The sequence below is a fragment of the Micromonospora sp. NPDC049102 genome, from assembly GCF_043197485.1.
Taxonomy (GTDB): domain Bacteria; phylum Actinomycetota; class Actinomycetes; order Mycobacteriales; family Micromonosporaceae; genus Micromonospora.
This window is the reverse complement of the sequence record NZ_JBICTE010000035.1, coordinates 1-82,855: the sequence shown is the minus strand read 5'-3', so window position 1 is coordinate 82,855 and position 82,855 is coordinate 1. Positions and strand designations below refer to the sequence as shown.

The window sequence follows — 82,855 nt, the reverse complement described above, 5'->3', positions numbered from 1 at the left end:
GGAAAACACCACGACACAAAAATCCGGGGGACGTGCCGAAGCGAAAGCTCATCGGAGACGACCCGGCGACCCAGCAGGGCCTGCACGGGGGATGTAACGACGCCGACCCGGAGGGTGTTTCCGGGCGGGCCCTGCGCCGCCAACCCGGGGGCCGCGGCGGCATGCCAGGTATAACGACCCCGCCCGGCCCGCGATTCCGCCGCCAGGGTGCCACCGGTCACGGGATGAAACTCCCCAAACCACCCAAAACGCACCTGGCCGGCCCATGATCGCACTAGATCCAGGAAACAGGCCCCTCGGCGTGCGGGCGAGGCCACTACATCCCGGACCGAGCACGATCATGCCCGACGTCACCTTTCGCGCCGACGTCCCCGACGTGGCGGGTGCGTCGGCTGGGCTCACCCGTGGCCGCTGTCTGTTGACTGGCCACATGGGAGGTCGAGCCGCGGGTGGTCAGGCGGAGTCCGCTGCCTCACTGGCCTGGGCGTGACGCTCCAGCAGCCGCTGCCGGATCTCCTCCGGCGTGTACGCGCGCCGGCGTCGCTCGGCTCGGGCGATGACCACACCGGACGCTGCCACCCCGGCGAGGCCGGCGAGGCCGAGGATCTTCCACCACCGCATTGGTTGCCGCATCGGCCTAGGCTAGTCCCTCATGAGCATCAGCCTGGATGAGGCCGTCGAGTTGACCCGCACCGGCGACGTGTGGGTGTTCCGGGGTCGTAGCGCGCCGGACCGGGCGATCCAGTTCACCACGAACAGTCCGGTCAACCACGTCGGAATGGCGGTGGTGCTGGACGACATGCCGCCGTTGATGTGGCACGCCGAGCTGGGCAAGTCGCTGCCGGACCTGTGGTCGGGCACGCACCAGCGTGGTGTGCAGCTGCACGACCTGCGGGACGCGGTGTGCGTGTGGGCCAACCGGTACGGTCAGCGGGCCTGGCTGCGGCAGCTCGACCCGCCGGCCGAGGGCGAGATGGAGCGCGCGGTGCTGCGTACCGTGGCGCGGTTGGACGGTACGCCGTTTCCGTCGACCGCCCAGTTGGCGTGGCGGTGGGTGCGCGGTCGGGTGCCGTCGTTGCCGGGTCCTGGCCGGGCGGCACTCCGAGCCGTATCGCGGGCCGCCCAGGCAGCCTGGGTCGACCCCGCGTCTTCCGTCGTGTCGGGCACCCCCACCTCCGGGGTCGACCCGGCGGCTGCGGGCACCGGGGCCGAGCGGGGAACGAGTGCCGCTCCGACCAGCGCGGCCGCGCGGGACCGGGCGTTGGAGACGGCGTACTGCGCCGAGGTCGTGGCCGTGACGTACGAGGCGATGGGCCTGCTGCCCGCCGGTAAGCGTCCGAACTGGTACGACCCGGGGCGGTTCTGGAGTGGTGACGACCTGGGGTTGGCCGGTGGTGCCCGGTTGGGTACGGAGATCGAGGTGCGGGTTCCGCCCCGCTGAGGTTTGGCCCACCCGGTGAGCGGCAATTGCCGTCGCCGTGAACGTCTCCACGGATCTCGACACGCTGACCGGTTTCTTCGACCGGTACGGTGCCGCGTTGACCTCGGGCGACCTGCCGTCCCTCGGTGGTTGTTACGCCCTGCCCGGGCTGGTGGTGGCGGACGCGTACAGCTTCTCGTTCACCTCGCTGGCGGCGGTCGCGCTGTCCTTCGTGGGCGCCGCGCCCGACTACCAGGATCGGGAGTTGATCGCCGCGCACGCCCGGATCGAGGACGTGCAGCCGGTCTCCGCGCTGCTGACCCTGGTGTCGGTGGAGTGGGAGTTCCTGGACAGTCAGGGGCGTTCGGTGCCGGGGGAGCGGTACCGCTATCTGCTGCGTACGTCGGCTGAGGGTCCGCTCATCTGCACGGTCGTCCGGACGGCCTGACCGCCCGCGTACCGTCGAGGCGGCCGAGCCGTTTTCCGCGCCAGGGGGGCCGGTCGGTCCGATCCGTACCCGCCCGGTTCCCGGTCGGGCCGGCGCTGGCTACGCTGTCGCGTCGGTGGGACGAGGGGAGACCTGATGGCGGTGGGGCCGGACGGCGCGGGAGGTCCGCGGACGGCGCGGGTCGTGGTGTCGCTGCCGTGGATCGTGGTGCTGGTGGGCGTCTGCGCGCTGGCGGTGCTGTTGGTGGTCGCGCTGCTGTCGTTCCGTACCCGGGAGCGGGACAGCTCGCCGCAGGCGGCGCCGCCGGTGTTCCTGCCGACGACGCCGGCCGCGGCGTCGTCGGCGCCGACGACGGGTGGGTTGGAGCGGCGGACGGCCTCGCCGCGCGCGTCGCGCAGCAGCCGGACGCCGTCGCCGCGTGCCACGCCCCGGTCGCCGTCGCCGGCCAAGTCGAGTGCCGGGACGCTGGTGACGGCGGACGACGGTGCGGTGTCGGCTCGTTACCAGGTCGGTACGGACGGTTGGAACGCGACCGATGCCACCTTGGCGGTGACCAACGAGTCGCAGCGGTCGGCGGACTGGCGGGTGGAGTTGGCGTTCGAAGGCGACATGCGCGGCCTGCGGGTGAGTGGTGCGGCGGGTATCTCGGTGTCGGCCCAGGGTGACGGCGGTTTCGTGCTCAGCGGCGGGGCGTCGCTGGGTCCAGGTGACACGGCGACGGTGCGCCTGCGGCTGGGTTGGGACGGCTCCGCGGCGCGTCCGGTGCGGTGCACTGTCAACGGGGTCGACTGCCGGTTCGGCTGACCGGGCACCGGGTGTGCCGCGCGCGCTTTCAGCGCGAGCCGTCGATCGCTAGGCTGCCCGGACGGCCCGCTGAGGGAGGTACATGTCCGGCTTGCGTCGTGCCCCGCGACCGTCGCACGGTCCGGCGGCCATCGCCTCGTCGCCGTGGATCGTGGTGTTTGCCGGCGTTGTCGTGATGGTGGTCCTGCTCTTCGTGGCCCTGGGCGCGTACCGGGGGCGTAGCCCGGCGCCGGACGACGGGCCGCCACCTGCGGGCCTGCCGTTGCCGCCGGTGCCGGCGTCGCCGTACGAGCTGTCGCCGACGCCGCTGCCGGAGAACTCGGCGCTGCTGCCCGGATTGTCGCCACGGGCCAGCGGCTCGCCTCCGAGCACGCCGGTGATGTCGCGCCCGCCGGCGGTGAGCCCGACGGGGACGGCGTCGGCGCGGCCGTCGACCCGGGCGCCGCAGCGGCCCCCGGCGGTGAGTGGCCGCTACCGGGTGGTGCAGAGCTTCGACGGGGGTTTCATCGGTGAGGTGCTGATCGTCAACTCCTCGGATGTGGACCGTGGCTGGACGGTGCGGTTCGACTTCACCGGAGGTCGACTGGTGACGATCTGGGTGGAGGGGGTGCCACAGGGGACGGTGCGGCAGGTCGACGGCGGCTTCAGCTATGTCAGTGGGGTGGACGTGCCGGGCGGCGGGTCGGTGGCGTTGCGGTTCCACCTGGAGCGGGCGTCCACGACGCCGCGGGGGTGCACGGTCGACGGGGTGCGCTGTAGCGGGTTCTGAGCGGTGCTTCCGCAAGGATGCTGCTCTGTTTCGACTGTGTTTGCTTCGACTGTGTTTGCAAGGTATTGCAGATCGTTGCGGCAAGGATTGGCGTGCGGCCAGCACGACCAGAGGAAGGCCGTCGATGAGGCCCCCGTCGATCCCACGTATCGCCCTGCTCGCGCTCGCCTGCCTGCTCACGTCCACCCTCGTCGGTGCGCCGGTCTCCGCGCGTGCCCTCGACGCCGACCCCCGTCCGTCCAGCGCCGACAGCCTGGCCGAGGCCGGTGCCGTGCAGTGGCGCGACGAGCCCACCGCCGAGGCGCTGCTGGCCGCGGGCACCGACACCGCGCGTGCCGAGCAGTTCTACTTCGTCCTGCCGGACCGGTTCGCCAACGGCGACCGGCGCAACGACACCGGCGCGCTCACCGGTGACCGGCTGCGCACCGGGCTCGATCCGACCGACAAGGGCTTCTACCACGGTGGCGACCTCAAGGGCGTCATCGACAAGCTGTCCTACATCCAGGGTCTGGGTACCACCGCCATCTGGCTCGCCCCGATCTTCAAGAACCGTCCGGTGCACCACCGGGGCGACACCAAGGATCTCCCCGACGACCAGCGGCTCGACGTCGCCAGCGCCGGCCGGGAGGTGTGGCTGCTCGCCGCCACCCCGGGGCGGCTGCTCCCGTCGACCGCGACCAGCGCAGGCGGGGACCGGGGCACCTTCCTGGCGTTCACCGACCCGGGAACCGCCGGCATGACGCACCTGCGCGCGCTCGGCGACGCGGGGGTGACCCACCTGCACCTGCTGCCGGCGTTCGACTTCGCCACGATCCCCGAGAAGCGGACCGACCAGCGCGAGCCGGCCTGCGACCTGGCGGCGCTCCCGCCGTACTCCGAGGCGCAGCAGGCGTGCGTCGCGGCGGTCGCCGACACCGACGGTTACAACTGGGGGTACGACCCGCTGCACTGCGGGACTACCGGTTCACCGACACCTCGGGCCGCACGGTCACCGGGGCACGGGTGGACTACAACGGCTCCCCGGCCGGCTACACCGCCGCGCCGGGGGAGGCCGTCACCTACGTCGACGCGCACGACGACGAGATCCTGTACGACGCGCTGGCGTACAAGCTGCCGCAGGCCACCAGCGCGGCGGACCGTTCCCGGATGCAGGTGCTGGCGCTGAGCACGGTGGTGCTGGGGCAGGGCACCGGGTTCGTCACCGCCGGGCCGGAACGGCTGCGGTCGAAGTCGTTGGACCGCAACTCGTTCAACTCCGGTGACTGGTTCAACCAGATCCGCTGGGGCTGCGAGCGGGGCAACGGGTTCGGTGTCGGCCTGCCGCCGGCGCAGGACAATCAGGACAAGTGGCCGTACGCCAGGCCGTTGCTCGCGGACCCGGCCCTGGTGCCCGACTGCGCGGCGATCGACACCGCCGACGCCCGGTACGCCGAGTTGCTGCGCATCCGCGCGTCCTCGCCGGTGTTCGGCCTCGGCACCGCCGAGCAGGTGCAGCGGCGGGTGGCGTTCCCGCTCTCCGGCGAGTCGGAGACCCCCGGCGTGCTGACCATGACCCTGGATGCCCGCGGCCTGGGTGGGGCGTGGACGTCGCAGACCGTGGTCTTCAACGGCACCCCGGGAACGACGACGCAGACCGTGACCGGTCTGCGAGGTGCGGACGTGGCGCTGCATCCGGTCCTGGTGCACTCGGCCGACCCGGCGCTGCGGACGGCGTCGTTCGACCGGGCGACCGGTGCCTTCACGGTGCCGGCGCGCGGCGTGGGGGTGTTCGTCCAGAGGTGAACGGGGACCGGCCCCCTCCCGCGTCGCGCGGAAGGGGGCCGGTCCTTGTTGGTGCGTGGTGCGTGGTGCGTGGTGCGTGGTGCTGGTGCTCAGGCGAAGCAGTTCTCGATGGTGCCGCCCGGGATGGCCAGGCAGTTCGTCGGGCGGTTGGCGGTGATGGCGGACTTGTCGTCCACGTTCACCTGACCGAAGAAGGTGAACACGCCGCCCGGCGCGAAGGTCGAGAAGTTGTTGGAGACCTTCGTCTTCGACAGGTTGACCTCGCCGAAGATGTTGAAGATGCCGCCGCCGACCCCGATCGGGCCGATGGCCCGGTTACCGACGACCTCGGTGTCCCGCAGCGTGAGGACGCTGCCGGCGTTGAAGACCCCGCCGCCGAAGAAGCCGGCGGTGTTCTCCTTGATCCAGCTGTCCTCGACGGTCACCGCGCTGTCGAAGGCGATGGCGAGACCGCCACCGACCCCGGCGGTGCTGTTCTTCGCCACCGTCACCTTGTGCAGGTTCAGCTGGCTGTCCGCCGCCGCCAGACCACCACCGGCGAGGACCGCCGTGTTCGAGGTGATCTCGGTGTCGTACGCGGTGGTGTTGCCCTCGATGTCGAGGTAGCCGCCGCCGAAGCCCAGCGTCTCGTTGTCGCTGATCACGGTCTTCTTGAGCTCGACCGTGCCGCCGTCGACGTCCTCGGTGAAGATCTCCGCGGCGCCGTTGGAGATGCCGCCGCCACCGATGATGGCGGTGTTGTCCTTGATCTTCGACTCCTCGACCTTGAGCAGGCCGGCGTTGAACACACCGCCACCGAAGAAGAAGGCGGTGTTGCTCGCGACGGTGCTGTGCCAGATCTTCGCGGTGCCGAAGTTGGCCACACCGCCGCCGTTGCCGCCGGACTGGTTGAGGACGACCTCGGACTCGATGATCTCGGCGGTGCCGCCCGGCTGGACCAGGATGCCCGCGCCGTCGGTGTCACCCGGCTCCTCGACGAGCGGCGTGACGACGCCCGGCGCCGCCTTCGTGGTGGCCTTCGGCGTCACCTTGGGCGCGGCCTTCAGGCCGGCCTTCGGGTTCGCCTGGCGTGCGGTGAGGGCCTGGTCCAGCGGAACGCCGGCCTTCACCTGCGCCGCGATCGCCTCGGAGTCCGAGTAGGACGCCCAGACGGCCGCCGGCTCGACGGCGTTCAACGTTTCGAGGGTCTGACCGCCCTTGATGGTCAGGCCCTTGATGGTCAGGTGCCCACCGCTGCCGACGTTGAGGATGCGGAAGTAGTCGGCCGTGGCCTCCCGGGCGATCGTGGTGTGCTCGCCCTTCAGGGTGATGCGCTCGGTGATGACCGGCAGACCGTTGCCCTGGTAGTCGTTGCGGCTCAGGTTGTAGGTGCAGCCCTTGGCCAGCTCCAGCACACCGCCGTGCTTGTTGTTGGCGAACACGATCGCCTGGATCAGCTTGTCGGTGTCGCAGGGCACCTCCTTCCCACGCTCGTGGTCCTTGTCCCGGTCCTTGTCCTTGTCCCGGTCCTTGTCCCGGTCGCGTCCCTCGTCACCGTGCTGGTCGCCGTCCTTGCTGACCTGCGCGGTGTTCCAGTTCAGGCCGACCGCCCCGGCGCTGCCCGCGACGCCCACCGCCGCGATGCTGATCACGCCCGTCAGACCGGCCACGCCGCTGGCGAGCCAGAGCTTGCGGCGGCGCTTGGCCGTCGCCCGCCCGGAGGCTTCGTTGTTCGTTAGGTAGTTGGACATCGGAGCTCTCTGCCCTCTCCTCGTACCAGACAGGGTCGCCGCCCTCAGACGGTCGTCCCCTGCTACAAATCGGTTGTAGCTCCCAAAAACACCGTATGAGAATGTTCCTCGCCTGGCGGCAGTATCCGAAACAACCCCACATTCGGTTCATGTCGGGCTGCGGGTGGCCTTCAAGCCCCGGCCGGGCACGCGGCCCCCAGCCGGGTCGTCACGCCCCTGACCAGCCGAAATGGGTACGCCCCTCCGTGCCGTGACCGGCTCGGAGGGGCGCGCCCTCTATGTGGTTCAGCCCCACCCGATCAGGCGAAGCAGTCCCGAACGTTGAAACAGTTGGTCGGTCGGTTGGCAGTGACCGCGGACTCGTCGTCCAGCAGGACCGTGCCGCCGATGCTGTTGAAGATGCCCCCCGGCTCGAGGGTGGCGAAGTTGTGCGCCACCGTCGTCCGGTAGAGCCTGACCTCGCTCCCCTCGGCGTTGAGGATGCCGCCGCCGCGGGCGAACGGGCCGACGGCCCGGTTGCCGACGACCTCGCTGTCGCGCAGCGTCGTGCGGCTCTCGTCGTTGAAGAGGCCTGCGCCGGAGGACCCCGCCGTGTTGTCCGCGATGGCGGTGTCCTCGATCGTCGCGGTGCTGTCCGCGACGATCGCCACACCGCCACCCTCGCGGCCGGCGCTGTTCCTGGCCACCGTGGCGCGCTTGAGGGTGAGCTGACCGTCGGCCACGCCAACGCCGCCGCCGTCCAGGACCGCCGTGTTGTCGGTGACCTTCGTGTCGTGCAGGGTCGTGGTGCCCCCGACGTCCAGGACGCCGCCACCGACACCGAGCGTCTCATTATCGGTGATCTCGCTCTTGTAGACCCAGACCGCACCGCCGTCGATGCTCTCGGTGACGATCGAGGCCGCGCCGTTGGCGATGCCACCGCCACCGACGATCCCCGTGTTGTCCGTGACCTTCGACTCGTCGACCTGGAGCACACCGGTGTTGAAGATGCCGCCGCCGTAGAAGAAGGCGGTGTTGTGCGCCACGGTGCTCTTGCTGAGCCGCGCCGAACCGAAGTTCGCCAAGCCGCCACCGTTGCCGCCGGACTGGTTGTAGAGCAACTCGCTGTCCAGGATCTCGGCCCGGCCCCCGGGCTGTACGAGCACCCCGGCACCGTCGTTGAACCCGGGCTCCTCCACCAGTGGCACGACCGCCGCGCCCGCCGCCGTCGACGTACCGGCCGTCGGGGCCTTGGTGATCGCCGCCGTCGTGGCTGCCGCTGCCGGCTTGGCCGCCTTGCTTGCTCCTGGCTTGGCCGCTGCTGCCGTGGCCGTTACCGGCTTGGCCTTCGCTGCCTTGGCTGTCGCCGGCTTGGCGTTGGCTGCCGTCGTCGCCGGCTTCGCTGCCGTTGGGGTGGCCGCCTTGGCTGCCTTCGGTGGGGCCGCCTTGGTTGCTGCCGCAGGCTTCGCGGCTGGTGCCGCGGTCGGTGCGGCGGCACTAACCGGGGCGACGGCGTCTGTCGCCGTGGTGGTCCGGACCGAGGCCGAGTACGGCCCCCAGACCGTGGCCGGCTCCACCGTCACCGGCTGTTGGATGGTCTGCCCACCCCTGATGCTCAGGCCCTTGAGGGTGAGGTTCCCGCCCGGGCCGACGTTCAGGATGCGGAAGTAGTCGGCGGTGGCCGCACGGCCGATCACCGTGTGCTCGCCCTTGAGGGTGATCGGCTCGGTGATCACCGGTAGGCCGTTGCCGTCCTGGTTGCGGGTAAGGCTGTAGGTGCAGCCCTTCGCCAGCTCCAGAACGCCGCCGTCGCCGCTGTTGGCGAAGGTGATCGCCTGGATCAGCTTGTCCGAGTCGCAGGGCACCTGCCGGGTGCGGTCCTTCTCCTCGCGCTTGTCGTCCTTGCCGGCTCGGTCGTCGAAGCCACGCCAGTCGTCGCCGCTCCACTCGTCGTCGCCGTTCTCCTTGCCGCCGTTCTCCTTGCCGCCGTCGGCGTTCCCGCCGGCGTCGCTGACGTTCTGCCGGTTCGTCGACGGCTGCGTGTCGGACACCCGGTCGGAGGTGGGCTTGTCGTCCCGTGCGGCCACGCCACCGAGGGCGGCCAACCCCACCACTCCGGTCAGGCCGGCGACGCCGGCGACCCACAGGGCCCGTCGTCGTCGTGTCGGCGGAGCCGTCGAGGCCCCGCCGTCGGTACTCGTTACGTCGTTGGACATCAGAGCCTTCCGCCCTTCCTGCTACCAGACGGGGTCGCACCGCCCGCAGCGCCACGACCAGCTACAAATGGGTTGTAGCCTCTGATGCCCACCGTATGAGAACTATCTTCGCGAGGAAGACGTATCCGAAAAAACCCCGCATATGTCTCAGGTTAGGGCACGCGTCCGCTAACGGACCGGGCCGGCAGGAAGGGATGTACGCAGCCCAAACGGCCACCCCAGGGCGCGCCTGGGTGGCCGGGCGAGGGGCGCTCGTCGTCGCATGAACCACACCGCTGCGCCGATGTCGCTGCATCCGGGCGGCTGGATACCGCAAGGTCGGCGATCTGGCGGTGGACAGACGTGCCAAGGGCGGCCGGAAATGGGGCCGGGCCGGACGCCAGAGCGTCCGGCCCGAGCCAGGGTGTCGCGTACGGTCAGGCGGGCAGGCGGGGGCCGGCCTCGCGCTGCTCGGCCAGCCAGGTCTCCACGTCGTCGGAGGTGCGTGGCAGGCCCGCCGACAGGTTCATCGCGCCGGTCGCCGTGACCAGCACGTCGTCCTCGATCCGGATGCCGATGCCGCGCAGCTCCGCCGGGACCAGCTCGTCCTCCAGCTGGAAGTAGAGCCCCGGCTCGACGGTGAGCACGTAGCCCTCGCCCAGGGCGCCGTCACGGTACGTCTCCTTACGGGCGTTCGAGCAGTCGTGCACGTCGATGCCGAGCATGTGACCGAAGCCGTGCAGCGTCCAGCGCCGGTAGACCGAGGACTTCTCGTCCATGGCCTCTTCCACGCTCACCGGCAGCAGGCCCAGGTCGGCCAGGCCCTCGGCGAGCACCCGCATGCAGGTCAGGTGGACGTCCCTGAACTTCACGCCCGGGCGGATGGCGTCGATGCCGGCCTGCTGCGAGGCGTACACGATGTCGTAGACCTGGCGTTGCAGCGCGGTGAACCGGCCGTTCACCGGCAGCACCCGGGTCACGTCGGCGGTGTAGAGGTTGCGCCCCTCGACCCCCATGTCCATCAGCAGCAGGTCACCCGGACGGGTGGCGCCGTGGTTGTGCACCCAGTGCAGGATCGTGGCGTGCTCGCCGGCGCCGACGATCGAGCCGTACCCCACGTCGTTGCCGTCGTGGCGGGCGCGCAGGGCGAAGATGCCCTCCAGCAGCCGCTCGGAGACGGCCCGGTCGGCCGGCAGGACGCGGGCCACGTCCTCGAAGCCGCGCACGGTGGCGTCGATCGCGTCCTGGAGCTGGGCGATCTCCCACTCGTCCTTGACCAGCTTCAGCTCCGAGAGGGCAATGGCCAGCTCCCGGTCGCGGGCGGGCTGGCCCTCGTCGCGGGGTCCGTCGTAGGACCGCACGGCCGCGTCCACCTGGGCGTCGAAACCGCGCAACACCCGGGTACGCGCCGGCGCCAGGTCGGCCAGCGCCGCCTCCAGGCCGGTCAGGTCGGCGGTGGGCAGGTCCAGCTCGGTGGACTTCTCGCCGAGGGTGTGTCGCCGGCCCACCCACAGCTCACCGTGTCGGCTGCGGAAGAACTCGTCGGTCTCCCGCGACGAGCGGGGCCACATGTACAGCGTCGCGTCGTGCCCCGAGCCGTTCGGGCGCAGCACGAGCACGCTGTCCGGGTCGTGGTCACCGGTCAGGTAGGCGAAGTCGCTGCCCGGCCGGAACGGGTAGGTGGTGTCGTTGGCGCGGACCTTCTCACCACCGGTCGGGATGACAAGCGTCTCGCCCGGGAAGGCGGCGGAGAGCGCGGCGCGCCGCTTCGCGTAGTTGGGGACCTCGGGACGGGGCCCGACGGGAAGTTCGGTGTCGCGCCAGCCCTGCCGCATGAACGACAGGAACGCCTCCGGGAAGTCCGGATCGTGCGATTCCGTGCCGTCTGTCGGCGTACCGTCGGTGCGTTCCTCGGTCATGGGGCCGCTCCCTTCCGCTCGTGGCTGGTCCCGACGGTACCGCGCGCCCGGTTTGCGGTGGTGGCGGCCGGGAGCGGCCCGGAACGACGGACGGCTGCGACGGGCCGACAGACCGCGTGGAAAGATGACGACCATGTGCGGACTCCTGGCCTTCTTCAGCGCGAACGGCAATGCCGCCGCGCACCGCGACCACATCGCCGGAGCATTGGAATGCCTGCACCACCGCGGCCCCGACGAGACAGGGGTCGAGGTGGTCGGCGACGCGTCCGGCCGGTACGCGGACGGAGTGTTCGCCCACAAGCGGCTCGCCATCATCGACGTCGCGTCGAGCCACGAGCCGCTGCCCTACGCGAACGGCCGTTACCTGCTGACCTTCAATGGTGAGATCTACAACTACATCGAGCTGCGCGACGAGCTGATCCGGGACTTCGGGGCGCAGTTCGCGACCGCCGGTGACGGCGAGGTGATCGTCGCCGGTTACCACTACTGGGGCGAGCAGGTGCTCACCCGGCTGCGCGGCATGTTCGCCTTCGTCATCTGGGACCGGCAGGAACGGCGGGCGTTCGGCGGCCGCGACTACTTCGGCATCAAGCCGCTGCACTATCTGGAGACCGCCGACGGCCTCTACCTGGCGTCGGAAAAGAAGGCGCTGCTGCCGTTCGCGCACAGCAACTACCAGGGCGACGCGGGCGTCGACGCGGCCAACCTGAGCCACTACCTGACCCTGCAGTACGTGCCGGAGCCCGGCACGCTGCACAAGGGCATCAGCCGTATCGGCTCGGGGGAGTACCTGACCTGGACCCCGGGCGGGCGGATCGACGTGCGGCGGTGGTACCGGCCGGTGTTCCGGCCCGCGCCGGTCGACGACGAGCAGAAGCTCTACCACGAGATCCGGGAGACGCTGCGCGAGAGCGTGCGCATGCACATGCGCTCCGACGTGCCGGTCGGCTCGTTCCTGTCCAGCGGCATCGACTCGACAGCGGTGGTCGCGCTGGCCCGCGAGTTCAACCCGAACATCCTGACGTTCACCGTCGGCTACGACGTCCCGGGCTACTCCGAGATCGATGTCGCCCAGGACTCGGCGCGGCACCTGGACGTCACCACCATCCCCACCAAGATCGGTCCGCAGGACATGATCGACGCGCTGCCGAAGATCGTCTGGCATCTGGACGACCCGGTGGCGGACCCGGCGCTGGTGCCGCTGTACTTCGTGGCGAAGAAGGCCGCCGAGCACGTCACGGTGGTGCTCTCCGGCGAGGGCGCGGACGAGTTCTTCGGCGGTTACACGATCTACCGGGAGCCGCTGTCGCTGGGCAGCGTCAACGGTCTGCCCGGTGGTGTGCAGAAGGGGCTGCGCGCGGTCTCCAAGGCGATTCCGCAGGGCGTCAAGGGCAAGAGCTTCCTGGAGCGCGGCACCACCCCGATCGAGGAGCGGTACTACGGCAACGCCCGGATGTTCACCGAGGAGGAGAAGCAGCACCTGATGCGCCGCTACGACCCCTCGGTGCGCTACACGGACGTCACCGCCCCGATCTACGCCGAGTGCACCGAGCTGGACGACGTCACCAAGATGCAGTACGTCGACCTCTACACCTGGCTGCGCGGCGACATCCTGGTCAAGGCCGACCGGATCTCGATGTCGCACTCGCTGGAGGTGCGGGTGCCGTTCCTCGACCGCGAGGTGTTCGACGTCGCGGCGAAGATCCCGGTCGACCTGAAGCTGCCGCCGCGCTCCGACGCCACCAAGTACGCGATGCGCCAGGCGTTGCAGGGCGTCGTCCCGCCGGCGATCGTCAACCGTAAGAAGCTGGGCTTCCCGACCCCCACCCGGGTCTGGCTGCGCGGCGAGATGTACGAGTGGGCCCGGCACGTGCTGAGCACCTCCGGCGCGGGTGACCTGCTCGACCTGTCGTACGCGCTGCGGCTGCTCGACGAGCACAAGCGGGAGGAGGCCGACCACTCCCGCAAGGTGTGGACGGTGCTGATCTTCTGCATCTGGCACGCCATCTTCGTGGCCAAGACGCTCGACCCGGGCATCCAGCGCAACCAGTCGGCCCTGCTGACGAAGCCGGTGGTCGGCTCCATGGTCCGCTGACCCACGGACCCCACCCTGTCGATCAAGAGGTTTGCGTCACCGGAAGCGCTCCGGATGACGCAAACCTCTTGATCATTTCAGCGGGACCTCAGCGACGGGCGCAGGTGACCGTCGGGAGGCTGTTCGTTCCTGTGCTGCTGGCCAGGAAGCCGAACGACGTCGTGCCTTCCGGCGCGACCGTGCCGTTGTACTGGACGTTCGTGGCCGTCACCGAGGCGCCGGACGTCGTCTGTGTGGCGCTCCAGATCTGGTTGATCACTTGTCCGCTGGGCCAGGTCCAGCTCGCGGTCCAGCCGGAGAACGGCGTGCTGCCGTGGTTCATGATCGTGACTTCGCCCTGGAATCCGCCCTGCCAGGTGCTGGTCACCTTGTAGACGGCCATGCAGCCACCGCTGGACGGCGGAGGCGTGGTCGGCGGCGGGGTGGTCGGCGGAGGCGTGGTGGGCGGCGGCGTGGTGGGCGGAGGCGTGGTGGGCGGAGGCGTGGTGGGCGGCGGGGTGGTCGGGTTGTTGCCACCCGGACCCACACCGGTCACCTGGCCGCTGCCGCCGTCGAAGGTCACGTCCGAGCAGCCGAAGAAGTTCTCCTGCGAGTCCGAACGCACCCAGCGGGAGTAGATGATGTGCCGGCCGCTCTTGCCCGACGGCAGGTTGCCGCTGAAGTAGTAGTGACCGTCGTTGGTGCCGACCGCGCCGCGCTGCGGCGGGTTGGTCACCGTCAGGAACGGCTCCTCCAGGTCACTCCAGGCCAGCGCGCGGGTGGGGCTCCAGCTGTCCTTCGTCACGTAGAAGTAGAAGGTGCCCGGGTGGTGCGCCCAGTTGCTGTACTTGAAGTCCAGCCGCGCGCCGGAGGTCAGGTGGGTCAGCGGCCAGTCGGTGCGGGCCAGGTCGTAGCCCCGGTAGCCGGTGTTGCCACCGCTGCACAGCTGCCCGTCCGGAATGAAGCCGGTGGTACGGCCACCGGCGTCGGAGCGCAGCACGCTGAACCAGTTGTAGAGCGAGTTCGTGCCGCTCTGCGCCACGGCGGCGGCACACGCCGGGTTGTTCGGCCTGATCTCGCCGGTCTGGCTCATGCCGTCCTGCCAGCAGAGGTAGGTGCGGGCGCCGGGCGTCATCGCCGCGCCGTGCGCGGCCGCCGGTTGTGGACTGGACGCCAGGGCGACGGCGCCCAGCGCAAGGGTCAGGGCCGCGGTGAGCACTGCGGCCGTACGGAAACGGTTCACGGGTTCTCCTGACTCGGGAGGCGTGCCGCCTGGGCCGCCCCGCCGCAAGCGGATACGACGATCACCCTGGCGCGCCCCGGCAGAAGATCGGCCGGGGGACACGCGCCATCGACGGTCCTGTCCTGGACCGGTGCCCTCGCGTCTAACCAACCCGGCAACCGGTGGCGCGGCAGCCCTCGCACCGCCCGGTACGCGTCATCCCACCACGTCGCCCGTCGCCGGCGCAATAGTCGGTCCTCGATGCGTCAATCGCGGCGGGCGCCCGTGCCGGGCTTGTCCGTACTCCGATCGGCCCCGCCCGTTCTCTCCTATAGTGATGGTCTGCCTTCCTACGGCGACGACGGCCGTCCGAGCAGACGAAGGAGGCGGCAGCGCGTGCCCGACGTGTTCGACGAGCTGCACCGCCGCTGCCGGGCCGGCGAGTCGGTCGCCCTGGCCACCGTGGTCGCCACCTGGCGATCCGCGCCGCAGCCGCCCGGGGCCGCCATGCTCGTCGCTGCCGACGGGTCGGTCACCGGCAGCGTCTCCGGCGGCTGCGTCGAGGCGGACCTCTACGAGAGGGCCCGCCACGTGCTCGACACCGGCGTGCCGGAGTTGGTCCACTACGGCGTCAGCGACGACGAGGCGTACGCGGTGGGCCTGACCTGCGGCGGCATGCTGGACGTGTTCGTCCAACGGCTCGACGACGGCGCCCTGGCGCAGCTCGACGTGGTCGCCGCCGCGCGGCAGGCCGGCGAACCGGCCGCGGTCGTCACCTGCGTGGCCACCGACGCGGGCGACACCGCGGCGTCGACCGATCCGGCGGGGCGGCTGGGCCGTCGGCTGGTGTTGACCGGAGGGCAGGTGACGGGCTCGCTCGGCGACGACCGGCTGGACGACGCGGCGGTCGACGACGCGCGCGGGCTGCTCGCCGCCGGGCACAGCGGCGTCCTGCGGTACGGCTACCAGGGGCAGCGCCGGGGCAGCGGCCTGAGCCTGTTCGTGGCCGCGTACGCGACTCCGCCCCGGATGATCGTCTTCGGGGCGATCGACTTCGCGGCGGCGGTGGCCCGCATCGGCGCGTTCCTCGGTTACCGGGTGACCGTCTGCGACGCCCGGCCCGTCTTCGCCACCGGCCGGCGCTTCCCGGAGGCGCACGAGGTGGTGGTGCAGTGGCCGCACCGCTACCTGCGGGACGAGGTCGACGCCGGCCGGGTCGACCGGCGCACCGTCGTCTGCGTGCTCACCCACGATCCGAAGTTCGACGTGCCGCTGCTGGAGCTGGCCCTGCGCCAACCGCTGGCGTACGTCGGCGCGATGGGCTCGCGGCGTACCCACGACGAGCGGCACAAGCTGCTCCGCGAGGCGGGGCTCGCCCCCGAGCAACTCGACCGGCTCGCCTCGCCGATCGGGCTGGATCTCGGTGGTCGTACCCCCGAGGAGACCGCGGTCAGCGTGGCGGCGCAGATCGTCGCCGCCCGCTGGGGCGGCAGTGGACGTCCCCTGGCCGCGCTCGACGGACCGATCCACCACCCGGGCTGAGCGCGGCCCGGGCCTTCGCCGCTCGCCGGGCCGTGCGCTGTGCCAGCCTGGTCGCAGACGGCCGTCGCGGCCGCCGACGACGAGGGGAACTCCGATGGGGTACGCGCTTGTGCTCGGCGAGGCGCTGGTCGACCTGCTCGACGGCGAACTCGACGGGGAACGGGTCTACCGGCAGGCCATCGGTGGTGGCCCGCTCAACGTCGCCGTCGGGGTGACCCGCCTCGGCGGGGCGGCGCAGTTCGTCGGCTCGCTCGGCGACGACGCGCTGGGCGGGCGAATCCGCGGCTTCCTGACCGAGGTCGGGGTGGGCCTGGCCGGGGCGGTCGCGGTGCCCGCGCCGACCACGCTCGCGGTGGTGACGTACGCGGGCCCGGAACCGGACTTCCGCTTCTACGGCGAGCCACCCTCGTACGGGCTGCTCGGCCCGGACGACCTGGACCTGGCGCTGACCGAGGGCGCCGACGTGCTCTACTGCGGCTCGATCGTGCTGCTCGAGCCGGGCACGCTGGCCGCCGCCCGCAGGGCCTGGTCGCTCGCCACGGGTCTGCGGGTCCTCGACCCGAACGTCCGCCCGCGACTGCTCGACGGGCCGGCCGCGCTGGACGGGCTGCGACGGGTGGTGGCGGAGTTCGCCGCGGGAGCGCACCTGGTCAAGCTGAGCAGCGCCGACGCCGGGCTGCTGTATCCGGGTGAGCCGGTCGAGGGCGTCGCCGCGTACCTGCGGGAACTCGGGGCTTCCACCGTGGTGGTGACGCTCGGCGCGGCCGGCGCGGTGCTGGCCGCCGCCGAGGCCGACCCCGTGCGGGTGCCGGCCCCGAAGGTCGACGCCGTCGACGCCACCGGCGCCGGTGACTCGGTCATGGCCGCGTTGATCGCCGGCCTGCTGCGCGACGGCGAGCCGGCCGACCCGGCCGGCTGGGTGGATTCGGTGGCGTTCGCGCTGCGGGTCGCCGGCCTGGTCTGCGAGTCGCCGGGCGGGGCCACCGCCATGCCCACGCGCGCCGACGTCGAGCGCCGCTTCGGCGTCTGAGGAGTGGTGACGACTGGTTGACGGCCACGTTATGTGAACGTTAACATCGGCGTCTGCCTATTTCCAGCGTGTTATCCGGGAGGCTCCGATGAGACTCGTCCTGGTACCACCGACATTCCGCCGCCTCGCCGCCATCCTCGTCGTCGTCCTGGTGGCCGCAACCGGCGTGGCCGCCAGCCCGCCGGAGCGGGCGCTCGCCTGGGACAACGAAACAGCCAGCACCCCGCCGATGGGGTGGAACAGCTACGACTCGTTCAACTGGAGCGTCACCGAGGCCGACGTACGGGCCAACGCCGACTACATGGCCACCAACCTGCGCCAGGTCGGCTGGCAGTACGTGGTGATCGACTGGGCCTGGTACTACCCCGGGCGACACAACAACAGCCCCAACCAGGACTCGAACCTGCAACCCCGGCTCGGCATGGACGGCAACGGGCGGTTGCTGCCCGACACCACCCGGTTCCCCTCCGCGGCGGGCGGCAACGGGTTCAAGCCCCTGGCCGACTACATCCACGCGCAGGGACTGAAGGTCGGGGTCCACCTGATGCGGGGCATCCCCCGCCAGGCGGTCGCCGACAACGTCCCGATCCTCGGCACCACCTGCCGCGCCAACCAGATCAACAACAGCACCACGGCGGCCTGGCTCAACCTCATGTGGGGCCTCAACATGTCCAACCCCTGCGCGCAGAGCTACCTGGACTCGGTGTTCCAACTGCTGGCGTCCTGGGGGATCGACTTCGTCAAGGTGGACGACATCGCCGCCCCGACCTACCGCCAGGCGGAGGTCGAGGGCTACAAGCTGGCCATCCAGCACAGCGGCCGTCCCATGGTGCTGAGCCTGTCGCCGGGTGCGACCCCGCTGGCCAGCGGAGGCCACGTCCAGGCCAACGCGCACATGTGGCGGATCGTCAACGACCTGTGGGACAACTGGTCGTCCGTCGACGCCCTCTTCGACCAACTCCGCAACTGGACCCCGTACCGCGGCACCGGCGCGTGGCCCGACCCGGACATGATCCCCATCGGCCGTCTCTCCAAGTACGGGCCGGTCGGATCGCCGCGCTACTCCAACCTGAGCGCCGACGAGCAGCGCACCCTGATGACGCTCTGGGCGATCAACCGGGCGCCGCTGATGTGGGGCGGCAACCTGGTGGAGAACCGCGCCTCGGATCTGGCGTTGATGACGAACGCCGCAGTCCTGGCCGTCGACCAGAACAGCGCGAACAACCGTCAGCTCTCCGGCGGCACCCGGCAGGTGTGGACCGCCGACGTGCCGGGCAGCACCGACCGCTACGTCGCCCTGTTCAACCGCGAGAGCAGCGCGGCGAACGTCTCGGTCAACCTGGCCGACCTCGGAATCGGATCGGCCACCGTGACCGACCTGTGGTCCGGCGCATCCCTCGGCACGGTCAACGGCACGCTCACCCGCTCCCTGCCGGCCCACGGTGCCGGGCTGTACCGGCTGACCCCGGGCACCACGGTGCCGGTGCCGTCCGCGTACACCCTCACCGCCCAGCACAGCGGGAAGCTGCTGGACGTCTCCAACAACGCGACGAACGACGGCGCCGACATCGTGCAGTGGGCCGCGAACGGGCAGCCCAACCAGCGGTGGCGGTTCCAGGACGCCGGCGGCGGCTACCAGACGGTGATCAGCGCGCACAGCGGCAAGTGCCTGGACGTGTACGGCGGTGCGAGCGCCACCGGCGACGGCGTCCGAGTGACCCAGTGGACCTGCAACGGCGGCACCAACCAGCAGTGGCGCGTGCAGGACCCAGGCACGGGCGCGGTACAGCTCATCGCCAGGCACAGCAACAAGTGCCTGACCATCCTCAACGCCGCCACCACCGACGGCGCCCGCGCCGTCCAGTCCACCTGCACCACCAGCGCAAGCCAGCAGTGGCGCCGCACGGGGGTCTAGCTCCGCCCTCTCCTCCGCGCCGATCTTGCACTTCCTGTTGACGATATGTCCCTTATCCGGGGCTATGTCGCCGCAGGAAGTGCAAGATCGACGGGGGTCGGGCGCTCAGCTTTCGCCGTTGAGCTCCCGGTAGCCGCGGCGCGCGGCGATCAGGGCCGCTCGGGCACCGAAGGGCGCCTCGGCGGCCACCCGCTCCGGGTGCGCGTCGCCGGTGTGCGCGGCCCGGATCAGCCAGGCCAGCCGCACCAGCCCCGCGTGCTGGGCACGCACGAAATTGACGTCCACCGGATCGCCGTGACCCGGCACGACGACCGTGCGCGCGGTCGTCAGCCGCAGCAGGTCCGCGACCGCGTCCGGCCACTGCAGGGGGTACGAGTCCTCGAAGGCGGGCGGACCACTCTGCTCCACCAGGTCGCCGGCGACGAGCACATCGGCGTCGGGAACGTGCACCACCAGATCGGCGTCGGTGTGCCCACGCCCCGGGTGCCGCAGCACCACCCGTCGAGAACCCAGGTCGAGCGTCGTCTCGGTGTGCACCGTGTGCGTCGGGGCCAGCAGCGCAGTGTCGGCCAGGTCGGCGGCCAGCTCCGGGTGCTCCGCGCGCACCTCCTCGTACGCCTCCCGGCGCAGCCGCTCCGGCTCGTCGCGCAGCGCGGCGGCGGCCCGCTCGTGCGCGTACACCGGGCGGGCCGGGTCGCCGGCCAGGACGGCGTTGCCGAAGCAGTGGTCGTAGTGGTGGTGCGTGTTGACGAGGGTCAGCGGACGGTCGGTGACCGCTCGGACGGCCTCGGCCAGCTCGGCGGCCTGCCCGGCCGAGGAGAGCGTGTCCACCAGCAGCGCTCCGTCGTCGCCGACGACGAGCGTGACGTTGACCCGCAGCAGGGGCTCGCCCCGCACGTACACCCGGTCGGCGACCTCGACGAACCCGGCGCTCACGACGACCGCCCGGCCCGGTCGACGAAGCGTTGCCGGTCCACCAGGAGGCGGTCCACCCGGCCCCGCGCCACCGTCTGGTCGCCGTCGGCGACGGTCACCTCGAACGACAACCGGCGACCGTCGACCGTCGCCAGCAGCGCCTGCGCCCGCACCGTGCGGCCCACCACCGTCGGCGCGAGATGCTCCAGCTCGACCCGGATGCCCACAGTCGTCGACCCGGGTGGCATCGCGCTGGCCGTGGCCGCGACGGTGGCGGCCTCCGCGAGCGCGAGCGCCCGGGGTGTGCCCAGCACCGGTACGTCCCCCGAACCGACCGCCTGGGCGGTGTCCGCGTCGGTGACGGTCAGCTCGACCTGGGCGGTCAGACCCGGCGCGAAGGCCGGCTCGGGCTGCTCCTGCATGGTCGCCAGCCTAGGTGCTCCCCGAGCCTGCCGAGCACGCGCCCGGCGATCCCGGCGCCGCCCACCCTCCAACCGTGCGGCGCCCCGCCGGGTGGTACCCGTCGGTCGATGCCGTAGCCGTCGTTAACCTTGACCGCGATGGCCGTCGTGACTGACCCCCAGCCCCCCGCCCGGACCGACCCACCCGCGTCCCCGGAAGCGGGCCGCCGGCGCATCGTCGCCATGACGATCTGGGCGGTCGCCTTCGTCGCCGCGTGGCTCGGCGTCGGTCTCCCCACCGACCCGGCGTACGCCTTCGTCTGGATCTGGCTCGGGACCATCGCCTGGAACAGCGACCGCCCGTGGCGCAGCCACCTGCGCTTCGCCCGGGACTGGGTACCGGTGGTGCTGCTGCTTGCCGCGTACAACCTGTCGCGCGGGTTCGCCGACAACGGCGCCACCCCGCACGCCATGGAGTTGATCGTCGCCGACCGGTTCATGTTCGGCTGGGCCACCGGTGGGGAGGTGCCCACCGTCTGGCTGCAGGAGCACCTGTACCGCCCGCAGGTGCACTGGTGGGACATCGCGGCGAGCTGGGTGTACTTCTCGCACTTCGTGGTGGCGCTGGCCGCCGCCGCCGTCCTCTGGCTGCGCGACCGGCACCGCTGGGCCGCCTACATGCGCCGCTGGGGTTTCCTGTGCGCCGCCGGGCTGGCCACCTACTTCATCTATCCGGCCGCCCCGCCGTGGTGGGCCGCGCAGAACGGCCTGCTCACCGAGGTCGCCCGGATCTCCACCCGGGGCTGGAAGGTGTTCGGCATGCACGGCGCCGGCAACGTGCTCAACGCCGGCCAGATCGCCTCGAACCCGGTCGCCGCGATGCCGTCGCTGCACACCGCGTGGGCGCTGTTCGTGGTGCTGTTCTTCCTGCACACCACCCGCCGCCGGTGGTGGCCACTACTGCTCGCGTACCCGCTGGCGATGACCTTCACCCTGGTCTACTCCGGCGAGCACTACGTGATCGACGTACTGGTGGGCTGGACGTACGTCGGGCTGACCTACCTGGTGGTCGGCCTGGCCGAGCGGGGTTGGAGGACCTGGCGCGCCCACCGCGCCACCCAACCCCCCACCACACCCGTCGCTACCGCACCCCCACCCCCACTCCCACCCCCACCCACCGAAACCCCAACCCCGCCCGTCCCGGCCAACCACTAACAGCCCCGCCCCCCGCCCCGCCCGCCCCCGCCCCGCCCCCTCCGCCCCGTCCCTTCCCCCGGTGATCATGAAGTTATTGCTCCTCGCGTCGGCGTGTCGGGGCAATAACTTCATGATCAACCGGGGTGGGGGTGGGGGTGGGGGTGGGGGTGGGGGTGGGGGTGGGTCAGTGGGTTGGGGGTTCGGGGGTTTGGTGGCGGGCGGCGGTTGCTCGGGTGGTCAGTTCGGCTGCCAGGGACCAGGCTTCGGCGAGGTCGCGGTCCTGGGCCGCCGCGCCCGAGCCGCCGGCCGTGTCCGCGTACACGGTGGCCAGCCCCAGCCGGCGTTGCACCGGCCCCTGCACGACGCGCACGCTCTGGATCCGCGCGTACGGCACGATCGCCAACTCCCGGGTGAGCAGCCCGGACCGGGTGGCGAAGACCCGTTCGAACAGGCCCGCACCGAGCGCGCCGCGTCCGAGTGGGTGCAGCCAGCGCGTCCGGGGCGGTGGCGGGCTCAGTATGAGCGCGTCCAGGCGTACGCCGGGTAGCACCTCGCCGACGATCATCGTGGCGGTCGGCAGGTCGCCCACCGGCAGCAGCCGGTCCGGCCGGTTGCGGTCGTCGGCCTCCGCGATCGAGTAGCCGGCCACCTCCAACCTCAGTCGCAGCCAGTCGTTGACCCGCCACAGCAGCGGCCACGTGGCCCGTACGGTCTGGACCCGGTCCAGCGGCACGGTCTGCGCCCGGGTCTCCAGCAGGCCGTTGTGCACCCGCAGGGTGCCGCCGTCGCGGGCCAGCCGGAAGTTCCAGTCGTCGAGGACCCGGCGGATCGGTTGCAGCAGCACACCGGCCATCGCGGTCAGCGTGCTGGCCACCGCGATGAACGACCACGACCCGGCGGTGACGAACTGCACCACGACGAAGGCCACACCGAACGGGAGCAGGAACGCCTGCGGGGTGAGCAACTGGCTGACCAGCAGGTTCTGGTTGCGTACCGCATGCAGTGGCCGGCCCGGCACGGCCGTCGCCGCCTCGGCCGGCGTCGCGGGCGCGGTGGTGTCGGGTGCCGCCGTCCGGCCGGCGAGCGCCAGCAACCGCTCGCGCAGGCGGGATGCGTCGGCCACCCCGAGGTACGCCAGCGGCGCCTCGGTCTTGCCCCCGCCGACGACCTCCAGGCGCAGCTCGGCCAGGCCGGTGAGCTGGGCGAGCAGGGGCCGGACCACCTCCACGGCCTGCAACCGCTCCAGCGGAATCGCCCGGGTACGCCGCCACAGCAGCCCCTCGTACACCCGCAGCTCACGACCCACCACGTGGTAGCCGGTGTTGTACCAACTGATCACCGACAGCACCGTCGCGCCGAGCGCCAGCACCACCACCATGGCGGCGAACCAACCGAAGCCGACCCGCGACAGCGTCGACCAGGACAGGCCGGCGATCACCACGACCAGCGACTTGGCACCGTGCAGCAGCGGGCTGAGCGGGTGCAGCCGCTGCCGAGGCTCGCCGTCACCACCGCCCCCCGGCGCCGGCCAGGGCTGAACCGCCTGCGCCGGCCCGGCCGCCTGCGCCGGCCCGACGGGGTACGGCGACCCCGCGGCCTGCGGCGTGCCGACCGGATGCGGCGTGCCGGGCGGTTGTGGCGTGCCGACCGGGTGCGGCGTGCCGGGCGGGAACGCGCCGCCGTCGGAGGGCGGCGGTCGGGTGCCCGGCTCGACGGGGCTCTCGCTCATCGGGCCGGCTCCCGGCGTCGCCGAGGGTCGCCCGCGCGGCCGGTCACAGCCCCTCCGCCCGGTCCTCGCCGAGCGCGGTGAGCCGGTCGCGCAGTCGGGACGCCTCGGCCGGACGCAGGCCGGGTACCCGTGCGTCGCTGGCGGCCGCGGCCGTGTGCAACTGCACGGTGGCCAGGTCGAAGGCGCGTTCCAGCGGGCCGGCGCTCACGTCGACGAACTGCATGCGGGAGTACGGGACGATCGACAGCCGACGGACCAGCAGCCCGTGCCGCACGAGCAGGTCGTCGTCGCGCTCGGCGTAGCCCCAGGCGCGTACCGCCCGGACGATGGCAGTGGCCCGCCACCCGCCGAGCACCAGTACGACGGCGAGGGCGAGACCGAACAGCCAGTGGCCGCTCAGCGCCCAGCCGATCGCGGTGACGGCCAGGCCGACGGCCACCACGAGCGCGAGCCGGATCAGCTCCACCCAGATCAGGTCGGCGGAGATCGGCTGCCACTGGACGGTGTCGGGCCACGGCTCCAACGGGCCGTGTCTCGACGCGGCGGGGTCACGCCCGGCCGGCAGGAGCCCGGGGGGCGGCAGGTCGGGCGGCGACGAGGAAACGTCGTGGTGGCTGTCGGACGGGGGAACGGCGTTCGGCGGCAACGGGGCTGGCGACGACACGTCCGGGGGAGACGGGTCCGGGCCGAGCGTGCCGGGCGCGGGGAACGCGCCGGGCGGCGGCGCGACGCCGGGCGGCGCAGCGGCTGGGGAGGTCGCCCGGGTCGGGGCGGTGGGGCCGGGCAGGGCCGGTGGGGCGTCGGGGTCGGGAGAGGTCGGGATTTCGGCGCGGTCCTCCGCGCTCACCGACGGGATCCGTTCTGCGTGTCCCGCGCCGCCACGCGAGACGCCACGCTGCTGTGCCTCATCGCTCGCTCACATGTCGAGGGTAGGCGATCCGGACACCGGAGTGACGGTACGGAGGAAGCCCCGGGCGTCCAGGAACGCCCCGAGGGTGTCACGGTGCTCGGCGCAGGCCAGCCACGTCTTGCGCCGATCGGCGGTGTGCAGGCGGGGATTGTTCCACTCCAGCGCCGAGACGGCGGGGGCGCGGCAGCCCCGGGCCGAGCAGACCAGGGCTTCGTCGGCAGGAGTGGGGGCGCTCATCCGGGCCAGTCTAGGGCGGCCGGACGGAAAAAGTTTGAGCGCCGGGCGGCCACGGGGGGAGCCGCCCGGCGACGGGATGAATCGTACACACGGCGGCCCGGTCCCTGTCCACCCGTGACGCGCGATTCGGTGGTCGGGACGGCGCGGCGAATTTCGGGTTCTCCCCACCTCGGCACTCAGGAAGGCATGCGAGTCTTGATACCGCATCAGCCGCGACGACCGACGAACGCTGTGGAGGACCGGTGGCCCAGCCGACCACGCCCGACGCCCCGACGCCGAACGGGGCGGCACCGCAGGCGCCCGCCCCGGTGACCACGCCCGCGCAGGACGCCACCCTGCTGGAGAAGGCGTTGTTCGAGATCAAACGGGTGATCGTCGGCCAGGACCGGATGGTCGAGCGGATGTTCGTCGCGCTGCTCGCCCGCGGCCACTGCCTGCTCGAAGGTGTGCCCGGCGTCGCCAAGACCCTGGCCGTGGAGACCCTCGCCAAGGTCGTCGGCGGGTCCTTCGCCCGGGTGCAGTTCACCCCGGATCTGGTGCCGGCCGACATCATGGGCACCAGGATCTACCGGCAGTCGAGCGAGAAGTTCGACGTGGAGTTGGGCCCGGTCTTCGTCAACTTCCTGCTCGCCGACGAGATCAACCGTGCGCCGGCCAAGGTGCAGTCGGCGCTGCTGGAGGTGATGAGCGAGCGGCAGGTGTCCATCGGCGGCGAGAGCCACCGGGTGCCCGACCCGTTCCTGGTGATGGCCACCCAGAACCCGATCGAGCAGGAGGGCGTCTACCCGCTGCCGGAGGCCCAGCGGGACCGCTTCCTCATGAAGATCGTCGTGGGCTATCCGACCGACGCCGAGGAGCGGGAGATCGTCTACCGGATGGGCGTTGCCGCGCCGGAGCCGACGGCGGTCTTCGACACCCCCGAGTTGATCGCCCTGCAACGCAAGGCCGACCAGGTCTTCGTGCACAACGCGCTCGTCGACTACGCGGTACGTCTGGTGCTGGCCACCCGCGCGCCCGCCGAGCACGGCATGCCGGACGTCGCCCAGCTGATCCAGTACGGCGCCAGCCCGCGCGCCTCGCTCGGTCTGGTCCGGGCCACCCGGGCGCTGGCGCTGCTGCGGGGCCGCGACTACGCCCTGCCGCAGGACGTGCAGGACATCGCCCCGGACATCCTGCGGCACCGGCTGGTGCTCAGCTACGACGCGCTCGCCGACGACGTGCCGGCCGACCACATCGTGCAGCGGGTGATGTCGACCATCCCGCTCCCGTCGGTCGCGCCCCGACAGCAGGCCACCCCGCCGTCGACCGTCCCACCGCCGGGTGCGGGCTGGCCCGGGCAGCGACCGTGACCTCACCCACCCCTCGACCCGCCCCTCTGGCCGACCGCAGCGAGGCCGTGCTGTCCCGGCTCCAGTTGTTGGTCACCCGCAAGCTCGACGGTCTGCTCCAGGGCGACTACGCCGGCCTGCTCCCCGGCCCGGGCAGCGAGGCGGGGGAGTCGCGGGAGTACCGCCCCGGCGACGACGTACGCCGGATGGACTGGCCGGTGACCGCGCGGACCACGACCGCGCACGTGCGACGGACGGTCGCGGACCGGGAGTTGGAGACCTGGCTGGCCCTGGACCTCTCGGCCAGTCTGGACTTCGGCACCGGGCAGTGGCTCAAGCGGGAGGTGGTGGTGGCGGCCGCCGCTGCCATCACCCACCTGACCGTGCGCGGCGGCAACCGCATCGGCGCGGTGATCGGCACCGGTGGCGGCGCGTCCGCGCCGGCGCGGCGCTGGCGGGGTGGCCCGCCTCCGGCCGGTCCCGGCGCGTTCACCCGCCTGCCGGCCCGCTCCGGTCGCAAGGAGGCGCAGGGTCTGCTGCGTACCGTCGCCGGTACGGCGATCCAGCCCGGTCGAGGTGATCTGGGAGCACTCGTCGACATGCTCAACCGCCCGCCCCGGCGGCGCGGGGTGGCTGTGGTGGTCTCGGACTTCCTGGCACCGGCCGAGCAGTGGGCCCGGCCCATGCGCAAGCTGCGCGTACGGCACGACGTGCTGGCGATCGAGGTGGTCGACCCGCGTGAGCTGGAGCTGCCCGACGTGGGGGTGCTGCCGGTGGTCGACCCGGAGAGCGGTGAGCTGCACGAGGTGCAGACCGCGGACCCCCGGCTGCGGCAGCGCTACGCCGAGGCCGCAGCCGCCCAACGGGCCACGATCGCCGCCGCGCTGCGCGGTGCCGGCGCGGCCCACCTGCGTCTGCGTACGGACCGAGACTGGCTGCTGGACATGGTGCGTTTCGTGGCCGCGCAGCGGCACGCGCGTACCCGGGGGACGACACGATGATCCGTTTTCTGCAACCGTGGTGGCTGCTGGCCGTGCTGCCGGTGCTCGCGCTCGCCGGGTTCTACGTGTGGCGGCAGTTGCACCGCCGGGCGTACGCGATGCGGTTCACCAACGTGGACCTGCTGCGTACCGTCGCGCCGAAGGGCCTCGGCTGGCGGCGGCACGTCCCGGCGACCGCGTTCCTGCTCTGCCTGCTGGTGCTCGCCACGGCCCTGGCCCGACCGGCGATGGACACGAAGGAGCCGCTGGAGCGGGCGACCGTGATGCTCGCCATCGACGTGTCGCTGTCGATGCAGGCCGACGACGTGGCGCCGAACCGGTTGGAGGCCGCGCAGGAGGCGGCGAAGCAGTTCGTGGCCGAGCTGCCGGAGAGCTACAACCTGGGCCTCGTGTCGTTCGCCAAGGCGGCGAACGTGCTGGTGCCGCCGGGCAAGGACCGGGACGCGGTGACCGCCGCGATCGACGGTCTGGTGCTGGCCGAGGCGACCGCGACGGGCGAGGCGGTGTTCACCTGCCTGGAGGCGATCCGGTCGGTCCCGGCTGACGGCGCGGCGGGTATCCCACCGGCGCGGATCGTGCTGCTGTCGGACGGTTTCCGGACCTCCGGCCGGTCGGTGGAGGAGGCGGCCGCTGCCGCGCAGGCGGCCAACGTGCCGGTCTCCACTATCGCGTTCGGCACGGACACGGGTCAGGTCGACATCGGCGGGCAGCTCCAGCGGGTGCCGGTGGACCGGCTGGCCCTTGCCGAGCTGGCCGAGAGCACCGAGGGCTACTTCTACGAGGCTGCCTCGGTGAGCGAGCTGAAGCAGGTCTACCAGGACATGGGCAGCTCGATCGGTTTCCGCACCGAGCCGCGCGAGGTGACGCAGTGGTACGCCGGGGTGGCGCTGCTGCTGGCGCTCTGCGCCGGCGCGCTCAGCCTGCTCTGGTCGTCGCGGATGCTCTGACCTTCGACCGGGTCAGCGGATGCTCTGACCGAAGGCCGGGGCAGCTGACGGCCTGGGCCGACCGGGTCAGCTGACGACCAGGGGAGAGGACCGTCAGGGGAGGGACGGCCGGTGGTGGTCAGTGACCGCCACCGGCCAGGACGAAGACGACGGCCACCCAGACGGCGGCGAGGGTGAAGCCCAGCGGGGCGACGTAGCGGCTCATGGACAACTCCGAGTGGCGGCTGGACGGTCCGCGTGCGGGGGCGGACCGCAGGGGGTGGGGACGCGCACACGAAGTCGTGACCGGGCGGCTCCCGGCGACCGTCCGGTGACCGGACGGTGCGGCACACACCACGGCGTTCGCCGAGGTGGTGGGGGAGCGGAGCGGGGTCAGCTCGCCAGGCTGAGTCGTGGCTCAGCGGGGCTGACCATCGGCCCGGCCACGACTAGGAGGATCGCTATCTCGCACAGCGATCACCTCCTGAAAGTCGGCCCGGTCCGAACGTTGATGATCGTACACCTGCGTCGGCACGGGCACGCACTCGGCCGACCGGCCGGCGAACGCTCCACCGCCCGGCCGGCGCGACCCGCCGGGGCGGTCCGTGGACCCGCTCCGGCGACCCGTACGCACCACCGTGGCCAGCACCGTGGCCAGCAGCGGTAGCCAACAGCACCGGGCGAGCAGCCACCCCGGGCCGTCCGGTGCGGTGTGCAGCCCGGGTAGGGGCAGGCCACCTCGTGCGGTGAGCGCGGTCACCCCGACCAGCACCGGTTGGTGCCACAGGTAGATCCGCACGGCGTCGCTGTTCAACCTGCTCACCACCCGAGCGGGCAGCGGCCGGGCCAGCAACCGCTCCCACCCTGGTCGGGCCAGCAGGCCCACCCCGACCTGGGTGACCGCGAGCGCCACCGCCAGCAGCGACGGCGGGTTGAGGTTGGACACGCCGGCCCCGGGCACCCCGACCGCGCTGACCGGGTAACCCGCCGCCAGCAGCACGGCCAGCGTGACGCCCCCGCCCGTCGCCAGCAGGGCGGCCGTCCGCCGTCCACCCAGCCGCCCGTCGGCGTACGCCAGGCCGAGCAGGTACGGCACCGACCAGGCCGCCACCACGCTGACCGGCGGCACGGTGACACCGTCCGGAAGCAGACGAACCACGAGGTCGCTCACCGCCACCACGGCCACCGCCGGCAGCGCGCAGCGTGCGACCCCCCATCGGCGTACGGCCGCGCGCAGCGGGCCGCTCGACGCGACGAGGAGCAGCAGCGGCGCCAGGAACCACAGCGGACTGACCGCGAGCCGCAGCCCCACGGCGAGCGTGTCGTCCGGTGCCCCCGCCACGGTGGCGGCCAGCAGCACCGCGGCACCCGTGCCGAGCAGCGCCACCGCGGGTAGCAGCAGACGACGCGTCCGGCGGGCCAGCCAGCCGCCCCACCCGCCCCGGTGCCCGGCCAGCGACCGTGCCGAGCCGAAGCCGGCGGCGAAGAAGAACAGGCCGAGTGTCTGCAACACCCAGGTGACCGGGGCCAGGCCGGGCAGCGTGGCCAACGGACTGGCCTGGTGCAGGCCGCCGTCCCCGGCCAGCACCAGACCGGTGACCAGCCAGTGCCCGAGCACGACCCCACCGATCGCGTACGCCCGCAGCGCGTCGACCGCGCGGTCGCGGTTCACCGCGCGTCCTCGACCGGCCCGGTGCCCAGCACGACCCCCGCGAGCGCGCCCAGCGTGGCGCTGCCCGTCGCCAGGTAGCCGTCGTGCCCGGACACCCCGTCCACCGGCAGCGGCCGGGCGCCGAACGCCGGGTCGCCCGGGCGACGCCCGTACCCGAGACCGGGCAGCCGCACCCCCGGCACCCGGCGGATCCAGTCGGAGGACGCCTCGGCAGCCCAGAACCGCAGGCCGTCGCGCAACTCGTCGGCACGCTGCACCCCCGCGCCGACACCGCCGAGGCTCACCACGTCGCCGACCTGCGCCGGGGCGTGTGCCGCCGCGAGCGCCGCCACCAGCGCCCCGTAGCTGTGCCCGATCACCGTGATCGTCGCGGTGGGACGCCGCGTCGCCAGCTCCCGCAGCAGCCCGGCCAGCCCGATCGCCCCGCGCCGGGCGCTCGCGTCGCTGACGGCGGCCACCACCCCGTCGGGCGGGTCGTAGCCGAGCCAGGCCAGCACCGCGACCCGCGCCGACGGGTCGGTCGAGCGCAGCCGCCGATACAGCTGCGCGGCCTGTACCGCCGGCGCGCGCCCGGCCACCCCGCCCAGCCCCCGGTCGAAGTCGGCGAGCGTGCTGCCCACCCCCGGCACCAGCACCGCGATCCGGTCCGCGTCGGCCAGGTCGCCGAGCACCTCCACCGCGCGGCCGTCACCGCGCGCGTCGAAGGTCAGGAACCGGCGTCCGTCGGCCACCCAGTCCGCGTACGGGTGGCCGGCCGCGCGCATCGCCGCCGCCGTCACCGGGTACGCCTCGACGAACCCCGTAGCCGCGACCGGCTCCGGTCTGCTGGGCAGAATCAGGTTCACACCGAGCAGTGCGCTCAGCGCCACACGGGCGGCACCTCGTCGTCGCATGCGCGTTCTCCCCTTCCGGAATGTCGTCCGGAGGAAGAGTGCGGTGGCGCACGGGTCGCGGGCGTCGTGCCGGGGAGCCGTCTCCCGGGTGGCTCCCCGGTGCTACTCGCCGGCGGCGACGAGACCGCTGCTACTCGCCGGCGGCGACCAGACCGGTCTCGTACGCCAGCACCACGGCCTGGGCCCGGTCACGCAGCCCCAGCTTGGCGAGGATCCGCCCGACGTGCGTCTTCACCGTCTGCTCGGCCACCACCAGGTCGCCGGCGATCTCCGCGTTGTTGCGGCCCCGGGCGATCAACCGCAGCACCTCGGTCTCCCGGGGGGTCAGCCCGGCCAGGTCGGTGGGGCGGGGCCGGCGGCGGTCGGGGCGGGCCGCGAACTCGGCGATCAGCCGGCGGGTGACCGCCGGGGCGAGCAGCGCGTCCCCGGCCGCCACCACCCGCACCGCCTGCACCAGATCGGCCGCCGGGGCGTCCTTGAGCAGGAAACCGCTGGCACCGGCCCGCAGCGCCTCGTACACGTAGTCGTCGAGGTCGAATGTCGTGAGGATGAGCACCCGGGGGCGCTGCGCCGACCGGTCACCCAGCAGCTTGCGGGTGGCCTCCAACCCGTCCAGGACCGGCATCCGCACGTCCATCAGCACCACGTCCGGGTCGAGCCGGCGGGCGGCGGCCACGGCCTGCGCGCCGTCGGCGGCATCGCCCACCACGAGCAGGTCCGGCTGGGCGGCGAGCAGCGCGCCGAAGCCCTGACGGACCATCGCCTGGTCGTCGGCGATCAGCACCTTGATCATGCCTCTGCGCTCCCCACCTCGTACGGCAGTTCGGCCACCACGGCGTACCCGCCGTCGGGCAGCGGTCCGGCGGTGAACGTACCGCCCAGCGAGGTCGCGCGCTCCCGCATGCCGGTCAGCCCGTGTCCCGGGCCGCCGTCGACTGTCGGTCGGACGTCGGGCGGGGAGTTGTCGACGCGTACTTCCAGACCGGACGGACCGGAACGGACGGTGACGCGCACCGCGGCGCCGGGCGCGTGCCGGGCCGCGTTCGCCAGGCCCTCCTGGACGATGCGGTACGCGGCCAGGCCGACCGGTGCGGGCACCGGCCCCGACGGGCCGGCCTCCAGGGTGACCGGCAGCCCGGCACGGCGGGCCGCGTCCACCATCGCGCCCAGGTCGGCCAGGTCGGGTTGCGGGGTGGTCTGCGGCCCGCTGGCCTCGCTGCGCAGCACCCCCAGCAGCCGCCGCATGTCGGTCAGCGCGTCGCGGGCCGAGCCGGCGATGGCGACGAACTCCGCGGTGGCGGGGGCGGGCACGTCGCCGAGCCGGTACGGCGCGGTCTCGGCCTGCACGGCGATCAGCGACATGTGGTGCGCCACCACGTCGTGCAGCTCGCGGGCGATCCGGGTGCGTTCCTCCAGGACGGCGCGACGCTCCTGCTCCCGCTCACTCAACTCGGTCTGCGCCGCGAGAGCCCGCCGGGACAACCTGTTGTGCCGGTACAGGTCGCCGACGATCGCCAGCGCGCCGAGCAGCAGCAGGACGGCGGCCCGGTTGTCGGGACGCACCAGGGTGAGCACCGGCACCGTGCTGATCACCACGACCCAGACCAGCACCGGCCGATCGACCCGCGCGACGACCACCGCCAGCACCGCGATCGACCCGAGCGTCAGCGGCGGAGTCCACGGCCAGGCCTGGTCGGCGGGCGCGTTGAACGTGCACACCAGCAGGGCCACCACCGTCAGCCGCCAGGCCAGCAGCGGAAACCGGGGCAGCGCCAACAGCGGCGCCACGGTCATCGCCGCGAACAGCAGCGCGATCGGCGTCGGCAACCCCCACTCGCTCTCCACGTTCAGCGTGATGAGGAACAGGCCCAGCGCGGCGAGCAACCCCACCGGGGCGGCGTAGCGGGCCAGCCTGGGCCAACGGGCCAGCACCGACCGGTCGGGTGGGGCGTCCAGGCCCCACAGGGTCTGCCGCAGGGCGCCGAGGGTCACGGCGATCGGTTGCCGGCTCACCACCCGGAGGCTACGGGCCGAGGGCGCCACCAGGCGTGCCCCCGCAGGTTGATCCCCACGTCGTACCTGGGTGGGACGCCACACCCGTTAGCGCTTACTTGCGGGTAACGCCTAGGCTCCGAGCCGTCCGTGCTGTGCACTCGCAAGGAGGAACCGTGGCCCGTACCGTGCTGGTGACCGGTGGCAACCGGGGAATCGGCCTGGCCATCGCGCAGGCCTTCGCCAAGCAGGGCGACCGGGTGGCGGTCACCCACCGCAGCGGCGAGGCCCCCGACGGGCTGTTCGGCGTACGGGCCGACGTCACCGACGCGGCCTCGATCGACGCCGCGTTCACCGCCGTCGAGGCCGAGCTGGGCCCGGTCGAGGTGGTCGTCGCCAACGCCGGCATGACCGACGACACGCTGCTGCTGCGGATGTCCGAGGAGCAGTTCACCACCGTGGTCGACACCAACCTCACCGGCGCTTTCCGGGTCGCCAAGCGCGCCTCCGGCAAGATGCTGCGAGCCAAGTGGGGTCGGATGATCTTCATTTCCTCGGTGGTGGGCCTCTCCGGCGGCGCGGGTCAGGTCAACTACGCCGCCAGCAAGGCCGGCCTGGTCGGCGTCGCCCGCTCGATCACCCGCGAGCTGGGCAGCCGCAACATCACCGCGAACGTGGTGGCGCCGGGCTTCATCGACACCGACATGACCGCCGGCCTGTCCGACGACCGCAAGGCGGAGATCCGCAAGTCCATCCCGGCCGGCCGGATGGCCAGCCCGGACGAGGTGGCCGCCGTCGTCACCTGGCTGGCCTCGGACAGCGCCGGGTACGTCTCCGGCGCCGTGATCCCGGTCGACGGCGGCCTCGGCATGGGCCACTGACCTTCTCTGACTACGGAGGAAACCCTGCATGTCCGGACTGCTCGCTGGTAAGCGGCTGCTCGTCACCGGTGTCATCACCGACGCCTCGATCGCCTTCTCAGTGGCGAAGATCGCCCAGGAGAACGGCGCTCAGGTCGTACTCACCGGCTTCGGCCGGCTCTCCCTGGTCGAGCGGATCGCCAAGCGGCTGCCCGAGCCCGCGCCGGTGATCGAGGTCGACGTGACCAACGCCGAGCACCTGGCCAGCCTCGCCGACCGGGTCCGCGAGCACGTCGACGGGCTCGACGGCGTCGTGCACTCGATCGGCTTCGCGCCGCAGAGCTGCCTCGGCGGCGGCTTCCTCGACGCGCCGTGGGAGGACGTGGCGACCGCCCTGCACGTGTCGACCTACTCGTACAAGTCGCTCGCCATGGCGGCCCTGCCGCTGATGTCGGCCGGCGGCGCGGTGGTCGGCCTGACCTTCGACGCCAGCAAGGCGTGGCCGGTCTACGACTGGATGGGCGTGGCCAAGGCCGGCCTGGAGTCCACGTCCCGCTACCTGGCGATGCACCTGGGCAAGCAGGGCATCCGCAGCAACCTGGTCGCCGCCGGTCCGCTGCGCACCATCGCCGCCAAGTCGATCCCCGGCTTCGACCAGTTCGAGGACGCCTGGGTCGAGCGGGCCCCGCTGGGCTGGGACCTCAACGACCAGGAGCCCGCCGCTCGGGCCTGCCTGGCGCTGCTGTCCGACTGGTTCCCGGCCACCACCGGCGAGATCGTGCACGTCGACGGCGGCTACCACTCGGTCGGTTCCTGACGCTCCCCGGCGACGCCCCCGAGGGCCGAACGCGTGACCTACGCGTCCGGATCAGGGGGCGTCGCCGGGCCGTCGTGGGCGAGGGGCAAGAATGACCCCATGGTGTACGACGCGGTGGTGCTGGTGTCCTTCGGCGGGCCCGAACGGCCCGAGGACGTGATGCCGTTCCTGCAGAACGTGACCCGCGGCCGCGGCGTGCCGCCCGAGCGGCTGGCCGAGGTCGCCGAGCACTACCAGCACTTCGGCGGGGTCTCCCCGATCAACCAGCAGAACCGTGAGCTACTGGCGGCCCTGCGCGCCGACTTCGACGCGAACGGCATCGATCTGCCCGTGTACTGGGGCAACCGCAACTGGGACCCGATGCTCGCCGACACCGTGACCCGGATGCGCGACGACGGCGTGACCCGGGCGCTGGCCTTCGTCACCAGCGCGTACGGCGGCTACTCGTCCTGCCGGCAGTACCAGGAGGACATCGCCGCCGCCCGCGCCGCCGTCGGGCCGGACGCGCCGGTGATCGAGAAGTTGCGGCAGTTCTGGGACCACCCCGGGTTCGTCGAGCCGCACGTCGACGCGGTCCGGGCCGCCCTCGCCCAGCTCGACCCCGCGAAGCGGGACACGACCCGACTCGTGTTCACCGCCCACTCCATCCCCACCTCGATGGCGGCCAACGCCGGCCCGCACGGCGGCCGGTACGAGGCGCAGTTGCGCGAGGCCGCCCGGCTGGTGGCCGAGGCCGCGGCCCCCGATCTGGCGTACGAGCTGGTGTGGCAGAGCCGGTCGGGCCCCCCGCACGTGCCGTGGTTGGAGCCCGACATCAACGACCACCTCGGCGCGCTCGCCGAGGGCGGCATCACCGGCGTGGTGGTCAGCCCGATCGGGTTCGTCTCCGACCACCTGGAGGTCGTGTGGGACCTCGACACCGAGGCCCTGGAGACCGCGAAGCAGCTCGGCTTGGACTTCGTCCGAGCCGGCACCCCGGGCACCGACCCGCGCTTCGTGACCATGATCCGTGAGTTGGTCACCGAACGCACCGACCCGAACGGCGCGCAGCTGCGCCGTCGCCTCGGCGACCTGCCGATGTGGGACACCTGCCCCACCGTCTGCTGTGTACCGACCCGCCGACCGACGCCTGCTGGGGGCACCGATGCATGACCGCAAGCCCGTGCAGAGCTGGCTCACCGACATGGACGGCGTACTGGTGCACGAGGGTCAGCCGGTGCCCGGAGCGCCGGAGTTCATCAACCGGATGCGCGCCTCCGGCAAGCCGTTCCTGGTGCTGACCAACAACTCGATCTACACGCCGCGTGACCTCACCGCCCGGTTGAGCCGGATGGGGCTGGACGTTCCGGAGGAGTCGATCTGGTCGTCCGCGCTGGCCACCGGCCAGTTCCTCGCCGACCAACGCCCGGGTGGAACCGCGTACGTCATCGGTGAGGCCGGCCTGACCACGGCGCTGCACGCGGTCGGGTACGTGCTCACCGACTTCGCCCCGGACTACGTGGTGCTCGGCGAGACCCGCACCTACAGCTTCGAGGCGATCACCAAGGCGGTCCGGCTGATCAACGACGGGGCCCGCTTCATCTGCACCAACCCCGACGTCACCGGCCCGTCCGTGGAAGGCGCGTTGCCGGCCGCCGGCTCGGTCGCCGCCATGATCTCCAAGGCGACCGGGGTGGAGCCGTACTTCGTCGGCAAGCCCAACCCGATGATGATGCGATCGGCGCTGAACACGATCAACGCGCACTCGGAGACCACCGCCATGATCGGCGACCGGATGGACACCGACATCCTCTGCGGCCTGGAGGCTGGGCTGGAGACCATCCTGGTGCTCACCGGCATCAGCAGCCGCACCGAGGCCGAGCGGTACCCGTACCGCCCGTCCCGCATCATCAACTCGGTCGCGGACCTGCTCGACGAGATCTGACGACCGCGCTGCGCGGCGGCGCACCGTGCGGTCCGACGGCAGCGTCGTACGGCCAGACGGCCGCGCGCGCAGTCCGACGGCTGTGCGGCCCGACGGCTGTGCGGCCCGACGGCTGTGCGGCCCGACGGCGGCGGGGGCGTGGGTGGGTGAGACGTCCTTTGCTCTGCTTCAGCGGAGGAAACGCTCGTGGCCTTCCGGTGTCGCCTTGGTTGAAGCAGAGCAAAGGACGCGTGCAGGGCGCTGGGCGGGTGGCAGAGCGGCAGGCCGGGTGCAGAGCGCAGGCCGCGTGCAGAGCCATGGGCGTCTCCGGACGCGACCAGGGCTGAGATCGGGCGTACCCCAGCCCCGACGTGATGGCTTTCTGGATCAAGCGACCGGCGGAGCCGCAGCGTCGTCGGTCCGGGTCAGGGACGTAGGGGTGCGTTGCAGGCGGCTACCAGTGCCTGGCGGCAGGCCGTGGTGAGAGGGCGGAGCGCGGCATCGCGCTGCTGGGCCTCGTAGTTGTTGATGGCGCCACCGGGAGCGGCGTGCCCGGCCAGCGCGAGCACCCGGTCCAGCACGGCGGCCCGGGCGAACAGCCGGCGCGCCCGTGGGTCGAAGCCGGGCGGCAGGTCGGTGGCGCCGTCGGGGCGGCGCAGAGCGGCCAGCGCGCCGGCCAACTCGGGCCGCCACTGCGCCACGTCGAGCCGGGTCAGCGCGGCCGTCGTCTCGGCCAGAGCGGCGGCCAGCTCGGCCTCCGCCTCGGCGGCGCCGGGCAGCGACAACGAGGCGGCCGGAGCGTCGGCCGGCAGCGGGTACACCCGCCACAGCACCGTCTCGAAACAGTCCCCGGAGCCGGAGGTGTGACTACGCACGTGTGGGATCAGGCCCAGCCCGCCAGCCACCACCGCCTCACCCGCCACCAGCGCCGCCCCGGCGAAGTCCCCGGGACCGGGAAGGCCCCGCGGGTCACCCGGCGCGGGCAGCACCAGCCGGATCTCGTCGGGGGAGAGCTTGGCCAGGGTGGGCAGCGCGGCACCCAGCGGGACGTCGGTCCAGGTGCCGGGGGCGTCCGCGACGAGGTGCTCCTCGTCACCGGCGATGGCGTCGGCGACCTCGTCGTACGGCACCAGCCCGGCGCGCCACGCGCGCACCCAGGCAACGAACCGGCTCGACCGGCGCGGCGCAAGCGTGGCCGCGCCCGTTGCGGGGGTGGACATGCCGAAAGGGTACGTGGTGATCGGTGGCCCTGTCTCGGCTGCCGCTCCGGCCGCCCTGCCTGCCCCGAACTGCCCCCTTCGCCCCATCCGCTGCCCGTCCTGCCCCGCCGGTCCCCGCTGTGCTCACGCGGGGACGGTGTGTCGGAGTGAGCGCGTCGGTGGTGGGGTTTAGCGTGATCGACATGGCGGGGCGATACGGCGAGGACGTGCTGGCCGGGGACTGGCGGCGGCGAAAGGTCACCCCCGAGGTGGACGCCGAACCGGATCTCGTGGTCGAGGATGCCGACTCCGGGTTCTGCGGAGCGGTGGTGGGCTTCGAGGCCGGCGCGGTGGTGTTGGAGGACCGGCACGGTAAGCGGCGCAACTTCCCGCTGCTGCCGGCGGCGTTCCTGCTCGACGGCCGGCCGGTGACGCTGCGCCGCCCGAGCCGTGCGCCGGTGCCGGCGGCCCGCCGACGGACCGCGTCCGGTTCGGTGGCCGTGGACAACGTCCGCGCCCAGGTGGCGAAGGCCAGCCGGATCTGGGTCGAGGGCATCCACGACGCCGCGCTGGTCGAGCGCATCTGGGGCGACGACCTGCGGATCGAGGGCGTGGTCGTGGAGCCGCTGGACGGCATCGACGATCTGGACGCATCCGTTCGCGACTTCGGCCCCGGCCCGACCCGACGACTCGGCGTACTCGTCGACCACCTGGTGCCGGGCAGCAAGGAGAGCCGGATCGTCGCCCGGGTGAACTCGCCGTACGTGCTGGTGACCGGCCACCCCTACGTGGACGTGTGGCAGGCGGTCAAGCCGGCGGCGCTGGGCATCGCGGCCTGGCCGGTGGTGCCGCCGGGGCGGCCGTGGAAGGAGGGGGTCTGCGCGGCCCTCGGGGTGGCCGAGCCGGCCGACATGTGGCGGCACATCCTGCCCCGGGTGAACAGCTTCGCCGACGTCGAGACCCCGCTGATCAACGCCATGGAGCGCCTGATCGACTTCGTCACCGAGCCAGCCTGACCGCCTGGCCCGCCCTGTCCTGGGTCAGGGGGCCTCGTCCGGGCTGCGCGTGAAGACGAACGTGGCGATGTCGATCGCCGTCGCCCGTCCGTCGTCGTCGCGCAGCACCGACAGGATCTCACCGTTCTCCGGGCCGGAGCGTCCCCGCCAGCGGTCCGTCCCCTCGGCGATGAACCGGCTCACCCGCTCGCCGCGTACGTGGGCCACCAGGTCACCCGCGTCCCGGCTCAGGTCCAGCGAGGTGCCCATCCACCACCAGCGGCCGGTCAGCTCGGCGACCTCGGCCGCGGGCGCGGCGGTGACCGGCCGCCACGGCTGCGGCACCGGCGGCTCGGCGTCCAGCACGCTGGTCAGCAGCCGACGGCCGAGCGTGGTGATCGGGAAGCCGTACGAGTTGGCGAAGCCGACCACGGCGGTACGGCTCGGCCGGTGCACCACGAGGGCGGCCACGTACCCGGGCATCGATCCGCCGTGCCCGACGTACACGCGTTCGCCATCGCGGTAGAGCTCCAGCCCCAGGCCGTGCCCGCCGGTCCAGGAGTCGAGGTCGTTGATCACCACGGGGGTGCACATCTCGGTAAGCGTCTCGGCGGCCAGCACCGACGGGTCGGGGTCGGCCAGGAACGCGGCCCAGCGGCCCAGGTCCTCGATCGTCGACCAGAGTTGCCCGGCGGGGGCCATCGCGCCGGTGTCGGTGCGGGGCTCCTCGCGCAAGGTGTCGTGCCAGGGGTGGACGACGTAGCCGCGGGCGTACGGCTCGGTGGCCGCGTACGTGGTGCGCCGCATGCCGAGCGGGTCGAGGACGCGGGTGTTGAGCAGATCGGCCCAGGGTGTGCCGGTGAGCCGTTCGAGGAGGCCGCCGAGCAGCCCGTACGCCAGGTTGGAGTAGTGGTACGTGGCGTGCGGGGGGTAGGCGATCTTGTCGGGGGTGACCCCGGCGAGCAGGGTGGTGAGGTCGACGCCCGCGGCCCGCTCCCACCAGTCGCCCTCGGGTTCACGCTGGATGCCGCTGGCGTGCCCGAGCAGTTGGCGCAGCGTCAGCGAGCCGACCCCCGTGTCCGGCAGGTGCTCCTCCAACGGGTCGTCGACGGTGAGCCGACCCGCGTCGCGTAACTGCATGATCAGGGTCGCGGTCATGGTCTTGCTGATCGAGCCCAGCCGGTACTGCAGGTCGACGGCCGGGCGGGGATGTTCACCGGCGAGGGCCACGTGCACCAGCGTGCCGTCGCGGACCACGCCCAGCACCAGCGACGGGGCACGGCCCTCGGCCTGCGCCTGGGCGACCCGGGTGTCGATCTGTCGGGCGGTCTCGGGTAGCAGCGTCAACGGGATCTCCTCGGGTCGGGCCACCGTCGGGTGGTGTTCCGGTGGGCCGGAAAGGGTCTCGCCGAGCCTACTGATCTTCGCGGGGAGGCCGCGCGAGCATTTGCGTGTCACGATCGTGGTGTGGACGCCGTGGTGTGGATCGTTCTGGGTGTGGTGCTGGCGGTCGCCGAGATCTTCACGACGACCCTGTTTCTGATCATGTTCGGGGTCGGCGCGTTCGCCGCCGCGGGCGCTGCGGCTCTGGGAGCACCGGTCGCTGTGCAGGCCCTGGTCTTCGCGGTGGTGTCCGCCCTGAGCCTGGTGGTGGTCCGGCCGGTGATCAAGCGGCACGGCCGGTCCGCGTTGGAGAGCGGCGAGCAGCCGTTCGGCGTGGAGGCGATCGAGGGCTCCACGGCCCTGGTGCTGGAGCGGGTGGACGCCGACCACGGCCTCGTCAAGATCGACGGGGAGATGTGGAGCGCCCGGCCGTACGACACGACGCAGACTTTCGAGCCCGGTGAGCGGGTTCGGGTGATAAAGGTCCGGGGCGCTACCGCCCTGGTGTGGCAGGACGATGTTTCTTCCGCCGGCGAGCTGCCGGAAGCGAGAGGGTGAACGGGATGACGATAGTCGGGGTGCTGATCATCGCGGTGGCGTTGATCGCCGTGATAACGCTGGCCAAGGCTGTGCGGATCGTGCCGCAGCAGCGCCAGGACGTGGTGGAACGGCTCGGTAAGTACAAGCGCACCCTCAGCCCCGGCCTCAACCTGCTGGTGCCGTTCATCGACGCGGTGCGTACCAAGGTCGACATGCGGGAGCAGGTGGTCAGCTTCCCGCCGCAGCCGGTGATCACCTCGGACAACCTGGTGGTCTCGATCGACACGGTCCTCTACTTCAAGGTGGTCGACTCGGTCCGGGCGACGTACGAGATCTCCAGCTTCCTCCAGGCCATCGAGCAGTTGACGGTGACCACGCTGCGCAACGTGATCGGCTCGCTCGACCTGGAGCGGGCCCTGACCAGCCGGGACGAGATCAACCGGCACCTGTCCGGGGTGCTGGACGAGACGACCGGGCGCTGGGGCATCAAGGTGACCCGGGTCGAGATCAAGGCGATCGAGCCGCCGGCCAGCATCCGCGACTCGATGGAGAAGCAGATGCGCGCCGAGCGGGACCGTCGCGCCGCGATCCTGACCGCCGAGGGGCACAAGCAGTCGCAGATCCTCACCGCCGAGGGCGAGAAGCAGTCGGCGGTGCTGCGGGCCGACGGTGACCGGCAGGCCCGCATCCTGCAGGCCGAGGGTCAGGCGAAGGCGATCCGGACGGTGTTCGACGCGATCCACCAGGCGAACCCGAGCCAGAAGGTCCTTGCGTACCAGTACCTGCAGGCTCTGCCCCAGATCGCTCAGGGCAGCGCCAACAAGGTCTGGATCGTGCCGGCGGAGCTGACCAAGGCCCTGGAGGGCATGGGTGGCGCACTCGGTGGGCTGAGCCAGATGGTGGGGGATCTGCCCGCGCCGGAGGCTGCCGACCACGCGAGCCAGGTCGAGCGTGAGGCCGCGGAGGCGGCGCAGGCCGCGGCCGCCGCCGCACAGCAGATCCACGACGAGGTACGCGTCGCCGAGGCGCAGGCCACCGGTGGCAACAAGCCGCAGGGGTTGCCCGCGCCGGAGCCGGTCACCCCGGACAGCCTGGTCAACGACCCGACCGACCGGCGCGAGCGCGGCTGATCCGGTAGGCCGGCCGGGCCGGGGGAGCCTCGCACCGAGGCTCCGACGCACGGCGTTAATGCGAAAAATGCTCATGGGGCGCTCCGGCGCCTGCCACGATCGGTCCTAGGACGGGTGGTGACCAGGCAATCGGGGCGCCCCGGCGCGTCTCGCACCGCTCGCGGACGAGCGAGGTGACGCATGAAGGATCCGGCGAATCGGATGTGGTCCTCGGCCCCGGTGCCCGGCGCGCACGATCCCGTCGCACCCCTGGGCTCCCGGCGCAGCGGCGGCGGCTTCGGTGTATTGCCCTTCGTCGGCGAGCCCACCCCGCTCGCACCGGCCACGAACGCCAGTTGGGCCTGGTCGGTACGCCGGTTCGCGCGGGCCGCGGTGTGGCTGCTGCCCGCGTACGCCATCCTCTACGGCGTCGTGGCGATGGCCAGTGACGGCGGCGTGGGCAATGACCCCTATCCCGCCGACGGCCAGGCGGTGTACCTGATCGGCTGGGTGGCCGCGGTCTGGCTCGGCCTGCTCGCGCTGCTGGCCCTCACCGGCCTGCTGGCCGCGACCCGCAGCCGCCGGGTGGCCGCCGCCGGCCTGCTGGTCAGCATCGCCGGCACGGTGCTGATGCTGCCGTTCGCCGGGTTCGAGGAGCAGACGCCGGTCTTCGGCACCACCGCGCGGTCGCTGGTCCTGCTCGGCGCGACCTTCTACAGCGTGGGGTGGTTCCTCACCGGATGGGCGGTGGCCCGCTCTGGCACCTTCAGCCTCGGCGACGGAGTCATGCTGATCATCGCCGCGCCGCTGCTCGGCCTGGGTGGCGCGCTGATCGGGTCGCTCCAGACCTTCGGTGCGATCTTCGTGCTGATCGCCGGCATCGGCATCGGCTACCGCAGCGGCCGCCTGATGCCCCGCGAAACCGTCCACGACGCGGCCAACGCCAGCCTCTCCACACCCCCAACCCCCTAACCCGCCCCGCCCCGCCCCGCCCCGCCCCGCCCCGCCCCCCGCCCCGCCCCGCCCCGCCCCCCGCCCCCCGCCCCGCCCCGCGCCCCGATGCCGTTGATCATGAAGTTATTGCGCTCCGCCTCGGCGTGTCGTGGCAATACTTCATGATCAACGCGGTCTGGCGTGGGTGGGTTGGCTGATGGGGGGCCGTGAAGTTGCTGACAATCGGGCTGCGGGGGTGGTCGGTTGGCGTTATTTGTGGCAATCCTGGGTTGCATGGCCGCCCCTCGCTCGCCGCTGTCGCGGCTGTTCACCGTGCTGCTCGCCGGCGTGCTGGCCGGGCTCGTCCTGGCCGTCGCCGCGCTGCCGGGCAACCTGCTGGTCGGGTTCGCCGCGCGCGCCGCGATCGGGTCGTACGCCGCGCTGCCCGACGCGCTGCGCACCCCGGCCACGCCGCAGCGCTCCTACCTCTACGCCAACGACGGCAAGACGCTGCTCACCACGTTCTACGACGTGAACCGCACCGACGTCGCGTTGGCGGACATCGCCCCGGTCATGCGGCAGGCGATCGTGGCGGCCGAGGACCGGCGGTTTTACGACCACGGCGGCGCGGACCTGCGGGGCCTCGCCCGCGCGCTCATCGCCAACGTCAAGGGCGGCGGCACCGAGCAGGGCGGCTCCACGCTGACCATGCAGTACGTCCGCAACGTCCTCAAGACCGACCCGACCCGCACCGCCCAGGAACGCGCCGCCGCCACCGACCCCACCGTCGGGCGAAAGCTCCAGGAGATCCGGTACGCGGGCGCGCTGGACAAGAACCTCGGCAAGGACGAGATCCTCGGCCGGTACCTGAACATCGCCTACTTCGGCGCCGGCGCGTACGGGATCGCGGCGGCCAGCCAGCGCTACTTCGGCAAGCCCCCCGCACAGTTGACCCTCGCCGAGTCGGCGCTGCTCGCCGGACTGGTGCAGTCCCCGGACGCGTACAGCCCCATCGGCGGCGACAAGGACGAGGCGCTGGCCCGTCGCTCGTACGTGCTGGACTCGATGGTCGCCACCGGCGCGATCACCGCCGCGCAGGCCGCCCAGTCCAAGGCCGAGCCGCTGGCCCTGCACCCCACCGCGCAGCCCAACGGCTGCACCGCCGTCGCGCAGGGCCACGACGACTGGGGCTACTTCTGCGACTACCTGCGTCAGTGGTGGCTGACCCAGCCGGCCTTCGGCGCGACCCCCGCCGAGCGCGAGCAGGCCCTGCGCTCGGGCGGCTACACCGTCGTCACGTCGCTCGACCCGAAGATCCAGGCCACCGCGCAGCAGCAGGCCACCAAGGTCTACGGGTACGACAACAAGCACGCCCTGCCGATCGCCGCCGTCCAGCCGGGCACCGGTCGGGTGCTGGCGATGGCGGTCAACAGGCACTACAGCCTCGCCGACAACCCGGCCGGGCAGGCGAACTACCCGAACACCGTCAACCCGCTGATCTCCGGTGGGGCCAGCGTCGACGGGTACCAGGCGGGCTCGACGTTCAAGCTGTTCACCATGCTCGCGGCGCTGGAGTCGGGCCGTACGCTCTCCACCGGCTTCGACGCCCCCGCCAAGCTGCCCACCCGCTACCCGGCCGAGGGGCCGGGCAGTTGTGACGGCCACTGGTGCCCGGCGAACGCCAACCCGGCGTGGATGGACGGGTACCGGATGATGTGGGACGGCTTCGGCCGTTCGGTGAACACCTACTTCGTCTGGCTGGCCGAGCAGGTGGGCCAGGACAAGGTGGTCGAGATGGCGCAGCGGCTCGGCATCACGTTCCGCGCCGACACCGACGCCGCCTTCGCGAAGAACAACGCCGCGAACTGGGGATCGTTCACCCTCGGCGTGGCGGCCACCACCCCGCTGGACCTCGCCAACGCGTACGCCACGGTGGCCGCCGAGGGCACCTACTGCACGCCGGTGCCGGTGGTCTCGGTGACCGACGCGAAGGGCGTGAAAATGCCCGTCGGCCAGCCGTCCTGCAAGCGCGTCGTCGACCCCGACGTGGCCCGTGCCGCGACCGACGCGGCCCGCTGCCCGGTCGGTCAGCAGTCGCCATACGGGCAGTGCAACGGCGGCACCGCCACCGGTGTGAACGACATCCTCGACGGCCGCCCGGTGGCAGGTAAGACGGGTAGCTCGGAGGAGAACGCCACCGAGACGTTCGTCGGCTTCACCCCGCAGGTGGCCGTCGCCGGCATCGCGGCCAACCCGGACGACCCGGCCGACCCGGTGGGTTCGGCGGTGCAGAGCAAGGTGATCGACGCCGTCGCCCGCGTCATCGCCACAGCGGTGAAGGGTCAGCCGGAGAAGGCGTTCGCGCCGCCCAGCAAGGAGTTGGCCGGTGAGCCCCGCCGCCCGGTGGAGCGCCCGGCGGTCCCGAAGCGCGAACAACCCCCGACCGAGGACCCCCTGTCCCCACTGGAACGCTGGCTGAACCGCCGAGGCTGATCCACCCACCCCAGCCCACCCACCCCAGCCCACCCACCCGTGCCCGCCCGCCCCGCCCTCCAGCGCCCCGCCCCGCCCGCCCCGCCCTCCAGCGCCCCGCCCCGCCCGCCCCGCCCTCCAGCGCCCCGCCCCGCCCGCCCCGCCCCCAACGACCCCGCCGATCTTGCACTTTCGGGTGTCTATTTGCCGTTTCTGTGCGGCTATGTCGCCACAGCAAGTGCAAGATCGCGGGGGCCGGGGGCCGGGGGCCGGGGGCCGGGGGTTGGGGGTGGGGGTGGTTAGTGTTCGCGGCGGCGGGGGCGGTAGCTGGCGATCGTTGCCGGGAGGCCGCGGCGGATGATGCCGGCCCAGTCGGTGTCGCCGCGCAGGACCGCCGCAGCGGTCTTGCGAGCCTGCTCGGCGGTGAAGTGCGGCGGCAGCATCAGTTCGGCCGGGTCGACGAGCGCGTTGATGACCACCGGCCGGTCGGCGCTGAGTGCACGCTCCCAGACGCCCGGCACCTGCTCCGGCGAGTCGACCTGCTCACCGTGCAACCCGAGCACCTCGGCCCACCGGTGGTAGCCGATGTCCGGGAGTTGCTGGCTGTCCGGGAACATCGGCGTCCCCTCCGAGGAGCGCTGCTCCCAGCTGACGAACGCCAGGTCCCGGTTGTTGAGCACCAGCACCACGAACCGTGGGTCGGCCCAGCCGCGCCAGTACTTCGCCACCGTGATCAGCTCGTTGACGCCGTTCATCTGCATGGCCCCGTCGCCGATCATCGCGATCAGCGGCCGGTCCGGGTGGGCGAACTTGGCGCTCAGCGCGTACGGCATGGCACCGCCCATCGACAGCAGCGTGCCGGAGAGGCTGGCCAGCATGCCGGGTCGGACCTGCACGTGCCGGGCGTACCAGGCGGTCGCGGTGCCGCAGTCCACGGCGAGCATCGCGTCGTCGGGCAGCCGGTCGCTGAGGGTGCTGAACAGCAGTTGCGGGTTGACCGGGTCGGCGCTCTGGCCGGCCAGGTCGCGCTGGGCGCGCCGCCACGCCGAGGTGGACTCGGCGATCTGCGCCCGCCAGGCGGTCGGCCCGGGGCCGGGGCCCAGCTCGTCCAGCAGCGCCCGCAGGGTGGGGCGGGCGTCGCCGGTCAGGTTCACCTCGGTCGGGTAACGCAGGCCGAGCTGCGTGCCGTCCAGGTCGATCTGCACCGCGCGGGCCTGCCCGGGTGGCGGATAGAACTCCGAGTACGGCATGTTGCTGCCCACGATCAGCAGCCGGTCGCAGCCGGTCATGAGCTGCCAGCTCGGGCGGGTGCCGAGCAACCCGATCGCGCCGGTGACCCACGGCTCGCGATGGTCGACGACGGTGAAGCCGAGCAGCGCGGTGGCCACCCCGGCGCCGAGCCGGTGGGCGATCTCGCGTACCTCGTCCTGCGCGCCGAGCGCACCCTGCCCGACCAGCATCGCCACCCGCTCGCCGCCGCGCAGCACCTCGGCGGCACGGCGCAGGTCCGCCGTCGGCGGGACGGTCGGCGTGCTGCTCGGCACGTTGCTGGTGTGGTAGTAACCGTGCGCGTGCGGCGGGTCGGGGATGGCGGGCTCGTCCTGGATGTCCGAGGGGAGCACCAGCGCGGTGACGGTCCGCCGGGACAGCGCCGTCCGACATGCCCGGTCGACCAGGTGGCGGACCTGCGCGGGGTGGTCGAGCTGGGCCAGGAACGCCGCCGCCACGTCCTTGTAGAGGGCCAGAAGGTCGACCTCCTGGTAGTAGCCGCCGCCCTCGGCGGTGACCGCCGTGTGTCCGAGCAGGGCGACCACCGGCTGGTGGTCGAGTTTGGCGTCGTACAGGCCGTTGAGCAGGTGGATGGCGCCGGGACCGCTGGTGACAAGCGCGCAGCCGAGTGGACCGCCGCCGTACTTGACGTGTGCGGACGCGGCGAACCCGGCGGTCTCCTCGTGCCGCACCTGGACGAACTGGGCGCGTTCGTTGGTGCGTTGCAGGGCGGACGTGAGGCCGTTGATGCCGTCGCCGGGATAGCCGAAGTACCGGCGTACGCCCCAACTGAACAGGCGGGAGACGATGTGGTCCGCGACGGTCGGACGCCGGGGCAGGGTGCCTCCTTCGGCCGGTGCCGTGTGCTCTGCGCTCACCTGGCTGGTCCTTCCCGTCGCGTCCGGTACACCACCGGTCGTTCCCCTTCCCGACCGGACAAAACACCGCCGCTGGGCGGACGTCGGGGCGGCTGACGGCCGTCCGGCAGAATCGTCGGGTGCCCGTCCACCAGATCACCGACCCCGACGACGACCGGATCGCCGACTACCGCGCGCTCACCGACGTCGAGCTGCGCACCCGCTGGGAGCCACCGCACGGACTGTTCATCGCCGAAGGTGAGTTGGTGCTGCGCCGCGCGTTACGCGCCGGCTACCCGGCCCGGTCGTACCTCGTCGACGCCAAGCGCGTCGACCAGCTCGCCGACCTGGACACCGGCGACGCGCCCGTCTACGCCGCCACCCAGGACGTGCTGCAACGGGCCACTGGCTTCCACGTACACCGGGGGGTGCTGGCGTCGTTCCACCGCCGTTCGTTGCCGACGGCGGCCGAGGTGCTCGCCGGAGCGCGCCGCGTGGTGATCCTGGAGGACGTCAACAACCACACGAACCTCGGAGCGATCTTCCGGGGTGCCGCCGCGCTGGGCGTGGACGGAGTGCTGCTGTCGCCGTCCTGCGCCGACCCGCTCTACCGGCGCAGCGTGCGGGTCAGCATGGGCGAGGTCTTCGCGCTGCCGTACGCCAAGCTCGACCGCTGGCCCGCCGGTCTCGACGAGGTACGCGAGGCGGGGTTCACCGTGCTCGCCATGACGCCGGCGCCGGATGCCGTACCCATGCAGCTGTTGACCCCGGCGCAGCGCGCGCGGGCCGCGCTGCTGCTGGGCGCCGAGGGTCCCGGCCTGACGGCGTCGGCGCAGGCGGCCAGCGACGTGCGTGTGGTCCTCCCGATGCGGCGCGGGGTGGACTCGTTGAACGTCGCCGCCGCGGCGGCCGTGGCGTTCTGGGAACTCGGACGCGGCGATCCGCTTGCATGACCATGCGTTCTGTTGAATAATCTTTCCCGTGTCCAAGGTTCTCACCTCCCTGCCCATCGGCGAACGTGTCGGCATCGCCTTCTCCGGCGGCCTCGACACCTCGGTCGCGGTCGCGTGGATGCGCGACAAGGGCGCCGTCCCCTGCGCGTACACCGCCGACATCGGCCAGTACGACGAGCCCGACATCGGGTCGGTCCCCGGCCGTGCGCTCAGCTACGGCGCCGAGGTCGCCCGACTGGTCGACTGCCGTGCCGCCCTGGTCGAGGAGGGCCTCGCTGCCCTGACCTGCGGCGCCTTCCACATCCGCTCGGGCGGACGCTCGTACTTCAACACCACCCCGCTGGGTCGGGCCGTGACCGGCACCCTGCTGGTCCGCGCGATGATCGCCGACGACGTCCAGATCTGGGGCGACGGCTCGACCTTCAAGGGCAACGACATCGAGCGCTTCTACCGGTACGGCCTGCTGGCCAACCCGATGCTGCGCATCTACAAGCCGTGGCTCGACACCGACTTCGTCACCGAGCTGGGTGGCCGCAAGGAGATGTCGGAGTGGCTGCTGGAGCGCGGCCTGCCCTACCGGGACAGCACCGAGAAGGCGTACTCGACCGACGCCAACATCTGGGGCGCCACGCACGAGGCGAAGACCCTGGAGCACCTCGACACCGGCATCGAGACCGTCAGCCCGATCATGGGCGTCCGGTTCTGGGACCCGTCGGTGGAGATCCCCACCGAGGACGTCACGATCGGGTTCGACCAGGGCCGCCCGGTGACGATCAACGGCAAGGAGTTCGGTAGCGCCGTCGACCTGGTGCTGGAGGCCAACGCCATCGGCGGCCGGCACGGCCTGGGCATGTCCGACCAGATCGAGAACCGGATCATCGAGGCCAAGAGCCGGGGCATCTACGAGGCGCCCGGGATGGCGCTGCTGCACGCCGCGTACGAGCGGCTGGTCAACGCGATCCACAACGAGGACACCCTGGCCAACTACCACAGCGAGGGTCGCCGTCTCGGCCGCCTCATGTACGAGGGCCGCTGGCTCGACCCGCAGGCGCTGATGCTGCGCGAGTCGTTGCAGCGCTGGGTCGGCACGGCGGTCACCGGTGAGGTGACGTTGCGGCTGCGCCGGGGCGAGGACTACTCGATCATCGACACCACCGGCCCGGCGTTCAGCTACCACCCGGACAAGCTGTCGATGGAGCGTACCGAGGACTCGGCGTTCGGTCCGTCGGACCGGATCGGCCAGCTCACCATGCGCAACCTCGACATCGCCGACTCGCGCGCGAAGCTGGAGCAGTACGCGTCCCTCGGCATGGTCGGCGGCTCGCCCACCGACCGGATGATCGGGGCAGCGCAGGCGGCCTCCACCGGCCTGATCGGCGCGATGCCCGAGGGTGGCGCGGAAGCCATCGCCTCCCGGGGCGTCGCCACCGCCGAGGACGAGGCGCTCGACCGCGCGGCGATGGAGTTCGGCGTCGACTGACTGATCGGTACCCGGCAGGTCGGGGTTCAGGGTCACGGACGGTAGCGTGTCGGCCGTGTTCCCTACCGTCCGTGAGGTCCTGGCCCTGGACCCCGTCCGCCACGGCGCTCCGCGCGTGGTCGCCGGGGACGCCGGGCTGGACCGACCGGTCCGCTGGGTGCACGTCGCCGAGGTACCCGACATCGCCACCCTTCTCGGCGGCGGCGAGCTGGTGCTCACCACCGGAATCGGGCTGCCGGCCGACGACGCGGGACTGCGCGCGTTCATCGGCGACCTCGCCGACGTCGGCGTCTCCGGGCTCGTCGTCGAACTGGGCCGCCGCTACGTCAGCGGCGTACCGCGTGTGATGACCGCCGCCGCCGAGCGGCGCGGCCTGCCCCTGGTCGAGCTGCGCCGGGCCACCCCGTTCGTGCGGATCACCGAGGCCGTGCACGCGCTGATCGTCGACGCGCAGCTCACCGAGCTGCGGGCCGCCGAGGAGATCCACCAGCGGTTCACCGACCTCTCCGTCGAGGGCGCCGACGCGGCCGAGGTGATCCGGCAGGCCGCCGAGTTGTCCGGCTGCCCAGTCGTGCTGGAGAACCTGTCCCGGCAGGTCCTCGGGTACGACCCGGCGGGGGAGAGCGCCGAGCTGCTCCTGGACGGCTGGGAGCAGCACTCCCGGCGGATCCGGCCAGCCGGGCGCACCGCGTACGACCCGGACAGCGGCTGGCTGGTGACCGTCGTCGGCGCCCGGGGCCAGGACTGGGGACGGCTGCTGCTGCGCTGGCCCGCCAGTGGCGACCCGCCCAACACGGCACCCCCCAACCGGCTGAGCATCCTCGTCGAGCGGGCCGCCTCCACCCTCGCGCTGGGCCGGTTGATCCGCCGTGACGCCGAAGGGCTGGAACGGCAGCTCCACCGCACCCTGCTCACCGCCCTGCTCAACCACACCCGGCCGGTCGACGAGGTGGCGCTGCGCGCCAAGGCGCTCGGTGTGGCGCTGGAGCGCCGGCACCTCGTCGGCGTGCTGGTCCGCCACCGGACCGACGACCCCGCCGGAGAGGGCGGCCCCGAAGCCGGCCAGGCCCGGCTACGGGACCTGTCCGAGGCCGTCGGCCAGGCGCTGCGGGAGGCCAGACTGACCGCGCTGACCAGCGCGGTCGACGACAACTCGGTGGGCGCGCTGCTGGCCCTGACCGACCCGGCCGCCGAGGATCGCGCGCTGTCCGCGTTCGCCGACGCCCTCCGTCGGGTACGCGTCGACACCGCCACGGGCCGGGCCACGTCCAACGCTTCCGCCGGGGTGATCGTGGCTGCCGGCTCCGGGGTGAGCAGCCTGCGCGAGGCCCGGCGGTCGCTCGTCGAGGCGCGGCAGATCGCCGAGGCGGCCCGCCGGGACCGGCGTGACCTGCCCGTCTTCCGGCTGCCGCACGTGGGCCTGGCCGGGCTGCTGCACCTGCTGCGCGACGAGCCCCGACTACAGACCTTCGTCGAGCGTGAACTCGGCCCACTCCTGGAGTACGACGCCCAGCACCCCCGGGAGCGGCTGCTCGACACCCTGCGCGCGTACCTGGAGCAGGGGCGCAACAAGTCCGCCGGCGCTGCCGCCGCGCACCTGTCCCGACCGGCCTTCTACGAACGCCTGGCCCGGATAGCCCGCATCCTCAACGTGGACCTCGACTCGGTAGAGGCAAGCCTCTCCCTACACGTGGCCCTCCTAGCCCTGGAAGCAGTCCGAACCCCCTAACCCCCACCCCCACCCCCGCCCGGCCCCGCCCCGCCCCGCCCCGCCCGGCCCCGCCCGGCCCCGCCCGCCCCGCCCCGCCCGGCCCCGCCCCGCCCCGCCCGGCCCCGCCCCGCCCCGCCCCGGTGATCATGAAGTTATTGCCAGTCGCCTCGGCGTGTCGTGGCAATAACTTCATGATCAACCGAGTGCTAGGCCTGGGGGTGGGGTGGGGTGGGAGGGGTGGGGTGGGGGTGGGGGTTAGGAGAGGGTGGTTAGGGCTTTTGCGTAGGTTGCGGGGATGTGGTTGGGGCCGCCGGGGGTGAAGACGTCCGTCTGCGCCACCGCCGACCACGCTGTGGCGGGGACCGCCTCCACCAGGGCTTTGATCACCGGGGCGTCGCGCCACTGGTCCTGCTCGGCGAGGAGGCCGAGGGCCACCACCGACTCCTCGACCTCGCCCACGCACTCGAACGGCTTGTGCCCGTCCACGCCCAGCAGTTCCCGGTAGCCGGGAATCTGCTCCGGGTCGGCGAGCATGTCCCCGCCGAAGATGTGGGTGACCCGCTCCCGGGGCATGAACGGTGCCATGGCCAGGAAGACGAACCGGCACTTCGGGCAGTTGCGGCACCAGCGCTCGGAGGCGTCGCGCAGCTTGAAGGCGGCGTTGCAGCTGGTCACCACGTCGTCGTACCGGTCGAACTCGGCGAACAGTCGGGCGATGTGCAGCTCGGACAGCGAACGCAGCAGGGAGAAGTACGGCTCGGTCAGCCCGGCGTGCTCGGCCAGCGCGCCCCGCAGCAGGCCCTCGGCCTCGACGCCCTTGGACCACTGGTGGTTGATCTCGTGACCGTTCCAGATCAGGTTCGGGTCGGACGCCGAACGCTCGTTGGACATCACCACCGGGCCCAGCCCGTGCAGTACGGCGGTGGCGACCGCGATCAGGGAGTTGATGGCGGTGACCGGGATGTGGCCGTTCAGCGCGCCGGCGGCGTTCAGGTCGAACAGCACCGGGTCGATCCGTCGGCGGGCAGCGAGAGGGGTCAGCCCGGACGCCTCGTTCACCGCGACGATCACGTGGTTCGGGTTCACCGAGAACGGCACCGGGTCCAGCCCGGCGCGCCGTAACGCCTCCAAGCTCACGATCGAGTCCTTGCCGCCGCCGACCGCCGAGAGCGGGCGACGGTCCGAGTTGTCGTACACCCGAGGTGTCCCCGGGATGCCGGCCGGCACCTCCGGACGCAGTTCCAGCACGTGCGGCAGCTCGTTGCGGTACGCGTACTCGGCGAGGCCCTTGGTGTAGACGGCCGTGACGTAGTCGACGGTGGCCGCGCCCAGCTGCGCCGGCAGCACCAGCCGGGCCGGCGCGGCGGTCTTGTAGTAGCTGACCCCGGCGACCAGGTGCAGCACCTCCAGCACGCGGTTGAGGGTGGCCACCGTCTCGTCGGACGGCGGCTCCGCCGGCAGGGGGAGCGTGATCACCTCGGTGAACCGCTGCTCACCGGCCGGGCCGGTCAGCGCGTAGTCGAACAACGCCTCGCCGGTGGCGAAGTCGATCGAGTAGGACGGGAAGGTGAAGGCGTCCATCCGCCGGAGCTGCTCGTTAGGCACACGCCATACTAGGCCCTGGTTCGTCCGGCCGTGTCCGGACCGGGCCCCGCCAGCCGCCGCCGTGACCCCCGAGGAGAGCCCCGTGCGCCTGTCTGACCTGCGCGGACGTACCGTCGCCGTCTGGGGTGCCGGCCGGGAGGGCCGGGCCGCTGTGACGGCCATCGCCGCGCACGGCCCCGCCGAACTGGTCGCGGTCGACGACAGCGCCAACTTCCTCTCGCTGCCGTGGGAGGGCCCGCTGGCCGAGGCGGCGCCGCTGGTGACCGGCGAGGCGGGATTCGCACGGTTGGCCGCCGCCGACGTGGTGGTGCGCTCGCCCGGTGTGCCACAGACCCACCCGTGGCTGGTCGAGCTGCGGCGACGTGGCGTCATGGTCACCCAGGGCACCGCCCTGTGGATGGCCGACCACGCCGCGCGCACCGTCGGGGTCACCGGCAGCAAGGGCAAGAGCACCACGTCCAGCCTGATCAGCCACCTGCTCACCGCGATGGGCCGGTCGAACGTCTTCGGCGGCAACATCGGGGTGCCCACGCTCGACCTGCCCGAGGCCGAGCTGTACGTGTTGGAGCTGTCCAGCTACCAGTGCAGCGACCTCACCGACTCGCCCCGGGTCGCCGTGGTCACCGCGCTCTTCCCCGAGCACCTCGACGCGCACGGCGGGGAGCGGGAGTACTACCGCGACAAGCTCAACCTGCTGGCCCACGACCCGCAGACGATCGTGGTCAACGGCACCGACCCGCGGCTCGCCGCCGAGCTGGGGGACCTGCCGGCGGTGCGGGCCGGCCGTCCCGACACCACCCACGTCGCCACCGGTGCCGACGGCACGCCCTGGTTCCACCTCGGTGACCAGCCGCTCTTCCCGCGTGCCGTGCTGCCGCTGGTCGGGCGGCACAACGAGGGCAACCTGTGCGTCGCGCTCGCCGTCCTCGACGCGCTCGGCGTCGACGTGGTGACCGCGAAGGATCACCTCGCCATCGCCGTCGCCGAGTTCCAGGGGCTCGCCCACCGGCTCACCGAGATCATCGACCCGTCCGGGTTGACCTTCGTCGACGACACCCTGGCCACCAGCCCGTACGCGGCCATGCACGCCATCGACGCGTACGACGGGCGACCGTTGACGGTGATCGTCGGCGGCAACGACCGGGGGCTGGACTACACGCCGTTGGCCGAGCACCTGGCCGAGCGGGAGCTGACCGTGATCGGGATTCCGGACAGCGGCGCCCGCATCGTCGAGGTGCTGGCCAACCTGCCGAAGGTGCGGACCGAACTGGTCGACGACCTGGTGGAGGCGGTACGGCTGTCCCGGGAGGTCACCCCGGCCGGCGGTGTGGTGCTGCTGTCCCCGGCCGCACCGAGCTACGGCCGGTTCCGCAACTTCGAGCACCGCTCCGAGGTCTTCGCCCAGGCCGTCCGCCAGACCGCCACCGCCGGCTGAGCCCAGTCCGTCCGCCAGACCGCCACCGCCGGCTGAACCCCGCGCCGCCGGCTCAGCCCAGGCTCTCGTGCAGGGCGCGCATCGAGCGGATCGCCGAGCGGATCTCCTGGAGATAGCGGCCCGGGGTGAGGGTCTGCTCGGGCAGGACCGCCACGTCGGCCACCGCCGGGTCCACGCCGACCGTGTCGATGTCGCAGCCGTAGGGCACGGCCAGGGTGCGCAGCGCGTCGCAGTGCTGGAACGGCACGTAGATCGGCGCGGTGACCGTCAGCACCTCGTCGCCGGGCGCGAGCCGGACGTGCCCGGCCCAGAACCGCTGGGTGTCGGCGGTGTGCGCCCGCCGCCGGTCCGGGTCGCTGGACGGCGCGGCCAGCACCCGTACCGGTGGCAGGCCCGCCGGCCGGTAGGTCCGCGAGGACCAGGAGTGGTGGGGGTTGCCGGCGTCGACGCCGTCCTGCTCGGTCGGGGCGGTCACCCCGAACACCTGCCGGACCGCCGTGTCCAGCACGTCTACCTCGGTCTCGTCCGGAGGCAGGCCCGCGTCGGCAAGGGTGGCGCGTTCCCACTCGGACAGTGGTCGGAAGCTGCCCAGCACGGCGACCTCGCCGGTCACCCGCAGGCCGGCGCGCAGCAGATGCGCGGCGTACGCGACGCGACGCACGCAGGCGTGCGCCAGGCCGCCGAGCACGACCAGATGGGCGTACGCCGACCGGGCCGGCGGCATCGGGTGGATGAGACCGAGAGCGGCGGCAGTGTCGAGGACCAGCGCCGCGGTGACCGGGTCGAGGTCGGGTTCGCGCGCGTCGGGTCGCTCCCGGCCGCCCCGGAAGTCCCAGTGGCGGGCGGAGAAGTCGTCCAGGAACCGCAGGGCCTCGGCGAGGTCGCCGGCGGGCCATTCACCGCCGAAGTGCCGGACCAGGCCGCGCAACGCGGTGGAGCAGACCCAGGCCTCGACGTCCGGTGTGATCCGCTCGGTGACCGTACCTGTCTGCGCTTCCTGCACCTGCCGGATGCTACCGGCCCGCTGTTGTAGCTGGTGTTTACGCTGGCAGCAGCGGCTGATGGGGGGACTTCGATGACCCGTGACGGTGCGCGTCGGCGGGGTTGGGGCGGCCCCTCGGGCGGCTTTCTCCGGTTGGTGGCGCACACCGACCCGGTGGCGCTGGTCGGCATCACACTGTCGATCACCCTCAGCGTCCTGCTCGACCTCACCGGCGCGGCCTCGGGCGTGGAGTCGCTGCTGGCCGGTTTGATGGGCATCACCATCTCGCTGCTGGTGGACTCGCTGGCCCGCGCGGAACGCCGATTCCACCTGCGGACGCTGCTGGACGGTCCACCATGGCTCGCGCACACCGCCACGGAGGTGGTCGTCGCCATGCGGGAGGCGACGGAGCAGCACGCCGGTACGCGGGTGGCGGTGGAGGCGCGGCGACGCTACGAGCAGTTCCGGCTGGAGGCCGAACAGTTCGCGCAGGGGCGCGTCATCCGGCGGGGCGACGAGGACGAGGACCTGCTCGGCGCGACCCACGCCTGCGTACGCCGTCTGGACGCGTTGACCAACGTGATGCCCAGGGCGAGCGGGGAACTGAGCTGGTGGCGTGGCGAGATCGGCCGCCGCTACTGGGAGGCGAACGTCGAGGCCCTGCGCCGGGGCGTCCGGATCAGCCGGGTCTTCGTCTACGCCACGTTGACCGACGAGCTGTCCGACCTGGTCGGTCGCCAGCGCGCGGCGGGGGTCCGGGTGGGCCTGCTGCCCTTCGGCGCGGTCGGCCCGCACCTGCTCGTCAACCTGACGCTCTGGGACTCGTCGAGCTGCTGGGAGGCCCGGATGACCGCCCACGGCGAAATCGGCGAGAACCAGTTCTCGGTCAACCGCACGGACGTCGAGCGACTCACCCGCGTGTTCGACGCCTGCGCGAGCGCGGCGGTCTTCGGAGACACGACGCCGGCACCATGACGTGGAGCGCGGTCCTGCTGGTGACGGCCGTGGTCTGGGCGGTCAGCGTGATCCGTTCGGTGCGGCTCCGGGCGTTGGTCTACAGCCTTCCGGTGCCGATGACGCTCGCGCTGGTCAGCACCCCCTACGCTGTGGACGGCGCGCAGCTGCTCGGTGTGCTGGGGCTCAACCTCTTCTTCGTCACCGTGACGGTCGCCTACCAGCGGCTACGCTGGCCCATCCTGCTAGCGGACGGCGCGGGGATCGGTGTCTACGTGGCGCTGAGCGCCGGCCTGGTGGCCGTCGACATCCCGTTCGAGGCGGCCCTGGGCGGCACGGTCGTGCTCTGGCTGGCGGCCATGCTCCTGCGACGCGGTCACACTCGTCGGCAAGCCGCCGCCAGCGCAGCGGCCGCCGCCGCTGCCCCCGCCGCCGCTGTTGCCGCCGAAGGCGTCGGCATCGGCGAGGCGGCCGCCGCCGAAGGCGTGACCGTCCGCGCCGAAGGGCGTCCGGACACGCTGCCGCCGCTGCTCAAGTTGGTGGTGATCTTCGTTGGGACGGTCCTCACCGCCCTGCTCGGTGCCGTGTTGCGGGGCATGGTGGTGACGTTCCCGTACTCGGGGGTGCTGGTGGCCGTCGAGGCGCGACACCAGCTGTCCGAGTTCAGCGGGCACTTCGCCCGCAACAGTCTCGCACTCGTCGGGTTCCTCACCGCGTACCACCTTGTCCAGGACGTCTCGTCGGCCGGCGCGCTGGGGGCCGGCTGGGCGGCCTTCGCGGTGGTCGCCGCCGTACTGCACCTGCCGCGCCGCCCGCGAACGGCGTGAGTGTCAGGTCGTACGCGCTCTGCGCTACACCCTGACAGTTGTCCGCACCGGCCGCCGGTGGGAGCGTGCGGTATCCACGAACGCCGCTGGAGGGTTGCCACGATGACCGATGACCTGCTGGCCCGGCACCGGGCCGTGCTCCCGCCCTGGATGCCCCTCTACTACGCCGAGCCGATCGAGCTGGTGTCCGGCTCGGGTCGCCGGGTCACCGACGCGCAGGGCCGCACCTACCTGGACTTCTTCGGCGGCGTGCTGACCAACATGGGCGTGACCGGCAACCGCACCTGGTCGGCCAGCGTGCTCAACCCACTCCAGGTTGCCTGGTTGCACTCCGGCGACCGTGTACGCGGTCTGCTGGCGCGGCTCAGCGCCGAGGAGCTCGTCGACGCGGCCGTGGAGGACCTGCGCGAGGTGCTCGCCACCCAGACCTCCGGCGACGTGGCCGCGCTGATCGCCGAGCCGATCCAGGGCGTGGGCGGCTTCGTCCACCCACCGGACGGGCTCTTCGCGGGCTGGAAGAAGGTCCTCGACGAGCACGGCATCCTGTTCATCGCCGACGAGGTGCAGACCGGCTGGGGGCGTAAAGGGGGGCACTTCTGGGGCTACCAGGCGCACGGCGTCACCCCGGACCTGCTCACCTTCGCCAAGGGCATCGGCAACGGGTTCGCGCTGGCCGGGGTGGTCGGCCGGGCCGAGGTGCTCCAGGCGGTGCAGGGAATCAGCTTCTCCACGTTCGGCGGCAACCCGATCTCGACGGCGGCCGGTAACGCGGTGCTCGACTACCTGATCGCACACGACCTCCAGGCGAACGCGGCCCGCGTCGACGCGATCCGCTCGTCGGCGCAGGTGGCGGCATGAGCATCGGCGGTCTGGGCGGCACGAGCATCGGCCACTTCGTCGACGGCAAGCGGGTCGGCGGCACGTCCGAGCGGCGCGGTGACGTGTTCGATCCGGCCACGGGTCGTCGTACCGCCGAGGTCGAGCTGGCCTCGACCGCGGACGTCGACGTCGCGGTGCGGGCCGCTGCCCGCGCGGCCCGCGACTGGCGCGACGCGTCGCTGGCGAAGCGGTCGGCCGTGTTGTTCGCGTTCCGCGAGCTGGTGCACGCCCGCCGCGACCGGCTCGCCGAGGTGATCACGGCCGAGCACGGCAAGGTGCTCGCCGACGCGGCCGGCGAGGTGCAACGCGGCCTCGAGGTCATCGAGTACGCCTGCGGCCTGCCGTCGGCCCTGCGCGGCGCGTTCAGCGAGAACGTCTCCACCGAGGTCGACTCGTACACGATCCGGCAGCCACTCGGTGTGGTGGCGGTGATCTCGCCGTTCAACTTCCCGGTGATGGTGCCACTGTGGTTCGTGCCGGTGGCGGTCGCCCGCGGCGACGCTGTCGTGCTCAAGCCGAGCGAGAAGGACCCGAGTGCGGCGCTGCTGCTGGCCGAGTGGTTCGCCGAGGCCGGCCTGCCCGACGGGGTGCGCAACGTGGTCAACGGCGCCGCCGAGGCCGTCGACGCGCTGCTGGACCATCCGGAGGAGGCCGTGGAACTGGTCAACGCCAGCCCGTACGGCAACGGCACGGCGATCTTCACCAACGACGGCGGGGCCGCCCGGCGTTACCAGCACGAGGTGGAGGTCGGCATGGTCGGCATCAACGTGCCCATCCCGGTGCCGATGGCGTACCACTCGTTCGGCGGCTGGAAGTCGTCCCTCTTCGGTGACCTGCACGCCCACGGCGAGGACGGGGTGCGGTTCTTCACCCGGGGCAAGGTGGTCACCAGCCGGTGGTGGGGAAGAGGAGGGCGTGCAGGGCTGCCGGGTCGGTGACCTCGGGGAGTTCGCGGGCGGCGAGCCAGGCGGCCGCGGCGGCGCCGTCGCCGGCGGTGCGCAGGGGTGCCGACGGCCAGCGCTGACCGACCTCGGCGCGGACGGCCCGGGCGAGCGGGGTGTCCGCGATGAGGAGTCCGCCGCCGAGCACGACAGGCGTCGTCGACTCCCCGACGCGGATGCGGGTGACGCTCTCGGCCAGGTGGGCGGCGGCCTCGGCGATCAGGGCGGTGGCGACCGGTTCGCCGTCGGTCGCGGCGGTGACCACGAGCGGTGCCAGGCGGGCCAGGTCGATCGGCGGTCGACGGGTGACGGCCTGGACGGTGGCGTCGACCGTGTCGCGGGGCCGGGAGGCGACGTCCGCGCTGCCCACCAGTTCGGTGAGCAGGGCCGCGCCCAGGGTGCCGGGGGTGTTCCCCGCGTCCAGGTCGGCGAGGAGCCGGCGGACCGCCTCGCGGCCGAGCCAGAAGCCCGACCCGGCGTCGCCGAGCAGCCAGCCGTGTCCATCGGCGACGCGGTCCAGGCGCAGGTCGACGACCTGGGCGGTGATCGCGCCGGTGCCGGCGATGAGGATCGTCCCGTCGGGCGCGGAGCTGCCCGAGGCGTAGGCGACGAGGGCGTCGCCGTGCACGGCGTACGGGCAGCGTAGGCCGGCGTCGTGCCAGGCGCGGTCGAAGGCGGCGCGCCCGGCGGGGTCGGCGAGGAGTCGGGGTGCGCCGGCGAGCCCGATGGTGCCGGCGGCCACCCGGGTCGGGTCGACGTCGGCGAGGGCGGCGCGCAGCGCGCTCAGCACCTCGGCGGCGGCCCGTTCGACACCGTGGCTGGTGGGGTTACCGCCGCCCGCCTTGCCGGTGCCGAGGCGTTCGCCGGCGAGGGTCAGGGCGGTCGCCCGGGTGGACGTACCCCCGACGTCGAGGCCGACCACGACGGTGTCGGACATCGGCACGAGCCTCCTTGCTCTGCGCGGTCATGGGCCTGTTCATGCTGGTCGGCACTGCCCTCCGGGGCAACCCGGGCGGGCCCTAAAGGGCTGTGCGGCAGGTAACAGTTTGAAAACTTCGCCCACAGTCTTGACACGGAGGGCCGTTCAGTAAGAACTTTTACCACTAACAGTTAACAGTCTTTTCGGAAAGTTGAGGCGCCCCATGGTTGATCACGAGGTGGACACCGCCGCGGGGACCGCGGTGGTCGACGCCTACGCGATCGACCGAAGGAGTGCGGCCTCCGACGGGGTGCTGGCACGAGTACGCAACGGGCTCGGCGAGCTGACCGGCGCGCTGCGTCGGGTCGCCGAGCACGTGCTCAGCGACCCGGAGGCCGCGGCGCGCTCGACCATCGTGGAGCTCGCCGAGCGCAGCGGCACCTCGCCGGCCACCATCACCCGCTTCTGCCGGGCGATGGGCTTCGAGGGGTACGCCGACCTGCGCCTCGGGATCGCCGCCGAGACCGGGCGGGCCCGCTCCGCCGGCTGGACCGTCGACATCGGCCGCGAGATCCAGCCGAACGACCCCCTCGTCCGGGTCCTCGACCAGATCATGGCCGCCGACACCCGCGCCATGCACGACACCGCCGCGCTGCTCGACCTCGGCGAGGTGGAGCGCGCCGCGGTGGCCATCGCCGGCGCCAACCGGGTGAACATCTTCGGGGCCAGCGGCAGCGCTCTGGTGGGCGAGGAGATGCAGTTCAGCCTGCACCGCATCGGGGTGGCCGCCTGGGCCTGGAGCGACGTGCACGAGGGGCTGGCCAGTGCCGCGCTGCTCGGCGCCGGCGACGTCGCGCTCGGCATCTCGCACACCGGCCAGACCCGGGAGACCATCGAGATGCTCGCCGAGGCGGGCAGCAGGGGCGCCACGACCCTCGCCGTCACCGGTTTCCCCCGCTCACCGCTGGCCGAGCTGGCCGACATCGTGCTGCTCACGGCCAGCCAGGCGACCACCTTCCGGCCGGACGCGCTCTCCGCCCGCCACCCGCAACTGGTGGTGCTCGACCTGCTCTACATCGCCGTCGCCCAGCGCACCCACGACCGCGCCCACGCGGCCTTCCGGCGTACCGCGCAGGCCGTCGACGGGCACAAGGCCGCGAAGGGAAACCTCTCATGATCAGTGCACAGGGGTACGCGGACGCCGTCCGCCCGGTGCTCGACCGGCTGCTCGACTCGGAGGCCGACGGGATCACCCGGGCCGCCGACCTGATCACCGACAGCCTGCGCGCCGGCGGCGTGCTCCAGGCGTTCGGGGCCGGGCACTCCGAGGCGTTCGCCGCCGAGCTGGTCGCCCGCGCCGGCGGGCTGGTCCCCACGAACCGGCTGTCGGTACGGGACCTGGTGGTGCACGGCGACGCCCCACGCGACGTGCTCGCCGACCCGAAGCTGGAACGTGATCCCTCCATCGCCCACCAGATCTACGCGCTCGCGGCGCCCCAGCCGCGCGACGTGTTCGTGGTGGCGTCCCAGTCCGGCATCAACGGCTCGGTGGTCGAGCTGGCGGCGCTGGTCACCGAACGCGGTCACCCGTTGATCGCGGTCACCTCGGTCGAGCACACCGCGCGGGTGGCGCCACGGCACCCGTCCGGTCAACGGCTCGCCGACCTTGCCGACGTCGTGCTGGACAACGGCGCGCCGTACGGTGACGCACTGCTGCCGCTCGAGGGCGGCGGCGCGGTCTGTGCGGTCTCCTCGGTCACCACGGCGCTGCTGGCGCAGTTGCTGACCGCCGAGGTCGTACGACGGTTCCACCAGGCCGGAGAGGTGCCCCCTATCTACCTCTCCGCCAACGTCCCCGGCGGGGACGAGCACAACATCGCCCTCGAGTCGCGGTACGCCGGGCGTCTCCGGCGTACCGCCTGACCCGAATTCCACAAGGAGAGACGACGATGTCGATTACCCCCGAGCACCCGGCCGCGCTCGACCGCCGCACGGTGCTTCGTCGCGCCGCCGCCGTGGGCATGCTCGCCACTCCGGCCATCGGCCTGCTCAGCGCCTGCGCGACGAGCAGCGGCGGTGACAAGGACAACGAGAAGGCCGCCGAAGGTACCAAGAGCGAGAAGAACCCGCTGGGCGTCAAGGACGACGCTCCCATCGAGGTGATCATCTTCAACGGCGGTTACGGCGAGAAGTACGCGACCGACGTGCACGAGCCGCTGTACAAGAAGGCGTTCCCCAAGGCGGAGATCAAGCACCAGTCCACGCAGGCCGTCTCCACGGTGCTCCAGCCGCGGTTCGCGTCCGGCAACCCGCCGGAGTTCGTGAACAACTCGGGCGAGAAGCTGATCGACTTCGGCTCGCTCGTCGCCGACGGTCAGCTCCAGGACCTCACCGAGCTGTGGGACGCCCCGTCGGTCGACGACGCCACCAAGAAGGTCCGTGACACCGTGGTGCCGGGCACCGTCGAGGCGGGCTCGTTCAACGGCAAGCCGTACGTGCTGTACTACGTCTCCACCGTCTTCGGCATCTGGTACTCGGCCAAGCTGTTCAAGGACAACGGCTGGGCCCCGGCGAAGACCTGGGACGACTTCATCAAGCTGCTCACCGCCATCAAGGCCAAGGGCATCACGCCCTACGGGTACGCGGGCGCGAACGCGGCCTACTACCAGTGGAACGTGATCCTCACCCAGGCTGCCAAGATCGGCGGCGTCGACGTGCTGAAGAACATCGACAACCTGGAGGACGGCGCCTGGAAGCAGGACGCGGTCAAGCAGGCCGCGACGGCGTGGGCCGAGGTCGGCGCGAAGTTCAGCGACAAGAGCTTCGAGGGCCTCAAGCACACCGACGTGCAGCTGCGGCAGAACCAGTACAAGGTGGCCCTGTACCCCAGCGGCGACTGGCTGGAGGGTGAGCAGAAGCAGGACACCCCGGCCGGCTTCGACTACCAGCTCATGCCGGTGCCGAGCCTAACCGCGTCGGACAAGCTGCCGGCCACCGCGCTGCGGGCCACCGCGGGCGAGGGCTACTTCGTCTCGGCCAAGAGCAAGAACCCCAAGGGCGGTCTGGAGTACATGCGCCAGATGCTGTCCGTGGCGGGTGCGAAGGGCTTCACCGAGGTCGTCAAGGCCCCGACCGTGGTCACCGCCGGCTCGGAGGGCTTCGCCTTCCCGCCCGGTGTGGCCAGCTCGCAGGCCGCGCTCAAGGCGGCCGGTCAGGACGTGTTCAACCTGTACTTCGACGGCTGGTACAAGGAGCTCGACACGGAGGCGCGCAGCGCCACCAACGAGCTGATGTTCGGCCGGATCAACGCGGACGCCTTCGTGGAGCGGATCCAGAAGCGCGCCGACGCGATCAAGAAGGACAGCTCGGTCGCCAAGTTCAAGCGCTGATCGATCGGAGCTAGGGTCATGCGGCACGGCAAGTATCCATTCGTGATCGGGTTCCTGTTCCCCCCGGTCGCGCTGTACGTGACTTTCGTGATCTGGCCGTACGCGCAGGCGTTCCAGATCTCGATGACCAACTGGCGGGGGCTCTCCGCCCCGCAGTGGGTGGGCTTCGACAACTACCGGAAGCTGCTCGACGACGGCGCCTTCTGGAAGGCGGTCCAGCACCACGGCGTACTGCTGCTTGCCCTGCCGCTGATCACCATCGCCATCGCGTTGTTCTTCGCCTTCCTGCTCAACGTGGGCGGCAAGAGCAGTGGCGGTCAACGCCAGGGGGTCTGGGGGGCGAAGTTCTACCGGGTGGTGTTCTTCTTCCCCCAGGTCCTGGCGGTGGCGATCATCGCGGTGCTGTTCCAGATGGTCTACCGGCCGAACGAGTCCGGCCTGATCAACGGCGTGCTGATGAAGTTCGGCCTGGAGCCGATCCTCTTCCTCATCAGGCCGAACCTGGCCCTGTGGTCGATCCTCGCGGTGCTGGTCTGGCAGGCCGTCGGCTTCTACGTGGTGCTCTTCTCGGCCGGGATGGCCTCCATCCCGGGCGAGATCTACGAGGCCGCGGAGATGGACGGGGCGAGCAGGGTGACGTTGTTCTTCCGGGTCACCCTGCCGCTGCTCTGGGACACCCTCCAGGTCGCGTGGGTCTACCTGGGCATCGCGGCGTTCGACGCGTTCGCCATCGTGGCCGTGCTCTCGGTCGACGGCGGCGGCCCGGACGGTGCCACCACCGTGCTGGCCATGGAGATCTACCGCAACGCGTTCGTCTACTCGAAGTACGGCTACGCCTCCGCGATGGGCGTGGCGCTGTTCTTCCTCACCCTCACGTTCGCGGCGCTGACGCTGCGGCTCACCAAGCGGGAAAGCGTGGAGTACTGATGAACCCGCAGTCGACGCTGCCGCCGACGCCGGCGGCGCTACCTCCGAAGACCGGCGAGGGGTCCGCGACCGGTGGTCGGCGTGGCAGGGGTCCCCGCTCGGAGGTACGGCTCTTCGCCAGCCTCGGGCACATCGCTCTCGCCGTGTGGGCGGTGATCGTGATCGTCCCGATCCTGTGGACGTTCCTCGCCGCGTTCAAGAACACCAGCGAGATCTTCAGCAGCCCGTGGACGCTCCCGGCGGAGCTGCGCTGGGAGAACTTCGGCCGGGCGTGGACCAAGGCGAACGTCGGCCGGTACTTCCTGAACAGCGTCTTCGTGGTCGCGTGCAGCACCTTCGGCACCATGCTGCTCGGCTCGATGGCCGCGTACGTGCTGGCGCGGTACAAGTTCTGGGGCAACCGGGCGATCTACTACCTGTTCGTCTCGGGGCTGGCGTTCCCGGTGTTCCTGGCCCTGGTGCCGCTGTTCTTCGTGGTGAAGCAGCTGGGCATGCTGGACACCTACCAGGGCGTGATCCTGGTCTACATCGCCTACTCGCTGCCGTTCACGATCTTCTTCCTGGCCGCGTTCTTCAAGACGCTGCCGTCCTCGGTCGCCGAGGCGGGGATGATCGACGGCTGCGGGCACACCCGGCTGTTCTTCCAGGTCATGATGCCGATGGCGAAGCCGGGCCTGATCAGCGTGGCGATCTTCAACATCATCGGGCAGTGGGCGCAGTACCAGCTCCCGTTGGTGCTGCTCTCCAACGCCAAGGACAAGTGGGTGCTCACCCAGGGCATCGCCGACATCTCGGTCAACGCCGGCTACGAGGCCGACTGGTCCGGGCTGTTCGCCGCGCTGACCATCGCCATCCTTCCGATGATCATCGTGTACGCGGTGTTCCAGCGTCAGATCCAGGCCGGCCTGACCTCCGGGGCGGTGAAGTAGCACCGGTCAGCGACCGTCGGCGTGGGCGTGCCACGAGCGCCAGAGCGCCGCGTACGCCCCGCCGGCCGTCACCAGCTCGTCGTGGCTGCCGATCTCGGTGATCCGGCCGTCCGCCAGGACGGCCACCCGGTCGGCGTCGTGCGCGGTGTTCAGCCGGTGCGCGATGGCGATGACCGTTCGGCCGACGAGTACGGCCGCGAGGGCCCGCTCGGTCCGCCGGGCGGTGCTCGGGTCGAGCGCGGCGGTCGCCTCGTCCAGGATCAGCGTGTGCGGGTCGGCGAGCACCAGCCGGGCCAGCGCCACCTGCTGGGCCTCCGCCGCGCCGAGTCGCCGGGCACCGTCGCCGAGCGCGGTGTCCAGACCGTCGGGTAGTTCGTCGAACCAGTCCGCGCCGACGGTGGCCAGCGCGGCGAGCATCTGCTCGTCGGTGGCGTCCGGGGCGGCGAACGCCAGGTTGTCGCGGACCGAGCCGATGAAGACGTGGTGCTCCTGGGTGACCAGGGCGATCCGCCGTCGTCGTTCGGCCGGTTCCAGGTCGGTGACGGGGCAGCCGCCGATACTGACCACGCCCTGCCGTGGCGCGTCGATCCCGGCGAGCAGTCGGGCCAGTGTCGACTTGCCCGCGCCCGACGGGCCGACGACGGCCAGCCGTTCCCCGGGCCGTACCTCCAGGTCGATGCCGTGCAGCACGTCGTGCCCGTCGGCGTACGAGAACCGCGCCTCGCGGACGACGAGCCGCTCGCCCCGCGAGGTGACCGTGGTGCCGGGCGGCTCGGGCGGGACCAGGCCCACGCCGAGCACCCGGGCGTACGACGCGAAGCCACGCTGTGCCTGCTCGGTCCACTGGAGCAGCCGGTCCATCGGGTCGATGGCCTGTTGCAGGTAGAGCGCGGCGGCGACCACCGACCCGAGCGACACCAGGTCGGCGGAGAGGAGATAGCCGCCGACGAGCAGGACCAGGGCGATCGGTAGCGGATAGCTGGCCTCGACGATGGAGAAGAACACCGTACGCAGCGCGAGCGTCGCCCGGCGGGCCTGCCACAGACGCGCGACGCGGGTGGTGCCGTACCGGATGCGGTCGTCGGTCAGCCGCAGCGCCTCCACCGTGCGGGCGCCCTCGGCGGTGGTGGTCAACGCCTCGGTCAACTCGGCCGCCTCGCCGCCCTCGGCGAGGTACGCGGAGCTGGCGCGCCGCAGGTACCAGCGGGTCGCCGTCACGATCGACGGCAGCCCGGCCAGCGCCGCGAGCCCGAGCAGGGGATGCAGCAGGAACACCGCGCCGAACAGCAACGTCAACTGCACCGAGGCGATGACGATGGTGGGCGCCACGTCCCGGACCGTGGTGCCGACAGTCGCCACGTCGACCGAGCTGCGGGTCGCCAGGTCACCGGAGCCCGCGCGCTCGACGACCGAGACGGGCAACCCGAGCGTGCGGCTGACGAACTGCTCGCGCAGCTCGGCGACGGCGCGTTCGCCGAAGCGGTGGCCGGCGTACTGGGCGTAGCGGGAGAGCAGGGCGCTCACCAGAACACAGCCGGTGATCGCCAGTGCCAGCCGGTCCACGGTGGCCGCGCCGGCGCCGGCGGTGACCCGGTCGATGATGACGCCCAGCAGCCAGGGCGGGGCCAGCCCGGCGAGCGCGGCGGCGCTGTGCAACGCCAGTACGACGCCGACGGCCCGGCGGTGGCGGCTCATCATGTCCCGCAGGGCACGGCTTACGGTGCCCCGGTCGGCCACCGGCAGCCGGCTCACCGGTAGACCTCCTCGGCGTCGGCGTCGGCGTCGGTGTCGGTGTCGGCCGGCTGGTCGAGATCCGCGCTGCCCCGGGCCACCAGGCGCCGGTAGGCCGGCACGTATTCGAGCAGGCCATCGTGGGTGCCGGTGGCGGTGATCCCGCCCTTGCTCAGGAGCGCGACCACGTCGGCGCGGACGAGCAGCAGCGGCGACGTGGCGAGCACCACTGTGGTCCGGCCGGCCCGAGCGGTCGACAGCCGCTCGGCGATCCGTGCCTCGGTGTGCGCGTCCACGGCCGACGTCGGGTCCACGAGGATCAGCACCTCCGGCTCGGCGAGCAGCGCCCGCGCCAGGCGTATCCGTTGGCGTTGACCGCCGGAGAGCGTCCGGGCCCGGGCGTCCAGCGGCGTGTCCAGCCCGGCCGGGAGCGCGTCGACGATGTCGTCGGCCGAGGCGGTCCGCAGGGCGTCGCCGACCCGTTCGTCGTCGGCCCCGGGGCGCAGGACGTCGCGCAGCGTCCCGGCGAAGAGGTACGAGTCGTGGTCGGCGACCAGGATCCGGGCGCGGACCTCGTCCAGGGCGACCTGGGCCAGCGGTACGCCGCCCCAGGTGGTGTCGCTGACGACGTACCGGCCCAGCCGGTCGGCCAGCGCGTCGGCCGCCGCCGGGTCGTCGGCCGCCACCGCGGTCAGCTGACCGGCGCGTACGGTCAGCCCGGTCATCGGGTCGTGCAGGTCGGCGGGGCCGGTCGGCGCGGCCGCCGCGTGCGGGTGACGCGCCTCGGGGACGGCGGACGGCCACCGGCGACCCGGGCCCCCGACGTCGTCCGCTGTCACGTTGAGCAGGTCGGCGATGCGTCGGGCGGCGACCCGCCCCCGGATCAACTGGTGGCTGCCCTCGAGCAGAAACCAGACCGGCACGATCAGGGTCGCCACGTAGCCGTAGACGGCGACCAGCTCGCCGATCGTGACGGCACCGCTCACCGCCATCCGCGCCGTCAGCCAGACCACCGCGGCCAGGAACAACCCGGGGATGGCGACAGTCGCCGCGTCGATCCAGCTGTTGACCGCCCCGACCCGGTAGCCCTCGGCGCGCAGCTCCTGGGAGCGGGCCGCGTACCGTCGGGCGAACAGATCCCGGCCGCCCACCCCGGCGAGCACGCGCAGCCCGGCCACGATGTCGCCGGACCTGGCGGTGAGCGCGCCCTGCTGCCGACGGTAGACGGACTCGGCGCGTTCCAGCCGGCGCAGCAGCGGCCCCACGACCAGACCGACAGCCGGCACCCCCACCAGCACGCAGAGCGCGAGCAGCGGGGAGATCGACCAGAGCACCACGGCGATGACCCCGTACGCGACGATCGCGCCGACGCCCGGCCCGGTCAGCGTCAGCACCTGCGCCGACCAGTCGATGTCGGAACCGCCCACGGTGGCCACCTCACCGGCTGCGGTACGGCGCTGCAGCCCCGCGCCGACGCGGGACAGCTGACGCAGCAGCACCTCCGCCGAGCGGGCCTTGGCGTCCTCCCGGATGAATGTCATCGTGCGGTGTCGCATGATGCCCAGGTACGACAACGCCACCCCCGCCACGATGATCGTCACGACCCACAGCGCCAGGGCACGGCTGTCGCGGGCGCGCAGGCCGTCGTCGACGGCACGGTAGATCAGGTAGGGCCGGGCCGAGAGCCCGACCATCCAGGCCGTGCCGAGCAGGCTGCCGCGCAGCACCCGCCAGGGCTGGCAGCGGACCAGCCACCACAGGTACCGCATCGGACCGCGCGTGTCGGGGGTGCCGGGGTCGACGTGCGGGATCTGGGGAGGCACCTGACCACGCTACCGAGCACCGGGCCGACCTACCGACCCGTTTTCCTGTCGGAGGGGGAGGGCAGAATCATATTCGTGCTGGTGGCGGTGGTGGCGGGCGAACGCGGTGGGGGAGAGCTGCGTCCGCTCGACGCCGCCGGCCGACCCGTCGGCCCGACCGAGACCGTCAGCGACCTCGCGGCCGCGATGGCCGCACGGGAGGCGGCCGAGCACCCGCGGTGGGTCTGGGCCGCCGCGGGCGCGATCTACCCGGCGCTGCTGCGGGCCGGGGTGCGCGTCGAGCGCTGCCACGACGTGGAGCTGACCGAGGCCCTGTTGCTCGGGCACGTCGGCCGCTGGGGCGAGCCCCGCTCGCTGGCCGCCGCCTGGGCCCGCCTGACCGGTGCTCCGGTGCCGGCCGACCCGCCGCCGCGCGCCGCCGCGCCACCCGGGCACGGCCAGGGCGCGCTCTTCGACACGCTGCCCGGTCCGCCGGGGCCGGGCATCGAGGCACTGACCCGGGTGTACGCCGACCAGGTCGCCCGGGTCGCCACCACCGAGCACCCGGGCCGGTTTCGGCTGCTGGTGGCTGCCGAGTCGGCCGGCGCGTTGATCGCTGTGGAGATGGGCGTCGCCGGGCTGCCCTGGCGGGCCGAGGTGCACGACGCGATCCTCGCCGAGCTGTTGGGGGAGCCGTCCCCGGTCGGCGGGCCGCCGCGCCGGTTGGCCGAGTTGGCGGCCCGGATCGCCGACGCGTTCGGCGTCCGCCAGCTGCACGCCGACTCCCCGGCCGAGCTGTTGCGGGCGTTCGCCCGGGCCGGGGTGGAGCTGCCCAACACCCGCGCCTGGGTGTTGCGCGGGGTGGACCATCCGGCGGTGCCCCTGGTGCTGGAATACAAGGAGCTGTACCGGATCTGGACGGCGCACGGCTGGTCCTGGCGTGAGCAGTGGGTCCGCGACGGGCGGTTCCAGCCGGAGTACGTGCCGGGCGGGGTGGTCTCCGGCCGCTGGGCGACCCGGGGCGGTGGCGCGTTGCAGATCCCCAAGGTGATCCGTCGGGCGGTGGTGGCCGATCCGGGCTGGCGGCTGGTGGTCGCCGACGCGGGCCAGTTGGAGCCCCGCGTCCTGGCGGCGGTCTCCGGGGACGAGCGGCTGGCGGCGGCGGGCGGCGCCGGCGACCTCTACGCCGCGCTCGCCCGGGACTCGTTCGGCGGTGACCGTCCCCGGGCCAAGGTGGCCCTGCTCGGTGCGATGTACGGGCAGACCGGCGGCGCAGCGGTGCCCGCGCTGGCGGTGCTGAAACGCAGCTACCCGACGGCGTTCGGCTACGTCGAGGCGGCCGCGCGCACCGGCGAGGCGGGCGGGTTGGTCCGCTCGTGGCTGGGGCGCACCTGCCCACCCGGCTCGGTCGGGCTCGGTGACCCCGACGAGGGGCCGACCGACCCGGACGCCGTGGCCGACCGGCAGAGCCCCCGGGCGCGGGCCGCCCGGTCCCGGGGGCGGTTCACCCGCAACTTCGTCATCCAGGCCACCGCCGCGGAGTGGGCCTCGACGCTGCTGGCCACGCTGCGCACCGAGCTGGCCGACACCGACGCCGAGCTGGTCTTCTTTCAGCACGACGAGGTGCTGGCGCACTGTCCGGCCGAGCAGGCCGAGACCGTGGCGGCGGCGGTGCGCCGGGCGGGTGAGCGGGCCACCGCCCTGCTGTTCGGTGACACCCCGGTGCGTTTCCCCCTGGATCTGTCCATCGTCGACTGCTACGCCGACGCGGCCTGACCCGGTCCGGTGCGTAACGATTGCACTCTTTCTCCTTTTCGCCCCGCCACCCGTGAGTGGCCGTCCTCGTTGCAGTGTCCGTAGGAAGGGGCGGATCGGTCACGGTCGGCCCCACGCTTGAGGGGGCGCAGCTGAACCGGATCGCAGGAATGATCATCGCCGCGGGCGGGGGCCGACGGATCGGTGGTCCCGAGGCGCTGCTGCACCAGGGGGAGAAGCCCCTGGTCAACCAGATGATCGACACGATGACCGAGGCGGGCTGCGAGCAGATCGTGGTCGTGCTGGGGGCCGCCGCGGAGCAGGTCCGGGAGACCGCCGACCTGGGCAGGGCCACCGTAGTGATCAACAAGGCGTGGGGCACCGGCGTCGGCTCGTCCATCCGAGCCGGTCTGGCGGCCATGGACGACGAGGGGATCGAGGCGGTGGTGGTGGTCCCGGTCGACATGCCGGGCCTGACCGCCGTCGCCGTCCGGCGGGTGGCCGCGCTGCCGTACCCGGACGTGCTGGTCTGCGCCACCTACGACGGGCTGCGCGGTTACCCGATGCTGTTCGGCCGTCGGCACTGGCCCGGCATCGCGACCCTGGCCAGCGCCGACGTGGGCGCCCGGCCGTACCTGCTGGCACACAAGGACCAGATCGTCGACATCGCCTGCGACACGGTGGCCGACGGCAGTCGCGTCGACACCCCCGAGCTGATGGCGCTCTACGGGCTCACGGTCCCACCCCAGCGGGTGAGGGTGTAGGCCACCGCTCGGCCGGGACCGGGCGGTGCCGGCATCAGTGGGGGCGACGGGTGGTCGAACGCGTCACGACCTGCCACAGGTGTCGCGGCGGAGCATCGGTGGAATGTCCGAGCGCCACCCGTGCGCAGTGGGCACCCTGCTCGCGCAGTGACTGGGCCAGGGTGGTCAGGCCGGCATCGGCGGCAGCGTCCGCGTCGTCCCAGCCGGTAAGCGTCAGGTCGTCGGGAACGCGCAGGCCGACTCGCGTGGCGGCGCGCAGGGCGCCGAGGGCGAGTTCGTCACTCATCGCGGCGATGGCGTCCGGTGGCTCGGCGCCCTGCAGCAGCTCCAGGGCGAAGGTCTCCCCTTCGGCGCTGTGGTTGACCGGGCAGACGGCCAGTCGCAGCTGCGCGGCCGGGCGGCCCGCGCCCGTCCAGGCGTCCCGGAAGCACTCCCACCGGTGCCGGGGTGACCGGAAACGTCGCGTCGACCGGGTCGTCGCCGCTGAGCAGTTGACGGGTGTGTCCGCGATCCAGCGGAAAGCCGAGCACGAGTGGGTGACGGGCCACGGCGAACGCGATCTGTCCGATCGCCGCGGCGGCGGCACGGTCGTCGATGCCGATCATCGGCATCCCCCCTGCGGTGCGGGCCGGCGTGGACCACCGCGGGCAGGCCGGTGTCGGCGAGGGCGTCCAGGACCGGGTCGTCGTCGCTGGTGGTCCACACGACGAAGCCGTCCACGGCCGCCTGCGCGACGCGCTGGGTGTCGGTGCCCGCGCCGGTGATCGGGACCAGGGTGAGTCCGACACCCTCGGCGGCGCACACGTCGGAGACCCCTGCGAGAAAGCGCGCCGCCTGTGGATCGTCGAAGGCGTAGTGTGCCGCGCCGGGAATTCGTTGAATAATTGTAGGATCGGTGGGTGGCGCGCAGAGGTCGGCCGGTGGCCGAGGTGACGTTGACAGATGAGGAACGCGCGACGTTGGTGCGTTGGTCGCGGCGGGCCAAGTCGTCGCAGGCCCTGGCGCAGCGGTGTCGGATCGTGTTGGGCTGCGCGCAAGGCAAGTCCAACCAGGACGTCGCTGTGGAGTTGGGAATTTGGCCGCAGACGGTGGGCAAGTGGCGCAACCGGTTCGTCGCGCGCCGGCTGGAAGGTCTGGTCGACGAGCCGCGGCCGGGTGCGCCACGCACGATCGGTGATGAGCAGGTCGAGCAGGTCGTGGTCGCCACCCTGGAACGCACACCGGCCGATGCCACGCACTGGTCGCGGGCGTCGATGGCGGCCGAGTCCGGGTTGTCCCGCTCGACGGTGGGCCGAATCTGGAAGGCCTTCGGCCTTCAGCCCCACCGGGTGGCGACGTTCAAACTGTCGAACGACCCGCAGTTCATCGACAAGGTCCGCGACGTGGTCGGGCTGTATCTGGACCCGCCGGAGCGGGCGCTGGTGCTGTGCGTGGACGAGAAGTCCCAGATCCAGGCCCTCGACAGATCGGCGCCGGTGCTACCGATGATGCCCGGCCTGCCCGAGCGGCGCACCCACGACTACGTCCAGCACGGCATCACCACGTTGTTCGCGGCGCCCGACGTGGCCACCGGCCAGGTCATCACCGCGGTGCACGCCCTACGGGCCCTGGAGAACGACCTACACGCCTGGGCCACCGCATGGAACGACGACCCCAAACCCTTCATCTGGACCAAGGCCGCCGACGAGATCCTCGACCGACTCGCCTCATATCTTCAACGCATTCCCGGCGCAGGACACTAGATCACCGGTAGCGTCGCGGCCAGGGCGATTCCCGACCTGGTGCCGATCGCACACGAGCCCGACGACCGCACCAGCACCATTGGCTGGTACGACAGGCGACTGATACCGCCACAAGCGGTGATACGCGGAGCTGCCCCGTGGTTCGGGCGCGCTCCGCGCCGGCAGGCGGTCGCGGGCTGCCCCCACGACCGGGGAGTCCGACAGGGCCCGCGGGTGGCAGGGCCACAGGGCTCGACCACATCGACTTTATCAATTGTGATCGATTCTTGCAGGCAGATTCCCGCCGGCATCAGGGGGCATCCATTGGTGTCCAGAGTTGGTCCAGTGGGGATCGATAGGTTCTCGTTGGTAGTACCACATTGGACGGTCGGCTAGCGCCGACAATAGAGGAGGTCCCATGAATTCACGTCGTATCCGTCACACTTTGGTGGCGCTGGGTGTGGTCTTGGCCGGGACGATGGTGGCGGCGCCGTCGGCCTCTGCGGCTACCACTGAAACCGCCTACCTGTTCGTCAACAAGGACTACCAGGGTCAGCGGTTCGTGCTGAGCAACAGTGATATTTCGCAGTTCGGTCCAGGCCTGAACGACGCCATCTCGAGTCTGCAGGTCTCCAAGGGCACCACCTGGTGCTTCTACGTCGACCCCAACTTCAGCGGTGATTATGTGCGGGCCCCGGGTCCGTACACCCTGAGCTACGTCGGCAACTACAACGACCGGTTCTCTTCGGCCCGGCGTTGCTAAGAATGTAAGCGCTGCCGGATTCGTTTCCGGTCCTTTGGTAGTCAGTGTGCTGGGCGAGGGCAGTGGGTATGCCCTCGCCCAGCCTCTTCGTCTTGATGGCTATCAGGATGATCTGGCCATCGCGCAGACGGTCAGTCCATGTGCATGACGTTGCCGGCCGGGATGTCCTCCTTGCGCACCTTCACCAGGACCAGGGTGACCAGCCCGGCGAGCATGATCAGGGTCGCGCCCCAGGCGAACGCGACGCGGTAGCCGTGCACGAGCGCCTCGACCTGGTTGACCGGGTGGCACGGTCACGCGTTCACCCGGGCGCCGTCGCGGGCCGACACCTCGTACACCTCGATCGTGCCGTGCTGCTCCTCGGCCGTGCGCCAGGTCACCACCACCCGGTAGGCGCCCCGGCAGCCGCCGCCGCAGCTCGCGCAGCCGCCGACGGTCCGCCGGTTCGTCGCTGGCCGGCGCGGTACCGGCCAATGGCGGTGTGTAACCGTCGTCGTCGGCGACCCGGTCGGGTCCTCGGCCCGGCACTGTCCACGGGCTACGGTCAGGTGCCTTCGGCACCCCTCACACGAAAGGGCACGACGTGCAACGTCATGGCTGCGTGATCCGACTCCGCCCCGAGCAGCGGGAGACCTACCTGCGGTTACACGCCGCCGTCTGGCCGAGCGTCGAGCAGACGCTGCGCGAGGCGAACTTCCGTAACTACACCATCTTTCTCCACGACGACCTGCTCTTCGGTTACTACGAGTACGTCGGCGACGACTACGAGGCCGACCTGCGGCTGATCGCCGCGGACCCGCAGACCCAGGAGTGGTGGAAGCTGACGGACCCGTGTCAGGAGTCGCTGGCCGAGCCCGGCTCGGGGGACTGGTGGGCCCCGATGCGCGAGGTCTGGCACCTCGCCGACGAGGCGACCTCGCAGGACTCCCGGGGCTAGCTAGATCGACAGCTTGCCGACGGTGCCCTCTGACTGATGACCGGGCGCTGTCTCATCCATTCCGAAGGGCAGCGCTGGACGACCGTTGAACCAATGACTGTCGACCAACTGGATGCGCTTGGCTACGGCCGAGAGCATCCAGCGTGTCGCGGACGCTCGGGTCAGTCCCGCGCCTGGTCCAGTTCGCCGGTGGCGGCGAGCCGCCGATACCAGTGCGCGCTGTCCTTCCAGGTGCGTTCCTGGGTGTCGTAGTCGACGCGGATGATCCCGAACCGTCGCTCGTAGCCGTAGCCCCACTCGAAGTTGTCGAGCAGCGACCAGACGAAGTAACCCCGCACGTCCACGCCCTGCTCGCGGGCGTCGGCCATCGCGCCGATATGCCGGCGCAGATAGTCGATCCGGCGGTCGTCGTGGATCCGGCCGTCGGCCGACACGGCGTCGTCGAAGGCCGCGCCGTTCTCGGTGATCATCAGCGGCTGGCCCGGGTACTCCCGGCCCAGCCGCAGCAGCTCGGTCAGGGCCGGCGGGTCGATGTTCCACCCCATTGCCGTGTACGGGCCGGGCTGCGGCAGGAAGTCGACGTCGTCGGCGCCGACCCACGGCGAGTGCGCCGACGCGCCGTGCCCGTCGGAGTCCGAGCGGGCCGAGTGCCCGTCCCAGGCGCGTACCAGCGTGCTCGAGTAGTAGTTGACGCCGAGCACGTCAAGCGGAACGGCGGCCACCTTCTCGTCGCCCGAGCGCACGAACGACCAGTCGGTGACCCCTGCCGTGTCGGCCAGCAGGTCGGCCGGGTACGCCCCGGTGAGCATCGGGCCGAGGAACGCACGGTTCGCCAGCGCGTCGATGCGGCGTGCCGCGTCGACGTCCGCCGCCGAGTCCGACGCCGGGCGGATCACGTGCAGGTTCAGCGTCACCGACAGCTCGGCGGTCGGCGCCAGCTCCCGGACCACGCGACCGGCCAGGCCGTGCGCGAGGTTCAGGTGGTGCACCGCCGCCAGCGCCGCCGCCGGCTCGGTGCGCCCCGGCGCGTGGACGCCGGAGCCGTAACCCAGGTACGCCGAGCACCACGGCTCGTTGAGCGTGGTCCAGGTGTGCACCCGGTCGCCGAGCGCGGCGACGATCCCCGACGCGTAGTCCTCGAAGCGCAGCGCCGTGTCCCGCACCGGCCAACCACCGGCGTCCTCCAGCTCCTGCGGCAGGTCCCAGTGGTACATCGTGGCCACCGGGCGGATGCCGCGCTCCAGCAGGCCGTCGACCAGCCGGGAGTAGAAGTCCAGCCCGGCCTGGTGGAAACGGCCGGACCCGCCCGGCTGGACCCGCGGCCAGGAGATCGAGAAGCGGTACGCGCCCAGGCCCAGCTCGGCGACGTGGTCGAGGTCCTGCGCCCAGCGGTGGTAGTGGTCGGCTGCCACGTCACCGGTCTCGCCGTTCAACGTCCGTCCGGGTGTGTGGCTGTAGGTGTCCCAGATGGACGGGCCTCTGCCGTCCTCGGTGGCCGCACCCTCGATCTGGTAGGCCGCCGTCGCCGAACCCCACAGGAAACTCTCCGGGAAGGTGCGCGCCGTCATCGTCCTGCTACCTCCGTCCCGACGACCACACAGTGGTACGCCGACGATTCACCCGCGACCAGTTCCGCGCTGCCCACCCCGTCTCGGAAGCCCACCTCGAACTCCGCGCCGGCGCCCAGGCCGGGCGACGGTATCCGTACCCGCCGCCGCTGCCCCTCCGCCGGAGCGTATAGGCGCAGCTCCACCCCGTCCGCCCACTCGTAGTCGGGCCGGTCGGCGCGCGCCCCGAACGGGATCACCGCGCCCGGCCGGACGAGCACCGGCAGGCTGTCGAACTCGTGCTTCTCGGTCACCCAGGCCGGGCCGGTGAGCTGCGCGCCGGTCACCAGGTGCGTCCACGTGCCGGCGGGAACGTAGAAGGTGACCTGGCCGTCGGCGCTCAGCACCGGCACGACCAGCACGTCGGAGCCGAGCATGTACTGCCGGTCCAGGTACGCCGCAGCCGGATCGTCCGGGAACTCCACGACCATCGGGCGCATCATGGGTGTCCCCTCGCGGTGCGCCTCCTGGGCGGCGGCCGCCAGGTACGGCATCAGGCGGAGCTTGAGCCGGGTGAAGTGCCGCAGCACGTCGACGGCCTCCGCGTCGTACGCCCACGGGACCCGGTACGAGCCGGAGCCGTGCAGCCGGGAGTGCGAGGAGAGCAGGCCGAAGGCGATCCACCGCTTGAACACGGCCGGATCGGGGGTGCCCTCGAAGCCGCCGATGTCGTGGCTCCAGTAGCCGAAACCGGACGCCGCCAGGGACAGTCCACCGCGCAGCGACTCCGCCATGGCGACGAACGTCGCCTCGCAGTCGCCGCCCCAGTGCACCGGGAACTGCTGCCCCCCCGTGGTGGCGGAGCGGGCGAACACCACCGCCTCGCCCTCTCCCCGCTCGGTCTCCAACAGCTCGAAGACCGCCTTGTTGTAGAGGTAGGAGTAGTAGTTGTGCATCCGCTGCGGGTCGGAGCCGTCGTGCCACACCACGTCGGTCGGGATGCGCTCACCGAAGTCGGTTTTGAAGCAGTCGACGCCCATGTCCAGCAGGACCTTGAGCTTGCTGGTGAACCAGGCGACCGCGTCCGGGTTGGTGAAGTCGACGAGGGCCATCCCGGCCTGCCACTTGTCCCACTGCCAGACCGAGCCGTCCGGGTTGCGGACCAGGTAGCCGGCCTGGCGGCCCTCCTCGAAGAGGTACGACCGCTGCGCGATGTACGGGTTGATCCAGACGCACACCTTCAGGTCGCGTTCGTGCAGCCGGCGCAGCATGCCCTCCGGGTCCGGGAAGGTCGCCGGGTCCCAGACGAAGTCGACCCAGTGGAACTGGCGCATCCAGAAGCAGTCGAAGTGGAACACCGACAGCGGCAGGTTCCGCTCGACCATGCCGTCGACGAACTCGGTCACCGTCTTCTCGTCGTACGAGGTGGTGAACGACGTGGACAGCCACAGCCCGTACGACCAGGCGGGCACCCGGGCCGGTCGGCCGGTCAACGCGGTGTAGCGGCGCAGCACGTCCTTCGGGGTGGGCCCGTCGATGACGTAGTAGGTGAGCGACTGCCCCTCGACGCTGAACTGGTTCTGGGCCACGACCTCCGAGCCGACCTCGAACGACACGTGCTCCGGGTGGTTTACGAAGACCCCGTAGCCGGCGCTGCTGAGATAGAACGGCACGTTCTTGTACGCCTGTTCGCTGGCCGTCCCACCATCGGCGTTCCAGATGTCCACGGTCTGGCCGTTCTTGACGAACGGGCCGAAGCGCTCGCCCAGCCCGTACACCGTCTCGCCGACGCCCAGCGCGAGCCGCTCGTGTACGTACCGACGGCCCTGGCCGTCGGTGACGATCCCGACGCTGCGGGTCGTGGACGCGGTGAGCAGCCGGTCGCCGTGCCGGAACTCGACCCGCCAGCCGTCGACGAGCGCGACCCGGGCGGTCAGTTCGCCGGCGGTCAGTGACGCGGTGATGCCGGTGATGTCGACGCTGACGGGGTGCGTGCCGTCGGTGGTCACCGCGAAGCGCGGCTCGCGGGGCAGTCCGCCGCTGTGGTGACCGATTGTCACCCCGACGACGCCGGGTGCGGGGGAGAAGAACCGGACGGTGACGACGGGCCGGTTGAGGGTGTCGCCCCGACCGGTGATCTGACCGGCCGGCGCGAAGACGGTGAAGCCGCTCTCGTCCGGCTCGACCGATTCCACCGCGCCGGGGCGCAGCACGCTGACCCCCGGGCGCAGTTGCCAGTACCCGTCGGTGAACTTCACTTCTCGGCTCCTGCCGTGATGCCGCGCGCCAGAGTGCGCTGGAAGATGAGGAAGAAGAGAATGGCCGGCACCAGGCTGATCAGCGCTCCAGCGTTCGTCGTCGGGGCGTCCATCAGACGGTCGCCCTGCAACGACGCGAGCGCTACCGGGATGGTCTGCGTCTGGTTGTCGATCAGCATGACCAGCGGGATGAGGAACTCGTTCCAGGTCCAGATGAAGAAGAAGATGAGGAGTACGGCCAGGGTGGGTCGCAGGTTGGGGAAGACCACCCTCCACAGCACCGTCCACTTGCCGGCGCCGTCGAGCGCGGCGGCCTCCAGCAGCGAGCGGGGGAAGGTGCCCAGGACCGAGGCCAGCAGGTACGTGCCGAACGCGCTCTGGATGACGGTGAAGATGATGATCACCGCGAGTCTCGTGTTGTAGAGGCCGACCTCCTTCGCCACGTAGTACAGCGGATAGATCAGCGCCTCCTGCGGCAGCATGTTGGCCAGCAGGAACAGCCCGACGATCCACAGTCGGCCGCGGACCCGACCGATGCCCAGGGCGTACGCGTTGAGCAGGGACACGATGACGCCGAGTACCGCCACGGAGCCGGCGATGAGGGCCGAGTTCCACAGCTTGAGGGGGAAGTTCACCTCGGTCCAGTACGTCCGCAGGCCCTTGGTGTAGAACTCGCCCGGCCAGCTCAGCGGCCCACCCGACGAGTAGTCGCCGGGCGACTTGAACGCGTTGAGCAGCATGAACGCGAACGGCACCAGCATGACGAGCGCGCCGAGGGTCACCAGGGCGAGCACGACCCAGCGACCGACGCCGCGGTGGTGCCGATCGCGGATACGCCGGGTCGCCGGGGCTTGGTTGCCCATGACAGCCATCTCAGAACCCCCGGTCCCGGCGCTCGGTGCGCGCCTGCCACCAGATGAAGACCCCGGCCACCACGACGATGATCAGTGTGAGCAGGGTGGAGATCGCCGAGCCGTAGCCGACCTGGAGCTTCTTGAAGAAGGTGTAGTAGGCGAAGTAGGACGGCACGTTCGTGGCGTTCTCCGGGCCGCCCCGGGTGAGCGCGAAGATCGGCCCGAACACCTTCAACGCGGCGATGGTGCAGGTCAGGGCCACCACGAAAGTCTCCGGCCGGATCTGCGGCAGGGTGATCGCCCGGAACCGGTGCAGCCAGTTCGCGCCGTCCACCTCGGCCGCCTCGTACAGCTCCGGGTCCACCCGCTGCAACGCGGCCATGAACACGACCACCGGGTAGCCGATCTGCACCCAGATCATCACCGCCATCACCGCCGGTAGGGCCGTGTCCGGGTCGCCGAGCCAGTCGTGGCGCAGCGCGCCGAGGCCGACCGCGTCGAGCAGGCTGTTGAACGCGCCGTCGGGCCGCAGGATCCAACCCCAGACGATGCCCGCGACCACCACGGGCAGCACCTGCGGAAGGTAGAAGGCGGCCCGCAGGCCGGCGGCGGTCCGCGGCTGGAACCGGCGGCCGATGACGTCGAAGAGCACCGAGGCGAGCAGCAGCCCGAGCAGGGTCGGCACCACCACCATCGCGACGATCATCGCCAGGGTGTTGCGGAACGACGCCCAGAACACCTCGTCGTCCAGCAGGCGCTGGTAGTTGTCGAACCCGACGAAGGTGGGGTCGCCGATGCCGGACCACTTGGTCAGCGACAGGTAACCGGTGCCGACCAGCGGCGCGCCGATCACCAGGAGAAACAGCACCGCCCCGGGGAGCAGGTAGAGCCAGTACGCCGCGTCGCGGCCGCGCGGTCGGCGGCGGGGCTCCGGCAGGGTTGGCGTCGCCGTCGGGCGCGCGGCCTCGACGGTCTCGGAGACTGCCATGGAAGGTCCTTCCCGGCGGGGTGGGCGGGCACTCCGGTCGTGCCGGTCGCGCCCGCCGCTCGCCGTGTCACTTGCCGGTGATCTCCTTGACGCCATCGGCGTACGGCTTGGCGATCGTGTCGAGCACCTGGTCCGGGGACTTCGACCCGTTGATCAGGCCCTGGAAACCGCCGACCAGCACGTCGTAGTAGCCGGGCACCGGCCAGTCCGGGTAGAAGGCCAGCCCGTCCTGCTTGCTGACGGTGTTGAAGTCCTCGCTCAGCTTGCGGTCCTTCGGGTCGCTGATCTTGGAGGCGTCGGCGGCCACCGGGACACCACCGTTGTTGCCGATGAGGTCCTGGATCTCCGGACGCAGCGTGATGTCGATGAAGTCGTACGCCAGGCTCTTGGCCTTGCTGTTCGACGGAACCACCCAGATGTTGCCCGACGACCCGGCGTTGAGGGTGTTGCCGGGGAAGAGGAACGTGTCCCAGTTGGCCTTCATCTCGGCCTTGAAGCGGCCGTACCACCAGCTACCCGAGACGATCATGGGGGTCTTGCCGGCGATGAACGCGGTGCCCATGTCCTCGGCCTTGAGGCTCGCCGAGTTCTTGGCGACGTAGCCCTTGCGCACCCAGTCGGCGAACGTGTCCGCGCCGTACTTCAGCGGTTCGGCCTTGAAGTCGACCGGGTTCTTGTAGAGCTGGTAGTTGTCGACGAACTGCCGGTCGGCCTTGGAGAGCGCCAACTGGTAGAAGAGCTGCCCGGCCGGATACTCGGCCCCGGCCATGCCCAGCGGAGTGATCTTCTTGCTGACGAAGGTGTCCATCGCGGCGGTCATCTCCGCCATCGTGGTCGGCACCTTGACGCCGTTACGGTCGAACAGGTCCTTGTTGTAGTAGACCGTGACGTACTCGCCGTAGTTGGGTACGCCGAACCAGTTGCCCGACCCCATCACGCCCTTGTCGCTGTACCGGGCGGTGGTCTGGAGGCTGGCGCTGAGCTTGCCGGCCCAGCCGCGCTTGTCGGCCTCGGCGCTCAGATCGGTGAGCAGACCCTGCGACGACAGCAGACCGGCCGTCGCGTTGCCCTTGTTGTACTCCATGATGTCCGGACCCTCGGACGAGTTGATGATCATGCCGGCGTTCTGCTGGATCTGTTCGAACGCCTTGCGCTCGAAGCGCACCTCGACGCCTGGATGCTCGGCCTTGAAGATCTCGATCGCCTTGTTCCAGCCGACCCCCATCGCGCTGTTCTCGCTCTCGTAGTGCCAGAGCTTGAGGGTCTTGGCCCCGCTGTCGTCCTCGCTCTCGCCGCCGCCACAGGCGGCCACGGTGGTCGTCGCTGTCGCCGCCAGGGCGATCGCCGCGACGATCCGGCGGAATCGCTGCATTGCTATCCTCCTCGTTGAGTATCGAGCCCGGTATCTCACTGGGCCCGTCGTCGCGTTGCCGCGCGGCGGCGGGCCGTCTTCACTGGTCAGCCCCTATGCGATCGGTCTGGTCGCGGCGCGCCGGTCGATCCCCGGATCTCCAGGACACACGGCAGCAGTTGCTGGTGGCGCTCGTCGCCGGGCCCGTCCAGGTGCCGCACCAACGCCTCGATCGCGATCCGACCCAGGGTCGAACCGGGCGACGTCATCGCGGTCAGCGCCGGAGTGGCCAACTCGGCGACCTGCGGCGAGGTGACCATCGAGACCACCGATACGTCGTCGGGCACCGACAGCCCTCGCCCGGTCAACTCACCGAGGATGCCGAAGAGCGCCGTCTCGTTCATCGCCAGCACGGCGGTCAGCTCCGGGGCGCGGGCGAGCGCGGCCGCCAGGGCCGCCCGCCCGCCGGCCGCGCTGTCCTCGGCCGGGATCATGATCGGCTCCAGGCCGTGGCCGGTCATGGCCGTGACAAAGGCATCCCGGGTACGCAACGCCGGGCCGTAACCGCTGGCGAGCGTCGCCGCCGAGTGGTTGACGTAGACGATCCGGCGATGCCCCAGACCGACCAGGTGCGCCACGGCCTCCCGGACGGTCTGCTCGAAGTCGATGTCGACGAAGGAGAGCCCTGCGGCGTCGCCGGTGCGTCCGATCAGCACCAGCGGCACACCCGCCTCCTGGAGCACCGTGACCCGCTCGTCGGCGAGCTGCACCTCCATCAGCACCACGCCGTCGAGCATCCGCTGGGCGGCCAGCCGACGCAGGTCGTCCAGGTCCCCACCGCCGACCGGTGAGAGCACGAGGTGGTAACCGACCGCGCTGGCCGCAGCGGCGGCACCGGTGACGAACGCTGTCTCGGTGGCACCCAGACCACGCTCGTCCATCGGCATCAAAAGGCCCAGGATGCGGCTGCGCCGGCTGGCCAGCCCCCGGGCCATGGCGTTGGGCTGGTAGTCCAGCTCGGCCATCGCCGCGAGCACCTTGGCGCGGGTGGCCTGGGAGATCGGCCGGATGCCGGTGAGCACGTACGACACGGTGCTCACCGATACCTGCGCGAGGCGGGCGACGTCGTGCATCGTGGCCACCGCGCACCTCCTCCGGCCCGGCGGTGGAACGCTTCCCATTGATCGTCGAAGCGTTTCGACTAAACGTTTCGACAGACGCTAGGACACCTGTTACGGCAGCGTCAATAGTCGATGTCGAGAAGAAGTCCGAGGGCTCCGAGCCGCGACACGCAAACGACGCCTCGGTACGCCTTACCGCACCGAGGCGTGCCCCGGCGCCGACAAAGCACGCAAACCTGAACGCTTCGTCGACCGTAAGTGCAAGATCGGCGCGAGCGGGTAGGTCCTACGGGGGTTCTTGCCCGCCGGGGTTCAGCATGATCGTGCTCGATCCAGGATGTAGTGGCCTCGTTGTAGGAGGAGGCCACTACATCCAGGACAACGCCGTTGTGTTAGGGCTGTGGCCGGGAGTCAAGGTCTTCTTCGAAGATTGTGATCTCGGTGTGGAGGCTGTAGGTCTGCGTGGTGGCTGGGTGCTGGCTGGCGTTTGGGCTCGATTTGCTGGTGGGGTTCTTGCGGGAGTGGGCTTTGACGCGGGGGCGACGCCGTGTGGGTAGGAGGTCGGCCAGGACGGCTGTGCCTATTGCGCCGAGGAGGTCGGCGCGGTCGTGTGGGAGGACTGCGCTGGCGGTGGTGATCGTGTCGAGGGTGGTTTCGATGAGGATGGTGAAGCTGATCCGGTCCATGTTCAGGCCTGGTTGGGTGCGGGTAGCGTCTGCGGCTGCGCGGATCAGGGTTTGGTAGGCGGTGAGCAGGGCGTATGCCTTTTGTTCGAGGCCGGGGATGCTGTGGGAGCGTAGGACGCGGCCGTCGAGCATGGTCGCTTTGATGGAGTAGTAGGTGGTTTCGGCTTGCCAGCGTTCGTGGTAGGGGTCGACGAGCTCGCCGGCGGGATAGCGGGTGTGGTCGGTCAGGCTAGTGATCAGCCGCCATTGCTCGCGGCGTGTCGTGCCGTCGGCGAGGGT

The 82,855-nt window shown here is 71.8% G+C and carries 70 protein-coding genes and 3 pseudogenes; 42 read left to right on the top strand and 31 right to left on the bottom strand.

The genetic code is table 11. From position 1 onward, the window contains the following. Window positions 1–453 precede the first annotated feature (453 nt). Window positions 454–633, bottom strand: a complete 180-nt coding sequence (locus ACGFH9_RS26425) for a hypothetical protein (RefSeq protein WP_355245807.1) — start codon at window positions 631–633, stop codon at window positions 454–456. Window positions 634–652: 19 nt separating this feature from the next. Here ACGFH9_RS26425 and ACGFH9_RS26420 point away from each other — a divergent pair, with 19 nt between their 5' ends. The 6 genes and pseudogenes from ACGFH9_RS26420 to ACGFH9_RS26395 all read left to right on the top strand — a co-directional run. Further along, window positions 653–1,441 (top strand): hypothetical protein, encoded by a 789-nt coding sequence (locus ACGFH9_RS26420; RefSeq protein ID WP_393224257.1) that lies wholly within the window; start codon window positions 653–655, stop codon window positions 1,439–1,441. A gap of 37 nt (window positions 1,442–1,478) precedes the next feature. Next, on the top strand, window positions 1,479–1,868 hold the full coding sequence (locus tag ACGFH9_RS26415) for a hypothetical protein (protein ID WP_393224255.1): 390 nt from the start codon (window positions 1,479–1,481) through the stop codon (window positions 1,866–1,868). A 135-nt stretch (window positions 1,869–2,003) separates the two neighbouring features. Then, window positions 2,004–2,672, top strand: coding sequence for a hypothetical protein (locus ACGFH9_RS26410; RefSeq protein ID WP_393224253.1), 669 nt, complete (start codon window positions 2,004–2,006; stop codon window positions 2,670–2,672). Window positions 2,673–2,754: 82 nt separating this feature from the next. Next, window positions 2,755–3,441: a cellulose binding domain-containing protein gene (locus ACGFH9_RS26405; protein WP_393224251.1), complete on the top strand. Its 687-nt coding sequence runs from the start codon at window positions 2,755–2,757 to the stop codon at window positions 3,439–3,441. Next, window positions 3,323–3,967 (top strand): annotated as a pseudogene (locus ACGFH9_RS26400) (hypothetical protein); the annotation flags it as partial. The gene ACGFH9_RS26405 and the pseudogene ACGFH9_RS26400, both read left to right, overlap by 119 nt. 168 nt (window positions 3,968–4,135) lie before the next feature. After that, window positions 4,136–5,223 (top strand): annotated as a pseudogene (locus ACGFH9_RS26395) (alpha-1,6-glucosidase domain-containing protein); the annotation flags it as partial. Between the two features lie 89 nt (window positions 5,224–5,312). On the opposite strand, the gene ACGFH9_RS26390 reads toward ACGFH9_RS26395, so the two are convergent. From ACGFH9_RS26390 to ACGFH9_RS26380, 3 genes are all read right to left on the bottom strand, one after another. Next, window positions 5,313–6,953: a hypothetical protein gene (locus ACGFH9_RS26390; protein WP_393224250.1), complete on the bottom strand. Its 1,641-nt coding sequence runs from the start codon at window positions 6,951–6,953 to the stop codon at window positions 5,313–5,315. A gap of 299 nt (window positions 6,954–7,252) precedes the next feature. After that, window positions 7,253–9,148 carry a hypothetical protein gene (locus ACGFH9_RS26385; protein ID WP_393224247.1) on the bottom strand — a complete coding sequence of 632 codons (1,896 nt, stop codon included), beginning with the start codon at window positions 9,146–9,148 and terminating at the stop codon, window positions 7,253–7,255. A 416-nt stretch (window positions 9,149–9,564) separates the two neighbouring features. Then, a complete protein-coding gene (locus tag ACGFH9_RS26380; RefSeq protein WP_393224244.1) occupies window positions 9,565–11,046 on the bottom strand; it encodes an aminopeptidase P family protein in 1,482 nt (493 codons plus the stop codon). A 133-nt stretch (window positions 11,047–11,179) separates the two neighbouring features. Between ACGFH9_RS26380 and asnB the strand changes: the two genes are divergently transcribed. Then, on the top strand, window positions 11,180–13,141 hold the full coding sequence (gene asnB / locus ACGFH9_RS26375; RefSeq protein ID WP_355245640.1) for an asparagine synthase (glutamine-hydrolyzing): 1,962 nt from the start codon (window positions 11,180–11,182) through the stop codon (window positions 13,139–13,141). Window positions 13,142–13,229: 88 nt separating this feature from the next. Here asnB and ACGFH9_RS26370 read toward each other — a convergent pair whose 3' ends face one another. Further along, window positions 13,230–14,363 (bottom strand): lytic polysaccharide monooxygenase, encoded by a 1,134-nt coding sequence (locus tag ACGFH9_RS26370; RefSeq protein ID WP_393224241.1) that lies wholly within the window; start codon window positions 14,361–14,363, stop codon window positions 13,230–13,232. Window positions 14,364–14,738: 375 nt separating this feature from the next. On the opposite strand from ACGFH9_RS26370, the gene ACGFH9_RS26365 reads away from it, so the two are divergent. The 3 genes from ACGFH9_RS26365 to ACGFH9_RS26355 all read left to right on the top strand — a co-directional run bounded on the left by ACGFH9_RS26365 (window position 14,739) and on the right by ACGFH9_RS26355 (window position 18,829). After that, entirely contained in the window at window positions 14,739–15,884 is a 1,146-nt protein-coding gene (locus ACGFH9_RS26365) for an XdhC family protein (protein ID WP_393224239.1), read from the top strand. A gap of 94 nt (window positions 15,885–15,978) precedes the next feature. After that, window positions 15,979–16,914 carry a PfkB family carbohydrate kinase gene (locus ACGFH9_RS26360; protein WP_393224237.1) on the top strand — a complete coding sequence of 312 codons (936 nt, stop codon included), beginning with the start codon at window positions 15,979–15,981 and terminating at the stop codon, window positions 16,912–16,914. An 88-nt stretch (window positions 16,915–17,002) separates the two neighbouring features. Beyond that, window positions 17,003–18,829, top strand: coding sequence for an alpha-galactosidase (locus ACGFH9_RS26355; protein ID WP_393224234.1), 1,827 nt, complete (start codon window positions 17,003–17,005; stop codon window positions 18,827–18,829). 105 nt (window positions 18,830–18,934) lie between these two features. Here ACGFH9_RS26355 and ACGFH9_RS26350 read toward each other — a convergent pair whose 3' ends face one another. Then, window positions 18,935–19,765 carry an MBL fold metallo-hydrolase gene (locus ACGFH9_RS26350; protein ID WP_393224231.1) on the bottom strand — a complete coding sequence of 277 codons (831 nt, stop codon included), beginning with the start codon at window positions 19,763–19,765 and terminating at the stop codon, window positions 18,935–18,937. Then, window positions 19,762–20,166: a thioesterase family protein gene (locus ACGFH9_RS26345; RefSeq protein ID WP_393224228.1), complete on the bottom strand. Its 405-nt coding sequence runs from the start codon at window positions 20,164–20,166 to the stop codon at window positions 19,762–19,764. The genes ACGFH9_RS26350 and ACGFH9_RS26345 overlap by 4 nt, the downstream gene beginning before the upstream one ends. A 138-nt stretch (window positions 20,167–20,304) precedes the next feature. On the opposite strand from ACGFH9_RS26345, the gene ACGFH9_RS26340 reads away from it, so the two are divergent. Further along, entirely contained in the window at window positions 20,305–21,360 is a 1,056-nt protein-coding gene (locus ACGFH9_RS26340; RefSeq protein ID WP_393224225.1) for a phosphatase PAP2 family protein, read from the top strand. Between the two features lie 166 nt (window positions 21,361–21,526). Here the strand turns inward: ACGFH9_RS26340 and ACGFH9_RS26335 are convergent, their stop codons facing one another. The 3 genes from ACGFH9_RS26335 to ACGFH9_RS26325 all read right to left on the bottom strand — a co-directional run bounded on the left by ACGFH9_RS26335 (window position 21,527) and on the right by ACGFH9_RS26325 (window position 24,218). Continuing rightward, window positions 21,527–23,071 carry a PH domain-containing protein gene (locus tag ACGFH9_RS26335; RefSeq protein ID WP_393224222.1) on the bottom strand — a complete coding sequence of 515 codons (1,545 nt, stop codon included), beginning with the start codon at window positions 23,069–23,071 and terminating at the stop codon, window positions 21,527–21,529. Window positions 23,072–23,114: 43 nt separating this feature from the next. After that, a complete protein-coding gene (locus ACGFH9_RS26330; RefSeq protein ID WP_393224279.1) occupies window positions 23,115–23,654 on the bottom strand; it encodes a PH domain-containing protein in 540 nt (179 codons plus the stop codon). Window positions 23,655–23,987: 333 nt separating this feature from the next. Then, window positions 23,988–24,218 (bottom strand): hypothetical protein, encoded by a 231-nt coding sequence (locus tag ACGFH9_RS26325; protein WP_393224219.1) that lies wholly within the window; start codon window positions 24,216–24,218, stop codon window positions 23,988–23,990. Window positions 24,219–24,460: 242 nt separating this feature from the next. Here ACGFH9_RS26325 and ACGFH9_RS26320 point away from each other — a divergent pair, with 242 nt between their 5' ends. Genes ACGFH9_RS26320 through ACGFH9_RS26310 form a run of 3 tightly spaced genes read left to right on the top strand, consistent with a single transcriptional unit; the run spans window position 24,461 to window position 27,494 of the window. Beyond that, the gene (locus tag ACGFH9_RS26320; protein ID WP_355245668.1) at window positions 24,461–25,567 is read left to right on the top strand and encodes a MoxR family ATPase; all 1,107 of its coding nucleotides are present in this window, start codon (window positions 24,461–24,463) and stop codon (window positions 25,565–25,567) included. Continuing rightward, window positions 25,546–26,547: a DUF58 domain-containing protein gene (locus ACGFH9_RS26315; RefSeq protein WP_393224276.1), complete on the top strand. Its 1,002-nt coding sequence runs from the start codon at window positions 25,546–25,548 to the stop codon at window positions 26,545–26,547. Before ACGFH9_RS26320 ends, ACGFH9_RS26315 begins: the two co-directional genes overlap by 22 nt. Continuing rightward, window positions 26,544–27,494 carry a VWA domain-containing protein gene (locus ACGFH9_RS26310; RefSeq protein WP_393224215.1) on the top strand — a complete coding sequence of 317 codons (951 nt, stop codon included), beginning with the start codon at window positions 26,544–26,546 and terminating at the stop codon, window positions 27,492–27,494. Before ACGFH9_RS26315 ends, ACGFH9_RS26310 begins: the two co-directional genes overlap by 4 nt. A 397-nt stretch (window positions 27,495–27,891) precedes the next feature. On the opposite strand, the gene ACGFH9_RS26305 is transcribed toward ACGFH9_RS26310, so the two are convergent. The 4 genes from ACGFH9_RS26305 to ACGFH9_RS26290 form a co-directional block, all read right to left on the bottom strand. Further along, window positions 27,892–29,145: an acyltransferase family protein gene (locus ACGFH9_RS26305; RefSeq protein WP_393224212.1), complete on the bottom strand. Its 1,254-nt coding sequence runs from the start codon at window positions 29,143–29,145 to the stop codon at window positions 27,892–27,894. Beyond that, complete coding sequence (locus ACGFH9_RS26300; RefSeq protein ID WP_393224209.1) at window positions 29,142–30,038, bottom strand: alpha/beta hydrolase; 897 nt, start codon at window positions 30,036–30,038, stop codon at window positions 29,142–29,144. The genes ACGFH9_RS26305 and ACGFH9_RS26300 overlap by 4 nt, the downstream gene beginning before the upstream one ends. 130 nt (window positions 30,039–30,168) lie before the next feature. Next, window positions 30,169–30,831 (bottom strand): response regulator transcription factor, encoded by a 663-nt coding sequence (locus ACGFH9_RS26295; RefSeq protein ID WP_355245683.1) that lies wholly within the window; start codon window positions 30,829–30,831, stop codon window positions 30,169–30,171. Further along, window positions 30,828–32,051, bottom strand: a complete 1,224-nt coding sequence (locus ACGFH9_RS26290; RefSeq protein WP_393224205.1) for a sensor histidine kinase — start codon at window positions 32,049–32,051, stop codon at window positions 30,828–30,830. Before ACGFH9_RS26290 ends, ACGFH9_RS26295 begins: the two co-directional genes overlap by 4 nt. A 155-nt stretch (window positions 32,052–32,206) precedes the next feature. Between ACGFH9_RS26290 and fabG the strand changes: the two genes are divergently transcribed. The 4 genes from fabG (at window position 32,207) to ACGFH9_RS26270 (ending at window position 35,631) form a co-directional block, all read left to right on the top strand. Continuing rightward, window positions 32,207–32,911 carry a 3-oxoacyl-ACP reductase FabG gene (fabG, locus tag ACGFH9_RS26285; RefSeq protein ID WP_393224202.1) on the top strand — a complete coding sequence of 235 codons (705 nt, stop codon included), beginning with the start codon at window positions 32,207–32,209 and terminating at the stop codon, window positions 32,909–32,911. 28 nt (window positions 32,912–32,939) lie between these two features. Then, on the top strand, window positions 32,940–33,707 hold the full coding sequence (fabI, locus tag ACGFH9_RS26280; protein WP_393224200.1) for an enoyl-ACP reductase FabI: 768 nt from the start codon (window positions 32,940–32,942) through the stop codon (window positions 33,705–33,707). Window positions 33,708–33,806: 99 nt separating this feature from the next. Further along, the gene (locus ACGFH9_RS26275; RefSeq protein WP_393224197.1) at window positions 33,807–34,859 is read left to right on the top strand and encodes a ferrochelatase; all 1,053 of its coding nucleotides are present in this window, start codon (window positions 33,807–33,809) and stop codon (window positions 34,857–34,859) included. Next, window positions 34,852–35,631 (top strand): HAD-IIA family hydrolase, encoded by a 780-nt coding sequence (locus tag ACGFH9_RS26270; RefSeq protein WP_007462546.1) that lies wholly within the window; start codon window positions 34,852–34,854, stop codon window positions 35,629–35,631. Before ACGFH9_RS26275 ends, ACGFH9_RS26270 begins: the two co-directional genes overlap by 8 nt. 404 nt (window positions 35,632–36,035) lie before the next feature. On the opposite strand, the gene ACGFH9_RS26265 is transcribed toward ACGFH9_RS26270, so the two are convergent. Beyond that, window positions 36,036–36,830, bottom strand: coding sequence for a hypothetical protein (locus ACGFH9_RS26265; RefSeq protein ID WP_355245698.1), 795 nt, complete (start codon window positions 36,828–36,830; stop codon window positions 36,036–36,038). 182 nt (window positions 36,831–37,012) lie between these two features. Between ACGFH9_RS26265 and ACGFH9_RS26260 the strand changes: the two genes are divergently transcribed. After that, on the top strand, window positions 37,013–37,825 hold the full coding sequence (locus ACGFH9_RS26260) for a DUF3097 domain-containing protein (RefSeq protein ID WP_393224193.1): 813 nt from the start codon (window positions 37,013–37,015) through the stop codon (window positions 37,823–37,825). Window positions 37,826–37,849: 24 nt separating this feature from the next. Here ACGFH9_RS26260 and ACGFH9_RS26255 read toward each other — a convergent pair whose 3' ends face one another. Next, complete coding sequence (locus ACGFH9_RS26255; protein ID WP_393224273.1) at window positions 37,850–39,151, bottom strand: serine hydrolase domain-containing protein; 1,302 nt, start codon at window positions 39,149–39,151, stop codon at window positions 37,850–37,852. Between the two features lie 120 nt (window positions 39,152–39,271). Between ACGFH9_RS26255 and ACGFH9_RS26250 the strand changes: the two genes are divergently transcribed. From ACGFH9_RS26250 to ACGFH9_RS26235, 4 genes are all read left to right on the top strand, one after another. Continuing rightward, complete coding sequence (locus ACGFH9_RS26250; RefSeq protein WP_393224190.1) at window positions 39,272–39,745, top strand: NfeD family protein; 474 nt, start codon at window positions 39,272–39,274, stop codon at window positions 39,743–39,745. A gap of 5 nt (window positions 39,746–39,750) precedes the next feature. Continuing rightward, a complete protein-coding gene (locus ACGFH9_RS26245; protein WP_393224188.1) occupies window positions 39,751–40,857 on the top strand; it encodes an SPFH domain-containing protein in 1,107 nt (368 codons plus the stop codon). A gap of 180 nt (window positions 40,858–41,037) precedes the next feature. Continuing rightward, a complete protein-coding gene (locus ACGFH9_RS26240) occupies window positions 41,038–41,808 on the top strand; it encodes a hypothetical protein (protein ID WP_393224186.1) in 771 nt (256 codons plus the stop codon). Between the two features lie 255 nt (window positions 41,809–42,063). After that, window positions 42,064–44,262 carry a transglycosylase domain-containing protein gene (locus ACGFH9_RS26235; RefSeq protein WP_393224183.1) on the top strand — a complete coding sequence of 733 codons (2,199 nt, stop codon included), beginning with the start codon at window positions 42,064–42,066 and terminating at the stop codon, window positions 44,260–44,262. 278 nt (window positions 44,263–44,540) lie between these two features. Here ACGFH9_RS26235 and ACGFH9_RS26230 read toward each other — a convergent pair whose 3' ends face one another. Next, a complete protein-coding gene (locus ACGFH9_RS26230) occupies window positions 44,541–46,388 on the bottom strand; it encodes a thiamine pyrophosphate-requiring protein (RefSeq protein ID WP_393224181.1) in 1,848 nt (615 codons plus the stop codon). A gap of 92 nt (window positions 46,389–46,480) precedes the next feature. Here ACGFH9_RS26230 and ACGFH9_RS26225 point away from each other — a divergent pair, with 92 nt between their 5' ends. From ACGFH9_RS26225 to ACGFH9_RS26215, 3 genes are read left to right on the top strand one after another with little or no spacing between them, the layout of a single operon-like run. Beyond that, complete coding sequence (locus tag ACGFH9_RS26225) at window positions 46,481–47,320, top strand: TrmH family RNA methyltransferase (protein ID WP_393224270.1); 840 nt, start codon at window positions 46,481–46,483, stop codon at window positions 47,318–47,320. A 28-nt stretch (window positions 47,321–47,348) separates the two neighbouring features. Beyond that, a complete protein-coding gene (argG, locus tag ACGFH9_RS26220; RefSeq protein ID WP_355245717.1) occupies window positions 47,349–48,800 on the top strand; it encodes an argininosuccinate synthase in 1,452 nt (483 codons plus the stop codon). Window positions 48,801–48,846: 46 nt separating this feature from the next. Further along, window positions 48,847–50,529: a PucR family transcriptional regulator gene (locus tag ACGFH9_RS26215; RefSeq protein WP_393224178.1), complete on the top strand. Its 1,683-nt coding sequence runs from the start codon at window positions 48,847–48,849 to the stop codon at window positions 50,527–50,529. Between the two features lie 237 nt (window positions 50,530–50,766). Here ACGFH9_RS26215 and ACGFH9_RS26210 read toward each other — a convergent pair whose 3' ends face one another. Next, a complete protein-coding gene (locus ACGFH9_RS26210; protein ID WP_393224175.1) occupies window positions 50,767–52,116 on the bottom strand; it encodes a hypothetical protein in 1,350 nt (449 codons plus the stop codon). Between the two features lie 82 nt (window positions 52,117–52,198). Between ACGFH9_RS26210 and murD the strand changes: the two genes are divergently transcribed. After that, the gene (murD, locus tag ACGFH9_RS26205) at window positions 52,199–53,551 is read left to right on the top strand and encodes a UDP-N-acetylmuramoyl-L-alanine--D-glutamate ligase (RefSeq protein ID WP_393224172.1); all 1,353 of its coding nucleotides are present in this window, start codon (window positions 52,199–52,201) and stop codon (window positions 53,549–53,551) included. A 52-nt stretch (window positions 53,552–53,603) separates the two neighbouring features. Here murD and ACGFH9_RS26200 read toward each other — a convergent pair whose 3' ends face one another. After that, a complete protein-coding gene (locus ACGFH9_RS26200; protein WP_393224169.1) occupies window positions 53,604–54,554 on the bottom strand; it encodes a hypothetical protein in 951 nt (316 codons plus the stop codon). A gap of 72 nt (window positions 54,555–54,626) precedes the next feature. On the opposite strand from ACGFH9_RS26200, the gene ACGFH9_RS26195 reads away from it, so the two are divergent. From ACGFH9_RS26195 to ACGFH9_RS26180, 4 genes and pseudogenes are all read left to right on the top strand, one after another. Then, window positions 54,627–55,508 (top strand): hypothetical protein, encoded by an 882-nt coding sequence (locus ACGFH9_RS26195; RefSeq protein WP_393224166.1) that lies wholly within the window; start codon window positions 54,627–54,629, stop codon window positions 55,506–55,508. Beyond that, the gene (locus ACGFH9_RS26190; RefSeq protein ID WP_393224164.1) at window positions 55,505–56,314 is read left to right on the top strand and encodes a hypothetical protein; all 810 of its coding nucleotides are present in this window, start codon (window positions 55,505–55,507) and stop codon (window positions 56,312–56,314) included. Before ACGFH9_RS26195 ends, ACGFH9_RS26190 begins: the two co-directional genes overlap by 4 nt. A 102-nt stretch (window positions 56,315–56,416) precedes the next feature. Beyond that, window positions 56,417–57,169 (top strand): annotated as a pseudogene (locus ACGFH9_RS26185) (aminotransferase class III-fold pyridoxal phosphate-dependent enzyme); the annotation flags it as partial. Beyond that, a complete protein-coding gene (locus ACGFH9_RS26180) occupies window positions 57,169–58,131 on the top strand; it encodes an aldehyde dehydrogenase family protein (protein ID WP_393224161.1) in 963 nt (320 codons plus the stop codon). The pseudogene ACGFH9_RS26185 and the gene ACGFH9_RS26180, both read left to right, overlap by 1 nt. On the opposite strand, the gene ACGFH9_RS26175 is transcribed toward ACGFH9_RS26180, so the two are convergent. Continuing rightward, window positions 58,079–59,071: an N-acetylglucosamine kinase gene (locus ACGFH9_RS26175; RefSeq protein WP_393224159.1), complete on the bottom strand. Its 993-nt coding sequence runs from the start codon at window positions 59,069–59,071 to the stop codon at window positions 58,079–58,081. The two genes, ACGFH9_RS26180 and ACGFH9_RS26175, sit on opposite strands and share 53 nt — an antisense overlap. Before the next feature lie 205 nt (window positions 59,072–59,276). On the opposite strand from ACGFH9_RS26175, the gene ACGFH9_RS26170 reads away from it, so the two are divergent. The 5 genes from ACGFH9_RS26170 to ACGFH9_RS26150 are packed head-to-tail and all read left to right on the top strand — an operon-like array spanning window position 59,277 to window position 64,298. Beyond that, a complete protein-coding gene (locus ACGFH9_RS26170; RefSeq protein WP_393224157.1) occupies window positions 59,277–60,230 on the top strand; it encodes a MurR/RpiR family transcriptional regulator in 954 nt (317 codons plus the stop codon). Beyond that, complete coding sequence (locus ACGFH9_RS26165; protein ID WP_355052754.1) at window positions 60,227–60,976, top strand: SIS domain-containing protein; 750 nt, start codon at window positions 60,227–60,229, stop codon at window positions 60,974–60,976. The genes ACGFH9_RS26170 and ACGFH9_RS26165 overlap by 4 nt, the downstream gene beginning before the upstream one ends. Window positions 60,977–61,002: 26 nt before the next feature. Further along, on the top strand, window positions 61,003–62,442 hold the full coding sequence (gene ngcE / locus ACGFH9_RS26160; RefSeq protein ID WP_393224153.1) for an N-acetylglucosamine/diacetylchitobiose ABC transporter substrate-binding protein: 1,440 nt from the start codon (window positions 61,003–61,005) through the stop codon (window positions 62,440–62,442). 18 nt (window positions 62,443–62,460) lie between these two features. Continuing rightward, entirely contained in the window at window positions 62,461–63,369 is a 909-nt protein-coding gene (locus ACGFH9_RS26155) for a carbohydrate ABC transporter permease (protein ID WP_393224150.1), read from the top strand. After that, a complete protein-coding gene (locus tag ACGFH9_RS26150) occupies window positions 63,369–64,298 on the top strand; it encodes a carbohydrate ABC transporter permease (protein WP_393224148.1) in 930 nt (309 codons plus the stop codon). Before ACGFH9_RS26155 ends, ACGFH9_RS26150 begins: the two co-directional genes overlap by 1 nt. Before the next feature lie 6 nt (window positions 64,299–64,304). Here ACGFH9_RS26150 and ACGFH9_RS26145 read toward each other — a convergent pair whose 3' ends face one another. Together ACGFH9_RS26145 and ACGFH9_RS26140 are read right to left on the bottom strand one after the other, a co-directional pair. Continuing rightward, window positions 64,305–65,996 (bottom strand): ABC transporter ATP-binding protein, encoded by a 1,692-nt coding sequence (locus ACGFH9_RS26145; RefSeq protein WP_393224267.1) that lies wholly within the window; start codon window positions 65,994–65,996, stop codon window positions 64,305–64,307. Between the two features lie 50 nt (window positions 65,997–66,046). Continuing rightward, a complete protein-coding gene (locus ACGFH9_RS26140; RefSeq protein WP_393224265.1) occupies window positions 66,047–67,798 on the bottom strand; it encodes an ABC transporter ATP-binding protein in 1,752 nt (583 codons plus the stop codon). A 99-nt stretch (window positions 67,799–67,897) separates the two neighbouring features. Between ACGFH9_RS26140 and ACGFH9_RS26135 the strand changes: the two genes are divergently transcribed. Then, window positions 67,898–69,607 carry a bifunctional 3'-5' exonuclease/DNA polymerase gene (locus ACGFH9_RS26135; RefSeq protein WP_393224263.1) on the top strand — a complete coding sequence of 570 codons (1,710 nt, stop codon included), beginning with the start codon at window positions 67,898–67,900 and terminating at the stop codon, window positions 69,605–69,607. A 149-nt stretch (window positions 69,608–69,756) separates the two neighbouring features. Further along, window positions 69,757–70,350 (top strand): NTP transferase domain-containing protein, encoded by a 594-nt coding sequence (locus ACGFH9_RS26130; protein ID WP_393224145.1) that lies wholly within the window; start codon window positions 69,757–69,759, stop codon window positions 70,348–70,350. 34 nt (window positions 70,351–70,384) lie between these two features. On the opposite strand, the gene ACGFH9_RS26125 is transcribed toward ACGFH9_RS26130, so the two are convergent. Further along, window positions 70,385–70,936, bottom strand: coding sequence for a substrate-binding domain-containing protein (locus ACGFH9_RS26125; RefSeq protein ID WP_393224143.1), 552 nt, complete (start codon window positions 70,934–70,936; stop codon window positions 70,385–70,387). A gap of 8 nt (window positions 70,937–70,944) precedes the next feature. Here ACGFH9_RS26125 and ACGFH9_RS26120 point away from each other — a divergent pair, with 8 nt between their 5' ends. The 3 genes from ACGFH9_RS26120 (at window position 70,945) to ACGFH9_RS26110 (ending at window position 72,834) form a co-directional block, all read left to right on the top strand. Next, the gene (locus ACGFH9_RS26120; protein ID WP_393224140.1) at window positions 70,945–71,283 is read left to right on the top strand and encodes a hypothetical protein; all 339 of its coding nucleotides are present in this window, start codon (window positions 70,945–70,947) and stop codon (window positions 71,281–71,283) included. After that, the gene (locus tag ACGFH9_RS26115; protein WP_393224137.1) at window positions 71,250–72,092 is read left to right on the top strand and encodes an IS630 family transposase; all 843 of its coding nucleotides are present in this window, start codon (window positions 71,250–71,252) and stop codon (window positions 72,090–72,092) included. The genes ACGFH9_RS26120 and ACGFH9_RS26115 overlap by 34 nt, the downstream gene beginning before the upstream one ends. A gap of 397 nt (window positions 72,093–72,489) precedes the next feature. After that, on the top strand, window positions 72,490–72,834 hold the full coding sequence (locus ACGFH9_RS26110; RefSeq protein ID WP_393224134.1) for a peptidase inhibitor family I36 protein: 345 nt from the start codon (window positions 72,490–72,492) through the stop codon (window positions 72,832–72,834). Window positions 72,835–72,965: 131 nt separating this feature from the next. On the opposite strand, the gene ACGFH9_RS26105 is transcribed toward ACGFH9_RS26110, so the two are convergent. Next, window positions 72,966–73,094, bottom strand: coding sequence for a hypothetical protein (locus ACGFH9_RS26105; RefSeq protein ID WP_393224131.1), 129 nt, complete (start codon window positions 73,092–73,094; stop codon window positions 72,966–72,968). Window positions 73,095–73,435: 341 nt separating this feature from the next. Between ACGFH9_RS26105 and ACGFH9_RS26100 the strand changes: the two genes are divergently transcribed. Then, window positions 73,436–73,771: an L-rhamnose mutarotase gene (locus ACGFH9_RS26100; protein WP_393224128.1), complete on the top strand. Its 336-nt coding sequence runs from the start codon at window positions 73,436–73,438 to the stop codon at window positions 73,769–73,771. Between the two features lie 161 nt (window positions 73,772–73,932). Here the strand turns inward: ACGFH9_RS26100 and ACGFH9_RS26095 are convergent, their stop codons facing one another. From ACGFH9_RS26095 to ACGFH9_RS26065, 7 genes are all read right to left on the bottom strand, one after another. Continuing rightward, complete coding sequence (locus tag ACGFH9_RS26095; protein ID WP_393224125.1) at window positions 73,933–75,339, bottom strand: GH1 family beta-glucosidase; 1,407 nt, start codon at window positions 75,337–75,339, stop codon at window positions 73,933–73,935. Further along, complete coding sequence (gene yicI, locus ACGFH9_RS26090) at window positions 75,336–77,576, bottom strand: alpha-xylosidase (protein WP_393224122.1); 2,241 nt, start codon at window positions 77,574–77,576, stop codon at window positions 75,336–75,338. Before yicI ends, ACGFH9_RS26095 begins: the two co-directional genes overlap by 4 nt. Continuing rightward, a complete protein-coding gene (locus ACGFH9_RS26085; protein WP_393224119.1) occupies window positions 77,573–78,439 on the bottom strand; it encodes a carbohydrate ABC transporter permease in 867 nt (288 codons plus the stop codon). Before ACGFH9_RS26085 ends, yicI begins: the two co-directional genes overlap by 4 nt. A 10-nt stretch (window positions 78,440–78,449) precedes the next feature. Next, on the bottom strand, window positions 78,450–79,418 hold the full coding sequence (locus tag ACGFH9_RS26080) for a carbohydrate ABC transporter permease (RefSeq protein WP_393224117.1): 969 nt from the start codon (window positions 79,416–79,418) through the stop codon (window positions 78,450–78,452). 67 nt (window positions 79,419–79,485) lie between these two features. Next, window positions 79,486–80,790 (bottom strand): ABC transporter substrate-binding protein, encoded by a 1,305-nt coding sequence (locus tag ACGFH9_RS26075; protein WP_393224114.1) that lies wholly within the window; start codon window positions 80,788–80,790, stop codon window positions 79,486–79,488. Between the two features lie 86 nt (window positions 80,791–80,876). After that, window positions 80,877–81,902 carry a LacI family DNA-binding transcriptional regulator gene (locus ACGFH9_RS26070; protein ID WP_393224260.1) on the bottom strand — a complete coding sequence of 342 codons (1,026 nt, stop codon included), beginning with the start codon at window positions 81,900–81,902 and terminating at the stop codon, window positions 80,877–80,879. Window positions 81,903–82,282: 380 nt separating this feature from the next. Beyond that, window positions 82,283–82,855 (bottom strand): transposase (locus ACGFH9_RS26065; protein WP_393224111.1); only part of this gene is annotated, 573 nt, incomplete at its 5' end.

Bases quoted from the DNA above. Each gene is read 5' to 3' on its own strand.
- ACGFH9_RS26425 (WP_355245807.1), bottom strand. From the start codon at position 633: ATGCGGCAACCAATGCGGTGGTGGAAGATCCTCGGCCTCGCCGGCCTC.
- ACGFH9_RS26420 (WP_393224257.1), top strand. From the start codon at position 653: ATGAGCATCAGCCTGGATGAGGCCGTCGAGTTGACCCGCACCGGCGAC.
- ACGFH9_RS26410 (WP_393224253.1), top strand. From the start codon at position 2,004: ATGGCGGTGGGGCCGGACGGCGCGGGAGGTCCGCGGACGGCGCGGGTC.
- ACGFH9_RS26405 (WP_393224251.1), top strand. From the start codon at position 2,755: ATGTCCGGCTTGCGTCGTGCCCCGCGACCGTCGCACGGTCCGGCGGCC.
- ACGFH9_RS26390 (WP_393224250.1), bottom strand. From the start codon at position 6,953: ATGTCCAACTACCTAACGAACAACGAAGCCTCCGGGCGGGCGACGGCC.
- ACGFH9_RS26385 (WP_393224247.1), bottom strand. From the start codon at position 9,148: ATGTCCAACGACGTAACGAGTACCGACGGCGGGGCCTCGACGGCTCCG.
- ACGFH9_RS26380 (WP_393224244.1), bottom strand. From the start codon at position 11,046: ATGACCGAGGAACGCACCGACGGTACGCCGACAGACGGCACGGAATCG.
- asnB (WP_355245640.1), top strand. From the start codon at position 11,180: ATGTGCGGACTCCTGGCCTTCTTCAGCGCGAACGGCAATGCCGCCGCG.
- ACGFH9_RS26360 (WP_393224237.1), top strand. From the start codon at position 15,979: ATGGGGTACGCGCTTGTGCTCGGCGAGGCGCTGGTCGACCTGCTCGAC.
- ACGFH9_RS26355 (WP_393224234.1), top strand. From the start codon at position 17,003: ATGAGACTCGTCCTGGTACCACCGACATTCCGCCGCCTCGCCGCCATC.
- ACGFH9_RS26345 (WP_393224228.1), bottom strand. From the start codon at position 20,166: ATGCAGGAGCAGCCCGAGCCGGCCTTCGCGCCGGGTCTGACCGCCCAG.
- ACGFH9_RS26340 (WP_393224225.1), top strand. From the start codon at position 20,305: ATGGCCGTCGTGACTGACCCCCAGCCCCCCGCCCGGACCGACCCACCC.
- ACGFH9_RS26335 (WP_393224222.1), bottom strand. From the start codon at position 23,071: ATGAGCGAGAGCCCCGTCGAGCCGGGCACCCGACCGCCGCCCTCCGAC.
- ACGFH9_RS26325 (WP_393224219.1), bottom strand. From the start codon at position 24,218: ATGAGCGCCCCCACTCCTGCCGACGAAGCCCTGGTCTGCTCGGCCCGG.
- ACGFH9_RS26310 (WP_393224215.1), top strand. From the start codon at position 26,544: ATGATCCGTTTTCTGCAACCGTGGTGGCTGCTGGCCGTGCTGCCGGTG.
- ACGFH9_RS26300 (WP_393224209.1), bottom strand. From the start codon at position 30,038: ATGCGACGACGAGGTGCCGCCCGTGTGGCGCTGAGCGCACTGCTCGGT.
- ACGFH9_RS26295 (WP_355245683.1), bottom strand. From the start codon at position 30,831: ATGATCAAGGTGCTGATCGCCGACGACCAGGCGATGGTCCGTCAGGGC.
- fabI (WP_393224200.1), top strand. From the start codon at position 32,940: ATGTCCGGACTGCTCGCTGGTAAGCGGCTGCTCGTCACCGGTGTCATC.
- ACGFH9_RS26275 (WP_393224197.1), top strand. From the start codon at position 33,807: ATGGTGTACGACGCGGTGGTGCTGGTGTCCTTCGGCGGGCCCGAACGG.
- ACGFH9_RS26270 (WP_007462546.1), top strand. From the start codon at position 34,852: ATGCATGACCGCAAGCCCGTGCAGAGCTGGCTCACCGACATGGACGGC.
- ACGFH9_RS26265 (WP_355245698.1), bottom strand. From the start codon at position 36,830: ATGTCCACCCCCGCAACGGGCGCGGCCACGCTTGCGCCGCGCCGGTCG.
- ACGFH9_RS26260 (WP_393224193.1), top strand. From the start codon at position 37,013: ATGGCGGGGCGATACGGCGAGGACGTGCTGGCCGGGGACTGGCGGCGG.
- ACGFH9_RS26245 (WP_393224188.1), top strand. From the start codon at position 39,751: ATGACGATAGTCGGGGTGCTGATCATCGCGGTGGCGTTGATCGCCGTG.
- ACGFH9_RS26240 (WP_393224186.1), top strand. From the start codon at position 41,038: ATGAAGGATCCGGCGAATCGGATGTGGTCCTCGGCCCCGGTGCCCGGC.
- ACGFH9_RS26235 (WP_393224183.1), top strand. From the start codon at position 42,064: ATGGCCGCCCCTCGCTCGCCGCTGTCGCGGCTGTTCACCGTGCTGCTC.
- ACGFH9_RS26195 (WP_393224166.1), top strand. From the start codon at position 54,627: ATGACCCGTGACGGTGCGCGTCGGCGGGGTTGGGGCGGCCCCTCGGGC.
- ACGFH9_RS26190 (WP_393224164.1), top strand. From the start codon at position 55,505: ATGACGTGGAGCGCGGTCCTGCTGGTGACGGCCGTGGTCTGGGCGGTC.
- ACGFH9_RS26180 (WP_393224161.1), top strand. From the start codon at position 57,169: ATGAGCATCGGCGGTCTGGGCGGCACGAGCATCGGCCACTTCGTCGAC.
- ACGFH9_RS26175 (WP_393224159.1), bottom strand. From the start codon at position 59,071: ATGTCCGACACCGTCGTGGTCGGCCTCGACGTCGGGGGTACGTCCACC.
- ACGFH9_RS26170 (WP_393224157.1), top strand. From the start codon at position 59,277: ATGGTTGATCACGAGGTGGACACCGCCGCGGGGACCGCGGTGGTCGAC.
- ACGFH9_RS26165 (WP_355052754.1), top strand. From the start codon at position 60,227: ATGATCAGTGCACAGGGGTACGCGGACGCCGTCCGCCCGGTGCTCGAC.
- ngcE (WP_393224153.1), top strand. From the start codon at position 61,003: ATGTCGATTACCCCCGAGCACCCGGCCGCGCTCGACCGCCGCACGGTG.
- ACGFH9_RS26155 (WP_393224150.1), top strand. From the start codon at position 62,461: ATGCGGCACGGCAAGTATCCATTCGTGATCGGGTTCCTGTTCCCCCCG.
- ACGFH9_RS26150 (WP_393224148.1), top strand. From the start codon at position 63,369: ATGAACCCGCAGTCGACGCTGCCGCCGACGCCGGCGGCGCTACCTCCG.
- ACGFH9_RS26145 (WP_393224267.1), bottom strand. From the start codon at position 65,996: ATGATGAGCCGCCACCGCCGGGCCGTCGGCGTCGTACTGGCGTTGCAC.
- ACGFH9_RS26140 (WP_393224265.1), bottom strand. From the start codon at position 67,798: ATGCGGTACCTGTGGTGGCTGGTCCGCTGCCAGCCCTGGCGGGTGCTG.
- ACGFH9_RS26130 (WP_393224145.1), top strand. From the start codon at position 69,757: ATGATCATCGCCGCGGGCGGGGGCCGACGGATCGGTGGTCCCGAGGCG.
- ACGFH9_RS26120 (WP_393224140.1), top strand. From the start codon at position 70,945: ATGCCGATCATCGGCATCCCCCCTGCGGTGCGGGCCGGCGTGGACCAC.
- ACGFH9_RS26110 (WP_393224134.1), top strand. From the start codon at position 72,490: ATGAATTCACGTCGTATCCGTCACACTTTGGTGGCGCTGGGTGTGGTC.
- ACGFH9_RS26095 (WP_393224125.1), bottom strand. From the start codon at position 75,339: ATGACGGCGCGCACCTTCCCGGAGAGTTTCCTGTGGGGTTCGGCGACG.
- ACGFH9_RS26085 (WP_393224119.1), bottom strand. From the start codon at position 78,439: ATGGGCAACCAAGCCCCGGCGACCCGGCGTATCCGCGATCGGCACCAC.
- ACGFH9_RS26080 (WP_393224117.1), bottom strand. From the start codon at position 79,418: ATGGCAGTCTCCGAGACCGTCGAGGCCGCGCGCCCGACGGCGACGCCA.
- ACGFH9_RS26075 (WP_393224114.1), bottom strand. From the start codon at position 80,790: ATGCAGCGATTCCGCCGGATCGTCGCGGCGATCGCCCTGGCGGCGACA.
- ACGFH9_RS26070 (WP_393224260.1), bottom strand. From the start codon at position 81,902: ATGCACGACGTCGCCCGCCTCGCGCAGGTATCGGTGAGCACCGTGTCG.